Genomic DNA, 113973 nt, shown 5'->3' on the forward strand with positions numbered 1-113973 from the left:
GGCCGCGAGCTCGGCCCGCACGCCGCGCATCGTCTCGCGGATGTCGGCGCGCAGCTCGTCGGCCCGGGACCGCACGGTCTCGGCCACCGAGGACTCGAGGCGGACGATGTCGGACCAGCGGGCCTCCACCTCGGCCCGCCCGGCCGGGGTCAGCTCGTACGGCGCCTTCCGGCCGGCGGCCTCGTCCGCCGGGACACGGCGGACGAGGCCCTCCTCCTCCAGCCGCGCGAGGCGCGGGTAGATCGTGCCCGCGCTCGGCTTGTACGTGCCGCCGAAGCGGTCCGCGAGCTCGGTCATGAGCTCGTAGCCGTGCCGGGCGCCCTCGACGAGCAGCGCCAGGAGGTACAGGCGCAGCTCGCCGTGGGCGAAGACGGGGGGCATCAGGCGATCCAGGAGACGCCCGGCGCGGCGCCGGACGCCCCGGCACCGCGCACGCCGTGCACTCCGGGATGACCGGCCGGCCCCGGGCCGTCGTCGGACACGTGCTGGGACGTGCCGAGGACGGTGACGTCCCCCGAGACCGTCGAGACGCGCAGGTGGGTGCGCTCTGGGCGGGCGGAGCGGACGACGGCACCGCCCCGTCCGCTGACCTGCATGCCGCCGACCGTGACGCGCCCGCTGATCGCCGACGCGTGCACCTCGACGACGGCCTCGTCCGGGACGCGCACCAGCAGGTCGCCGGAGACCGAGTTCGTCTTGATCCAGTCGGGCTGGGTGGTCAGGTCCATGGTCACGTCGCCCGACACGGTGCTCGAGGTGAGATGCTCCACGGCGCCGCTCAGCACGACGTCGCCGGAGACGGTGGTACTGGTGATCGGACCCTCGTGATCGCGGACCGTCGCGTCTCCCGAGACGTTGGTCAGCGTCAGCGGCCCGCGGGTGCGCGACACGAGCAGGCTGCCCGACGCCGTGGACACCTTGGCCTCGCCCTCGGTGCCGGACACCAGCGCCTCCGCGCGGACCGTGCCGATCTTCGTGTCGACGCGGGCCGGGACGGCGATGTGGATGTCGGCGCGGGCGTTGCCGCCGAAGTCCGTCCACTTCCGAAGGAAGCCGGCCAGGCCGCCGGACGTGTTCGGCTCGTGCCCGACGACGAGGTGCCCGTCGCGGAACGTGACCTCCACGGGGCGGCCGTCGACGGAGTGCACCTCGACGCGGGTGACGGGATCCTCGTGCGCGACGACGTCCAGCCGGCCGTCCACGAGATGTGCGTGCACCGTGGTGACCTCGTCGACCTCGATGGTCTGCGGACCGGTGACGGTCCAGTGCTGCTCGGTCATGCCTGCCTCCTGACGATTCCGGGACTCTCCGACGGTGTCGTGCGTCCCGGCCGCCGCCCGGCGGTGCGGAACGCGATATATCGCGTTGTCGCCACTCACGATATATCGCGTTCGCGCGGCGGGCAAGGGCCCCGCCGTGGGATCATGGGGTCCACGTCAATCCGCCGTCCGTCAGGAGACACCTATGAGCAAGCGTGGCCGCAAGCGCAAGGCGCGCGCGAAGAAGTCCGCCAACCACGGCAAGCGCCCCAACGGCGGCTGAACCGCCGAGTGGACGACTGACGCGGCGCGGGGCACGGGGCACGAGCGAAGCGCGTGCCGGAGCGCGGCCCGAGGAACGTCAGCGCGGGAACACGAGAGGGCCGGAACCCCACAGGTTCCGGCCCTTCGTCACGTCCACGCCCGGGTTCTCACCGGGCGCCCGGGTCAGAGCGCTCCGCCGGCCGCCTCCGGCGCGTCCGGCGACGCGCCGGCGTCGCCGATCGTCTCGCGCGCGACGAAGTTCTCCAGGTCGAACAGGTTGTCCTTGGCCCGCTGCGCGACGGTCAGCAGCGTGTTCGCACTGGCGACCTCCTCGACCTGCTCCTTGAGGAACCAGAGCAGGAACTGCTCGCCGAGCATGTCCGCCTCGGCACGGGCGGCGCGGAAGATCGCCTCGATCTGCGCGGTGACCTGCTCCTCCTGGTCGAGGGCGAGCTGCAGCGGCTCGGTGACGTCCGTGAAGTCGTTGCGGACCGCGCCCGTCCCCGGGATCTCGACCGGCACGTCACGGTCGAGGTGGTACCGGACGATCATCATGGCGTGGTTCCGCTCCTCGACCGCCTGCCGGTAGAAGTGCGCGGCGAGCTGCGGCAGGTCGTGGCCGTCGAACCAGACGGCGATGGCGATGTACTGCTGGTGCGCGGAGAGCTCGTGGCCGATCTGCTCGCCGAGCAGCCGCCAGAACTCGGAGTTCTGCGGGGCCTGGGTGGTGGAAGTCATGGTCCCAACGTATCCCGGCGGGAATGGAAGAGCCCGGGCAGCCGTTTCCGCAGTTGTGATCTCGTTCGCCACCGCCCCGGCCGCGCCTGCCACGGTGCCCGACGTCGTACCCGACGTCGTCGCCCCGCCCCGCCTCGCTCCCGGCTTCCTCGCCGCGCCCGAGCGACCGCGGCGCGCCGTCGTGCGGCTCGACGAGACCGACGCCACAGGAAAGGAACGCGTGACGCAACTAGGCTCGACGTTGATGACGGACCACCCGCAGACAGCCACACCCGACGAGGCGTCGGACCGCACTCCCGACGGGGAGGACAATGCCGCGCGCGCGGCGCGGTTCGAACGTGACGCGCTCCAGTACCTCGACCAGCTCTACTCGGCCGCGCTGCGGATGACCCGCAACCCCGCCGACGCCGAGGATCTGGTGCAGGAGACGTTCGCCAAGGCGTTCGCGGCGTTCCACCAGTACCGGCCGGGCACGAACCTCAAGGCCTGGCTGTACCGCATCCTGACGAACACGTTCATCAACAGCTACCGCAAGAAGCAGCGGCAGCCGCAGCAGTCGCAGGCGGAGGAGATCGAGGACTGGCAGATCGCGCGTGCGGCGTCGCACACCTCGCAGGGGCTGCGCTCCGCGGAGGTCGAGGCGCTGGACCGGCTGCCGGACAGCGACGTGAAGCGCGCCCTCGCGGAGCTCCCGGAGGACCGGCGCATGGTCGTGTACTACGCGGACGTCGAGGGCTTCCCCTACAAGGAGATCGCGGAGATCATGGGAACACCGATCGGAACCGTGATGTCGCGGTTGCACCGTGGTCGCCGACAGCTCCGTGAGCTCCTCGCCGACTACGCGGCGGAACGTGGACTCGTGAAGACAGAGGTACCCGGAGGCGCGAAGTGATGGACCAAGAGCGGGGCGACCAACCGGTCGTGGAACCGATCCCGCACGACACTCCGGGTTCCGAGTGCGAGCACGCGCTGCAGCACCTGTACGAATACCTCGACTCCGAGATGACGCCCGAGGACGAGCAGCGGATGCGCGCCCACGTCGCGCACTGCTCGCCGTGCCTGGCGGAGCTGAGCGTCGAGGACCTGGTCAAGCAGCTCGTGAGGCGCTCCTGCGCCGAGCGCGCGCCCGAGACGCTCCGGCTGAGGATCCACGAGCAGCTCCGGATCGAGGCGCGCTGACGCCACCCGCCGGCGGCGCGCCCGGCGCGGCAGCGTGCGCGGACACGCCGCCGGCGGTCCCGCATGGACGGAACGGCCGACCTTTGACAGGGTGGACCGCATGGTGCTGCGACACATCGCCCGACCCCTCCTGGCCTCCTGGTTCGTCGCATCCGGCGTCCAGGCCGCGCGGAAGCCCGCCGAGCACGTCCAGGCGGCGAAACGAGGCTCCGGCCTCGTCACGAAGGCGCTCGGCGCCGAACCGCTGAGCGAGAAGCAGGTCACGACCGTGATCCGCGCGCACGGCATCGCGCTCGCGGCCGCGGGCGGACTCCTGGCACTCGGCAAGGCTCCGCGCACGGCGGCCGTGACGCTCGCCCTCCTGACGGTGCCGCTCGCCGTCGTCAACCAGCCGTTCGGCTCGTCCGACGGCGACCGTGAGGCGCGCGCCCAGCGTTTCGTGGGCAATCTCGGCGCCATCGGCGCGGCCCTCATCGCGGGCGCCGACACGGAGGGGCGCCCGAGCATCGGCTGGCGGGTACAGCAGGCGCGGGCCGCCCGCGCCGCTGCCCGTGCGGCGAAGGCGAGCGCCAAGGAGAGCTGACTCCGCCTTCCTGAGCCGCCGGGCTCAGCCCTGCGGGCGCCAGGCATTGCCGCCGCCGGGCTCCGTCGACGCGACGCCTCGTTCCTCGGCGCCGGCCGCCGTCGCTACCGGTTTCCGGCGGCGGCGGGTTCGCGTCCTCGGTCTTCGCAACCATTCCGGCGGCCAGGGACCGGTTGCGATCGCGCGATCGCTCAACCCTCTCTGGGTGTCGTTCCCGTGCGGCTGGCCAGGAGGCGGCGGAACGAGGCGAGCCGGAGCGCGCGGCTCGCGCGGGTGTCGTCGTCGGGGGCGGCCCCGACCCACTCGTCGAGCGCGCAGTCCGGCGCGTCCGCCTGATGGGTGCAGCCACGCGGACACTCGGCCGCGGCCTCGTCGAGGTCCTCGAAGGCGTGCAGCAGGTGCGCGACCTCGACGTGCGCCAGCCCGAAGGACCGCACGCCCGGCGTGTCGATCACCCAGCCGTCGTGACCGGTCTCCGGCCCGGCGTCCTCCGGCCCGGCCGGCAGCGCCAGGGCGACCGCCGACGTCGACGTGTGCCGGCCGCGTCCCGTGACGTCGTTGACGTCTCCCGTGGCACGGCCCGCGGTCGGGACCAGGGCGTTGATCAGCGTGGACTTGCCTACACCCGAGTGGCCCACCAGCACGGACGTCCGTCCCCGGAGCAGGCCACGCACCTCCTCGACCGACGCCGGGTCCAGGGTGAGAGCCTCGCCGCCGGTCCTGGCTGCGCGGGCCGAGGCGGCGTCGGTCCCGGCGGAAGCGCTGTCGCCCGCTCGGGTGTCGCCGGATTCGGGAGTGGGCGCCGCCCGCGTCACCACGACCTCGACGCCCAGCGGTTCGTACAGGGCGCGTAGCTCGTCCGGCGAGGCCAGGTCCGCCTTGGTGAGGCAGAGCAGCACGTCCATCCCGGCGTCGTAGGCGGCGACCACGCAGCGGTCGATCATCCCGGTGCGGGGCGGTGGGTCGGCCAGCGCGGTCACGACCACGAGCCGGTCGGCGTTCGCGACGACGATCCGTTCGTACGGGTCGTCGTCGTCCGCGGTGCGGCGCAGCACGGAGCTCCGCTCGGCGATCCGCACGATGCGCGCCAGCGTCCCCTCCTCGCCGGTGACGTCGCCGACGACGTCGACCCGGTCCCCCACGACCACCCGTGTCCGGACGAGCTCGCGGGCCTTCATGGCGAGCACCACGGTCCCCGACGACGACGGGACACCGCCGGGGCCGCCACGGCCGCCGTCGGGCTCCCCGGCATCGGGCACGAGCAACGTGTACCGGCCGCGGTCGACCCCCGTGACCATGGCGGTCACGGCGTCCTCGTGGCTCGGCCGGCGCTTGGTACGGGGCCGCGAGCCTCGCTTCGACGGCCGGGACCGGAAGTCCGACTCGTCGCGCGCACCCCGCCTCCCCATCAGCGCCGGCCTCCCCTCACGCGCCCGCTCCGAGCATGCCCCGCCACAGGGCCGGGAACTCCGGCATCGTCTTGCCGGTCGTGGCGATGTCCTCCACCTCGACACCGGGCACGCGCAGGCCGATCAACGCGCCCGACGTCGCCATCCGGTGGTCCTCGTAGGTGTGGAACGTCCCGGCGTGGAGCGGACGCGGCGTGATCACCAGGCCGTCACGCGTCTCCTCCGCCTGCCCGCCCAGCCGCGTGATCTCCCGGGCCAGCGCCGCGAGACGGTCCGTCTCGTGCCCGCGCAGGTGCGCGATGCCGCGCAGCCGCGTCGGAGAATCCGCCAGTGCCGCCAGCACGGCGAACGTCGGCGCGAGCTCGCCGGCGGCATGCAGGTCGAGGTCGACGCCGCGCACCTCGCCGGTGCCGGTCACGGACAGGACGTCGCCCGAGATCGTCGCACGGCCGCCCATGCGGGTCAGGAGATCGGGCAGGAGAGCGCCGGGCTGCGTGGTCTCGGCCGGCCAGCCCGGGATGCGCACCGTGCCGCCGGCGACGAGCGCCGCGGCGAGGAACGGGGCGGCATTGGACAGGTCGGGCTCGACGCGCACGTCGCGGGCGGCGATCGGCCCGGGCTCGACACGCCACAGCCCGTCCCGGCCGTCGTCGACGGTGACGCCGACGTCGCGCAGGGTGGCGACCGTCATCTCGATGTGCGGCAGGCTCGGCAGCGTGGTGCCCACGTGCCGGAGGGTCAGGCCCTGCTCGTAGCGCGGCGCGGCCAGCAGGAGCCCGGACACGAACTGCGACGACGCCGACGCGTCCACGTCCACGGACCCCCCGCGGACGGAACCGGTGCCGGAGACCGTGAACGGGAGATGCTCCGGCAGTCCACCGCCGGGACCGGACACAGAGACGCCCAGCGCGTGCAGAGCGGCGAGAACGGGCCCCATGGGCCGGACGCGCGCCGCGGGATCGCCGTCGAACCGGACGGGGCCGGCGGCGAGCGCGGCCACGGAAGGCAGGAAGCGCATCACGGTGCCCGCGAGACCGCAATCGATGTCGGCGCCGGTGACGGGAGCCGTGGCGGGCACGACGTGCAGCGTGCTGGGGGCGTCGCCCTCGGTGACGTCCGCCCCGAGGGCGCGCAGGCCCGCGATCATGAGGTCGGCGTCGCGGCTGCGCAGCGCGCCGCGGAGCGTGCCCGGGCCGTCGGCGAGCGCGGCGAGGACCAGCAGCCGATTGGTCAGTGACTTGCTGCCCGGCACCTCGACCGTCGAGTCGAGAGGTCCGACGGCGGTCGGTGCGGCCCAAGTCGGTGCGGTGGGGGCATTGGTCATGCCCCGAGGTTATCGGAGCCGGTCAGCCCGGGCCCGGTCGTCTCGCCCGTCCCGATCCGCGCGCGTCCCCGCGTGGAATGCGTATTTACCGCTACGGTGGCGGGCGTGGCCGCCGTGACCAAGACCAGCTATGACGATGACCTGCGCCTTGCCCATGTCATCGCCGACCAGGTGGATGCGCACACCATGTCGCGCTTCCGTTCTCTCGACCTGCACGTCGAGACCAAACCGGACAACACCCCGGTCTCCGATGCCGATCGAGCTGCCGAGGAGATGATCCGCGCCTCGCTCCAACGAGCCCGCACCCGCGACGCGATCGTCGGTGAGGAGTACGGGTCGGCCGGCAGCGGCGCGCGCCGCTGGATCGTCGATCCGATCGACGGCACCAAGAACTTCGTGCGCGGCGTGCCGGTGTGGGCGACGCTCATCGCACTGGCGGACGGCGAGGACGTCGTCGTCGGCCTGGTGAGTGCGCCGGCCCTGGGTCGACGCTGGTGGGCCGCACGCGGATCGGGTGCCTGGACCGGCAAGGGCCTGCACTCCGCGACCCGGATGAAGGTCTCGGGAGTGCGCGAGCTGCGCGACGCGTCGCTCAGCTTCGCGTCGCTCAGCGGCTGGGAGGCGCGCGGAAAGCTGGACGCGTTCCTCGACCTGACGCGCCGGTGCTACCGCACCCGCGGCTACGGGGACTTCTGGTCGTACATGCTGGTGGCGGAAGGAGCCGTGGACATCGCGCCCGAGCCCGAACTCGAGGTGTACGACATGGCAGCCCTCGTCCCGATCGTCGAGGAGGCCGGCGGACGGTTCACCTCCCTCGACGGGCGCCACGGCCCGTGGGGACACAACGGACTGGCCACGAACGGCCTGCTGCACGACGAGGTGCTCGGCCTGCTCGGCTGATCCCGGACCCGAGCTGCTCGGACCCTCCCGGACCGCCGTGCGGGCACCCAGCGGGCACACTCTTCTCATGCGCATCTACGTGCCCGCCACCCTCGACGAGCTCGACACCGTCGACGTGGGCCGCACCTCAGCCCGCTGGTCGCTCACCCCACGCCCTGTGCACGGCGTGACGAGAGCGCTGATCGCCGAGCTGCCCGACGAGGACACCGAAGGCGTGGAGTACGCCGCGTTCCTCGACGCCGCCGCGGCCTCGCTCGCACTGCTCGCCGCACGGCCCGGCACGCCGCCGCTGCGCGCCGTCGTCACCGTCGAGGTGCCCGACCACGCCCTGGAACCGGTCGGCACCGGCGCGGACACCACCTCGTCCGAGCTCCGCCTGACCGAACCGGTGCCCGACGTGCCGATCGTGTGCGTCCACGCCGACGAGCCGGACGCCGCCCCGGACGTGACCGCGGTGCGCTCCGCCGCCGAGGCCGACGACGACGCGGCGCTCGCGGACACGGTCCAGCGCGCCACCGACCGCGACCTGCTCTGGTACGACTGGTCCGAGGTGGGCGCGATTCCTCGCTGAGGGGTCGTTCCCCCAGTCCGGGCGTGGTTACTCGCTGGGGCGTCGGTTCTCGCCTGGGCATCCGTCCCCCGATGGACCGTCGTTTCCCCGCTGGGGCGTCGTTTGGGGCACTGCTCGCCGGTCTGCCGCACGCAACGCCTACCCACGCATCCGCTCGGGGAGGGCGATCCATGGGGATTCCTCACCGTCGGCCGAGGTCCTGGCCCGCACCATCCGGCGCACCTCGTCCGCGAGCGCGCCGAACGCCGCCCGGACAGGGGACCGCGGGGCGCACTCGGAGAGCGCCCGGCCGCACCGCAAGCCCGCGTCCAGGCCGGCCGGGTCGTCGGGCACCACGTGCGGGTCGACCCCGGCGAACCTGGCCAGCGCGGCCCGGACGGATGTGCGCGGGTTGGCTCCGACGGCCGCCGCGCGGACGCGGTTGACCACGACGAGGCGATCCGGGGTCACGGGTGCGGGAACGGCGGCCAGGTCGTCGAGACCGCGCACGAGACGCTGCAGACCGATCGGGTCTCCGCCGCCGACGACGACCACGACGTCGGCGGCGGCAAGGGCCCCGAGGGTCGCCGCGTTGCGCTGCGGAGCCCGCGTGTCGTAGGAGAGGAGCTCATCGGTCTCCAGGACCGGGCCGGTGTCCACCACGGTCCAGTCGGCCAGGTCACGCGAGCGTTCCCACACCGCGTCGAGCGCCGCCCCGGACAGTTCGGCCCACCGTGCGGGGCGCCCGATCCCACCGAGGACGCGCACGCCGGGGAGCGCCACGGGCGCGTAGCGGGCGAGGGTCTCGACGTCAAGCGGCCCCATTCCCGCTGCGCGGACGGCCCCGGCAAGTCCTGCCGAGTCGTCGAGCATCCCGAGACGAGGGGCGATGCAGGGGCCGTACGTGTCGGCGTCCACCAGCAGGACCTGCTCGCCGGCACCGCCGCGCAGGGCGCGGGGACCGTGGTGGCCGGCCTTTCCCAGAAGACCGCCCCGACCGGCCGCCTCGCCACGGCTCCGCTTTCCCGGCGCGCCCGTGACGGGTGGGCCGGCGGCGAGCGCGACGGCGAGTTCGATGGCGGTGGTGGTCCGCCCGGGCGCGCCGACCGGCCCCCACACCGCAACGAGCCGGCCCTTGCCTGCCGCAGTGGCGGGTGGCTCGGACGCCTCGGGCGCCACCGTGGGCGGACGCGCGGTCTCGTCGCGGACGACGGAGATCAGGTCGGTCAGCGAACGCGCCATGCCGTCGACGCCGATCGCGGCGAGCCGGTCCGTGCTGGCCTCGGGCGCGTCGTCGAGGGCGATCACGCGAACCCCTGCCTGGTGCATCCGCGCGACCGCCTCCCGCCCGAGGCCGGGCAGGGTCGCCGAGACGACCGCGGTCCTGCCCGATCCGGCCTCGGCGGCGGCGAGAAGTTCGGTGAGGTCGGCGCACCGGCGGGTGACGGTCGTGCTCGAGCCCGCCGCGCCGAGCCTCCGCACGACGTCCGCCTCACCAGGCCCCAGCACCGCGCACAGCACGGTGATCGCGACCCCGCCCGTCATCGGACCGCTCCCCCGACGGGCACGACGGCGAGACTTCCCGGCTCGGCCAGCGCCGCGAGCACGCGGGGCAGGGCGTTCTCCTCCACCAGGACGTGCAGTGTCGTCGTACCCGCCACCACGAGGGCGCCGTCGGGTACCTCGACCTGTTCGATCACGACTCCCTCGGCGAGGGTGCCGGGCTCTGCGCCGGAGCCGGCCGACGACCTGGCCGGTGTGCCTCCGGGAGCCGCCCCGGATCCGCCGTCGGGCACGAACCAGAGGTCGGCGACCGCCCCGGGCCGGATGCGCTCGGAGACGCCGCCGGGGACGGGGATGGTGACGGAACGCATCGTGCTGCCGTTGCCGAGCCCCGATCGGGGAACCAGCTCACCGTCCGCCACCACGCGCTGGGCGACCAGACCGGACGGCAGCTCCTCGTCGGCACGGAGGTACGGGTCGACGCCGGAGCTCAGCCGGACGTCCACGACGCGGAGTGCGTCCCGCGTGACGGGCTGGCCGGGTGTCAGCGCGCCGTCGGCGACGAACACGGGTACTGTTCGGCCCGCGGACGCGACCAGCCAGGAACCGAGCGCGACGGACAGCGCGACGAGCACGACACCCGCCAGCAGTCGCGGATCTCGCCAGCCGGGCGGCCGCAGCCTGACGGCGACTCGGCTCTCTCTCGGTGCGGCCGGTGCGTCGATCATGTAGTTCCTCTCCGTGCTCGGATCGAAGGCGGTGAACGTCCCCCAGACATGGTGAGCGAACCTCCGGGATCTGGCATCCGATGAACTCTTCCTGTGGATAACTGTGAATTTCCGCGCTCTCGTCCGGGACCTGTGCCATAGTGGTGTCATGGATAAGCGGTTTCTCTCTCTGGCTGACGTGGTCGAGACCTTGAACATCTCCATGGCCCAGGGCTACGCACTCGTACGCACCGGTGACCTGCCGGCCATCCAGGTGGGCCCGAAGAAGGTCTGGCGCATCGAGGCGGCGGAACTCGAGTCCTACATCGAGCGGCAGTACGCCAAGAGCCGTGAGCGTCTCAAGGCCGGCGAGGGCTGAACCTCACAGCCAGCAGCACGAACCGATGAGGCGGCCCATCCGATCCGGGATGGGCCGCCTCTCGTCGTACCCGGGTCCGGTTCGTACCTGGCCCGTCCGCGCCCGGCCCCGCTCGCGTCAGGGTCCCGTTCGCACGAGGTTCTGCGCGCGCGAGGGTTCCCTCCTCGGAGTCAGGAAGCCATTCCGGGCGGGGCGTGGCTCACGCACAGGAGGGCGGAGAACGGCACCACCCGCCTCCTGCCGCGGTTCCCGTCGAGGGTGTCCAGGTCGAGGTGATCGGCACCCACCCGGGCGACGCGGCCTCGGTACACGTTCCCGCGAGTCCGGACGAGCACGGTACGCCGGTCCCGCTGCAGGTCTCGGAGCAGGGTCGTGATCCCGAGCTCTCGCCGGGCAGCCGGGGCCGAGCCGGACTCCAGCCCTGAGACGCCGTCGATCGCAGCCAGCGGCACCAGGTGCCGCTCCGGGGCCCGCGTCACGCCGTCCAGGACGAGCCACGCCTCCGCCACCTCCCGGACCGCTCCCCGCACCGGTTCGCCGTCCGGGAGGTCGAGGACGACCGGTGCACCCGTCGCGGCCCGGAGGCGGTCCGCGAGATCGATCGTCGCGTGTTCCGCGCGGGTCAGCTCCGCGACCATGGCATCCGATTCGGCGGCGTCCTGCGCATCGGCGAGGGCGTCGAGGTCCGCGGCGAGATCTGACCAGCGAGCATCCGATGTGTCCACGGACCTACTCTCCATCATCCACAGCCCCTCCGCCCATCGGTGGACGACAGTCGCGATCCGATGTTTAATAACAGCATCAAAAGGCACTCATGAGACGTAGATTCAGGCGTTGACCCGTTCTCAGGGCGACAGGGGGTTCTTCATGGCGGTGACAGAGATAGATGCGCGGTCGGGTCCGAATCCGATCGCGCTCGCGACCATCGCGCTCGGGGCGGCGGCTGCGGCGATCCTGCTGGCGACACGCACGATGCGGCTGTGGCACGAGGGGGCGGGCACGGTCGACCGGGTCGTCGAGCTGTCGATCGAGGCCGGAGCCACGGTCTGCGCGGCATGGATCGCGCTGGGCGCCGTCGTCGGTCTGCTGTACGCGGTGATCCGCTGCGCCGGCCGGGACTGGCACGCCGGGCGAGCGTTCCTCGCCCGCTGCGCACCGCGCATCGTGCGCCGGATGGCCGGTGTGGTCGTGACGGCGGGCGTGGGCGTCGCGATCGCGGCGCCGAGTGCGTTCGCGTCACCGGCCGCGGGTACGGAGCGGGACGGGGACGCACCGTCCGGCGTGGTGCTCGATCTCGGCTGGCAGCCGACGCCGGACGCCTCGGCCGGCGGCGTCATCGGCAGCGACAGCGGTGCGGATGCGGCAGACCTGGCCGGGCCGAGTGCGCTGGCGTCCGGTACCGGGGGCGAGAGTGCCGGTGGCCCGACGACCAGTCGGCGCGGCGACGACGGATCCGCCACCCACGGATCCGCCACCCACGGATCCGATCGGTCCAGGGATCCCGAGCGCACGCGCCAGGTCGACCGGAAGGCGCGCGCCGGAGCCCCGCGGGACACCGATGTTCCGGTCGTCGTGGAGCGAGGCGACACGCTCTGGTCGATCGCCGCCGAACACCTTCGGCCGGGCGGGGCGTCGCCCGGCGCGGGCGCGCTGCCGGCGGCTCGTGTGGCGCGCGAGGTGGCCGCGTGGCACGCCGCGAACCGCGAGGCGATCGGCCCCGACCCCGACCTCATCCGGCCCGGAACGGTGCTGCACGCACCGGACGCGCGACCCGTGGGAGCCCGACGATGACAGCGGTCACCGAGCCGACGAAGCCGATACGCACCCGCGGTGTGCCCCAGCCGGGCCGGGCCGGCCGGCCCGCCGCCCAGGAACCCCGGCGCAGCCTGCGCAAGATCCAGCTCGGCGGTTCCGACCCGAGCATCGCGCGCGCGACCGAGCTGCTGAGCCAGATCGACGAGCACCGCGAACCGGAGCCGCAGCCGGAGCTGCCCGACCCCACCGCGCTCGTCTGCCGCGTCGCCCGGGCCGCCATCGAGGTGCTCCGCGGTGAACGCCCCGCCAGCCAGCTCGCACGCTGGACCACCGCGCAGGTCTACGACCAGCTCGTGGCACGCGAGCGCCTCCTGAGCGGCACACGGGCCGGCCGGCCGCGACCCGTCGCGCCGCGGGTCGGCGTCCGCCGGGTGCGCCTCGTCCGGCTCGGCACGGCGTCGGCCGAGGCCACGGTCGTGCTGCACGACGGCGAACGGGTGCGCGCCGCGGCCGTCCGGCTGGAGGGAAGGCGGGGCACCTGGAAAGTGACCTGCCTCGAACTCGGCTGACCATTGAACCGCCACGCCCCCTCACCCGTAGTCAGGGGCAGAGGGCGGCATCGGGCCGGCCCGCGAACGAGAGGGGCGAGCGTGCGCACAGGGACGAAGGTGGCGATCGGCGTCGGAGCGGCTGTGGTCGCGGTCGGTGTGGTGGCGGGGATCTACGGACCCGGCCTGTACGCGGACTGGGCGAGCGAGGCGGCGGACGACGAGCCGACGCTCGAGGCGTCGATGGAAGCACTCTCGGACACCGAGGCCGTCGAGGGCACGTGGACGGTGGGCGACGGGTCGTTCGCCGGCTACCGCGTCGACGAGGTTCTGCAGGGCGCCGACGTGACGGTCACGGGTCGCACGGAGGAGGTCACCGGCGACGTGACGGTCGCGGACGGCGCGATCACGGCCGCCGGCATCGAGGTCGACATGGCCAGCGTGGCGACCGACGAGGCCCGTCGCGACGAGTACTTCCGGGACCAGGCGATGGAGGTCGGCACCTATCCCACGGCGCTCTTCGAGCTGACCGCCCCGGCCGAGCTCGAGCCCGGCGCCACGGCGGTCGAGCTGACGGGCGACCTTACGATCCACGGCGTCACCCAGCCGGCCACCGTCGAGGCGGAGGTCGCGGGAGACGCGGCCGGCGGCGGCCCCGTCCAGGTCATCGGAAGCGTGCCGATCACGTTCGCCGATTTCGGCGTCGAGGCCCCGGATCTCGGGTTCGTGTCGGTGGAGGACGAGGGCAGCATCGAGTTCTCGCTGCAGCTCGAGTCCGAGCGGTAGGACGTCCGGCGGACAACGGGACCGTGACCGGGAGAGGATGAGCCCGTGGGTGCGGAGGACGAGCTCCTCGAGGCGGTGCACGACTCGCATGCCGACGCGCTGTACCGGTATGTCGTGCGCCGCACGGGTGACGAGGAGGAGGCACGCGACGTCGTGCAGGAGACGCTGCTGCGCGCGTGGCGGCACCCGGAGGTACTCGAACGCTCCGAGGAGTCGGTACGCGCCTGGTTGTTCACGGTCGCGCGGAACCTCGTCGTCGACCACCTGCGCAGCGCGCGCCGCACCCGCGAGCACGCCACCGGTCACCTGCCCGATCGTGAGGAGCGCGACAGGACCCAGGCGGTGCTCGACTCGTGGCTCGTCGCCGACGCCCTGCTGTCGCTCTCACCGGACCATCGGGCGGTCGTCGTGGGCGCGTACTACGGCGGCCGCTCGGTGGCCGAGCTCGCCACCGAGCTGGGCATCCCGCCCGGGACGGTGAAATCACGCCTGCACTACGGGTTGCGCGCGCTACGCCTGACACTGCAGGAGAAGGGAGTCACGTCATGATGCCGGGGCCGGAGAGGAACGGGGGCGACCGCTACGCCGAGTGGGACGCGGCCTACGTGCTCGGTGCCCTGAGCCCGAGTGACAGGCACGCCTACGAGCGCCATCTGGCCGAGTGCGACATGTGCCGCACCGCGGTGGCCGAGCTCGCCGGTATGCCGGGACTCCTGGGCACCGTGCCCGCCGCGCAGGCGGAAGCGCTCGGCACGGAGGCACCCGGCGCCACGGCTCCGTCCGACGGCTTCCCGACTGCGGCTCACGACGCCGGCCATGACGGCGGCCCCGCGACCGTCGTCCCGCTCGCGAGCCTGGCCCGCGCGGCGCGCCGGTCGCGCTTCCGGCGGCGAGCACTGACCGCGGTGGCCGCATCGGTCCTCGTGGTCGCGGGGGCGGTCGGCGGGTCCGTCCTGACGGGCGTCGGCCCGCTCGGGACGCCGGGCGGCGCAGACACGACACCGCCGGTCACCGCCGCGAACGCCCGGACCGTCGAGCTGCTCCCCGTGGGCGAGGCGGACATGCGCGCCCGGGTGGTCGTCACGCCCACGGACTGGGGAACGAAGTTCCAGTGGTCCTGCCACTACCCTCCCCGGCCCGGACAGGACCAGGCACCCGGCGGGTACGACGCGCCGCAGGAGCCGATCGAGTACGAGCTGGTGCTGGTCGGGCGTGACGGCGCGCGCACCGTCGCGGCGACGTGGACGTGGTCCGGCGGCACGACGACGGGCCTGGACGCCTCGTCGGCAGTGCCCGTGACGGACATGGACCGCATCGAGATCACGCTGGGCGGACAGGAGGAGGCCCTCGCCGCGGCGACCCTGTGACCGCGGAGCCCGTGCCCGGGGCGTTCGATCGCCCCGGGCAGGGCGTCACCCGAGGGCCACGTGCAGGTCGGCACGGTCCCGCGTCGCCGCCACGACCTCGGCGTTGTGCTGGTCGGAGCCGTGCGCCCAGGCGCGGGCCGCCTCGGGCGTCTTCCCGTGCGCGTGATGCCGGGCGGTCAGGCGCTCCAGCCGGACGTCGTCGGGCAGATCGACGTACCAGACCTCGGTCATGTGCTCACGAGCGCGCGGCCATCGTCCCGATTCCGCCAGCAGATAGTTCCCCTCCGTGATCACGAGCGGCACCTCGGGAGGAACGACGACGGCACCCGCGATCGGTTCCTCGATCTCACGCCGGAACTCCGGGGCGACGACCGGGCCGCCGTGCGGATGCGCCGCGGCGATGCGTGCGATCAGCTCGGCGTAGCCGGCGTCGTCGAAGGTGTCGATGGCGCCCTTGCGGTCGCGGATCCCACGCGCCTCCAGCACGGTGTTCGCGAGGTGGAACCCGTCCATCCCGACCACCACGGCGAGATCCGGCCCCAGCGCAGCGGCGAGCCCTGCGGCGAGTGTCGACTTCCCGGCCCCGGGCGGACCGGTGAGACCCAGGACGGCACGGCCCTCGCGCGCGGGATCGTCGGCGAGGTGACGCGCCCGCTCGACGAGGTCGGCGGGGATCGTCACCGCGGGCTCACCCGGAGCCGGGACCCCGGCCTCCGCGCGAGCCGCGCCCACCGGCTCCGCGAGAGCCGTGGCGGCGGGCCTTGCGGGAGCCGGGACCGTGACCGCCTCGCGCATGCCGCCCGTCCCCGGCTCCCGGTCGAGGCGCGTCAACCATCCGCGCGGCCCCAGGTACTGCACCCGCAGCGAGGCCACGCGCACCGCCTCGGCGCACGCGTCCGGAAGCTCCGCGCCCCGGGCCAGCGCGACCGTGAGCGCGCCGTGGAAGGCGTCGCCCGCGCCGAGAGTGTCCACGGCACGCACCTCCGGCACGTCCACGGTCCCGCCCGCGTCCTTGGACCACCAGTCGACCGGTGCCGCGCCGTGCGTCACCACCGTCGCCCCACGCAGTCCGGCGTACCAGTCCTCCTTCCCGTCGGGGACGTGGAAGGCCGCCGAGCACGCGACGACGTCGGCCTCGGGCAGCAGATCGGCGAAGACCGGTCGCCACCTCCCCGCGTCGAGCACGATCGGGGGGCGGGGCCGCAGCGTCCGCGCGTACGCCAGCACGCTGCGCGCGATGTCAGGATGATGGCCGTCGAGCAGGACGACGTCGGGCGCCGGAAGACCGGACAGTTCCTCCGTACCGGGCCCGGCGACCCGCGTGAGGGCGCCGTCGGCGGAGACGACGGAGCGCTCGCCCGTGTCGTCGTCGACCAGCACCGCGGAGACCGCCAGATCGTGGTCCGCCCGCGCGACGTCGTGCACCTCCACCCCGTGCCGCTCCAGGTCCGCCCGCGCGGCCTTGCCCACGGCGCTGGTGCCGAGCGCGGTGACCAGCACCGCTCGGACGCCCAGCGCGGCGGCCGTGACCGCCGCGTTCGCCGCCGGGCCGCCGGCGGCGACATCCTGGCGAGTGGCGGTCACCTTCTGATCGCGCTCGGGCCGGGCCGCACGGTGGATCACGTCCAGCGTGGCAAGACCGGCGAACCAGCAGGTCAAAACTTTCCGGCCAGGCTGATACGGGGTCTCTTTCGCCATGACATGAGGCTACGACACACTCCGGCATCTCCGGCGTCAAAGACACGATTGGCAATACGGACACAGGCATGACCAGCGGAGACACTGCCTGTGGACAAACACGATCAGCGGCCGCGATTCCGATCCATACTGGATGACATGGCACCGATCACCACTATCAGGCCCGGACAACGACTCGCCGACGACGAGTCGCTCCTCGCGCTCGCCGAGTTCCTCCACCACGGCGTCCGCCCCCGCGAGCGGTCGCTCTGGCTCGCGATGCTCGATTCCGAGCGCCGGATGCTGCCCGCCGTCGTCCCGTTCCACGGCCTGGCCGCCGATCCCGGGCTGCCGTTCGTCGCACGGCTCGGCTATGTCTGGGCCGCTGTCCTGGGCGCGATCACGCGGGCGAGCACCGTCCTCGTGCTGGAGCGCCCGGGCGCCGAGGCCGTGCGGGACTCGGACCGGGCCTGGCACGCGGCGCTGCACGCCTCGGCCGCGGAGGTGGGGATCGGCGTCGCCGGCTTCTTCCTCGCCACGACCGACGGTGTCCGCCCGCTCACGCCGGACGATCTCTGACTGTGAGGATCGCTTCGCAGCCTGATCGTGCTGGGCTGTGTGCTGGTGGCCGTGCGTGTGACCCGAACTCTGACCGTCTCGCCCACCGGACTCCCGGTGGACAGCCCACCTCGCGCGCGGCTAGCGTTCCGGCCATGACGTCGCACCTGACCTGCCTTGACTGGTGGCCCGCCGACTAGGCGGGCTCGCGACGCATCACGCACGTCCACGACCGCCTCGCTCCGGGGCGGTCGTTTCGTGTTCCCACGAGACTCCCGGTCCGGGGCGGGCATCCCGAGACCGAGAGGCCCCGCATGTCCCGCACTCACCGTCCCGCCACCTCCGCCACGACCCGGCATCCCCTGCTCGATCGCGTCCTCGCCTCGGACGGCTCGCTCCCGTTCGCGCTCCTGCGCCGCCACGGCGTCGCCGAGGTCGAGGTCCTCGTCGGCGAGGTGGCCGACGCCGATCTCCTGGGCGACATCCCCCTGGACGGCGCGCCCGTGCTCGCCGTCGTCCCGTTCCGCCAGGCCCGCGAGCGCGGGTTCACCGTGCACGACGACGGCGCGCCGCTGCGCTGCCTCGTCGTGCGCGAGTCGGAGCGGGTTCCCCTGCCCGACGCCGTCGCCGCCCTTCCTCCCGAGTCCGTCGCCGCCGAACCGCTCGGTTTCGACATCCCCGACGACGAGTACGCGGGCATCGTGCGCCGCGTGATCGACGACGAGATCGGGCAGGGCGCGGGCGCCAACTTCGTCGTGATGCGACGGTTCGAGGCCCGTACCGGCGCGGCGCCGGTCCCCGCGCTGACCTCGTGGTTCCGCGCTCTGATCACCCATGAGGTCGGCTCGTACTGGACGTTCGCGGTGCACGCCCCGGCACCCGCGACCGGCGGGGCCCGGCCCATGCCCGCGGACCCGGCCGGGGGGACGCTGTCCCTCGCGGGCGCCACCCCCGAGCGGCACCTGACCGTGCGGGACGGTGTGGCACGCATGAATCCGATCAGCGGCACCTACCGCCACCCCGTGACCGGCCCCACGCGCGACGGCGTCCTCGAGTTCCTGCGGGACACCAAGGAGAACGAGGAGCTCTTCATGGTGGTCGACGAGGAGATGAAGATGATGAGCGCGCTGTGTCCCGGCGGCGGGCGCATCGTCGGGCCGTATCTCAAGCAGATGGCCCGCCTCAGCCACACCGAGTACCTGCTGGAGGGCCGCACCACCCTCGACCCGCGCGAGGCACTGCGCCTGACGATGTTCGCGCCCACGGTGACCGGGTCGCCCATGGAGAACGCGTGCACGGTCATCGCCCGCCACGAGACCCGCCCGCGCGGCTACTACTCGGGTTTCCTCGCCTTGTTCGAGCCCGGGGACGTCGGCAGCGACCCGGACCGCCGTGCCGACGACGCCGGCCATGGCCCGGGCGAGCGCCCCGAGGCCGGTCCCCGGGCCTACTCGCTCGACGCCCCGATCCTCATCCGCACGGCCTATCTGCACGACGACGGACGGGTGTCGGTCCCGGCCGGCGCGACCCTGGTGCGGCACTCGGTCCCCGAGCACGAGGTCGAGGAGACCCGGGCCAAGGCGGCGGGCGTGCTCGCCTCGCTCGGGCTGGTGCCGCGCGGGGCCGGGCCCGACGCCGTCATCGACCTGAACGCCCAGCCGGGTGTCGCCGAGGCGCTCATCGCGCGCAACCGCCAGCTCGCCGGCTTCTGGGTCCAGCCGCAGGAGGCCGCGCCCACCACGACGACCACCGCGACGACCACCGCGACGACCGCGGACCCGGACGCGCCCGAGCCCTCGTGGCCGACCGGGCGGAGCGTCCTCGTCGTCGATCACGAGGACCAGTTCACGACGATGCTCGCCCACCAGCTCCGCCACCTCGGCATGAACGCCCGCGTGATCCGGTGGGACGCCGTGGACGACGTGCTCGCGGACGATCTGGTGGTTCTCGGCCCGGGGCCGGGCGACCCGCGCGACCGGGAGGACCCGCGCATCGCCGCCATCGCCCGGCGGATCCACGAGCGTGTGACGGCGGGCCGTCCGCTGCTCGCGGTCTGCCTCAGCCATCAGGTGCTCGCCGGGCTGGCGGGCTTCCCGATCCGCGCGCTGCCCGCGCCGCGTCAAGGGGTGCGGCTGGAGGCCGACGTGTTCGGCACCACGGCCGCCGTCGGCTACTACAACACCTTCGGGGCGCGGCTCACCACCCTCGACGCCGCGGACGCCGACAACCCCGTGGCCCGGCTTGCCCTCGAACCGTCCGCCGACGCGAACGGCGTGCTCACGGCCCTGCGTGGCCCCGGCGTCGCGTCGGTCCAGGGTCACCTGGAGTCGGTCCTGTCGGCCGACGGCATCACCGTCCTGGACGCCCTCACGCGTCACGTCCTGGGCGCCCCGGCGAACCCGGCCGCCACCCGCTGACTGCCGTCACCGTCCCGCCGTGAGCCGGCCCGCTCCCAGGTGGCCGGCTCGCGGCGGGGCGCCGGGCGGTGCCGGGTCGCTCACGCGGCCAGTTCGCGGTACATGTCCAGCAGCGCGACGAACTCGCCCCGGAGGCCGTAGGGGTCGGCGCCCAGGGCCATGGCGGCGCGGGACCGAGCGGACTCCAGGCTCGCGTCGCCCGCGTGATCGGAGCCGCGGGCGATGAGCCCCGCCTCGACCACGGCCGACGCGAACCGGAAGTCCGTCGACGGTGTGCCCGTGAGCACGTCGGCCCTCACCGGGTACTCCCGTTCGGTGCTGCTCGACTCCCCCGGTTCCTTCCAGCGCACGTGCACCGTCATGAAGTCGTCGGAGCCGGACGCGCGTGAGTCCTGGTACTTCAGGTCGTCGTCGACGGTCTCCCCGGAGGCGGGGACGATCTCGTAGAAGGCGGTCACCGAGTGGCCGGCGCCGACGTCGCCGGCGTCCTTGGTGTCGTCGTCGAACTCCTCGTCCTCCAGGCGGCGGTTGTCGTAGCCGATCAGCCGGTACTCGGAGACCACCGCCGGGTTGAGCTCGACCTGCAACTTGAGGTCCTGGGCAACCACGAACATCGTCGAGTCGAACTCGTCCACGAGCACCTTGCGGGCCTCGTCGATGGTGTCGATGTAGGCGTAGTTGCCGTTCCCGTGGTCGGCGATCGCCTCCATCGTGTTGTCCTTGAGGTTGTGCATCCCGAAGCCGAGCACCGAGATGTAGACGCCGGACTCGCGGGCCTCCTCGATCTGCTCCGTGATCTGCTCCGGCGACGACGGCCCCACGTTGAAGTCGCCGTCGGTCGCGAGGATCACGCGGTTGTTGCCGCCGTCGATGAAGTTCTTCTCCGCCAGCTCGTAGGCGGTCTCCAGGCCGGCGGCGCCTCCGGTGGAGCCGCCCGCGGACAGCGACTCGAGCGCGTCGGTGATGACGCCCTGCTCGGACCCGGGAACGGAGTCGAGCAGCACCCGGTTGTCGCCCGCGTAGGTGACGATCGAGACGACGTCGTCCGGTCCGAGGTTCGACGCGAGCAGCGAGAACGACTCGGCCAGCAGCGGGAGCTTGTTCGGCTCGTCCATCGAGCCGGACACGTCCAGCAGGAACACGATGTTGTTGCCCTCGTGCGTCGGCACGGCCTCCGTGGCCTGCACGCCGATCATCGCCAGGTGGTGCCCGGGCGCCCATGGCGCGTCGGCCACCTCGGTCGTCACCGCGAACGGGGCGTCGTCGTCCGGGCCGGGCGCCGGGTGGTCGTAGTCGAAGTAGTTGACGAGTTCCTCGATACGCACGCCCTCCGGCGTCTGCCCCTGCGTGATCTGTCGGCGCAGGTTGCTGTACGACGCCGTGTCCACGTCGGCGGAGAACGTCGACAGCGGGCTCGTGGCGACCTTCTGGAACGGCTGCTCGAGGGCGTCGTCGTACTCCTCCCGGGATTCCTGGGGCTCCACGGGCGCGGCACGCGGGTCGCCGGGCGCGATCCCCTCCGCCATGCCCTCGGAGTACATCTGCCCGGCGGCGTCGTCGGCGCTCTGGAGCGCGCCGTCACTGCCGCAAGCAGTCAGGGACAGGACGACGACGGCGATCGTGGCGAACGTGGCGGTCCGGCGGCGGGTGGTGCTGGTCATGGCGCTTCCTCTCGTCCGGAGGTGCTGGGCACGGGACCCGGTGTCCGGACGGCGGCAGCGGCCTCACCAGCACGAACCTGTCACGGTCCCGTACCGTCTGTGTCTCGGCCGCAGAGGGCGTTGCACCTACCCGGTCACGGTCGCGCAACGGCCACGGGGATGCCCGTGTCGTTCCGGCCGGCGTCCTCCGGGCCGGCCGACGAGTACGACACCTCCGGCCGGAGGTCGCCGCGGCTGACGCGGACGCGGTCGACGGCGGTCCGCAGGTCCATGGTGGTCAGCGCGAGCGCGTCCGCCATGAGCGTGGCCTGTTCCACCAGCATCTCGGCCTGGGGCACCGTCGCCGGCGCCTGCGTCGTGACCCGCTGCCCGACGATGCCTTCCGCGGAGCGGATCGCCGCGTCGAGCGCGGCGCGAGCGTCGGGATCGGCCCCGGCCGAGTTCGCCTGGACGTTCCGTGCCACCACGATCACCGTGGCGAGCCGTTCCGACATCGCCCGGCCGGCGCTCACGCGCTCGTCGATCCGTGCGTTCAGGACGGCGAGGCGATCGGTGGTGGCGGCCCTGGCCTGGCCCACCCAGCCGACCAGCAGGGCCGTCATGATCGCGAGCGCTGCGAACCCGGCGGCCCAGCGCCACAGGGTGCGGGCGCGGGTGCGGGCGGCGGTGCGGAAATCGGTGGCGGTATTGGTATCGGTGCGAACGGACCTCGTCCCGGTGCCGAACGGCTCCAGGACAACTGCCTGTGTGGTCATTCGTCTCCCCCTGAGAACGACACTGACGGCGAATTCTGCGTTCCCGGCCGCGCCCCCTTGACATGGCACCCGTGAATGTGCCCAACGGCCAGCCGATTGACCCGAGAGTAGGACGGCCGGGACCACATCGCGCGCTCAGATCGTGATCTGTGGAAAACCGCTTATCACAGCCGTGAAAAGGCCGGTTGACCTCGTGAAACGCGTTTACCGAGGAGTCTTTCCGGCGGACTTCTCGACCACGATCAGGCGGTGCGTCGGGCGCGTCAGCGCGACGTACAGATCGCGCTCCCCGCCGGCCCGCGCCGCGACGATCTCGTCCGGCGCGACGACCACGACGGCATCGAACTCCAGCCCTCGCGCCGCCGACGCCGGCAGGACCTGCGCGGCCCCCGCGACGGCTCCCGTCAGATCGTCGACGCGCCTCTCGACGCACAGGACGGCGACCTGGGCGCCGGGGTACGCCGCGGCGTCGTCGGACACGATCCGGCCGACGGCCGCCGCGACGGCACCGGCGTCACCCGGGCCGGCGGTGCCCGGCCCGGCGGGGCTCGTCCCCGCGACGCTCGCCGGAACGGGAACGAGGACCGTGCGCGGCTCCTCGCCGTGCCGCACCGCCGTGCTCAGCCGCTGCTCCGGCGCGATGCGCGCGAGCAGGTCCCGCGTCGCCCCGAGGATCTCCGCCGTCGTGCGGTAGGAGACCGTGAGCGTCCAGGTCTGCGTGCGCCCGTCGGCGATGTCCGCCAGCGCCTCGTCCCAGTTCCGCACCGTCGAGACCTGTCCCGCCTGGGCGAAATCGCCCACCACCGTCATCGACCGGGAGGGACACCGGCGCGCCACCATGCGCCACTGCATGGGCGTGATCTCCTGCGCCTCGTCGACCACCACATGCCCGAACGTCCGCGCCGGAAGGCCGTCCACCAGTGCCGACGCCTCGTCGAGCAGAGGCACGTCCGCCTCCGTCCAGCGGCCGGCCACCACCCCGCCGTCGCGGGTCGCCGCCTGATCCGCGCCCGCCCCGCCGGACGGTACGCCGAGCACCTCCCGCACCACGTCCTCGGCGTCCAGCCGCGGCCACACCGCGTCCAGGGCACGGTCGAGGCCGCGGTCGGCGGTGAGCTCGGCGCGCACGGCGTCGGGGTCGAAGTCGTCGTGCGCGTCACCCACGACGCCGTCGTACCCCAGATTCGCCAGGTCGGCGGACACGGTCCGGTCCAGCGACGCGACGTCGCGACCCATGACGGCGGCGACCTCCTCGTCGACCCGCTCCAGGGCGCCCGCCGCCTCCCGTTCGAGGGCATCCGTGAGCATGTCGACGACATGCTCCTTGAACACCTCGCGCGCCGGGTTGTGCGCCAGACCGCCGCCGACGGCCTGCGCCCGCGCGGCCGCGACGTCGTCGGCGGACAGGTCGGGCAGATCGCCGGGCGTACGCAGCGGACCGGGAGGAGCCTGCCGGCGCCGGACCGCGTCCGCCAGCGCGACGGCCATCCCCGACTCGCCCTTGGCCCGCGCCACGTCGTCGGCCGCCGGGGCGACATCCCGCCCGGTCAGGGTGGCGCACGTCGCCAGCACCACGTCGTTCTCCCCCAACGAGGGCAGCACGTGCGAGATGTACTCGAGGAATCGCGGGTTCGGCCCGAGCACGAGGACACCCTCGGCGGCGGCACGCTCGTGCGCGTACAGCACGTAGGCCGCGCGGTGCAGGGCGACGACCGTCTTGCCCGTGCCGGGGCCGCCCTGCACGACGGTGACCCCGCGGTGCGGGGAGCGGACGATCCGGTCCTGCTCGGACTGCAGCGTGGACACCGCGGCGCGCATGTGCCCGGTGCGCCGGGCGCTGAGCGCCTCGACGAGCGGCCCGTCGCCGACGACGTCGTCGGGGCCGGGCTCCGAGCCGTCCAGGATCTCGTCGCTGACCTCGGTGACGGCACGGCCGTCGGTCTTGAGGTGACGGCGCCGGCGCAGCCCCTCGGGAGCGAGCGCGGTGGCGGCGTAGAAGGGCCGGGCGGCGTCGGCCCGCCAGTCGACCAGGCGCGGCTCGTCGGTGGCGCCGGACCGCAGGCCGATGCGCCCGACGTGCACCCACGTGCCGTCTCCGCGGTCGATCCGGCCGAAGCACAGGGCGTGGGCGGCGGACTCGAGGGCATGGATGCGGGCACGCAGGCGGGAGGCCGTGATCTCGCGCTCGGTCGCCTCGACGGGATCGGACGGGCGCCCACGCAGCACACGGGCCAGGTCCCGCCGAGCGGTCGCGGCCTGCTCGTCGAGCAGCGCGTACATGCCGCTGACGTGGTCCTGTTCGACGGCGATCTGGGTGGCCTGGGCGGTCTGCGGGTCTTGCGGCACGGCGGTCCGGGGCACGGGACTCCTCTGGTCGGCGGCCTGAGCACAACGCCCCGGCCGTGCCGATTGTTCCGGCGCGTTTTCGGTCGGCCGGATGCCGGATGGTCGGCCGCCCGGGCGACCGTCTTCGCGACATCCGGCCGACCACACGGGCCCCGGCGGATTCATTTCCTTGCCGTGAGCGGCGAGTGTCTGTTGGATGGACGGCGGCCCACCCCGGCGCAGAGAGGAACACCCGGATGTCCCTGCTGGACAGATTCAAGGACGAGTTCATCGACATCGTCGAATGGACCGACGACTCGCGCGACACGATCGTGTGGCGCTTCCCGCGGCACGACAACGAGATCAAGAACGGGGCGCGTCTCACGGTCCGGGAGTCGCAGACCGCGGTGTTCGTCAACGAGGGACAGATCGCCGACGTCTTCGGTCCCGGGATGTACACGCTGCAGACCGCGAACCTGCCGATCCTCAGCACGCTCAAGGGCTGGAAGCACGGGTTCGAGTCCCCGTTCAAGGCCGAGGTGTACTTCGTCAGCACGCGGCAGTTCACGGACCTCAAGTGGGGCACCAAGAACCCGGTGATCGTGCGCGACGCCGAGTTCGGCGCCGTGCGGCTGCGCGCGTTCGGCGCGTTCACCGCCCGCGTGACGGATCCCGCGCTGCTGCTCCGCGAACTCGTCGGCACCGATCCGCAGTTCCGCACCGACGAGGTGCACGAGTACCTGCGGCAGAACGTCGTCAGCCGCCTCGGCACCGCCCTGGCGACGGCGGGCGTCCCCGTCCTGGATCTCGCGGCCCATCAGGGCGAGCTCGGCGACCGGCTCGCCGCCACGCTGTCCGGCGAGCTCGGACCGGAGCTCGGCATCTCGGTCCCGAAGTTCGTGATCGAGAACATCTCGCTGCCGCCCGAGGTCGAGGAGAAGCTCGACAAGCGCACGTCGATGGGGATCGTCGGCGATCTCGACCGCTACACGAAGTTCCAGGCCGCCGAGGCCCTGGAGGCCGCCGCCGAGAACCCGGGTGGCGGAGCCGCCGCCGTCGTCGGCATGGGGCTCGGGCAGGCCACCGGGAACATCGTCGCCGGTGCGACGGCGCCCGCCGCACAGCCCGCTCTCGCGCAGCCGGCCACCACGCCGCCGCCCCTGCCGGGCGGCGCACAGTGGTTCCTCGGATCGAACGGGCGGCAGACCGGCCCGTTCGACGACGCCGGCCTGGCCGCCCAGGCGTCCTCCGGCGCGCTCACGCCCGGCACGCTCGTGTGGCGGGACGGCATGCCGGGCTGGGTCGCGGCATCCGAGGTGCCCGACGTCGCCCGCCACCTGCGCGCCACTCCCCCGCCGCTGCCGGGCCAGGGCTGAGGGCTCGGCGCACATGACGGAGACCACGAACTCCTCGGCGGCGGCCCACCGGGACTACCCGTGCGCGCAGTGCGGGGCGAGCGTCCGGTACGCGGCCGGAACGGGCGCGCTGACGTGCCCCTACTGCGGGCACACGCAGGAGGTCGCGGCCACGGACCGCGTCGTGCGCGAGCACGACTTCGCGACGCTCCTGGCGTCGGGCCGCGAGCTCCCGCCCGACTCCCATGACTACGAGTGCGGCACCTGCGGTGCGGTCACGACGAGCGACAAGCTGTCGCAGGACTGCGGGTTCTGCGGCTCGGCGATGGTCGCGGAGGTCAAGGGGCTCGGCCTCGTCACGCCCGAGGCGGTCCTGCCGTTCGCCGTGGACCGCCCGTCGATGACGACGGCGCTGCGGCGCTGGGCGCGCACGCGCTGGTTCGCGCCGTCGGCCCTGAAGAAGGTGACCGCCGTCGAGCGGGCGCACAGCGTCTACCTGCCCCACTGGACCTACGACGCACAGACCACCACCGACTACGCCGGCCAGCGCGGCGAACACTACTGGGAGACCGTCACCAGCACGGACTCCGAGGGCCGCACCACGACCCGGCAGGAACGCCGGACCCGCTGGTACCACGCGAGCGGTCGGGTCGCGCGGTTCTTCGACGACGTCCTGATCGCCGGGACCCGCCGCGTCATGCCGCAGCATCTGGCCAAGCTCGATCCGTGGCCGCTCGCCGACGCCGAGCCGTACCGGCCGGACTTCCTCGCCGGGCACGAGACGCTGCGGTACGACGTCGAACCCGAGGCCGGCCTCGAGATCGCGAAGCAGAAGATGGCGGGCGTGATCAAGGACGACTGCGAGGAGGACATCGGCGGCGACGAGCAGCGCGTGCACCACATGGACACGCGGTACTCCGCCGTCACCTTCAAGCTGCTGCTCCTACCGGTCTGGATCGCGACATACCTGTACGGCGGGAAGGCGTACCAGGTCCTGATCAACGCCCGTACCAGCGAGGTCATCGGCGAGCGACCGTGGTCGGCGTGGAAGATCGCCGGCGCGGTGGCGGCGGCACTGCTGGTAGTCGGCGCGGTCGTGGCCGCGGTCCTGCTGTCCAGATCCCCGGGCTGACTCCGGCGCCGAACCGGACCTGGGACCGGGTGCGGTTCGGCGACAGGGTCAGCGGTCGACCCGCGCGCCGCCCCCGCCCGCCAGCTTGGCCACCTCGGCCAGCGTCGCCGTCGTCGTGTCGCCCGGGGTCGTCATCGCGAGGGCGCCGTGGGCAGCGCCGTACTCCACGGCCTCCGCCAGCGAGCCCAGCTCCATGAGCCCGTACGCCAGGCCCGAGGCGAACGAGTCGCCGCCGCCGACGCGGTCGAGGATCTCCAGGTCCGCCCGGTGCGTCGCCTCGGCGAAGCCCTCCGCGCGCGACCACGCGATCGCGCCCCAGTCGTTGACCGACGCGGTCTGCACGCCGCGCAGCGTCGTCGCGATCACCTGGAAGTTGTCGTACTCGGCGGACGCGGCCTCGATCATCGCCCGGAAGGCGCCGGTGTCCAGGTCGGTCAGGTCCTCGGACACGCCCTCCACCTCGAAGCCGAGCGAGGCCGTGAAGTCCTCCTCGTTGCCGATCATCACGTCGACGTGCCGGGCCAGCCTGCGGTTGACCTCGCGCGCCCGCTCCACCCCGCCGATGCCCTTCCAGAGCGAGGGCCGGTAGTTGAGGTCGTAGGACACGATCGTGCCGTGCCGCCGCGCGGCCGCCATCGCGGCCTCGGCCACGTCCGCGGTCGATTCCGACAGCGCCGCGAAGATCCCGCCCGTGTGCAGCCACCGCACGCCCGCGCCGAACAGGGCGTCCCAGTCCACGTCGTCGGGCCGCATCCGCGAGATCGCGGTGTGGCCGCGGTCGCTCACACCGAGGGCGCCGCGCACACCGAAGCCGCGCTCGGTGAAGTTCAGGCCGTTGCGGACCTCCCGGCCGATGCCGTCGAAGTCGTGCCACCGCACCCACGACGTGTCGAGGCCGCCGGTGAGCATGAGGTCCTCGACGAGCCGGCCGACGTCGTTGTTCGCGAGCGCCGTGACGATCGCGCCGCGCAGGCCGAAGCACCGGCGCAGGCCGCGGGCGACGTTGTACTCGCCGCCGCCCTCCCAGACGTCGAAGCGGCGCGCGTTGCGCACGCGGCGCTCGCCCGGGTCGAGGCGGAGCATGACCTCGCCGAGCGCGACGACGTCGTACCGGCACTCGTCGGCGGGGCGGACGGACAGCGAGGGGTTGGTCATCTTCATGCTCCTTCGGGAAGATCTGTGGCGACGGCCACGGCCTCGGCGGTGCGGCGGGTCATCTCGGCCCAGTCGCCGGCGGCGACGAGCTTCTGGTCGACCATCCACGACCCGCCCACCGCCAACACGGACGGCAGGCCGAGATAGTCCGGCAGGTTAGCGGCGCTCACGCCGCCGGTCGGCACGAACGTGACCTGCCCGAACGGCCCCGACAGCGCCTTGATCGCGCCCGGCCCGCCGACGACGCCGGCGGGGAACAGCTTGACGGTCGTGATGCCGAGGTCGAGCGCGGCCATGATGTCCGACGCCGTCGCGACGCCGGGCAGGATCGGCACGCCCGCCTCCTGGGCCGCCCGCACGACGGGCGCGCTGAGGCCCGGGGAGACCAGGAACGTGGCACCGGCCGCGACCGCCTGGTCGACCTGCCGCGGGTTCACGACCGTGCCGGCCCCGACCAGCATTCCGGGGTGCTCGGCGGTGATCGCCTCGATCGCGGCCCGCGCGCCGGACGTGCGGAAGGTGACCTCCGCGACGGGGAGGCCGCCGTCGTCCAGCGCCCGCGCGACGCCGAGGCCCTGCTCGGCATCGTCGACGACGACAACGGGGACCACCCGGGCGCGCCCGAGGCGCTCGAGGACCGATCGCGTGGGGTCGGATCCGCGGGTTTCCGCTGGGGCCGATGACTTCGCTGACACCGTGATGCTCCGAACTTCGTCGTTGACGGGTACGGACGGCAGCTTAGGCGATCCTCGGGGTGCTCGGGAATGCGCTTACCGAAGTGAGCGCGCGACGGCGCTCACCTCGCGCCGGAGGGTGTTGCTCCGGACACTGGTCGGGTAGGTTCCGAACGAGCCGGGGCGTCCCCGGAGGTCCCCGACAGGAGGTCCCGATGAAGCGCGGCCTGACAGCAACGATCGCCGGCGTCGCTCTCGCCGCCTCGCTCGCGACCGTCGCGCCCGCGACCGTCGCGCCCGCGACCGCCGCGCCCGCGACCGCCGTCGGCCCCGGCACCGCCGTCGCCGGCACGCCCCACGACGAGGACGGATCCACCATGCCCGAGCAGTGGCGCTCGGTCTGGGTGGACGCCTTCAACGAGGGCATCTACACCCCCGAGCAGGTCCAGGAGTTGGTCGACGAGGCGACGGCGATGAACGTCAACGCGCTGATCGTGCAGACCGCACGCCGGTACGACTGTTTCTGCAACCGGGCCCTCTACCCGCGCACCGACGCCGCGATCGCCCCCGCGCCCTACGACCCGCTCGACGAGATCATCGAGCGCGCCCACGACGCCGGGATCGAGGTGCACGCCTGGGTCACCGTGAACACGATGTGGAACGTGCCGGACGGCCCGCCCAGTTCGCCCGACCACATCTACAACACACACGGGCCCGGCGCCGAGGGCCGCGACCGCTGGATCGGCAAGATGGCCGACGGACGCGAGATCGTGAACAACCGCGTCTACCTCGACCCGGGCCACCCGGACGCCGCCGGCTACGTCACGGCGGCGGTCTCCGGCATCGCCAGGGAGTACGACGTCGACGGCATCAACCTGGACTACATCCGCTACCCGGATCTGAGCTCCACCTCGGAGTACAGCGAGTGGGGCTACAACGACGTCGCCGTGGCCCGCTTCCAGGAGGCGACCGGCCGCACCGACGTCCCCGCGCCCGACGACGAGGAGTGGAGCCAGTGGCGTCGTGACCAGGTCACCGCGCTGGTGCGGCGGATCTACCTCACGCTGTGGGAGATCGACCCGTCGCTGCGGCTGTCGATGGACGCGATCACGTACGGCAACGGGCCCGACGCGGTGGGCGGCTGGACGAACACCCGCACCTACGCGGAGGTGCTGCAGGACTGGGTCGGCTGGCTGGACGAGGGGATCATGGACACGGCCGTGACCATGAACTACAAGCGCGACCACGTCCCGGCGCAGGAGGTCATGTTCGACGAGTGGTCCGAGTTCCTCGCCGACAACCAGGCCGGGAGGCAGGCGGTGAACGGCCCGGCCCTGTACCTGAACTCGATCGACCACAGCGTGGCGCAGGCGCGGCAGGCGGTGACGCCCTCCGAGGCGGGGAACACCGCGGCCGGGTGGAGCGGGTACTCGTACGCGAACCCGAGCCAGGAGGTCGTCGCGGATCCGGCGCTGCGCGACGCCCAGCAGGCGGCGCTGGCGGAGGCCCTGACCGGGCCCGGTGGGATCTTCGAGGACGACGCCGCGGTCCCGGACATGCCGTGGAAGTCCGCACCCGACGACGGTCACGTCACCGGGACGCTCACCGCCGGGCGGGGCGGCCCGGTCGATCAGGTGACCGTGACGCTGCGGCCGCTCGGCCCAGGGCCCGCGTACGAACAGGTCACGGACGGCTCGGGCTGGTTCGGCTTCGCGCACGTGCCGCCGGGAAGATATCTGGTGTGGGCCGACCTGGGCGGTGAGACCGGGAACATCGCCGGAGGCGGGAGGACCGTGATGGGGCTCGTCCGCGTCGAGGAGGGCGAGATCACGGAGGTCCGCCTGCGCTGAGCGCCGGCGCCACTGCCGGGCCGCCACAGTTCGTCCCGCCGTCCCGATACGGGGCGCGGTGACCGGCCGGTGGCGCAAGCCCTCCGGCGCGCCCGCTTGCGTTGAGCGTAGGGCAGGTGAACCGCCCTGCGTGCGGCGCGCGAACGTGCGTGGGCCGGAACACGTGCGGCCGGCCCGGGCCGGATGTGAGAGAGTTCAACCGGCGGCATGTCCCCGCTCTCATGAGCCGCGTCCCGGAGGTGTTCAGAGGCATGACGGTCCTCGTGGCGTACAACGCGTCGCCGCAGGGCGAGTCCGCTCTGCGAGCGGCCACCGCGGAGGCGGAGCGACGGCGGCAGGACCTGTCGGTGCTGGTCCTGACGCCGCAGGAGAGTCCGGATCTTCCGTCGGACCTGGCACACCTGCTGGACGGCGTCCCGCCGTCGGTGACGGTGAAGCAGGTCGTGTACCGGACGGAGTCCGAGGAAGTCGCGGAGTCGATCATCGACGCCGCCGAGCGCGTCGCGGCGTCCCTCGTGGTCATCGGCGCGCGCAAGCGCTCGACGGTCGGCACGTTCCTGGTCGGTTCGACGACGCAGCAGGTCCTCCTGGACTCGCCCGCGCCGGTGCTGGTGGTCAAGGCGGGTTACGCCTGATCGTCCGCGGTACGTCATCTGAAACGTCTGGACAGGTCGCACCGCCCGGCGGTTAGGCTCGGAAGATGGCAGCCGTCTCGCTCGGGATCCCCACCCTGCGGCGTGCGCCGCGCCTGGAGGACCTGCCGCCCCGTCCCGAGGACGCCCGGCTCGTCGACCGGTACGGCCGCATCGCCCGGGACCTGCGCGTCTCCCTCACCACCGCCTGCAACCTGCGCTGCACCTACTGCATGCCCGCCGAGGGCCTGCCGGTCATCCCGCGCGACGAACTGCTCACGCCCGGCGAGGTCGCGCGCCTGGTCGGCATCGGCGTGCGCATGGGCATCCGGGACGTCCGCTTCACGGGTGGCGAGCCGCTGATGCGGCGGGACCTGGAGGAGATCCTGGCGGCGTCGCGCGAGGCGGCGGACGAGGCACTGCGGGAGCGACCGCCGTCGGACACGGTGCGCTTCGCGATCACGACCAACGCCCTGGGCCTCGACAAGCGCGCGGAGGCGCTGGTCGCCGCGGGCCTGGATCGCATCAACGTCAGCCTCGACACGGTGGATCACGCCGCGTTCGCCGCGCTCACCCGCCGCGACCGTCTCGACGACGTGCTCACCGGGATCCGCGGCGCGATCGCCGCCGGGCTGTCGCCGGTGAAGATCAACGCGGTGCTGCTCCCCGAGGTCCTGGCGGGCGCGCCGGACCTCCTCGCCTGGGCCCTGGAGCACGGCTGCCGGCTGCGCTTCATCGAGGAGATGCCGCTGGACGCGGACGGAAACTGGACCAGGGACGACGTCGTCTCGGCCGCCGACCTGCTCGAACGGCTCGGCACGCGGTTCACGCTCACACCGGTCGGCCGTGAGGACCCGTCCGCCCCGGCCGAGGAGTGGCTGGTCGACGACGGCCCGGCGACGGTGGGCATCATCGCCTCGGTGACGCGCTCCTTCTGCCGGGACTGCGACCGCACCCGGCTCACCGCCGAGGGAACGGTGCGCTCCTGCCTGTTCGGCAACGAGGAGACGGACCTGCGCGGCCTGCTGCGCTCCGGCGCGGCGGACGAGGAGGTCGCCGACGCCTGGCGCGGCGCGATGTGGGCCAAGCCCCGCGCCCACGGCTCCGACGCCCCGGAGTTGGCCCGCGACGCGTTCGCCGACACGGCTCGGTCCATGGGCGCCATCGGGGGCTGACCGCGCCGGGAAGTTCCCCGAGCCCGCACGCGGCATCCCCTCACGGTGCTTTGCGGAGCCTCACGCGGCGTCGCCGGATCGGGCCCCTCCTCCGCGGCGCCAGGACTCCATGCGCCGCTCGCGCATCCGGGCCTCCGCGTGCAGCACGAGACGCTCCGCGGACACGGCGCCGGTCGACCAGGTCGAGACCGTCCGGACGGCGGGCCACGCCCCGGGAGGCAGGTGACCCGGCGGCTGAACCAGCGCTCCCGCGAAGCGCCGGCGCAGGGCCTCCGCGGACGACGCGGCGTCGGCGTCGTCCGCCACGGGAAGGCTCGCCGTGACCGCGAAGGAATCCGCACCGACGCGTCCGGCCTCGCTCCCCTGCGGCAGGGCCCTGACGAGCCGCGACGCCACCTCGACGAGGACCGCGTCCCCGGTCGCCAGGCCGTACGAGGCGTTGACGCGGTGCAGCCCTTCGACGTCGAACAACAGCAGGAAGTGCCCCTGTCCGGCACGCGCCGCCTCGCAGCGCCGCGCCAGCGCGTACCACAGGGCTCCACGGGTCTTCAGGCGGGTCAGCGGGTCGTGGGTCGATCGGTCGGACAGCGCGACCAGGAGCGAGCGCATGAGCGTCGCCGCGCTGGTGGCGCCCCAGCGGGTGTCCTGGACCAGGACGTCGTCGTACCGGTGCGCGGGCTCCCGCGCCATCGCGCGGGCGGCCACCTCGGCGACGTGGGCGCCGGGCTCCACGACCAGCGGCGCCCAGTTGGTCACCATCGACGCGGGCTTGTGCTCGAGCATCGCGCGGCCGTACCCGAGCCGTCCGGTGAACACCCTGGTGAAGGCCTCACGCATCACGATGCCCACGCGCGACGACGCCGGGCCGCCGCGCACGACGACGGAGGTGACCTCCGCGTCGCGGAACACGATGTTGACGTCCCCGATCGGGAGGGTGGCATCGATGACCTCGGCGGGTTGCACGAGGTCGGCGATGACACCGGCCAGGGACGCGCGGCCGGATGCGCCTTGCAGTGCGGCCGCGTGATGAGCGACGTGGACGAGTTCGTCATGCACCTGCACGGGTACATCCTCGCCTCGCGCGCACCGCTCCGGAACCACGGTGGGAGGAAGTTGGCCCGCCGTTCGGCAAGTGTTCGCCGCGCGGACGGCGCGGCCCGGGCGCGGGCCCCTACAGCCCGACCCACTCCGACTCGCCGTCGGTGAACCGCTGCTTCTTCCAGATGGGGACCTCGGCCTTGATGCGCTCGACGAGCAGCGAGCACGCCTCGAACGCCTCCCTGCGATGGCCGGCGGAGGCCGACGCGACGAGCGCGACGTCCCCGACCTCCAGGTGGCCGTACCGGTGCACCGCGGCGACACGCAGGCCGGTCTCGGCAGCAACGGCCTGGCACACTTTTCGCAGGGTCTCGGCGGCGTCGGGGTGCGCCTCGTAGTCGAGGCTGGTCACGGAGCGGCCGCCGTCGTCGTCCCGGACCACGCCGCGGAACGTCACGACCGCACCGCACTCCGGCGCGGCGACGGCCCCCTCGACGGCGCGCGCCACGTCCTCGCCCAGGACGGCGTCGGTCACGGTGCTCACATCGCTCACGACCCCACCCTAAGGTTTCGGCCGGCCACGCGGGCGGCCGTCCCGGACGGCGGCCAGGGCGCCGCACATGTCGATGAGTCTCCGGCCCGTTCGTCGTCCTCACGAGTGAGGACCCCTGCCCGCACCATCCGGAGGAGAGCCATGACCGCCACGCACGACACCACCGCCCTGCCCGGGCGCCCGCCCGTCGTCGACCGCGCCACCTGGCAGGCCGCCCGCGACGACCTGCTCGTCCGCGAGAAGGCGCACACCCGCGAGGGCGACGCGATCGCCGCCGCACGGCGCCGCCTGCCGATGGTGGAGTTCGACGGCGGCACGCCCGTCGTCGGGCCGGACGGTCCCGTGCCGTTCACCGACCTGTTCCAGGGCCGCGACGAGCTGCTGGTCTACAAGCACATGTGGCACGACGGCGCCCCGTTCGAAGGCCAGTGCGAGGGCTGCACCGTCTCCGCCTGGCACATGAAGGACGCCGCCTACCTCAACGCCCGGGGCGTCTCGTTCGCGATCCTGACCGAGGGGCCGTGGGCGGAGGTGCCGCCGTTCCTCGACTTCATGGGCTACACCCAGCCCTGGTACTCGGTGCGCGGGCTCGACGAGCCGATCGGCGGCGAGATGGGCCACATCACCTGCTACCTGCGCGACGGCGACCGCACGTTCCTCACCTACGACACCACCGGCCGGGGCACCGAGCAGCTCAGCGGGTCGTTCGCACTGCTCGACCTCACGGTGTACGGCCGCGGGGAAGCCTGGCAGGACGTGCCGGACGGCTGGCCCGAGGGCAACCACCCGTGCTGGTACTGGCGCTCCGACGCGAACGGCGTCAACGGCTGGGGCCCGGCGAGCCGCCCGGTCCCGCAGTGGACCCGCCCGGGCGCGGCCCCGGTGGACCCGGCAACGGCCGACGCGCACCACCACTGACGGCGGGGTCCGCCGCTGTCGTGACGCCCGGGGGCGCCGCCTGCCCGGCGGGGCGCCGCCGCCGTCACAGCGGCAGGATCGTCACCTCGTCGCCCGCGTTCAGCCCGGTGACCTCGGCGGGCACGTCGATCAGGACGTCGGCCGCCGCCATGGAGGCGACGAGGTGCGATCCCGGCCCACCGACGGCGTCGACCGCGGGCAAGCCGGCCCCGCCCGCCGATCGCCCCTCGCGGACCCGGCCCCGCAGGAACTGCCGCTTGCCACTCGGGGAGGCGAGGCCGCCGTCGGGCAGCCCGTCCGGGCCGACGACGGCGCGCCGCTCCCCCACCGGCGGCAGCCCGCCGGCCCGGCGCAGCAGGTCGCGCAGGAACACGACGAACGACACCTGCGTGCTCACCGGGTTCCCCGGGAACGTCAGCACGGGCGTGCCGTCCAGGCGCCCGAACCCCTGCGGCCCGCCCGGCTGCATGGCAACCGGCCGGAAGACCACGTCGGCCAGCACCTCCTTGACCACCTCGTGCGCCCCCTGGCTCACGCCGCCGGACGTGATCACCACGTCCGCCGACGACGCCGCCCGGCGCAGCGTCTCGCGGGCGGCGGCCTCGTCGTCGCCCACCCGCTCGGTGTGCGCGACGACGCCGCCCGCGGCCCGCACCGCCGCCGCGAGCGCCACGGCGTTCGCGTCCCAGATCTGACCGGGGCCCGCGGGTTCGCCGGGTGCGACGAGCTCGCTCCCGGTCGACACGATCGCCACCCGGATCCGCCGCCGCACAGGAAGCTCTCCGATCCCGCAGGCCGCCGCGGCGGCGACGTGGTGGGGCGCGAGGACGGTGCCGGCGGGCAGCACGAGGTCGCCGGCGCCGACGTCGGACCCGGACTCCCGCACGAAGTCCCCGGACGTCCGCGGGACGCGGACCTGCACGGCGGCGTCGAACCCGGCGTGCGGGTCGGCGCCGGTCGGCGCCGGACCGGCCCTGCCCCTCAGGTCCGACGGCGAGAGCTCGCGGTCACCCGGCGCGGCCCGGCCGTGATCACCCGGCACGGCGTCCGACGACGGCGGCCGGGGCGCCTCGCGGTTGAAGGTGCCCATGTCGGTGTCCTCCACGGGGACGACGGCGTCCGCCCCGTGCGGCACGGGGGCGCCGGTCATGATCCGCACCGCGGAGCCGGGCGCAAGCGGCTCGGGCCGGCCCGGCCGGGCGGCGATCTCGCCGGCGACGGGCAGCACGACGGGCGCGTCGGCGGAGGCCCCGGCGACGTCCGCGGCCCGCACCGCGAAACCGTCCATCTGGGAGTTCCGGAACCGGGGCAGGGGTTCGGGTGCGACGACGTCGTCGGCGAGGACGCGGCCGAGAGCCTCGCCGACGGGCACGACCTCGACGCCCGTCGCGGTGGCCGGTCGGCCGTCCGCCCCTCGACCGGGCGATCCGCCCTCGATCAGTTCCGCCAGCAGTTGTCCGACGTCGGCCCGGTGCTGCTCGACACTCACCCTGGAAACCACACCCCGAACCTACCCCGCGCGCCACGCCCGCCCGGCTCGCGGCGCCGGGAAGCGCCGTGTGGTCGGGGGTTCGCCGTGTGGTCGGTCAAGTGATTGCCCGACCGTGCGGCGAACGCCCGACCATGACCCGGCGCCACCGCACCCCCGCCCGCGCCTGAACCCGCGCAGCCCGCACCCGTGCAGCCCACGCCGGCGCCGGCCCGCAGCCGCGCCCACGCCGCCCGCGCCCCGCTCAGGCGTGCACGTGCGCCTTGTGCCCCACGGCCGCGGAGACGTCGTCCTCCGCCACCGCGAGCAGGCGGTCCGCGAGTCGCCGCAGCGCGCGGGCCGCCGCGATCTCGTCGCCGATCTGCGGCACCTCGGGGTCCTCGGGTGCCTTGCGCGCGTGCCCCACGGCGCGCACCTCCGGCAGGCCGCGGACGGTCGCCTCCGCGGTCGTGCTCCCGGAGGACTCGTTGAGCGTGATCTCCACCTGCCACGTGAGCGTGCGGCTGCCGCCCGCGCGGCCGGTGGCGTCGGGCGCGAACACCGGCTCGGCGTGATCGACAACGGTGTCCGGCCCGGGGAAGACGAGCGTCTCCTCCCCGCTGTCGGACCAGCGCACGCGGTACGGCGGTGTCCCGTCCCCGTGCGGGCACTCCACGATGACGCCGTCCCGCGTGGCACCGCCGACGACCCCCGAGGCCGTCACGATCCGGTCTCCCACTGCTGCCTTCATGGTCCCTCCTCGTCGAGCGGTCCTCTCCTCCATCATGCGCCCGCCGCGGCCCCGCCCGCACCCTCGCGGTGGCAGGCGCCGCACACGACGGCACCGCCCGGCGCGTGCCGGAGTGCCGCACACGACGGCAGCGCCTGCCCGCGCGATCTCCTAGGCTTGCGCCGATGCGAAACGAAGCGATGCGGGTGTTCGTCGACTGCCGTTACGTACGGATCGGGCGGCACGACGGGATCAGCCGGTACACCGCGGGGATCGTGCGCGAGCTCGCGCGCCTGATGCCCGTCGAGCTGCTGGTCCACGACGAGCGGCAGCTGGCCCACCTGCCCGACCTGCCGTGGCACCGGGTCAGCGCGCCGACGAGCTGGCGCGAGCCGTTCGTCGCGCTGCAGGTGCGGCGGCTGCGGCCCGACGTCGTGTTCAGCCCGATGCAGACCATGGGGTCCTGGGGGCGGAACTACCGGCTGGTGCTCACGCTGCACGACCTCATCTACTACCGGAATCCGACCCCGCCCCACGACCTGCCCTGGCCGGTGCGTGTGCTGTGGCGGCTGTTCCACCTGGCGTGGTGGCCCCAGCGGGCGCTCCTGAACCGGGCGGACGCCGTCGTCACGGTGTCGGAGACGACGGCGGGCCTCATCGCCGAGAAGCGCCTCACGCACCGCCCGGTCACGGTGGTGCCGAACGCCGCCGAACCCGTGCCGGCGGACGAGGCGGACCGGGAGCGCGAGCCCCGGACGGGCAGGCTCGTGTACATGGGTTCGTTCATGCCCTACAAGAACGTCGAGACGCTGGCGCGGGCGGTGGCCCTGCTGCCCGGCCACGAGCTGCACCTGCTGTCCCGCGCCCCGGCCGGCGCGCGCGAGCGGCTCACCGCGCTGGCGGGCGAGGGGCGGCTCGTGTTCCACGACGGCGTGTCCGACGAGGAGTACCGGCACCTGCTCCGGGGCGCGACGGCGCTCGTGTCGGCGTCGCGGGACGAGGGCTTCGGGATCCCGCTGGTCGAGGCGATGCTGCTCGGCACGCCCGTCGTGGTGAGCGACATCCCCGTGTTCCGAGAGGTCGCCGGGGAGGCGGGCGCGTTCGTGTCGCCGGACGACGCCGAGGGGTTCGCGGCCGCGATCCGGGAGCTGGAGGAACCGGAGGTCTGGGACAAGCGCTCGGCGGCGGCCCGTGAGCGGGCGGCACACTTCAGCTGGCCGCGCTCGGCCGCCACGCTCGCCGACCTCCTGCGCAGCCTGTAGCCCGGCGGCCCGGTCCGGGCGTCGCCGGGTCGGCGGCCGCGACCCGTGTCAGGCGGCGAGCGGAACGACGCCCATCACCTTCTCGTAGAGCGTTTCGAAGACGCCCAGGGTCGTGCCCATCGTGTGCGCCTGGATCAGCTCGCGGCTCGCGGCGCCGTACCGCTCGCGGAGGGCGGGGTCGCCGAGCAGCGTCCGCAGGTGACCGGCCAGCTCGTCCACGTCGCCCGGCTGGAACAGCTCGCCGTTGGAACCGGGGCGCACCAGGTGCGGGAGCGCCATGGCGTCGGCGGCGATCACGGGCAGCCGGGCCGCCATGGCCTCCATCGTCACGAGGCTCTGCAGCTCGGCCACGCCGGGCATGCAGAACAGGTCGGCCGAGGCGTAGGCGGTCAGCAGTTCGTCGTCGGACAGGAAGCCGCGGAAGCGCACGCGGCCGGCCACACCCAGCTCGCCGGCGAGGGCCTGCCAGGCGGCGCGGCGTTCGCCGTCGCCCACCACGTCGAGGCGGCCGGGCATGTCGGGCGCGACCTTCGCGAACGCGCGGATCAGCTCGTCGACGCGCTTCTCCTGGTCGAGCCGGCCGACGAACAGCACGGTGGGCTCGTACAGCGAGGTCGGACCGGCGGGTGCTCCGCGACGGGCGGCGACGGCGTTCCGCGCGCGCTCGTAGGCGTCGGCGTCGATGCCGTTGGACACCGGGAACGCAGCGGTCAGGCCGGCGCGGCGGGTGATGAGGTCGACGGCGCGCGGCGTGGGCGCGGTGACGACGTCGGCCCGCGCGTAGACGCGGCCGAGGTCGCGGTACATCCAGCCGGCGAAGGTCTCGTGCATGGAGGCGGGGATCATCGGCAGGTGACCCACGATGTTCTCGGGCATGAGGTGGTTGGTCGCCACGAGCGGCACGCCGGTCCGCTTCGCGGTGTTCACGACGGCACGGCCGAGCGACAGGTGCCCGTTGGTGTGGACGACGTCGGGCCGCACGCGCTCGTACACGTCGCGCACCTCGGACGCCGCCTCCCACGGGAGGCAGACCCGCATCGCGTCGAACCAGGGCAGGCGCCGGGACGTCACCCGGTGCACGACGACGCCGTCGTGCGTCTCGATACCCGGCTCTCCCACCGGGGAGGGGGCGACGACGTGGACCTCGTGGCCGCGCGCGGCGAGTCCGGCGGAGAGGCGGTCGGCGAAGCGTGCGGCGCCGTTGACGTCGGGGGCGAACGTCTCGGCACCGACGAGTATCCGGAGCATGTTCACTGTGAGTTTCTCCTGTGTGGTACAGCCCCTCACAGGGGCATTGACGTGCATTGTCACCTGCACCCGTCTAAGACGGACAGGACGGGCATTTGGTTGTGGATATTTCGGTCAAGATCAGGTCACCACCGCGACCGGCTCCTGCTCGGCGCGGGCGGCGACGGCGTCGGGATGGTGGTGTGCGAGGGTGAAGACGCCGGCGGTCGCGGTCAGCGCCGCGGTGCCGAGCAGCACCCAGGCGCCGATCGGCGTCGTCGTTCCCTCGCCGAGCAGGACGGCGCCCAGGATGACGGCGACCAGCGGGTCGCCCACGGTCAGGCAGGCGATCACGATCTCCGGGGCCCCGGCGTGGAAGGCGTGCTGCACGAGCCAGGCGCCGACGAGGAACGCGACGAGCGCCCCGGCCACGCACCCGAGCACGAACGGGGACAGGAGCCCTTCGCTCGCCGCCGCCTGGGCGGCGACCCGGACGAGCGCGGACACCAGGCCGTACGCCGCCGCGACCGCACCGGCGAGCGCGAGGCAGCGCAACGGGCCGCGGCCCCGCCGCGCCATCCCGGCGAAGCCGAGCAGCGCGACGATCCCGCCGATGACGATCCCCGCCGTGAGCGTCGCCGTGGCCGACGGCGTGTGCGTGGTCGCCGATCCGGCGGACGCGACGACGAACACCGCGACGCTCACGACGGTGAGGCCCGCGCCGATGAGCACGCCCCGCGAGGGAGCGCGGCGGGCCTTCCACGCCGACATCAGCACGGCCAGGGGAACGGCGAGCACGCCGACCGGCTGCACCACGCGCAACGGGGCGAGCAGCAGCGCCACCGCGTGGATGAGCGAGCCGGCGGCCGCGAGGCCCGCCCCCTGGAGCCAGCGCCGCCGCCGGACGATGGCCAGCAGGTGGCGGACGTTCATGTGCCGCGCGGCCGCGGCGCCGCTCTGACCAGGTGACGACGCCGAGGTCTCGTCGAGCTCAGGGGCGTCAGGGTGCTCGGTGGTGGTCACCGCGTGGTGCTGGAGCACCGACGCCGCCGCGAAGCACACGGCGCCGAGGAGCGTCAGGCCGACGGCGATCAATGTCATGCGCCCATACTGTATGCCCACACGCGTCTCAACCATGGGGGTCTCCCCCTATTCACCGGGGGTTCACCCCCAACTTGGCCTGGGGTTTCCCGAAGGTCCCAGAATGCTCACCGAATTCTCCCCGTGTGATGGCTAGGCTTCGCCGGGATGGCACACGAACCGCTCCTCTCCCCCTACGCGGCGCTGATCGCCCGGACGCCCGTCACGCGTGCGGCGCTCACCGTCCGCGGCGGCCGGGCGCACCTGTGGCGCTACGGGCCCGACGACGCGCGCGAGCACATGGTGCTGCTGCACGGCTTCCGCGGCGACCACCACGGGCTCGAGCCGATCGTGGCCCATCTCCTGCGGGCGCACCCGGACCTCCGGGTGACCGTCCCGGACCTGCCGGGCTTCGGGGCCTCGCCGCCGTTGCCGGGGGTGCCGCACGACGTCGCCGGATACGCCGCCTGGGCCCGCGTCCTGCTCCGGAAGCTCGCCCCGGGAGGCGACGCGGTGCTGGCGGGTCACTCGTTCGGCTCGGTCGTCGCGGCGGCGACGACGGCGGCGCCCGGTGTGCCGCTCGCCCGGCGCCTCGTGCTGGTCAACCCGATCCCGCGACGGCCGCTGAGCGGGCGGGACACGCTCTCGGTCGGCGCGACCGCGGTGCTGCACGCGCTGGCCGGGGTTCTCCCCGAGGAGGCCGGCACCTCGCTGCTGCGGCATCCGGCGCTGACGCGCGTGGCGAGCATCGCCATGGTGCGCACGCCGGACCGGGCGCTGCGCCGCTGGATCCACGAGGAGCACGGCCGCTACTTCGCCGGGTTCGCGACGCGGGCCTCGCTGCTGGAGTCGTTCCGCGCGTCGATCACGGCGAGCGTGCGAGACTCGGCCGCCGGGATCGACGTGCCGACACTGCTGATCGGCGGCGCGAGGGACGACCTGGCGCGCGTCGGGGACCAGCGCGCCCTGGCGGCCCGGTTCCGGGACGCCCGCCTGAGACTGATCCCGGGCGTGGGCCATCTGACCCACTACGAGACCCCGGCCGAGGTCGCCGAGGAGATTGCGACGTTCCTCGCGGCGGACCGGGCCCCGGCCGCGGCGGTCTGAGGACCGCGCAGCCGGTCCGACGTCGAGCGGTCAGAGTCGTTCGATCACCGACAGCGGGTCCTCCACCGCGGTCGTCACCGCGCGGAGGAATGCCGCCGCCTCCACGCCGTCACAGACGCGGTGGTCGAAGACGAAGCTGACCTGCGCGATCTTGCGTGGTTCCACCAGCCCGTCCACGACCCACGGCCGATCGATGATCCGCCCGACGCCGAGCATCGCCACCTGCGGGTGGTTGATGATCGGCGCGCTGCCGTCCACCCCCAGGCCCCCGTAGTTGTTCAGGGTGAACGTGCCGGCGGTGAGCTCCTCGTTCGTGGCGCCGCCCTCACGGGTCCGCGCGACGAGGTCCCGGATCGCGGCGTCGAGGCGCGCGGTCGTCATGCGCTCCGCACCGAGCACCGCCGGGGCGACCAGCCCGCGGCTGCCCTGCACCGCCAGGCCGAGGTTCACGCGGTCGAGCTGCACGATCTCGTCCCGCCCGGCATCGACGCGCGCGTTGAGCACGGGATGCTCCGCGAGCGCCGCCGTGACGAAGCGGGCCAGGTACGCCAGGATCCCGGGTCCGTCCGGCCGCGCGGCACGCAGCTCGGTGAGGGCCGTGAAGTCGACGTCGACCCAGATCGTCGCCTCGGGGATCTCGGCCCGGCTGCGCGACATCGCGGTCGCCGCCGCCTTCTGGAACCCGGTCATCGGGATCCGCGACTCGCCTCCGGTCCGCGGCGCGCCGGCGCCGGACACGTCGGCGAGCCGGTCAGGATCCCGGGGGCGACGACGGCGCCGCGGTCCCGCCTCCTCCGGCGCGCCGCCACGCGTCCCGTACCCCACCAGGACGTTGCCCGACCCGGCGCGTTCCTCCTCGCGATATGTCTCGTCCCCGGCCGCCGTGGGCTCGGCCGGGTCCGCCTGCTCGCCCGCGACCGCCGTCGTCGTTCCTGATCCGGCCGGGCGACCGCCGTCGTCGGACGGCGGGCCGGCCGCCGGTTGCGGGATCGGCTCGCCGACCTCCAGGAGCGGGAGCCCGACCTCGAGCGTCTCGCCCTCGCCCGCGCACAGCCGTTCCACCACGCCGGCGTACGGCGTCGGCACCTCGACGACGGACTTCGCGGTCTCCACCTCGGCGACGGCCTGGTCGACGACCACGACGTCCCCCTCGGCGACCAGCCACGTGACGATCTCGGCCTCGGTCAGCCCCTCGCCCAGGTCCGGCAGGGCGAACGTCCTGGTCATGCGGTCTCCTCCTGCTCGCGGGCCACGGGCGCCCGGCCGGTCGTGATCGGGGCTCGGTCGTTCCGGTTCACGTGCCCTCCTCCCATCGGAGGTCGTCGACGGCGTCGAGGACCCGGTCCACGTCCGGCAGGTGCAGGTGCTCGAGCTTGGGCGGCGGGTACGGGATGTCGAGCCCCGTGACGCGGCCCACGGGTGCGGCGAGCGCGTCCCAGCAGCGCTCGGTCACGCGCGCCGCGATCTCGGAGGCGACACTCGCGAACCCGGGCGCCTCCGCCACCACGACGGCCCGCCCGGTGGAGCGGACGGCCCGGCAGACGGTCTCGTCGTCGAACGGCTGGAGCGAGCGCACGTCCAGCACCTGCAGGCTGCGTCCCTCGGCCGCCGCGGCGGCGGCCGCGTCCAGTGCGACGGGCACGCTCGGCCCGTACGCGATCAGCGTCGCGTCCGTTCCGGGCCGCCGCACCACGGCCCGCCCGACGGGAGCGACCGGCAGGTCGAGGTCCACCTCGTCGGCACCGAAGTACAGCTTCTTCGGCTCCAGGAACACGACCGGGTCGTCCGACGCGATCGCCGCGCGCAGCAGTCCGTAGGCGTCCGCCGGGTCCGACGGCGTCACCACGTGCAGCCCCGGTGTGTGCGCGAAGTACGCTTCCGACGAGTCGCTGTGGTGCTCCACGCCGCCGATCCCGCCGGCGTACGGCACCCGGATCACCATGGGCAGGGGAACCTGCCCGCGCGTGCGGTTGCGCATCTTCGCGACATGGCTCGTGATCTGCTCGAACGCCGGGTAGGCGAACGCGTCGAACTGCATCTCGACGACGGGCCGCATGCCGTTCATCGCCATGCCGACCGCGACGCCGACGATGCCCGCCTCCGCCAGCGGCGTGTCGAAGCAGCGATCCTCGCCGAACTCGGCGGCGAGGCCGTCGGTGATGCGGAAGACGCCGCCCAGCCGCCCCACGTCCTCACCGAAGACGTACACGCTCTCGTCCGCGGCCATCGCGTCGCGCAGGGCGCGGTTGAGGGCCTGGGCCATGGTGAGCTTCTCGTTCATCGGGAGACTCCCCCCAGGTCCCGCTCCGCCTCGTCCCGGAGCATCGCGAGTTGCTCGCGGAGCTGCGGCGTGGGAGTCGCGTAGACGTACTCGAAAAGTTCGGACGGGTCGTGGCGGAGATCCGTGGCGAGTTCCTCGCGCAGGCGCGCCGCCATGCGTTCGGCGTCGTCGGCGAAGGTGGAAAGGCGAGCCTCGTCGACGTCGCCGCGGCCGGTGAGGAACGTCCGCAGCCGGTCGATGGGGTCCCGGCGGGACCAGGCGGCGACCTCGTCGTCGTCCCGGTAGCGGGTGGCGTCGTCGGCGTTGGTGTGGGCCTGCATGCGGTAGGTGTGCGCCTCGACGAGCTGCGGGCCGTCTCCCGTGCGGGCGGCGCCGACCGCGGCGCCGAGCACGGACAGCAGCGCGGCGACGTCGTTCCCGTCGACGCGCTCCCCGGGAATGCCGTACCCGGCGCCCTTGTGCGCGAGCGACGGCGCGGCGGTCTGCCGCGACAGCGGCACGGAGATGGCGAACGTGTTGTTCTGCACGAGGAACACGACCGGCGCGTGGAGCACTGCCGCGAAGTTCAGCGCCTCGTGGAAGTCGCCCTCGCTGGTACCGCCGTCGCCGCACAGGGCGAGCACGACGGTGTCCTCGCCGCGCAGCCGGGCGGCGTGCGCGACACCGACGGCGTGCGGGAGCTGCGTGGCCAGGGGCGTCGTGAGCGGCGCGACGCGATGGGCGGCCACGTCCCAGCCGTGGTGCCACTCGCCGGACAGCAGTGTCAGCGCCTGCCCCGGGTCGACGCCGCGCGCCACCACGGCGGCGGTGTCCCGGTAGGTGGGGAAGAGCCAGTCGCCGTCGGACAGCACGTGCGCGGCCGCGACCTGGCACGCCTCCTGCCCGTGGGAGGACGGGTAGACGGCCAGCCTGCCCTGGCGGACCAGCGCGTACGCCTGGTCGTTGAACCGGCGGGCGGCGATCATCGCGCCGAGGGCGGCGACGAGGTCGTGGGTGGGTGGAAGCTGCCGGCACCCGTGCGGGGCAGGCGCGTCGAGCGCCTGGGTCTCCGGGCCGACGACGTCGGCGGGCGAGGTCTCGGAGGGAACGGCGGCGCGCGCGGGGGTGACCGGAGCGCCGTCGCTGTCGATCAGGGTCACCGGCTCCGTCGCCGGCAGCAGACCCTCAGGATCAGGTCTCATGGTCCGATTGTGGGACGGGGGTCCATCTGGTTGCCATGAACTGGCAAAGGTCGAGAAGATGTGTCGGAGGACGGGCCGATCGAGAGCCGATCGTCCAGAAGTCGCGCACGCAACGGGGCGGAGGCAAGACGGGTGGCACTCGACAGCACGGACGAACGCATCCTGGACGCGCTGCGCCACGACGGGCGCATGTCGATGCGCGCGCTGGCCGAGACCCTCCACATCTCCCGCGCGAACGCCTACGCCCGCACGCGAAGGCTGCGGAGCGAGGGCGTGATCCGCGGGTTCCACGCCGACATCGACCCGGTCGCCGCCGGGCTGGCGACGTCGGCCTACGTGACCCTCAACCTGGTGCAGACCGAGTGGCGCAACATCCGGGCCCGGCTCGAGGCGATGTCCGGCGTGGCGCATTTCGCCCTGGTGGGCGGGGAGTTCGACGTCGTCCTGCTCGTACGGGCACGCGACAACGCGGACCTGCGGCGCATCGTTCTGGACGAGATCCAGGGCATGGACGGGGTGCTGAGCACCCGCACGCTGCTGATCTTCGAGGAAACGGAACCGCAGTACGGGGAGCCGGGAACGCTGGGGTGAGGGGCGCGCTCGGCCCGCCGGCGCGGCGACCGTGGTCGCCGACCTGGCGATGCGGCGTGCGGCGGCACGAGCCGACCCGCCCCTCCTGGCACGAGCCGGGCCGGGTCGGGCTGCTCGACGACGCCACCCGGGCCTCCGGCGAGATGCGGGCACCATCCGGAACGCGGCCCAAGAAATCCGGCGCCGATCTCAACAATTCACCCGACCTTGAGGAAAACAGGGCACATCCGCAGGACTACGACCTCCAGGATTCATGGACAACCGTCCAACTCCGGTACTCTCGCCCGCAGCAGCCTGCGGAGGAGTGAAGTCTTGCCGAACGAAAAGAATGGGTCGAAGGGTCCCGGGCCGTCCGGTCGTTCGCTCACGGAGCGGCTTGCCGGGGCGCTGGCGGAGCTGTCCGACGACGAGTACTACGTGCTGCGCAGCCGTGCCCTCGCCCGGAGACCGACGTCGTACGCCAACCTCGCGGGCGAGCTCGGTGTCGCCGCCGACGACGTCGTCGACCTCGAGCGACGGGCGACCACGCGGATCGCGGGCGCGTCGCGCGGGCCGGACCACGACGCCCTCGCCGAGGCGATGAGCCAGCAGAACAGCACCGTCGCGCTCGCCACGCTGCTGCCGGAGCACCCCGTGCTCACCGAGACCGTGCCGCGCACCAACCTGCCGGTGTGGGCGTTCCTGGTGCAGACGCTCGGCCTCGACGACGCGGCCGGGACGGCACAGGCGGGGAAGACGCCGGGTGGGACGACGCCGGACGGGCCGGGCGGGACCACGCGGGACGGAACGGCGGCGAACGGGGCCGCGGCCGGCGGAACCGCATCCGACGGGACGCCGCCGGCAGATGCCGCGCCGCGGACCGCCGCGCGCCCGACCACCACCGCGCCCTCCACGGCGCCCCTGTCCGGGAGCGCCAGCCGCGCCACGTTCCCCCGGCCCGCGGCACCGCCGCGTCCCCGCGGCTCGGTCGGCGCGGTCCGGCCCGCGTGGACCGCCTGGTTCCCGTGGCTGATCACGCTCGGCCTCGCGGGCGACGGGCGCAAGACCTCCTCATGGGACTTCGAGCCGCAGGTCCGCGGACGGCTACGGCACCAGGTCAACGCCCTGACCTCGATCGTCATCGACCAGCTGCCCGCGGCCCCGGTCGGTGTCATGTTCCCGGCGATCGCGCACACGGACACCATGGCCGACCTCGACATCCCCGCCAGCCACGCGGAGCGCTTCGCCGAGAAGGGCATCCGCACCTTCGGGGACCTGACCGGCCGCACGGTGGCCGAGCTGCGGTTCCTCCCGCACTACGGCGCCAAGACCCTGAGCGCGCTCGTGCAGCGGATGGTGTATCGCTCGCTCCAGCACCCGGCCCCCGCGGGCTCGCCGGCGCCGCCCTCCCTCGACGAACTCGAGCGCCCGCTCGACGAGCGCATCGGCTCCACGCTCGGCTTCCTCGACGAGCGGGCCCGGACGATCCTCACCGCGCGCCGGTTCACCGACCCGCAGGTCAGGCTGCCGGAGCTCGCCGAGCGCTTCGAGATCTCGAACATGCACGCGCAGCAGATCGACAGCCGCTCCGCGTCGCTGGTGCGCAGCACGCTGATCAGCCCGTCGCTCCTGGCCGCCGTGGACGAGCACCTCCCCGCCCCGGACGGCGCGATGAGCATCGACGACCTCGTGGCGCGCATCCCCGTCCTCGGCGCGGTGGTCCCCGCCGCCGAGAACCAGCCGGCATGGCGCGTGCTCGACGGGCTCGGCGGCCTCTTCGAGGTCACGGACGGCGAGGCGCGCCGCGCGTCGTCGAACCGCAAACGCTCGGCCAACCCGCCGGTCCCGGGCCGCCGGACGGCGTAGGGACCGGCTCTGGGCCGCCTACTCGCCGCCCGCGACCAGCGGCTGCAGGTCGAGCGAGTACTCGCGCTGGAGGGACCGGAGGCGCCAGACGTCGCGGAACAGGGCCAGGAGCGTGCCGTCGGACCGGCGCGCGACCTCCGTGCCGACGGCGCGCGTCACCAGCGGCACGTCGTCGGGGCGCACGATCCGGGCCACGGAGAGATCGAGGTGGTCGAGCACCACCGGCGCGGAGAACTCGTGCTCCATCCGGTAGGTGGCCACCTCGAACTGCAGCGGGCCGACCGCCGCGAGGATCGGGTTCCCGTCCCCGCGCGCGTCGCTCACCAGGACCTGCACCACGCCCTCCTGCTGGAGCTGGGCGATGCCCTTGCGGAACTGCTTCGACCTGCCCGGGTCCTTCACCCGTGCCGCCCGGAAGTGCTCGGGCGCGAACGCCGGCATCGGCGGGTAGCGCACCGCCGCGCCGCCCGGCTCGTACAGCGAGTCGCCGACGGCGAGCGTGCTCGCGTTCACCAGCCCGACGACGTCCCCCGGGAACGCCTCCTCGACGGTCTCCCGCTCCCGGCCGAACACCTGCAGCGCGTATTTCGTGGCGAACGGGCGGCCGGTGCGCTCGTGCGTGACGACCATGCCGCGCTCGAACCTCCCCGAGCACACCCGCAGGAACGCGACGTGGTCGCGGTGCTTGGGGTCCATCCCGGCCTGCATCTTGAACACGAAACCGCTGAACGGGGCGTCGACGGGCCGGGTCGGCAGGCCGGCCGGCAGCTCGCCGGCGGTCGTGTCCGACGTCGCCGCCTCGCCGCGCACCCCCGCCCTGGCCCCGGCCCCCAGCACGTCCGCGGTGCGCCGCACGTCGGGCCGGGCGGACGGCGGCGGCGCGAGGTCGACGATCGCGTCGAGCAGCTGCCGCACGCCGATGTTCGCGAGTGCCGCGCCGAACAGGAGCGGCGTCGTCCGCCCGGCGAGGAACGAGTCCTGGTCCACGCCGTCGAGCAGGGCCGCGGCCTCGACGGCGTCGTCGTAGTCGGCGCCGAGCCGCTCCCGGGCGGTGCCGGGGACCAGGCGGGTCTCGGCGGCGAGCTGCGCGCCGCCCGGGGCGCGCTCGTAGGTGCGCACGTCGCCGGCGGCGACGTCGAGCAGCCCGACGAACCGTCCCGCCTCGCCGAGCGGCCAGGTCAGCGGGGTCGGCCTGAGGGTGATACGTTGCTCCAGCTCGTCGCACAGCTCGAGCGCCTCCAGGCCGGGGCGGTCCCACTTGTTGATCAGCGTGATGACGGGCACGCCGCGGCGCCGGCACACCTCGAACAGCTTGAGGGTCTGGGGCTCCAGCCCCTTGGCGGCGTCGAGCAGCATGACGGCGGCGTCGACGGCGGTGAGCACACGGTAGGTGTCCTCGGAGAAGTCGGCGTGGCCGGGCGTGTCCAGCAGGTTGATCACGGTGTCCCCGTAGGCGAGCCGGAGTGCCGCCGACGTGATCGAGATCCCGCGCTTCTGCTCCATCTCCATCCAGTCGGAGACGACGCCGGCGCGATCGCCCTTGCCGTGCACCGCGCCGGCCGTGGTGATCGCCCGGGTGTGCAGGGCGAGCGCCTCGGTGAGCGTCGACTTGCCGGCGTCGGGATGGGAGATGACGGCGATGCTGCGCCGCCGTGCCGCCTCGGTACGGACGTCGCCTCCGGTGTGGTGATCGGTCACGTGTTCCTCGCCTCTCGATCGGCGTCCCGGTTCGTGTCCCGGTTCGCCGCGCGCCGCTGGCGGCGGGCCTCGCGGCGCAGGTTCGCCGCGAACTCCTCGGCCATCTCGAGCTGGTCGCGCAGGGCCGCGCAGCGCTCGTCCGCCGCGGTCTGGTACATGGTCAGCCGGTCCAGGAGCTCGTCGCGCTCGCGGGCGTCCGGGGCGTCGGCGCCGGGCGCCTGCGCGGCGTCGAGCGCGTCGACGACGCTCAGCAGGTCGCGCGTCTCCTCCAGCGAGAAGCCGAGCGGTTTCATCCGCTTGATCAGCATCAGCCGCGCGATGTCGGACTCGGTGTACAGCCGGAAGCCGCCCCGCGACCGCGCCGACGGGATGACGAGCCCGACCTCCTCGTAGTACCGGATGCTGCGCAGCGACAGGTCGGTACGGTCGGCGACCTCGCCGATCTGCTTGTGGTTCAGCGCCATGCTCCTCCTCGGACGGCGTCCACTCTAACGCGGCGGCAGGGTGATATCCGCAGCGGGCCGCGCCCGGCGCCGCCGTACGTTCACGCGGCGGAAGAGATCGCTCGGCGGACCCGGAAAAACAGGGTCCACCCCCGGGCCGGTTGCGGGCACACTATGGCCATGCCCACGCTCACCCAGCTCGCCGCGTTCACGATCGCCTCGATCGTGCTGATCGAGATCCCCGGCCCGAGCCTGCTGTTCGCGCTCGGCCGGGCGCTGACCGTCGGCCGCCGCGACGCGGTCCTGTCGGTGGTCGGCAACGCGTCCGGGGTGCTGGTCCAGGGCGTGGCCGCGGCGCTCGGCCTGGGCGCGCTCGTGGCGGCGTCGACGACGGCGTTCACGGTGCTCAAGCTGGTCGGCGCGGCCTACGTGATCTATCTGGGCATCCAGGCGATCCGGCACCGCGGTGACGCGCGGGCGGCGCTGGAGCAGGACGGGGCCGCGCGGCGGACGAGCGGGTTCGCCGCCGTCCGGGCGGGCTTCGTGGTGGGCGTGACCAACCCGAAGACGATCGTGTTCCTCATGGCGTTCCTCCCGCAGTTCATCGCCGCCGACGCGCCGGCCGTGCCGCAGCTGCTCCTGCTCGGCGCGCTGTTCGCGGTGCTCGCGTGCGCGTCGGACGTCATCTGGGTGCTGGCCGCGAGCCAGGCGCGGACCTGGTTCGCGCGCCGTCCCGAGCGGCTCGACGGGCTGGGCCTGACCGGCGGGGTGATGATGATCGGCGTCGGCGGGTTCCTGGCGACGAGCCACAACACCTGACGGCGCCCGGCGGGTCGGGTCAGTTCTCGTACCGCTTGCGGTAGTACTCGCTCCACCTCGAGGTCCCCGTGCCGTACGCCGCGCCCCAGTCGTGCACCTTCTCCCGGTAGGCGTCGCCGTAGTTGGCGGTCCTGGTGTCGTAGCCGTAGCGCCAGAGCTCGTTCTTCCGGTCGTAGAAGTACTGCCAGACGGCGGTCTCGGTGGCGTGATCCAGGGCGCCGCGGGCTCCGAGCTCGCGCGCCACCTCCATGCCGGCGCGGCCCTCGTCCTCGGCCGCGTCCATGAGGGCGCGGCCGAACTGCTCCGCCTCGGCCATGTTGGCGCGCCCGGCCTCCTCGATCCGCTCCAGCTCGGCGCGTTTCCAGGCGTCCCAGGCGTCCATCATCCGGGAGTACTCCTCGTCGAGGTACTGCTCCAGGTCGGTCTCCGAGCTCGCGTCGGTGTAGGCGCCGCCGCCCGCGTCGGCGATCGCGCGCAGGCCCTCGTGGTCCGGGTTACCGACCTGGAACCCGATCACGTTCACGATCGGCTCCACGCCGCCGTCCGCGAGTTCGCGCGCGGCGGCGACGGGATCGCCGCCGCAGGTCTCCAGGCCGTCGGTGACCACGTAGACGATGGCGTCGGTCGCCTCGTCGGGCACGTCGCCGGAGGCGGCCCGGACGGCACGTGCCAGCGGGGTCCAGCCGGTGGGTTCGACGTCGTCGAGGGCATCCGCGAACCGGGCGTCGCCCGCCTCGCCGTCGTACACGACGGCGCTCGACGCGCACGACTCGCGCTTGCCGCCCGCCGAGGCGTCTCCCGCGTGGCCGTACACGCGCAGGGAGACCGTGGCGTCCTCCGGGAGCCGGGCGACGAACCGCGACAGGGCCGCCTTGGCCGCGTCCATGCGGGTGCCGTCCCCGGCGCGCTCGGCCATCGATCCGCTCGCGTCCAGGACGAGCGCGAAGTGGTTGGTGCCCACCGCGGTGACCTCGGCCGGTTCGTCGGCGGGGCCGGCCGCCGCCGGGTCGTCGATCGCGTACTGGAACTCTACGGTCCCCGCCAGCGCGCCCGCGTAGTCCCCGTGGATCCGGCCGAGGATCGCGCGCTGCCACTCCTCCGTGGTCTCCGGCTCCATCGCCAGCACGGCGTCGACGACGGCGTCCTCGTCGAACGCGTCGCCCGCGAAGGGGCCGGGTTCGTACAGCATGAGCCGCTCGGTCGCCGTGAGGTCCCGTGGGGCGTCGTAGTCGACGGGCACCAGCTCGGGAACGCCGGGGGACGGCGTGCTTGTCGCGGGTCCGCCGTCGGCATCGGCGCCGTCCGCGCCGTCGGCGGAGCCGGCCGGTGCGGCGGTGCACGCCGCGAGCGACGCGACGAGGACCGCGGTGAGCAACGGCCGCGACCGGCGCATCGGCACGGAGGGAGCGGACCTGCGGGATGGGTGCGTCACGGGGACTCCTCGTCGTGCGCGGGACCTGCGGCTGCGCGGCGGGCCCAGGATGCCGGGCGGACTTGCCCGGCCGCAACAGCTGGTCGGCCAAATGCGCTGGGTGCGGGTAACGTTCCTGGCTGTGGAGAGGATCGCGATCATCGGCTGCGGGGGGTCGGGCAAGACCTACCTGGCCAACAAGCTCGCCCGTGTCCTCGACCTCCCCCTCACGCACCTGGACAGCGTCTACTACGACGCCGACTGGAACCCGCTGCCCCGGGAGGAGTTCGCCGAGGTCCAGCGCGCACTGGTGGCGCGGCCCCGGTGGCTGGTGGAGGGCAACTACACGGACACGCTCCTGATCCGGCTGGCCGCCGCGGACACCGTGATCTTCCTCGATCTCGACGCGATCACGTGCCTGGCCGGTGTCGTCCGGCGCAGGCTGCGCTACCACGGCGGCCAGCACACCGAGGACGGCGTGTACGACCGGATCAGCTGGAGCTTTGTCCGCTACATCTGGGGCTACCGCAGGACCATGCGGCCCAGGGTCCACCGCCTCCTGGCCGAGCACGCCGCCCACGCGGAGCTCATCACCATCACCAGCCGCCGCCAGTCCGCCGCGCTGGTCGCCCAGCTCCGGGCCGTCCGTAGCTGGTCGGTGCGATAGGGCCCGGGACCGGAAGCGCCCGGGGCAAGACGCCTGACCATCGGGTACGCGCGCCGGACGCACGACGACGGGACGGAGCCGGTGCCCCGTCCCGCCGGGCCGACGGCGCGTCCCGCCGTCAGCGTCCGTCGCGGTCGGTGGCGGCAACCCCGCGGACGGCGTCGGCGACGGCCCGGAAGTCCTTGCGCAGGATCGCGCCGTGGTTGCTGGCGACCTTGACGCTCTCGATGTTCGCGTTGCGGGCGGTCACCGCGTCGAGTCCGGCACGGATGCGCTCCTGCTCGTCGCCCTTGCTCCCGAGCGACGTGCCGGAGGCGACGACGTACCGGGTCGGCACGGTGAGGGCGTCGAGCACGGGCGCCAGTTCCCGTTCCCGGGAGAGCGTGCCGAGCTCGATGTTGCTCTCGGCCTGCTGGGCGGCGTTCATCCGCGGGGTCAGGCCCGTCGGGCGCATCAGCATCATGACCGGGCTCAGCCGCCGGAACAGCTTCCGGATCCGTCGCTCCATGGCGTCGTCGAGCCAGTCGTGCGGGAAGGCGCCGTCGACCAGCACGGCGCCCAGGGCGCGGTCCGGGTTGCGGCGGGCCCAGTGCGCGGCGACGACCGCCCCGTAGGACCAGCCCACGACCAGCGCCCGGTCCACGCCCCGAGCCGCGAGGACGGCGTCGACGTCCCGGACGGCGGCCTCGAAGGAGTAGTCCGCCGACGTCCCGGACCTCCGGCCGCGGGCCCGCTCGTCGAAGGTGATGTGGCGCCAGCCGTCGCCGAGGTCGGCGATCACGCGCTTCCAGTACCCCATGGTGGCGAACTGGCCGTTGCAGTAGATGATCGGAATGCCGGTGCCGCCGGTGTCCTCGGTGTACAGGGCGGTGTCGTCGACCGGCACCATGCCCGTCCACGCGCCGGCCGGCGCGCCGGTCGACCTCGGGTCGGTGGAGGAAGTGGTGTTGTTCGTCATGGGGGTTCCTTCGGGTCTCGATGTTCTGGGGCGGGTCAGAGGCTGCGGGCGGTGATGTCGCCGTCCGGGGTGGTGGCCCGGATGTCGAGCTCGGCGACGCCGTCGTTCCTGAGGGCGTTGCTGACGCGCCCGCGGCCGGTACCGGCGTCGAGGGTGGCCGAGACGCCGGCGGCGGCAGCGACCGAGATGTCGCCCGTCCCGCTGCTCAGCACGACCGCGCCGCGCACGGCCTCGGCGATCCGGATGTCGCCCCGCGCGGTGCTGATCTCGGCGGGTCCGCCGAGCCGGACGACCTCGACGTCGCCGTCGATCGCGGCGAGCCGGACGCTCGCGGCCTCGTCGATCTTGATCCGGTGGTACGCGCCCTCGAAGTCGACCTCGCCGAGGCGGCCGACGACGCGCAGCTCGCAGCTGCTGGTCCTGGCCTCGACGCGGGAACCCGCCGGCAGCTTGACGGTGACCTCCAGCGCGCCCGAGGGGCCGGTGAGCCGGTTCCCGGACTCGGAGGCGATCCGCAGGACGCCGTCGGCACAGGTGACGACGGCGTGCTCGGCGGCGCGGACGTCGCGGGCCTTGTCGGGGTCGGCGGGCAGGACCTCGACGGTGGTGTCCGAGCGGTCCGCGGCGATGAGCCGGACCCGCCCGGCGGGGAGGTCGAGGGCGACGGCGATCGGGGCGGGGGTGGCAAAGGTGTGCATCGTGTTCTCCTGGGTGAGTTCGTCGTTTCCGATGTTGGAAACGCTACGACTCGGCCGCGAGGTATCACAACGACCTTGTTGCATCCGGCCCATGTTTCTGCAGGTCGAAGCGATTATATTGGTGCATCGATCATGCCGGGTAACGCAACGGCGAGCGGTTGAGTATTGCAATGAGATGTGAGTGAACGCTACGCTGACGCTCCACCGACCACCACGAGCGACCACCGAGGAGACGGGATGCCCGGAGGCAGACTCACCGAGCAGGAGCGCCGGCAGATCGCGTCGGGGCTGGCCGACGACCTCCCCTACGCCGAGATCGCGCGCCGCCTCGACCGCCCGACGTCGACGATCACGCGCGAGGTCATGCGCAACGGCGGCCCCGGCGGATACCACGCCGCGATGGCACACCGCGCCACCGAACGCCGCGCCCGCCGTCGTCGGCCCGCCTCACCTCGCGCGCGGGACGAGACGCCCCAGCCGTACGGCCGCGACGCCGAGGCGGTCGCCGAGTACGAGGAGGCGCTCACCACCGTGCTCATGACGTCGGGCCTGCCGCGAATGCCGGCCCGGGTCCTGGCCTGCCTGTACATCACCGACGCGGCCAGCCTCACCGCGTCCGAGCTCACCCGGCACCTGCGGGTCAGCCCGGCGTCCGTCTCGAAGGCGATCGCCTTCCTGGAGGGGCAGAACCTCGTGCGCCGGGAGCGTGGGGAGGGGCGCCGCGACCACTACTCCGTCGACGACGAACTCTTCTACCAGTCGACGATCACCGGGGCGCAGGCGAACAACCAGCTCGTGGAGACCGCGCGCCGAGGGGTGCAGGTCCTCGGCGCGCAGACCCCCGCCGCGGTCCGGCTCGAGAGCATCGCCCGCTACCTCGACTTCATCAGCGAGAGCATCATGCGCGCCGCCGAGCAGGCCCGCGAGATCCTCCACACGCGCCCGGAGACGACGCGGGGCGACGACACGGAGCCGAGCGCGGACGGGGGTGGGATCTCGCGCGGCTAGGTGATGAGGTCGGCTCGTTGTCGGGTGGTTGGCCCCGTTGCCGAGTGGTCGGCTCCCCTCCCCATCCGACCGACCACTCGACATCCGGCCGATGCCAGTTGCCGCGCGATCGCCGGAGGCCGAGTCGGCTCGGTCCGGGGACCCCGTGGTGGCCAGGCCGGGCCACGCTACCGGTCGGCTCTGGGCGGACGCTTCTCGGGTGCCAGGAGACCGAGCTGGATCGCGTGTGCCGTGTCGATCGCGCGGGCGAAGGACATCAGGGCGGATGCAACGGACTTCAGCAGGTGCAGCATTTTCTTTCCCTCCATGACGGTGTCGGTCAGGAACGTTCGGTGCGGGCACTTCCGGCGCGAGCACGTTCAGCGCGCTCGACGGGTGCCGAAGGGCTGGCGCGGCTCAAGGACTCGGCGGGCGTCAAGGGCTGGGCGGGTATCGAGGGCTGGGCCGACGACGACGGCCGGGCGCGCGCCGAAAGCTGGGTGGTCCGCAGGCCCAGCACGGCCGCGAGGGCGACCGCGAAGCCGACGACGGCCTGCCACGACAGTGCGTCGTCGAACATCAGCCACCCCCACGCGGCGCTGACGGCGGGGGTGAGGTACAGCCAGGCACTCACGGCGACGGCGCCGGAGGTCCGCAGCACCCAGAGGTACGCCCCGTAGCCACCGGCGAACGCCAGCACGACGAGCCACGCGACCGCGGGCCAGAACGACGGGTCCGGCGGTGGCAGCGCACGCCCGGTCGCCACGGCGAGCACGCCGAAGGCCACGAGTGCGACGACGCTCTGCACGGCCAGCGAGTCGAGCACGTCCCGCCGCTCGGATGGCGGCCACCGCTCGGCCAGCACCGTGGCTGCGGCGAGTGAGAGCATCCCGGACGCCGCCCAGGCGACCCCGGCGGCGCCACCGCCCGTGCCGCCGCCCACCGTGAGGACGACGCCCGCGAACCCCGCGGCCAGCGCGAACCACCGGCGCCGCCGGCTCGACGCTTCCGGACGGCCCGGCATAGTCCGGCCGCCGTTCCGCCGGGCTGACGCTTCCGGACGGCCGGGCGCGGTCCGGTCGCGACTCCGCTGGGCCGACGGTTCCGGACGGTTCGACCTGGCCCGGTCGCTACTTTGCCTGACCGGCGCTTCCGGACGACCCGGCACGGTCCGGCCGCCGTGCCACCGCCCGCCTCGCGACACAGCGACCAGGACGACGGCGACCAAGGCCGGCTGGAGTGACGCGACGAGAGCGGTCGTGCCCGCCGGGAGACCGGCGTCGGCCGCACGGAACACGCCGTACAGGTAGCCGACCTGCCCGAGGATGCCGAGCACGGCCTCGCGCCGCACGTACCGCGCCGGGTACCGGCGGCCGAGGGCCGTGACCAGCAGGACCATCACCGGAGCGGCGACCGCGTACCGCCACAGCAGCGTGGTCTCGGCGGGTGCGGACTGCGCGGCCAGCGCGGCGCCCACGAAGCCGGAGCTCCACAGGATCACGAGCAGGGCGGGTGCGATGCGGACCATGCTGCGAGGTAACCATACTGGTCGGTATACTCGCAGTGCACTCTTCGCCACGGGACGATCTCCGCGCGGCGGGCTCCACGCGGCGAGGGAGCAGGATCCGCACGAGGCCGAGAGCTGCACGAGGCCGATGGGAGAGAACATGCCACGCACCACCACACGCCGTCGCAGGACGCCCAACCCGGCCACCCCGGCCGGGGAAAGGGTGCTCGCGGTGGCCGCCGAGCTGTTCTACGCGCACGGGATCCGCGCCATCGGGGTCGACCGGATCGCCGACGAGGCGGGGGTGACCAAGAAGACCCTCTACGACCGGTTCGGGTCGAAGGATGCCCTGGTGGCGGCCTATCTCGGCCGCCGCGAGGAGGTCTGGCAGAAGCACCTGCACGCGCGGCTGGCGGCGTCGGGCACCAGCGGTGCGGAGCGCCTCCTGCTGGTGCTCGGCATCGCGTCCGACTGGGCCGACAAGAACGAGCGCGGATGCGCCTTCGTGAACGCCCACGCGGAGATCGGCGGGACGGACCATCCCGGCAACGCCGTGATCCGCGCCGACAAGGAATACATGCTCCGGCTGTTCGTGGACCTGGCACGGGAGGCCCTGAGCGGCGAGAGGCCCGGTAGCGCCGGTCCGGGCGATGCTGGTCCGGGAGGTGCCGGCCGGGGCGAGTGTGACGCCGGCGCCGGCCGTCCGGATGACGGCGGCCCCGACCCGGAGACGATCGGCCGCCAGATCCACCTGCTCTACGAGGGCGCCCTCACCGCGCACACCACGGGAGTCCAGCCGAACGCGTTCGCCACGGCACGGTCGGCAGCGGCCGCGCTCCTTGCTCGCTGAGCCAGGGCCCGTCGACGCCGGCGGACGGTCGGGTCGAAGCGAGGCCTGGAGGCCGTCGACCACCTCGTCGCTGCCCTCCGCCGGCAGGTTCAGGCTGATCACGTAGCGTTCCTCGCTGCCCTCCGGATGGAGGATGAACCGCACGGGTCGGAGCGTGGGGGCCTTCCCGCCCGGCTCTCCCCCGCCGAAGACCGAGTCCATCAGGTCGTCGGTCGCGTCCTCGATGGTCGCGACGCTCGCGCCCGCGACGTCGAACGCCTCGGCGTCGGCCCCAGGCGTCGACCGGAGGCCCACGGCGTCGGTGTCGTAGAACTCGTAGTGCGGGGTGAGGAGCTCGACGAGGATGTACGGGGGACGGTCGGGGTCCCGGCGGTCGTGCCAGGTCAGGGACTCGGAGCCCGGTTCGTCAGCGTTCGGGCCGTCGGTCTCGAACTCCAGCTGGAACTGCTCGACGGCCGTCGCGCCCGTGCGAACCACCGTGAAGTCCGGGTGCACGCGCTCGGCCTGCCGGGGAGGCTCGATGTCCTCGGTCGTCGTCATACCCACTGGACGCACCCGACCGCCCCCCGGGTTGCACGGTGTCCACCATTTCCGCGGCGGCCCCGACCTCGCCTTCCGCAACGACCCGGGCCTCGGGAGGAGGACGGGACCCCCCGGAATCGACGGCGCGGCGCGGACGTTCTCGCCGACATGACCGAGCCGTGGCTGGACCCGAGGACCATCGACCACCTTCTCGACGACACCAAGACCTGGGCCGTCGTCGGCCTGTCGCGTGACCCGGAGCGAACGGCCTACTCGATCGCCCAGGTGCTGCAGTCGAAGGGCAAGCGGATCGTCCCGATCCACCCGGGTGCCGCGGCAGAGGGCCGGGAGGTCCTCGGCGAGAAGGCCTACGCGACGCTCGCCGACGCGGCCGCCGCCGTCGGCGGGATCGACGTCGTCGACGTCTTCCGCCGATCCGAGGCGGCCGGCGAGTTCGCCGACCAGGCGGTCGAGATCGGCGCCCGCGGCGTGTGGTTCCAGCTCGGCGTCATCGACGAGGACGCATACCGGCGCACGACAGCCGCAGGCGTCCCGATGGTGATGAACAGCTGCCCTGCCATCCAGTGGGGCGAGCGCGAGGGCTGAGTCAGGGGTCGTCCGCCGAACGTCACGCGCCGAACTTCACGATCCTGCGGGGCTGCACCCGGACAAACCGGCCGGGGCGGGCTACGGTCGAATCATGCCGCAGCCCGACCGGAAGCCGTCGCCGGAGCAGCTCATCCGGAACTGGAACGAGCTGCTGCAGGAACTGCGCGTGATGCAGACCGGGATCCAGATCCTCACCGGGTTCCTGCTGACGGTGCCGTTCTCCGCACGGTTCGAGGATCTCGCGCAGTACCAGCGAATCCTCTACCTCGGCGTACTCGTCGCCGCGGTGCTCACCACGTGCGTGATCGTCGCGCCGGTGGCGTTCCACCGGATGCTGTTCCGCCAGCGCAAGCGGGAATGGCTGGTGCGGATGGCGAATCTGTGCGCCCGGCTCGGACTCACTGGTTTCGCGGTCGTGTCGGCGTCCGTGATGCTCCTGGTGTTCGACGTGGTGGTGGGGCAGACCCCGGCATGGATCGCCGCCGCGAGCGTGGCACTGGTGTTCGCGGCGCTCTGGTTCGGGGTACCGCGCCTCGGCCGGCGAAAGTGACGACAGCCGTCACGAGCAGCGGTCGCCGACACCGGCCACCCGGCACCAGCAGCCGGAACCGTCCACCCGGAGCCACCACCCGAAGCCCTCACCGGCAGCGCGGCACCGGCGAGCTCCAGGTGGTGTTCGACCGGTTCGAGACGTGGCGGTCCGTGACCCAGCGCCCGTCGCGCAGCTTGTTCCACACCGAGGTGGACCCGACCGTGCTGCCCGACTTCTGGCACATCACGTAGGCCAGGGCGCCGCGACGGAGCGGGCTCCCCGTCGTCGGGAACGACACGCCGGGGCCGGTGCGGGCGTTCAGCGAGCTCGTGGTCACCTGCCCCGGGTAGACGCACCGCGGCACCGCGGCGCTGAACCCGGTGTCCGACGGGGTCGAGACGTAGTAGTCGCTGACCCATGCCCCGTTGGTCAGCCGGTCCCACACCTCGGTGGTACCGACCTTCTGCCCGCTGCCCTGGCACACCACGGACAGGGAGGCACCCGGCGCGTAGGTCCGCACGACGGAGGTGGAGGTCGACGGCCCGGACCGCGCATTGAGCGACGTCGTGCTGGTGACCTCGTAGGTCCGCGCGACGCTGGCCACGGGTGCCCTGAGGACGTCGGAGTCGATGTTGATCGTCACGCCACCCCACGTCTCTTTGTGGTCGCCCTCGTACTGCTTGGCGCGCTGGAAGACGGACCAGTGCGAGTTCGGCGCCGTCGGCCAGCCGGTGAGCGACGGCGACCCGTCCCAGCGGGCCATCCACACCGCGTCCGGGCGGGCGTACGTGGTCGAGTCGTAGGAGTCGGAGAGGTCGAGCAGTCCCGAGTTCTGGTGCACGTACACGCCCGCCAGGTATCCCGCCCCGTGCAGCGTCTTCGTCCACGCCGAGACGTACCGCCGCATCGCCGTCCGGCAGGTCGAGTCGGTGCGGTCGTAGTGCTCGACGTCGGCGTACAGCGCGCTGCCCGCGAGCAGGCCCAGCGCCTTGGCCTGCGCGACGGCGTCCGTGGCGTCCGAGGTGCCCCGGGAGGTGGCGTTGCTCGCGGTGTAGCGGTGGGGCTTGTCACCGAACATGCAGGACGGCTGGTACCCGAAGTAGGTGGGCAGCAGCTTCCAGCCCGCCGCGGTGACGTCACGCACCCACGCCTTCGTGAGGTTCGGCTGCGCGCAGCCGCGGTTGTTCCCGCCGAAGTAGATGTTCACCGCCGAGTACGGCGACGTCCCCCTCCACGCCTGCAGCGCCGTGAGCGAGGGCGCGGTGCAGGTGTCGAAGCCGAGCCGGTCGGCCCGCGTCGCGGTCGAGCCGGACGGGTACACCACCGGGGTCTCCGGCTCGGCGGCCGCGGGCGCGGCCAGCCCCACCAGAAGCACGGCCAGGCAGCTGCCGAACACGGTCAGCCGCCGGACCACCTGACGCTTGGCGACCATCACACACCTCCGGGAAACGCATCCAGTTGTCCACCAGAAATGTCCGCCCCTAGACCTCAGTGCGACAGGGCCGATGATCCCAGAACCGCCGACTTTCCGCCACGGGGACCCGCGCCGAAGACGCCTTCGATGACATCGACCACCCGTTCGGACGCCTCACCGGTGACCGTGATGAGGGCCTCCGCCACGTTCTCGAGACGGAGCCTGCGCGCGGCCAGGGCCGTGGGTGCGCAATGACGGGCCGCCACCGCGGTCACGAACGCGCGATCGCCGTCCTCGGGGAGCGGCGACCGGGGACCGCCGGTGTGGTGGCTGGCCCCCACGTGCACCAGGGGGATCCTGCGGTGGTGGGCGACGAGCGCCCCGGCGAAGGCCGTGGTCGTGTCGCCGTGCACGACGACGGCATCGGCCGGCCGCTCGTCGAGGTACTCGCTGAACCCGCGGAAGGTGCCCACGAGGGCGTCCTCGTGCGCGGGGCCGCGGCGCGACAGCCCCAGGTCGCGGTCGGGCACGACGCCGAACTGCGCGTTGACCCGGTCGAGCAGCTCCCGATGCCGGCCGGTGACGATCACGACGGGTGCGTACCCGTCCCGGCGGCGGAGCTCGTTCACGACCGGAGCCAGCCTCACGGCCTCCGGTCGTGTCCCGTAGAGCACGGCGATCTCACGGTGCGGTGCGACATCCAGCGGTACGACATCCATCTCGGTTCCTTCTGCTCGGGGAGGCGGCCCGCGGTGCCGGGCCACCCTCACCGACGGAACCGAACGCCGCAGGTGACGCACCGAAATGCGGCCCGACGAGCGCGGCGACGCCGAACGCCGCGCGGGGGCGACGCCGAACGCTCCCGGCCTCCCCCGCACGCCGCCGACCCCGCGCCTCACTCGGACTGACCAGGCAGATCACCCTGCCGATCACCTCTGTTGCGCACGACACACCGCTTCCGCCCGCACGTCTTCCCCTGTGCACACACCCGTGTGCCGACGGCCGGCACGAGTTCCGCGCCGGCCGCCAAGGCGAGGGAGGAAGCCGGATGTCAGTGACGACCGTGGGTCGGCAGCGCGCGATCAGGCCTTCGTGGCAGGCACCCGAGCGTCCGGGAGACCCGGGCGACCACGAGGAGCCGAGCGACGCCGAGCTCTTCGACCGGGCCCGGGCCGGCGACGCGGCGGCCATCGACCTCGCCTGGCGTCGCCACTACCCGTACGCCCTCATGATCGCCCGGCGCTACACCCGCGATGGCGCCGACGCCGACGACCTGGCGGCCGAGGCCTTCGTCCGCATCCTGTCGTTGCTGCGCTCGGGCCGCGGCCCGCGGGAGTTCGCCAGGACGTATGTGGCGCGCACCGTGCGCAACATCGCCACCGACCGCTCGCGCAAGAAGACCCTGCCGACCACCGTGATCGACGAGGCGCACGACGTGCCCTCGCGCGACGACACGGCGTCGACCGTCGTGTCGGCCCTGGAGCTCGCCGACGTGCTGGAGGGCCTGGCCGCGTGCCCGCCGCGCCAGCGGTACGCCCTGGAGCGGACCGTGTTCGAGGGCGTCCCGCTGGCCACGGTCTCCGACGAGCTGGGCATCTCCAAGAACGCCGTCGCCGCCCTGCTGGTGCGCACCCGCGAATCGATCCGGCGGTTCGTCGCGCGGCGCGTGCACGAGCGCGCCCGGGAGGCGGCGGCCGCTACGCGGCCTCATCGGCGGTGACCAGCCGGCGCAGTGCGCCCGGGTCCTCCGGGAGCGGCCGCACGGTGATCCGGACCGGTGACCGCAGAAGACTCGAACCGTGCCGGGACGCACCGGTCAGCAGCGCACGGACACGTGCCACGGAGCTCGCGGTCCGCTCCGCGGGTTGCGACCAGCCCAGCACGACCGCCAGCCCGTCGTCGTAGCCGACCGGGCAGTCGGCGTCGAACGCCGCCCGGACCGCCTCGCCCAGCAGCACGTCCCGTTCCCAGCGGGCGAGCCGCCCGAGGACGTCGTCCTGCAGGTCCGGGGCCGTCCTGCCGTCGATGATCACCAGGACGGGTGACCCGCCGCCGCGGGCGCCGTGCACGCCGGCCAGGGTGTCCTCCGCCCGTGCCAGGAACTCGTCGTGCCCGGGCAGTCCGCTCATGCCGCTGGACGCGGCACGGGCGGGCGGTCCGACGTCGGCGGTCTCCCAGCCGGCCGCGAACGCCAGGGTGACGGCCACGGGAAGGACCTCGGAGCAGGTCTCGAAGAGCACGCCGAGGTCGCGCAGCCCTTCGGTGACGCCGACGCCGGCGCGGGCACGCGCCGCGCCCAGGGCGGCGGCGGGCGCCTCGGCCTCCAGGCCGCGCAGGACGGCCTCGGCGAGGCGGACGGCCGCGGGGGCGGACCAGTCCTCGGGCATGCGCCAGCCGGCGGCGAGCGTGCGACTGCGCCATCGCGCGCAGAGCGCGCCGAGCGCGTCGTCGGGTGGGGGTGTCGTGTTCATCGCGAAGGTAGACGACGAAATCACCCGGCGATGACGCCCGCAAGCCGGAACGCCGCGACTCCCCCGGGATCACCCCCCGGATCACCCCCACCGGTGATGCCTATTTAAGGCCATTCACCCGTAACATGCTGCGAAATCAGGCACGCGCGTGACCCCAAGAGCTGGGGTCCGGACGGAGGCCGGCGGGGTCCCCGGCGCGCCGTCCCACCGCGACGTCAGGGGGTTCTGTCCATGCTCGAGACGCCCGGTCCCGTACCGGCACACCGCCCGCCGACGACGGCGTCGGCGGCGACGGACGACCGCCTCCTGGCGGACCTCCGCGGAGGCCGGGAACAGGCCTTCGCCGAGCTCTACGCCCGGCACCACCGCACCGCGGCCGGTGTCGCCAGGAGGGTCGTGGGCAGCGGGCCGGCGGTCGACGACGTCGTCGCCGACTCGTTCACGGCGCTGCTGTCGGCGGTGCGGCGCGGGGGCGGGCCGTCGAGCAACGTCCGGTCCTACCTGCTGACCACGGTGCGCAACACCGCCGTCGGGTACCTGCGGGCGCGGGAGCGGGCGATCCCCGCCGAGGCGGACGTGATCGACCGTCCCCACCACGATCCCGACGGGCTGGTCGGGGCCGACGACGAACAACGCGTCCGCCGGGCGTTCGCCGCCCTCCCGCCACGCTGGCGCCGCGTGCTGTGGTACGTGGACGTGCACGAGCTGGCTCCCGCGCACGTCGGCCCGCTCCTGGGGATCTCGCCCAACGCCGTGTCGTCGCTCGCCCGCCGGGCACGCGAGCGCCTGCGGCGCGAGTACCTGCAGGCCCACCAGGACCGCGTGGCGCCGGGCTGCGAGGACTACGCGCCGCATCTCGCCCGGTTCGTCGAGCAGGCGCTGGCCGCCCCGGTGCAGCGCCGCCTCGAGGTGCACGTGCTGGCGTGCGCGCCCTGCTCCACCGCCGTGGAGCAGATGCGGGACCTCAAGAGCCGCATGCGCGGCATCCTCCTGCCCGTCGGGCTCGCGACGGCCGCCACCGTCGCACCGCTCCGCACCCGCCGCGCCCGCGCCCGGTCCCGGGCGGGGACGGCGGCCGGAGCGCTCAGCCCGGCCGCCGCCCTGGCACTCGGCCGGCGATGGTGGTGGTCACGTCCGCGGGACAAGCGGCCCGTGCTGCTCCTCGCCACTCCGGCGGTCGCGCTTGGCCTCCTCCTCATCGCGTCGCTGGTCACGGCCCCCGAGGCCGGGGATCTCGGGGCCCGCGCCGACTCCCCGCCGACCGCCGCGCCGCCGCCCGGCGCACCGACACCCGACGCGGTGGGGCCGGACGACGCCGAACCCGACCGGGGCGAGCGCGACCAGCGCGACCCCGAGGAGGACGGCCCCGGTTCGCGCGAGCCCGATCCGGACGGTCCCGGCCCGGATGATCCCGGCCCGGATGATCCCGGCCCGGATGATCCCGGTCCGGAGCAGTCCGCGCCCGATCGGTCGCGTCCCGCGGCCACGCCACCCGGCACGGACGACACCGGCCCCGGTCCCCCGGGACCCGGACCCGACCACCCGGAAGGCCCCGGTCCGCCGACACCGGGCCCCCCGGACGAGACGCCCCCACCCGGGACCGATCCGCCGGACCCCGATCCGACCGAACCTCCGCCGGACCCCGAACCGCAGGTCGTCCAGGTCGCGCACGACGACCTGGGCGACCTGGTGCCCGGCCGCGCCGGCGTGCTCGGCGCCACCGTGACCAACCCGAACCCGGGTGCCGTCGGCCCCGTGACGGTCGACCTCGCGCTCCCGGCCGGGATCGAGCTCGACACGGCCCACGCGGCACGCGCCGCCTCCGCGTGGACCTGCGCCGATCCACCCGGCTCGGACGGGCCGAGCTGCACGGTCGGCACGATCGCGGGAGGCACGGCCGCCACGCTGCTGGTGCCGGTGCTGGTCGCGACGGACGTGCCCGAGGGCGCGGCCGCGGTGCGCCTGGACGTCGGCGGGGACGACGTCCAACCTACCGGCGCGGACCTGGCCGTACCGGTGAGCGTGAGCCCGCTCGCCGCCCGCTACGTCGCCACGGGAGACGTCGGCGTGGCACAGGCCGGCGCGCCCGTGCTGCACTGCGCCCCGTCGGCGCCGGGCTGCGCGTCCGCGGCCGCGGGGACGGCCACCGGGGGTGCGCTGAACAACAACGGCTGGACCATGGCGCCCGTGGACGCCCTCGGGACCGGGACGAACTCGTCCACGGCCGAGCTCGACCTCCCGGAGGGATCCGAGGTCGTGGCGGCCCGTCTCTACTGGGCGGGGAGCTGTGCCGGCGAGGTGGGGCCGGTCCGGCTGGCCCCTCCCGACGGTGAGCTCGCCGCCGTCGGCGAGACCGCGGACCTGGCGGTCGAGCGGTCTGGGGAGGCCTATCAGGCGGGTGTCGACGTGACCGACGTCGTGCGCGCCGGGGGCGCCGGAACCTGGGCCGTCGCCGACGTGTGCGCGATCCCGGGCGACGGCCGGTGGGCGGGCTGGGCGCTCGTCGTCGTGCATCGGAGCGCCACTCCGGACCCGGCGGCCGCCGGGCTCGCGATCGTCTACGACGGGTGGATGGGCGTGACGCCCGATCAGACCCCGCGGTTCGCCGCGGCGGGCCGCCCGGGCACCGCCGTCCGCGTCGGCGTCGTGGCGTGGGACGGGGACCGGGGCGCCGACGGGAACCGGCTGCTGCTCGACGGCGCGCCGCTGGTGCCCCTGCGGTGGGACGGCTCGGCCCCCGCCGGCCCGGGCTCTCCGCACGGCGCGTTCGACTCGACGGCATGGGGCTCGGGATACGCCAACGCGCTGGGCGTGGACGTCCGGCCCTTCGCCCCGGCCACGCTGACCGGCCCGCGCGCCGAGATCACCGCGGCCACCGACACGGACTACTACACGATCGGGGCCGTCACCGTCGTGACGGGGTCGGACCCCTGACCCGCCGCCGGGTCATCGGGCGGCGCGGCCCCGGAACCGGGCCCGGACGATCGGGTCCAGCAGGCCCAGCTCCTGGGCCCGCTGGAGCGCCGCCGCCCGGTCGTGCACGCCGAGCCGCCGGTAGACCTCGCGGATCTGCGTCTTGACCGTGTTGTGCGACACGAAGGACTCGCGGGCGACCTGCGTGGAGGTGAGGCCGTCGGCCAGCCGGTGCAGCACCACGAGCTGCCGGTCCGGGACGACGACGAACTCGACGGGGACCGGGGTCCTCCGGCGTCGCACGACCTCGTCGAGCGGCTCACCGGCGGGCCGGTGCTCGTCCCCCACGCCGGAGAGCAGCGCGTGCGCCGAGACCCACCAGAACGGCAGCGCCCCGCCCGCACGCTGGGCCAGCGCCTTCGCACGGGCGAACTCCCGCCGGGCGCCGTCGGCGTCGTCGAGCGCGCCACGCGCCTCGGCGGCGATCAGGGAGGACTCCAGGCGCAGGCCCACCATCGGCGTCTCCCCGAGCGCCCCGACGCCGGCGACCGCCTGCAGCGCCTCCCGCGGCCGCTCCCGGGCGAGCAGGACGCGACCGTCCACGAGCGCGCGCACCGGGGACGGCGGGGCCACCGTGTCGGCGATCAGCGCGGCGTTCGTGCCCCGGCCGAGCGACAGGTACAGGCGCACGAGGTCGAGCGCGATCAGCGGCGGGATCCGCGGGTCGCCGTCCCCGTCCCCCTCCGAGGGCGCACGTCCGCGCTGCGCGAGTGCGTCGCGCAGCAGGCCGACCGCGAGGTCCTCCTGCGACCGCAGCGCGGCCAGCACGGCCTCCACGTGCAGGCCGCAGAACCACAGGTCCGTCGTCCCGGCCTCCCGTGCCGCGCCGTGCAGGGGCGCAGGCAGGTCCTCCTCGAACCGTTCGAGCCGGACCAGCGCCGAGACCAGCGCCGGCGGATCGCCGATCGCGTGCCGCCACCAGCCGGGCGGTTCGGGGAGATTGCCGGCCTCGGCCGACCAGTCGACCGCCGCACGGACGTCGGAGTCGAGCGCATGGACGAGGGCGGCCGTCTCCGCCGCCGCGGCGGCGAGGGCGAACGCGCCACCGGCCAGCGCGGCGTGGTACGCGTTCTCCGCGTACCGCAGCGCCTCGTGGAGTTGCCCGGCCTCGGCAGCGGAGACGGCCGCCTGGAGACCCACCAGCGTCTGCTCGACCGCGGGTCGCCCGTGCGCCGACCGCAGCCATTCGCGGGCCGCCGTCAGGGACTCCTCGGCGCGCCCGGCCCGCCGGAGCCGGGCGGCACGCACGAACGTCGCGAGCCCGTCCTGCTCGCCCCCGGCGTCCGCCGCGGTCGCGCCGTCGCCGGGCCGCCCCGGGGCGCGCCGCGTGACCGACAGCAGCGCCCTCAGGTCGGCCGGAACGCCCCGGGCCGCAGCCGACGACACCGCTGTCCACAACGATTCGTGGAGCGTGGCGTCCTGCCCGTCCAGGATGTTCGTCCACACGCGCCGCTGGAGGCCGTCCACGAGGTCCGCGTCGCCCGCCTCCAGCGCGACCAGCAGGGCGCCGCGCACGTCGCCCTCCGCCTCACGGCGTCGCGCGACACGGCCGGCCCGGCGCCGCAGGTCTTCCGGCTCCCGGCCGTGGGCGTAGTCCAGCAGGGCGCGACGGACCGACGGCGCCACGGCGAGGATGCCGTCGGGCGAGGCGGGGTCGCGCAGGACGACTCCCGTGTCCAGGAGGCGGTCGACCAGGGCGCGGGTGTCCGCGGGTGACAGCGCTCCCCTGTCGTCGAGGTCGCCGAGGCGGAACCGCTCCGCGATGCTCGCCTCGAGGAGCAGCTTGATCGCCTCCTCCGGCAGCGCGCTCCGCAGGCACGCGGCCCGGCGGGCCGCGGCCACCGCGGCGACGAGGGCGTCGGTGACCTGTTCGCCGGCGGCACTCGCACGGGCGATGTCGTCGAGCGCCGGGTACACGACGGCCGGCCAGCCCGCGGTCGCCGCGACGAGCGTGCGGGCCTGCGGATCGGTGATCGTCACTCCGAGCTGCGCGGCCGCCGCCCGCGCCTCGTCGGGGCGGACCGCGAGGTCACGCAGCGTGAGCTCGAGGCGATGACCGTCACCCGTGGCGCGATCCGCCGGGCCCTCCCACGATCCGCCGCCGGGTCCGCCGTCGAGTCCGGGGCCGAGCCCGGCGTCGAGCGGCCAGCCGTCGAACGAGGGCGCCGTCCCTGGCAGCGGTGTCGCCGTCAGGGCCACGACGCGTCCGGTACGCAGCAGCCGGGCGACCCGGTCGAGGTAGGACAGGGCCGGACCCGACGTCCGGCCGAGGCGGTCGACGACGAGCACCGCCTCGTGCCCGTCGAGGGCGGACGCGACGTCCTCGGCGCTCCCCGAGGCGAGCGCCGCTCGTCCGGTCAGGTGCGCGAGTCCCGCCACGGCACGCCGGCCGAGCGCCGTGCCGTTCACGGCGCCGGCGACGTCGAGCCAGACGACGGGCGTGCCCTCCTGGATGCGCCGGCGGGCCCAGAGCGCGACCGCCGTGCCCCGGCCACTGCCCCACGGCCCGCGCATCGCGACGAGCCGCACCGAGCCGCCCGGCCGCAGCGCGTCGTCGAGCAGGCGCTCGATCGCCGGCCTGCGCAGAGCACGTCGCGACGGCACGGGGATCCGGCCGGCGGCGCGCCGGAGCGCCGGGAACGGACGCTCTGTCGGCCGGAGCGTCCGGCTATCCACTCAACCCCCTCCCGTCGCGGGACAGGGGACGGGCGGCTGCACACGCTCTCGGTCGACACCATCGATCACACTCGGATAAGACGGCACGCGGGAGAGGACGTGTCGGGTGACCTCCGTCACAGTGCGGCGGCCGCCTGTCTCCGTGCCCGCCCCGGCACGCCGTCGCACACGTCGATCACGGGCGGGGTGAGGTGGGGACAGGCATGCGAAAGCCCTGCCCGCAGCTGAGGCGAGTGGCTGCGGACAGGGCTTTCGGTCTCGGGGCGTCAGCCGGTGCGGCGTCGGCGGTGGGCGATGATCAGGGCGGCCGCACCGAGCAGGATCAGGAGCGCCGCTGCCGCGACGATCCAGCCGATGTCGGTCCCCGTGGAGGCCAGGGGCGGCGGGTCGCTCGGCGTGCCGGGGTCACCGGGCTGGTCGCCGGGCTCCGCCGGGGCGTCGGGCGGCGGGAGCGGGGCGCAGTCCGTGTCGGTCTGCTTCCCGCCCGTCTCGTCGGTCAGGGTCGCTGCGTTGTTCAGGCCCTGCTCGACGAGGTTCGACCCGGGCGGTGCCGTGCAGGCCGGCGAGCCGGTGCCGTCCGCACCCACCTCGCCGAACCGCGACGGGACCTGTGCGATCACGGTGACCCGGTAGACGTGCGGGGCGTACCCCTCGTCGTCCAGGCCGCCGATCCGCACGCCGGTGGCGATGCGCTGATCGCCCTCACCGTCGAACCCCGGGTTCGGTGTCACCCCCTCGGGGCCGGTGACCTCGACGTCCCGCGGCGTGACGACCGGGGCGAAGAGCAGCTCGTCGTCCAGGTCGTAGGTGGTCGGCTCGGTGCCGACGTTGCCGACGGTCAGGTCGTAGACCACCTTCCAGGTGCCGCCCTCCGCCGGCTTCGCCGAGACCAGGGCCTTGTCCAGGGTCGGCTTGCCGGGACGCACGCATTCGTCGTCGGAGCCCGTGATCCCGTTCCAGGTCACGTCGGCCACGTTGGCGAGGGCCCCGGCCACGGTCCCGCGGTCGGTGGTGCAGCCCGCCGTGCCGGACAGCTCGACGTCGCCCAGGTCCGCGGCGTAGCGCACCGTGACCCGGTAGGTGTGCACCACCGGGGCGTCCGTGGCCTCGGCGATGGGCTGGTCCGTCACGATCCGGGGATCGCCCGTGCCGTCGAACCCGGGGTTGATCCCGACGGGGTCGGGCGCGTCGGTGGTCACCTCCTCGACGCCGACAACCGTCACCCCCTTGCCGGGCGCGAGGGTGTCGTCGAGGTCGTAGGTCCCGGCGCCGGGGCCCCGGTTGGTGACCGTGACCTCGTAGGTCGCGTCGTACACGCCGTCCCGGCCGGCGACCGGCGTCACCGCGCCCGCGAGGGACTTGGCGACGTCGATCAGCGGCAGCGGCGCGCACGCGTCGTCGTCCCGCGTCTCGCCGTTGTGCGTGAGTTCACCGACGTTCGCGAGACCACCGGTCCCGCCGGACCCGGGTTCCGGGCACTCGAGCGTGCCCGGCGTGACGACCGCCTCGTCGAGCGAGACGACCACCCGCACCTGGTAGGTGTGGCTGTCCCCGGCGGGCAGCGCGACGTCGGTGGCGACGACGTTCTCGTCGGCGCCGTCCGCGCCCCGGCCGGTCCAGCCCGCCGACGGCGTGACGCCGTCGGGCGCGGTCGTCACCGCGGCGGACTCGACCTCGATCCCGTCCCCGTACCGCAGCCGGTCGCTCAGGTCGTAGTCGCCCTCGGCCGCACCCGTGTTGGTCGCGACCAGGTCGTACGTGATCGTCCACGTCCCGTCGCCGTTCGGCGTCGGGCCGTCGCCGATGGTCTTGTCGACGTCGATCAGCGGCAGGGTCGGGCATACCTCGTCCTCGCCCACGATCCCGTTGTGGTCCAGCAGCGTGCCGTTGGCCAGGCCGCCGCTCTCGCCCGACCCGGGAGGCGGGCAGACCAGGGTGCCGGGGTCGATCGTCTCCTCGTCGAGCGAGACGACGAGCTCCACCCGGTACGTGTGCGTCGCACCCGCGTCCAGGCTCGCCCCGGTGGCGATCAGGTTCTCGGCCGCGTCGGGCGCATCACCCAGCCCGGTCCAGCCGGCCTCGAGCGTGACGCCGTCCGGACCCGTCACGTCCTTGGCGACGACGTCGACGCCGTTGCCGAGGCGGAGCCGGTCGTACACGTCGTACGCGCCCCCGGCCTCACCGGTGTTCTCCGCGACGACGTCGTACACGACCGTCCACGTGCCGTCACCGTTCGGCGTCGGGCCCTCCGACACCGTCTTGTCCACGGTGATGTACGCGACCGTCACGCACGCCTCGGCGTCGTCGGTCAGCTCGTTGTGCTCGATCCGCGCGGTGTTCGACAGGCCGCCGTTCTCACCCGGCTCGGCCGAGCACGGCGTGATCACGGGGCTGCCGTCCTCGTCGTCCACCGACAGGACGACCTCCACCTGATAGGTGTGGCTCTCACCCGCGGGCAGGTTCACCCCCGTGGCGACGACGTTCTCGGGCGCGTTCTCGTCGGCGCCCAGGCCGGTCCAGTCCGGTGACGCCGTCACGCCGTCGGGCGTGGCGACGACCTCGCCGGATTCGATGACCAGGTCGCCGTCCGCCGTCATCCGGTCGGTCACGTCGTACTCGCCGTCGGCCCTGCCGGAGTTCTTCGCGACGATGTCGTAGGTGACCGTCCACGTGCCGTCCCCGCCCGGCACCGGGCCCTCGCTGACGGACTTGGTGATGTCGATCGACGGGATCGGCGCGCAGGCCTGGTCCTCCTCGACGGCACCGCGCTCGTCCGTCAGCGCGGAGGTGTTGTTGAACGCCGTGTCCGAGTCGTCGCCGTCGGCGCCGCACGCGGTCGGGTCGTCGGCGCCGCCCGCGCCGGGCACCTGGAGCGGCACCTCGGCGATGACGGTCAGCTCGTAGGTGTGCGGCGCGTAGCCGTCGTCGTCGTTCCCGGCGAGCGGTACCCCGGACGCGATCGTCAGGTTGCCCTGACCGTCCCAGGCGGGGTCGGCGAGCGTCACGCCGTCGGGGGACGACGTCACCTCGGCCGACTCGATCGTCGCCTCCTCGGTGAAGTGCAGCTCGTCGTCCAACGAGTACGACGTCGACGCCGCGCTCACGTTGGACACCTCGATCCCGTACACGACCTCCCAGCGGCCGTCGCCGATCGGCGTGGCCGAGACCAGGGTCTTCTCGTGCGTGGGCTCGCCGTCGACCTCGAACCCGGCCGGGTCGCAGTTGATCGTCGGCGGGTCCTCGGCGTCGTCCGGCTGGTCCGCCTCGGCACAGGCGGTGTTGACGAGGCTGTCGCCCGCCGAGGCGTCGGCCTCGATCTCGAACTCGTGGCTCTCGGTGGCGCCCGGCGCGAGCTCGTCGATGGTGAACGACCCGAGCTCGGGCTGCTGGTCGTCGGACACGACGACGTTCGTCAGCGTGCCCTGGCCGGTGTTCTCCACCACGATGCGGTACCGGATCGTGTCGCCGTCCCGGAAGACCGGGTGGTCCGCGACGTCGTTCGCGTCGCGCCAGGTGCCCTCGGCATCCTGGACGTACTTCTTGAGCGACGCGGAGTACATCGTGCCCATGGTCAGCGGCTCCGACGTGCGCATGACGAGCCGGGTGTGCTCGGCGCGCGCCTGGGCGCGGTTCACCCAGACGTCGCCGGGGTCGGCGCCGTCCGTCTCCATGTGGACCGTGAAGGCGGAGGTCGCGCCCGGCGCGAGCTCGCCGCCGATCACGCGGATCGCGGTCGGTTCGGCCGGCATGGTCGTGGTCCATCCGACCGTGTTGCCGGCCGGGTTCCCGGCCGCGCCGTTGGTGCTGTCCGCGGGGTCGTCCGACAGCGTCGCCGGGTCCGCGTCGGTGTAGTACACCGTCGCACCCGCGGGCGCGTCGACGCCGGTCACGCGGTAGGTGCCCGCGTAGTCCGTCCCGCGGCCGTCGCCGTTGTACGGGAGGATGTCGATCGTGTCCGTGAAGGCCTGCGGCTGCGGGTCCTCCGACTTGAGCGTCACCGTCCACGAGCCCGTGCCGTCACCCGAACCGTCGGGGTTGGCGATGAACCACTGGTCGGTCGTCTTCGCGATCAGGGTGCTCCCGCTGCTGCTGACCGTCACCTGTGCGGTCGCCTGCCGGGAGGTCTCGCCGGCCAGTTCGCTGGTGGCGGTGTTGGTGAGCACGTCGCCCGGGCGCACCGAGTTGGCGGCCACCGCCTGGTAGGTCAGGTCCTGCTCGGCGTTCGTGGGCACGTCGTCGAGGGTCCAGGTGAGCACCTGCCGTCCCTGGGCGTCCGTGGTGACCGCCGGTTCCGGGTCGGCGGATCCCGCGACGTAGGTCATGCCCACCGGGAGCGTGTCGGTGATCGTGTAGTCGTCGACCGTGTCCGGGATCGCGCCGGAGCCGTTCGCCGAGTACGTCAGAGTGAACGTCGCCGGAGCGCCGGGACGGACCACGGACTGGTCCGCGCTCTTCCGGATCGCCGGGGTGGCGTAGATGATCCGCAGGATGTCGCGGCGCCCGTTCGTGAAGGGGTAGCGCGCGCCAGGTGTGGAGACCCAGTCGTTCGAATCCCACGGCTCGCCCGGGCCCTCCCAGATCCCGCTGACCGGGTTGTACACGGAGCCGAACATCCAGACGTCCTGGCCGACCGGGACGTCGTCCTTGATCGTCGTGTACGCGGCGAGCTGGATGCCGTTGTAGCCCTCGCCCGTGGGCAGCGAGCCCGGGTAGACGATGCGGACGGCCTGCACCGTGGACAGGTCCGCCGGCTCCGTCGTCGTCCAGTTCGCCGCGTCGGCGCCGCAGTTGAACGTGTTCGGATCCGCGACGTTGCCGACGTAGTACTGGATGGTCGGGGGGTTGTCCAGCTCGGCGGCGCCGCCTCCGCCGTCGACCGGCGCGAATCCCCGGATCATCGGAATGATCGAATCGGCGGGCGGCGGCGTGTAGGTGACGTAGTCCGTGTCGAACACCAGGCACTGACCGTGCTGCGCTGTCGGGGGCGCGTTCAGGCGCGTCGGGTAGTTGTTGACGTACTGCATGACCGTCGTCCCGGCCGAGACGCGGTAGGTGTCGTCCCAGTTGGTGCCGCCGGCCCCGGTGTACGCGCGGTACCACGGCGCGGCCCAGCGGCCGGGCAGGGTGTACGTCTTGTTGGTGGAGTTGTTGCCCGGCAGGTCGGTGGACGTCAGCCCGGTCGTGGACGTGTACGTCGGCGCGTTCGACTGCAGCGTGACGGAGCCGGACTGGTTGGTGGCGATGCGCAGCCACAGGCTGCCGCTGGCGATGTAGTTCCAGTCCGTCGGGAGCGGGTCGCCCGCGATGGTGGAGTCCTTCGTCGGCGCGTCGGTGACGTCGTAGTCGATACCGCTCAGCGTCAGGTCGAAGACGCCGGGCTGACCCGCGACGGGCGTCAGGGTGCAGCTGTCCACGAAGTCCGTCTGCTGGTCGGCGGGGTAGTTCGGCAGCTCGGACCACGGCACTCCGCTGGCCCGGTTGGCGTTGAACGGCGAGCAGCCGACGTCGCCGTAGATCCCGGTGCCCACCGTCACGGCCGCGCCGTTGCTGTCGGTGAGTCGCAGCCGGTAGGTCACGCTGTCCGGGCCGGGGTCCGATCCCTTCCGCAGCCGCAGCGCCCACTGCAGGTCCAGGTCGACTGCCGTGTAGTTCCCGTTCCACCGGATGTACTCGGTGTTGCCGCCGAACTGCATGTCCATCGCGAAGTCGTTCACGATGGCGATCGGGTCCAGCGGCGCCTCCAGGCCGTCGATCTCGCCGACGGCGGTGAGCTCCTCACCCGTCTCGCCGTCGACCACGACCGGGGTCTGCACGACGACCGCGGTCCCCTGCACGACCGTGCCGAGGTTGCAGGTCAGCGTCTTGCCGTCCGCGGAGATGGCCGACGGCGGGTCGACGTCGTCGGTCAGGCAGAGGTCGGGGATCTCCGTGAACTCGCCACGGTCCACGGTGGCCGTGAACGTCACGTTCTCCACCGGGTCGTTCGCCGGCGCCTCCGGGTCGTCGTTGACGTTGACCCGCCACACCGCGTTGACCACGTCGCCGCGGCCCACCGTGGCGGGTGTGTCCGCCTCCCACTCGCCCGTGATCTCGTACACGGTGGCCGCTGTGGCGGGCGGTGCGGCTGCCGCGACGAGCCCGCTGGTCGCCGTCACGGCGGCGAGCACGCCACCGATCAGGCGCCGGGACAGGCTCGGCCGGGCGCTCTCCGCCCGGTGACGGCCGCGGGGTGCGCGGTGGCGGCCGCGGGCCGCCCCGGATGGTGATGTTCGTCGGGTCACGAGAGATCTCCTTGCCCATGCGTCTCATGCGCCCCGGCGGGGCACTCTTGCCACACGACTGAGGTCCGTGCTTGAAGAGTCAGACGCAACCCTCGCGACCCGGTGACGGTCCGGACGGTGCCGACCCGGCGGCCTCGACGATGCCAGTACACCGGCGACGGCGGGCGCCGGCCGGCATGTGAGGCACCGATCCGGCGCCACCCGTCGCCCGGTCCGATCGGCGCGGGCAGGCCCGCCGTCAGTCCGGCAGCTGCCAGACGAACACGAGGTTGGTGCCCTTCGCCGCGGCCGTGGCCTGGAACGAGTGCAGAGTCCACCCCTTCGCGGTCCCTGCGTCGAGGACCGGCTGGACCGTCTCCTCGATCTTGTCCTCGGCGTTGTCGACGAGACCGTGCTTGATGTACGTGTTCTCCACCTTGTAGCCGGCCATGGCTCCTCCTCGGGTGATGGGCGCATCGCCTGGCGCGTCAAGCACGCTTGACACACCGGGGTGGGTCAAGTGTGCTTGACACCATGACTAGGGTCAAGTGTGCTTGACTCGGCGACGAACGGAGGCACCCCGGTGCAGCACGACGACGGGACCGCGAGCTATCGGGACTCGAACAGGGCGGCCGCTCGGCTCGCCCTCTGGACACTGGCCTGGGTGGCGACGCTCGCCGTGGCCCGGTTCGGCCCGGAGCACCTGTGGGACTCGCGGCAGGTGGCGAGCTGGGTCGCCGTGATCGTCAACGTCCTCGCCGGCGCGGCCTGGATCATCGCCTTCATGCGCTTCATGCGAGCACTCGACGACCTCTGGCGCAAGATCGTCCAGGACGCGCTCGCGACCGCCCTCGGAGTGGGCTGGGTCGCCGGGTTCGGCTACCTCGTCGCGGACGCCGCCGGGCTCGTCGCGTACGACCTCGACATCGCGCTGTTCCCCGCGCTCCTGGGTGTCGCCTACCTGGTCGCCGTCGTCGTCGGCTGGATCCGGTACCGATGAGGAACCGCATCGCGGCCCTCCGGGCCGAACGTGCCTGGACCCAGGCCGACCTGGCCCGGCGGATCGGTGTGTCACGACAGTCGGTCAACGCGATCGAGACGGGGAGGTTCGACCCGAGCCTGCCCGTCGCGTTCCGCCTCGCCCGGCTGTTCGACACGACGATCGAGGACATCTTCACCGACGACGAATGACGGCGGGGTACACAGCCCTGACCGAGCCGTCCGGGACACCCGGACAAACATCGGAACTCTCCGCCGTGGCGCCGAGCAGATAGCAACGGGTACGTCTCATTGACGCCCGATAGATCCGATGTCTATCCTGAGGCCCGCAGAGCGAGGAGAGGCCTTGAGCACCGTCGTCAGCGTCGACACGTCCGACATCCGGTTCCCCACGTCCGAGCGTCTCGACGGCTCCGACGCGATGAACCCCGACCCCGACTACTCCGCCGCCTACGTCCGCATCGGCACCGACGCCGCCGACGGCCTCGAGGGGCACGGCTTCGTGTTCACGATCGGCCGCGGCAACGACGTCCAGGCCGCCGCGATCAGGGCGCTCTCGCCGTGGCTCGTGGGGCGGAACGCCGAGGAACTGCTCGCCGACCTCGGCGGATTCTGGCGCGAGCTGGTGGGGGACTCGCAGCTGCGCTGGCTCGGCCCCGAGAAGGGCGTCGTGCACATGGCGATCGGCGCCGTCGTCAACGCGCTGTGGGACCTGAGGGCGAAGCGCGCCGGGCTCCCGCTCTGGCAGCTGCTCTCCCGGATGAGCCCGGAGGAGATCGTCGACCTCGTCGACTTCCGCTACCTCGGCGACGCCCTGACCCGCGACGACGCACTCGGGATCCTACGCGCCGCCGAGCCCGGCCGGGCGGAGCGGGAGCGCACCCTGCTCGCCGAGGGCTACCCCGCGTACACGACCACGCCCGGCTGGCTCGGCTACGCCGACGAGAAGCTCGAGCGCCTGTGCCGCGAGGCCGTCGCCGACGGGTTCGGGATGATCAAGCTCAAGGTCGGCGGGGACGTCGACGACGACGTCCGCCGCCTGCGGATCGCACGCGACACCGTCGGCCCGGACCTCCGGATCGCGATCGACGCGAACCAGCGCTGGGAAGTCGGCGAGGCGATCGCCTGGATCTCCCGTCTCGCGGAGTTCGACCCGGCCTGGATCGAGGAGCCCACCAGCCCGGACGACGTCCTGGGGCACGCCGCCATCGCGCGCGCCATCGCGCCGATCCCGGTCGCGACGGGCGAGCACTGCTCGGGCCGCGTGATGTTCAAGCAGTTCCTCCAGGCCGGGGCGCTGAGCGTGCTGCAGCTCGACGCCACCCGCGTCGCGGGCGTCAACGAGAACATCGCGATCCTGCTGCTCGCCGCGAAGTTCGGCGTGCCGGTGTGCCCGCACGCGGGCGGCGTGGGTCTGTGCGAGGCCGTGCAGCACCTGTCGATGTTCGACGTCGTCGCCGTCGCGGGCACCACCAAGGGGCGGGTGCTCGAGTACGTCGACCACCTGCACGAGCACTTCGTCACGCCCGTCGAGGTGCGCGGCGGCGTCTACCACCCGCCGACGACGCCGGGCAACGGCATGGAGATGCTCGCCCGGAGCAGGGAGCGCCATGAGTTCCGCGGCTGAACCGACCGAGCCGGCGGCGCCGATCGACCCAACCGCCCCGGCCGACCCGACCGCGCCGCTCTCCCCCCGCTCGACCCTCGCCCTGCCCGCCCTCGGCTACGGCGCGGCCAACATCGGGAACCTGCACCGCGCGCTGACCGACGAGCAGGCGCACGAGGTGCTCGAGGCGGCGTGGGAGGCGGGGATCCGCTACTTCGACACCGCCCCGCACTACGGGCTGGGCTGGTCGGAGCGGCGCCTGGGCGACTTCCTGCGCACCCGGCCGCGAGCCGAGTACGTTGTGTCCACCAAGGCCGGACGCCTTCTCGTGCCCGACCCCGACGGCGCCGACCGCCTGGACCTGGACCACGACTTCCACGTGCCGGCGGCGTCGCGCCGTCAGTGGGACTTCTCCGCGGACGGCGTGCGCCGCTCGCTCGAGGAGTCGCTCGAGCGGATGGGGTTGGACCGGGTCGACCTCCTCTACCTGCACGATCCGGAGCGGCACGACCTCGACCGGGACCTGGAGACCGGCACTGCGGCGCTCGCCACGCTCAAGGACGAGGGCCTGATCGGCGCGTCCGGGCTGGGCTCCATGTCGACCGCCGCCCTCGAACGCGGCGCGCGCGGCGGAGGGCTCGACGTCCTCATGGTCGCCGGCCGGCTCACCCTCGCCGAGCAGCCCGCCCTGGCGGCCGTGGTGCCCGAGTGCAGCCGCACCGGCACGGCGATCGTGACCGCGTCGGTGTTCAACTCCGGCATCCTCGCCTCCGACGACCCGGGCGCGGACGCCCGCTACGAGTACGGCGCCGTGCCGCCCGAACTGCTGGCGAGGGTGCGGCGCATCGCCGCGATCTGCCGCGAGTTCGGCGTGCCGCTGCCCGCGGCGGCGCTGCAGTACACGCGCCGGGTCGGCCCCGTCGTATCCGTCGTCGCCGGCAGCAGCCGGCCGGAGCAGATCCGGCAGAACGCGGAGTGGATGGCGCTGGCGATCCCCGAGGAGCTGTGGGGCGCGCTCGCGGAGCAGCGGCTCGTCCCCGGACCGGCCGTCCCCTGACCCCACCCCTCCCCGAACCGCCACGAGGAGCGCCGATGCTCGAAGGAATCCATCCCCTGCTCAGCGGGGAGCTGCTGCTGCACCTGGACGCGATGGGCCACTCGGACGCCGTCGTCGTCGCCGACGCCCACTTCCCGGCAGCGACGCTCGCCCGCAACCTCGTCGTGCTGCCGGGCACGACGACGCCGGACGTGCTCGCCGCGATCCGGACCGTGGTCCTTCTGGACGACGCCCCGGGCCTGGACCTGATGCGGTCGGCCGACGGCGAGGTGCTCGGCGTGCAGCGCGAGCTCATGGCCGCCGCGGGCACGGACGAGTCGTCGACCCGGTTCGTCGAGCGGTACGACTACTACGACGTCGCACGGAACGCCTACCTGATCGTCCGCACGGGCGAGACCCGGAAATACGCCAACGCGCTCCTGCGCAAGGGCGTCGTCGGGCATCCGTCGTCCTGACCGCCGCCGCACGACAACGCCGCACGACGACGGACGACCGCGCCGCCCAGCGGCATCCGACCGCCGCGGGGCCGCCCCCGCATCACTCCCGCGGACGCAGCCGCAGCCCCGCCATCCCGCCGTCGACGGCGAGCATCACGCCGGTCGTGGACCCGGCGCGCGGCCCGGCCAGGTGGGCGACCGCGTCGGCGACCTCCTCCGCGCGGACCAGGCGGCCGTGCGGCTGACGCGCCTCGAGCGCGGCGCGCTCCGCGGCGGGGTCGTCGGCCGCCGCCAGCAGCCGGCCGATCCACGGCGTGTCGGCGGTGCCGGGATTCACCGCGTTGACGCGGATGCCCTCGCGCACGTGGTCCGCGGCCATCTGGAGTGTCAGCGACTGGACCGCCCCCTTGCTCGCGCCGTACAGGGCGCGCCGCGGGAGCCCGGCCGTCGCGGCGATCGAGCACATGTTCACGATCGCGGCCGACGGCGAGCGGCGCAGCCACGGCAGCGCCGCCCGGGCGACGCGCACCATGCCGACGACGTTCACGTCGAGGACGTGGTGCCACTCGTCATCGGGGTTCTCCTCGATCGTGCCCTGGGCGCCGATGCCGGCGTTGTTGACGACGATGTCGATGCCGCCCATGCTCGTCCCGACGGCGTCGATGCCGGCGCGCACGGCGGCGTCGTCGGTCACGTCGACGCGGTAGGCGTCCGCGAGGCCGTCGTGAAGCTCGCGGTCGAACACGGCGACGCGGGCGCCGTCCTCGCGCAGGCGGGCGACGACGGCCGCGCCGATGCCCGAGGCACCGCCGGTCACGACGGCGACCAGCCCCTCCAGCGGCCCGCTCATACCATCACCTGCCGCTGACGGCCCAGGCCGTCGATCTCCAGTTCGACGACGTCGCCCCTGGCCAGGTACGGGAAGCGGCCGGAGAGCGCGACGCCCTCCGGCGTGCCCGTGAGGATCAGGTCCCCCGGCTCGAGCGCGAGGTGCTGCGACAGGTGCCAGACGATGTACGGCACGTCGAAGATCAGGTCCGCGGTGCTCGAGTCCTGCCGCGGTTCGCCGTTGACCCAGCTGCGCAGCCGCAGGTCCCGCCAGTCGGCCTCGTCCGGCGTCACCAGCCACGGCCCGGTGGGCGAGAACCCGGGGGCCGACTTGCCCTTGGACCACTGGCCGCCGGAGGTCTCGAGCTGCCACGTGCGCTCGGAGAGATCGTTGGCGAGCACGAAGCCCGCCACGTGGTCCATGGACTTCTCGGGGCCGTCCAGGTACGTCGCCCGGCGGGAGATCACGACGCCGAGCTCGACCTCCCAGTCCGTCCGCTCGCTGCCGCGCGGGACGGCGACGTCGTCGTCCGGTCCGACGACGGTGTTGGGGGCCTTCATGAACATCACGAGGTTCCTGGGCGGTTCGACGCCGGACTCCGCCGCGTGCGCCGCGTAGTTCAGCCCGACGCAGTACACCGCGGACGGCCGCGCGATCGGCGCGCCCACGCGCGGGCCGGCCGCGCCCAGGACCGGGAGTTCGCCGGCCGCGACCGCGGCGCGGGCCCGGGCGACGCCGTCGTTCCCGAGGAACGACCCGTCGATGTCGCGTGTGATCGGGGTGAGGTCGAGGTACGTGTCACCGTCGACGACGACGGGCCGCTCCGCGCCCGGCTCGCCGATTCGCGCCAATCGCATGTGCCGCTCCGAACATCCGAGGTCTGGGCCGGATTCCCCGGCCGACCGCCGAGCCTAGCACCGGCGGCTCGGCATAGATCTGATGTCTGATGGGTGGACGCGCGCTACGCGGACGCGCTCGTCACGGGGTCGATCCCGTAGCAGCGACGCGCGGTTCCTCCCGAGACGTCCGCCCAGGCGGTCTCGCCCACGGTCGTCCGCACGAGCTCGAGCGAGGTCGCGACGGGCACCCCGGCACCCGGCAGGCCGGAGACGGGCCAGTCGCCGCCGAACATGCTCCGCCCCGGGCCGAACGCGTCCAGGGCGTACCGCACGAAGGCGGGCCCGCTCGCCCGGAGCACCTCCGCGGACGGCGCCTCGGGCGCGAGGCCGGAGAGCTTGACCCACACGTGCGGCAGTTCGGCGAGGCGGTCGATCGCCGCCCGCCACCGCGCGCCGTCGGGGCTCGCCAGTCCGGCGGCGACGGGCGGCTTGCCGAGGTGGTCGACGACGATGCGGGTCCCCGGCACCCCCGCGACGACGTCGGCGAGCCGGTCAAGGCGCTGCCACCGCACGCACGCGTCGAAGGTCAGGCCCTGTGTCCCGACCTCGCGCAGCCCGTCCGCGAACTCCGGGGCGGTCAGCGCCGACTCGGGCGCGTCCTGGAGGGACTGCCGCACGCCGCGCACGAGGGGGAAGCGGGTGAGCTCGCGCAGCCGCGCGCCGAGGTCCCGGAGGCGCAGGTCCGCGTGGGCGACGATCGCCCGCAGGCCCGGCCAGTCGAGGGACGAGACCCAGGCGACCTCGTCCGCGGCGGCGGCCAGGTCGGCGTCGGCCTCGACGAACACCCACTCGCGGATGGCGCCGTCCGCGGTGTCGACGTCGGCCGGGACGAACCGGCGGTCCAGCCCTGCCGCTCCCGCGAGCCACGGGTACGACAGCCGGGCGGGGTCCCAGACGTGCACGTGCGCGTCGAGCACGGGGCCGCTCATGCCGCCCTCCGCAGCCATTCCTCGACCCCCGCGACGTGCGCGACCATCAGGGCCGCGGCGAGTTCCGCGTCGCGTCGCGCGAGGGCGCGGGCGATGCCGCGATGCTCCCCGATCGTGCGTTCGACGGCGCCGCCCTCGGTGATCCCGCGCCACAGTCGGGCGCGCACGGTGCGGCTGGACAGGGACTCGAGCAGGCTCGTGAGGTACGCGTTGCCCGTCGCGGCGGCGATCCGCAGGTGGAAGTCGACGTCGTGGGCGACCAGTTCCTCGACCCCCGGGGCGTCGGCGAGCTCGTCGACGAGCGCGCCGATCCGCTCGAGCTCCTCGTCGGTCGCCGCCTTGGCTGCGAGCGCGGCCGCCCCGGGTTCGAGGATCCGCCGGACGGCGAAGGTCTCCAGGACCGAGCCGTCCCGGTGCAGGTCGACGACGAAGGACATCGCCTCCAGGAGCAGGCGCGGCTCGAGGCTCGTCACGTACGTCCCGTCGCCGCGGCGTACGTCGAGGACGCGGATCACGGCGAGCGCCTTCACGGCCTCGCGCAGCGAGCTGCGCGAGAGGCCGAGCCGCTCGCTGAGTTCCTTCTCGGGCGGCAGCCGGTCGCCGGGGTGCAGTTCCCCCGACACGATCATGTCCTTGATGCCGGCGATCGCCTCGTCCGTGACAGCCACGCCTTGATCCTACCGATTGGTCGGATGTCTGCGGGGAGGCTTGCGGGCGACATGGCAGCAATGGTAAATTTCGGTCACTAAACCGGTTTAGTTCCAGGGCCACAGCCCGCGGAACCGTTCCGGGGGCCGGGTGCGAACCGCGCCCGGCCCCCGGGGCACCGGAGTCCGCAGCACACGAAGGAGTGTCGATGATGAGACTCGCCCACCGGCCGCACACCAGGCGCCGGGCCCTCGCCGCGGGGATCGCGGCCCTCGCCGCCCTGTCCGCCGTCGTGGGAGCGGCGCCGGCCACGGCGACCCCCGGCAACGGACGCGGCCCGGTGCCGGCAGCCTCCGGCACCACGACGGTGGCGTACGTGGAGGTCAACAGCAACAGCATCGCCAATGTCGGCCGCTACTCGATCGCCTCCACGGGCGAGCCCGTGTTCGACATCGGCATCATCTTCGCGGCCAACATCAACTACGACGGCGAGAACGCCTACCTGTACCTCAACCCGCAGGTGCAGGCCACCCTGGACGACGCCGACACGCTGATCCGCCCGCTGCAGGCGAAGGGCATCAAGGTCTACCTGTCGATCCTCGGCAACCACCAGGGCGCCGGGTTCGCGAACTTCCCCGACCGCGCGTCCGCGGCGGCCTTCGCTCAGGAGCTGGCCGACGTCGTCGACGAGTACGGCCTGGACGGCATCGACTTCGACGACGAGTGGGCCAACTACGGCGCCAACGGCACCGGCCAGCCCAACGACTGGTCCTTCGTGTACCTGGTCGACGAACTCCGCGACGCGATGCCGGACAAGGACATCTCCCTGTACATGTACGGCCCGTCCTCGACCCGGCTGGAGTACGACGGCATCCGCGTGGGCGACCACCTCGACTACGCGTGGAACTCGATCTACGGCACGTGGGACCCGCCGTCGGTCCCGGGGCTGACCAAGGCCCAGGAGGGCCCGGCCGCGGTGAACATCGCCGCGACGTCCCCGACGACCATGGCGAGCCTCGCGCGCCGCACGGTCCGCGAGGGCTACGGGGTGTACCTCACCTACAACCTGACCAACGACGACCAGACGGCCCGCGTCTCGTCGTTCACCCAGGAGCTGTACGGCAGCCCGGCGATCCGCGACTGAGGACCGTTCGCCAAGGATCGCGCGGGTAGGCCCTGCCGAACAGTCGTGTGGTTCCAGCCCGCTCTGCCGAACCGCCATGTGTGCCCGGCAGAGCGGCGATGAAACGAACCACACGACTGTTCGGCAGCCGCGCCTACCCGCGTGATCGGTCAGCGCGACTCCGTCAGGAGCTCGATCTGGGCCAGGGCGCCGGCGTCGTGCAGGTCGACGCGGACGGCGTCGCCGGCGACGGCGGTGCGCGGGACGAACGGGCGCAGCCGTCCGGGCCTGCCGAACTCCTCCCCCGACCGCTCGTCGACGGTCCGCCACCGGCCGGCGCCGTCGCGCACCCGCACCGTCCAGGACGACGGCGGGGGCGCGCCGTCCGCGGCGGAGACCAGGGTGTAGGCGCGCAGTTCTCCCTGCCTGAAGCCGGCCGGCGCGGCCCATTCCAGGGTGCCCGGTCCGACTGCGACCGCCGTCGTCAGGTCGTCGTCGGCGAGGCCCGGCAGCGTACGCCCGTCGGGTGTGCGCCACTCCCCCGCACCGCTGACGTCGCGCCACGGCACGTGCGCGCTGTCCGGGGCCGCGTCCTCCGGCATCGTGTCGGTCCCCCACGACGACGGCTCGGCGGCCAGGGTGACCCGCACCGTCCCGGCCGCGACCAGCGCGGCGTGGTCCACCTGCGGCCCGTCCAGCGCCTGCCCGCCAATCTCGAACCCGTCCACGTACCGCAGGTGCGGCGCGCCTGGGGCCGAGATCTCCAGGTCGCCGTCCGGCCGGTGCAGCACGACCCGCTCGAACAGCGGCGCGCCCACGGCCCACCGCCCCGACCCCGCGTCCAGCGGGTACAGCCCCAGCGCCGAGAGCACGTACCAGGCCGACATCTCCCCGTTGTCCTCGTCGCCGTGGTAGCCCTGCCCGATCTCGGACCCCGTGTACAGGCGGTCCAGGATCTCCCGCACGGTCCGGGCGGCGCGGTCCGGCCTGCCCGCGTACAGCCAGGTCCAGGGAATGTGGTGGGACGGCTGGTTGGACTGCCCGAGCTGGCCCATCCGCACGTCGCGCGCCTCGACCATCTCGTGGATGACACCGCCGTAGGTGCCCGGCTTGTCCGCCCGCTCCGGCGTCGCGAAGAACCGGTCGAGCGCCGCCGCGAGGCCTCGGCGACCCCCGTGCAGGCGAGCCGCCGCCGCGCCGGGCAGGGGGCCGAACGCGAAGTTCCAGGCGTCGGTCTCGGTGTAGTCGCCGCCCCACTCGCCGGGGTCGAACGCGTCGTCGCGGACGACGCCGGACGCGGCGCGCCCGCGGAAGAAGCCGCCGTGGCCGTCCACGCGGAACAGGTGCAGGTACGCCGCCGCCCGGCTGCGCAGCCACGCCGCCTCGTCGCGCAGCGACCGGCGTCGTCCCTCCGGGACGTCCGGGTCCTCCGCGAGCCGCTCCGCCATTCCCGCGAGCGCGGCGTCGTTGACGCAGCCCTCCAGGGTCCACGACACCGACTCGGGCACGTCGCGCGGCACCCAGCCGTGCAGGAGGGCGTGCGCCTGCCCCTTGCGGCCCGCGCCGGGCGGGTCGTCCGGCCCGGGCACGGTGGTCGCGTTGCGCAGGCCTGCCTCGTAGGTGCCGAGGCGGTCCGGCAGGGCGACGCCGCAGGCGTCCAGCCCGGCGAACGCGACGTCGGACGACGTCCCGGTCATGAGGTCCGCGTACCCGGGCGAGGACCACCGCGCGATCCAGCCGCCCTCGCGGTACTGCTGCACGAACCCGTCGGCGAGTTCGGCGGCGACGTCCGGGTGGAGCAGCGCGTAGGCGGGCCAGCAGGTGCGGTACGTGTCCCAGAAGCCGTGGTTGACGTACAGCTTCCCGGGGAGCACGGGCGCGCCGTCGCGCACCGGGGACGCGTGCGCCGGGCCGTCGGGGGTGTCCTCCCAGTACGAGGACGGGTAGAGGTTGAGCCGGTAGAGCCCGCCGTAGAGGGTGACGCGCTGTTCCCGGGTGGCGCCCTCCACCTCGAGCACGTCGAGGCGCTCCGCCCAGCGCTCCCGCGCGGCCGACACGATGCCGTCGAGGGGTACGCCGGTCTCGGCGCCGAGGGCGCGCCGGGCCTGTTCCAGGGAGATGTACGACGTCGCCACCCGGGCCTCGATCGCGCCCTCCGCCAGGGGGAACGTCGCGTACACGGCGTGCCGCCGGTCGCCGTCGGCCCGCCCGGTGGCGACGGGCGGACGGTCGAACCGCCCGGCCACGTACATGCGGGAGCGGCCGGTGGACAGGCCACCGCCGTGGTCGCTCCAGCCGGTGAGGGTTCCGGTGGCGGGGTCGATCTCGACGTGGACGGGCCCGTCGGGGCCGGCGCCGTCGTCGGACACGGCATCGATCACGACGTGTCCGACGGCGGCCCCGGGCGGGAACGTGAACCGCAGGACGCCGCCGTGCGCGGTGGGCGCCACCTCGACGCGGTGGCCGTCGTCCGTCGTCGCGGCGTAGTGGTGGGGCCGCGCCGTCTCGGCGTCGTGGGAGAAGGGCAGGGCCCGGGCGGCGAGGGAGGCGTCGGGGGCGCCGCGTCCGGGCCGGTGGGAGACCGGGTGGAACGCGAGCTGGTTGCGGTCGCCCATCCAAGGGCTGGGGGCGTGCGTGACGGCGACGCCGTGCAGCCGGGGCCGGTTGTCGCGGCCGTTGTGCGCGGCCCAGGAGTAGGGCCACGTGCCGGACGCGCCGTCGGTCAGCGGGGTCCAGCCGCAGAAGCCGTTCGGGAGGGACGTGATCGGCGACGTGTTGCCGCGCGAGTACACGCCGGTGGAGTGCGTCCCGCGGCGCGTGTCGACGAGGTCGACCGGGGCGACGGGGCCGGTCTCGGGGCGTTCGGTCAGCTCGATCGCGTCGAACCAGGCGACGGACGGGGTTCTGGCGGTCTCGGAGGCGGTGACCGCGATCGCGCGGACGCGGCGCCCGGTGGCGGGCGCGAGGTCCACCCGCACGAGGTTCCAGTGGTCCGGCAGCAGGATCTTCGCCGCTCCCTGCGCGGCGGCGGACGCGCCGAACCCGTACCGGTCGCGCGGCGGGTCGTGGGCGAACGCCTCCGACAGCCAGCTCCCGTCGTCGAGCAGGCAGTCCATCGCGACGTGCGTCGCGGCGTACGTCAGGGCGTCGTCGAGCACGGGCAGGACGGCGTACACGAGCTCGGTCCGCTCCGTGACGAGGACGTCGAGCCCGTCGAGGACGACGGCGCACCCCGGCGCGGACCAGGTGGCCCGCCAGGCGTCGACGCTCGTTAGCCCGACGCCCGGGCGGCCCGCGGGCACGTGCTCCGGGCCGCCGCCGTGGGTCAGGCGCATCAGCGTCCGTCCTCCTGGACGACGGCGGTCGCGCCGCCGGGCAGCTCGATGCGCGGCGGACCGCCGGCCTCGGCGGCCTCCACCCAGGCGGCGAAGAACTCCGAGCCCGGCGCGGTCCGCGAGCGGAGCACCCGCCCGTCGGCGTCGCAGGGCGCCGCGAGCGCCGACGCGGCGCGGGCGTCCGGCATGCGTGCGGCCGCCTCGCGCAGGCCCGGGAGGGCGTCGCGGACGGCCTTGCCGAGCGGCTTGGGAACGCCGTCGGAGGTGAGCAGGCCGAGCGAGTACTCCAGCTCGGGGAAGTCGGCCAGGGAGCGGTCGACGTCGTGCGAGCACCACCAGGTCACGCCCCACAGGCCCGGCATGGTCACGGCGTTCGCGAGGGTGTCGACGGCGAAGGCGGGCACGCGCTCCTCGCCGAGCACGGGGACGGGCGCGCCGACCTCCTGGAGCCACAGCGGCCGGGCGGTGTCCCTGGTCGTCGCTCGCTGCCCGGTGCCAGGGGCCGCCGTCGCGTCGCCAAACCTGACCGCAGCGCCGGACCCGGCCGCGGCGCCGGACCGTGCCCACGCCGCCGCGAGCTCCAGGAGGTACCGCGCGAACCAGGTCTGCGCCGGGTGGTCCGCCGGGAAGTGGTGCGCGACCCCGGTGAACACCCACGAGTGCACGGTGAGCAGGTCGCCGTGCCGCACGGCGTGCCGCGGGGTGAAGGTGCTGGAGTCGACGAACCAGACGTCGTCGTCGTACGAGTGGGTGTGGCGGGACGACGGCGCGGCGGCGCGGGCCGCCTCCAGGAGCCGCGCCAGCCAGGCGTCCGCCTCGGCGGGGGTCACGGGCCGGGGGTCGGGGTGGGCGGCCTTGGCGAACTGCGGGACCTCGTTGCCGAGGGTGAGGCCGAGGAAGCCGGGCCGCCCGGCCAGGGCCTCGCCGAGCGCACCGACCAGGCGGGCCTGCCCGTCGAGCGCCTCCGGATCGGTGAAGAGGTTCCGGCGGTGCCAGGTGGTCAGCCAGGACGGCACGAAGTCGTAGCTGGACAGGTGTCCCTGCAGCGCGTCCACGCTCGCGTCGAGGCCGGCGGCGTGCGCGGCGTCGACCACGGCGACGACGTCGGCCACCGCGGCGGGCCGCACGAGCGCCCGGTTGGGCTGCAGCACGTCCCACAGCGGGAGCACCCGGATGTGGTCGAGGCCGAGGGCGGCCAGGCCGTCGAGGTCGCGGCGGACCTGGTCCAGGTCGAGGTCGAGCCAGCCGTGGAACCACGCCTTGCCGAGCGTGTAGTTGGCGCCGAAGCGCATGGGACTCCTCTGGTGGTCGGGGAGGCGATCGGGGGTGTCGCGGTGCGGGATGTCGCGGCCGGACGCGTCGCGGCCGGGTATGTCACGGTCGGGAATATCGCGGTCGGACGTGTCGCGGTGGGGAAGGTCGCGGTCGGAAACGGCCAGACTCATGGGCCCTCCGGCGCCGGGCCGGTGCTGGCGCGGCGCACGAGCTGCGGGACGGGTGCGGTGATGACGTCGTCGGCCCGCCCCTCGCCGAGGACGGTGAGCAGGGTGGTGGCCACCTGCTCCCCGAGCGCGAACGTGTCGCGGCTCAGGGCGGTGAGGGCCGGCTGCACGAGGCGCGCCAGGTCGGAGTCGTCGAACGACACGACCGACACGTCGCCCGGGACCCGCACCCCGCGGCCGACCAGCACGCTGAGCCCGGCCAGGGCCTCGACGTCGGAGTCGAACACGATGGCGGTGGGCGCCCGGCCGGCGTCCAGCAGTCGCTCGGTCGCCTGGGCGGCCTGGTCCTGCGAGTAGTCGGTGGGCTGCGTGGTGACCGTCAGGCCACGCTCGGCCGCGACCTCGCGCAGCGCGGCGACGCGCCGTGCCGAGTGCACGTACGCCGCGATACCGCCGACGTGCCCGATCCGGGTGTGGCCGAGGTCCGCGAGGTAGCGCACGACGGCGGTCATGGCGGCGTGGTCGTCGACGAAGACGGCGGGCACCGGGCCGGGCGTGCCGTCGCCGCCGAGGATGACGGCCGGCAGCCCGAGCCGTTCGACGGTGGCGGGCCGCGGGTCGTCGGCCTCGAGGTCGAGCAGGACGACGCCGTCGGTCCGACGCTCGGCCGCCCATCGCTCGTACACCTCCAGCTCGGCGGCCGTGTCCTCGACGACGAGGAGCTGCAGCGCGACCCGGTCCGCGGACAGCCGCGCCTGCAGCCCGGAGACGAGTTGCGCGAAGAACGGCTCCACCCCGAGGGTGCGGGCGGGGCGGGCCACCACCAGCCCGACGGTCTCCGTCCGCCGCCCGCCCAGTGAGCGGGCGGCGGAGTGCGGGCGCCAGCCGAGTTCCTCGACGGCCGCCCGGATGCGCTCCTGGGCGGCGGCACCCACGCCGGGCTTGCCGTTGAGGGTGAACGACACCGCCGTGGGCGACACCCCCGCGGCGCGGGCGATGTCCGCGATCGTGGGGCGGCGGGTGCGTGCCATGGGACCTCCTCGTCGTGGTGGGGCGTGCGTGGGCGCGGCGGGCGTCAGCCCTTGATCGCGCCCTCGTCGACGCCGCGGAAGAAGTATCGCTGCAGTACCGCGAAGAAGGCGACGATGGGGATGAACGCGATCATGGTGCCGGCGGCGACGATGCGGGGGTTGTTGGTGAAGACGCCCGACAGGTACTGCAGGCCGACGGTGAGCGTGAACCTGTCCGGTGTGGTCAGCACGATGAGCGGCCACAGGAAGTCGTCCCAGGCCCCGATGAACGCGAAGATCGTGATCACCGCGATCATGCCCTTGACGTTGGGCACCCCGATGCGCCAGAACCGCTGGAACGCGTTCGCCCCGTCGACGATCGCCGCCTCGTCGAGCTCCTTCGGGATGGCCACGAAGGCCGTGCGCATGAGCAGCACGTTGATCATGCCGACCATGCCGGGCAGGGCCACGCCGAGCAGCGTGTCCGCGAGGCCGAGCTGCCGGATCGTCAGGTACTGCGCCACGAGCGTGGCCTCGCCCGGCAGCAGCAGCGTGAACAGGATCGCCGCCATCACGAGCCGGCTGCCGCGGAACCGCAGCCGGGCCAGCGCGTAGCCCGCGAGCGTCGCCCCGACCACGTTCCCGCCGACCACCAGGGCGGCGACGACCACCGAGTTCCCGGCGAAGTCCAGGATGGGCACCGCCTGGAAGGCAGTGACGTAGTGCTCCAGCGTCGGGCTCGTGGGCAGGAACGACGGCGTCCTGGTGTACACGTCCTCCGCGGCGCCCTTGAGCGAGGTGGACAGCTGCCACAGGAACGGCCCGATCGTGAGGAACACGACCAGCACCATGAGCCCGTAGCGCACCACGGTCTCGCGCGGCGAGATCGTGGAGAAGCCGCGCGCCCCGGTGCGGGCGGTCACCCGGGTGGGCGGCGGTGCGGTCGCCGGGGTGCGCGGCGCGGCGTTCGTCGTCCCCATGTCAGCTCCTCCGGTTGATCCGCGCGATGAGCAGCAGCGGGCCGAGCGTGATGACGAACAGCAGCAGGCTCAGCGCCGAGGCGTAGCCGAGGTTGCCGCTGAAGCCGCGGGCGTACATCTGGATGAGCATGACGACGGAGACGTTCTGCCCGCCGATGCCGCCGGTGCCGTCGGTGAGGATGTACAGCTCGGAGAAGATCCGCAGCGCCGAGACCGTGATGAGCACGGCGACCAGGAACATCGTGTTGCGCACCCCGGGCACGGTGACGGACCAGAAGCGGCGCCAGGCGTTCGCGCCGTCGACGGCGGCGGCCTCGTGCAGCTCGCGGGGGACGCCCCCGAGCGCCGACAGGTAGATCACCATGTAGTAGCCGAGGCCCTTCCAGATCGTCAGGCTGGCGGCGGAGATCAGCACGAGCCAGCGGTCGGTCAGGAACGGGATCGGCTCGGCGACGACGCCCAGGGTCTGCGCGAGGCCGTTGATCACGCCGCGGTCGTCGAGCAGCCACTGCCAGATCAGCGCGACGACGACGGCGGACGCCACCACCGGCGTGTAGAACACGGTGCGGAAGAACGCGATGCCGGGCAGCTTCTTCTCCACCAGGATCGCCAGCCCGAGCGGCGCCAGCAGCAGGAACGGCAGGCACAGGAGCATGAAGACGATCGAGTTCGTCAGCGCCACGACGAGCTGCCGGTCGGTGAGCATGCGCTCGAAGTTGGCCAGGCCCACGAGTTCGCCGCCGGAGAGCACCTTGACGTTCGTGAACGCGAGGAACACGGTGTTCGCGCTCGGCCAGAGGTTGAAGACCACCAGGAAGAGCAGGGCCGGGGCGACGAGCAGCCACGGGGTGAACCACGCGTGCGTCCGCACGGCGGTGCCGGCCGCGCCGGCCCTCCGGGCCCGGCCGGCACGATCGGCTCGGCCGCCGCCACGGCCCGGCGGCGCCGGACGGAGGGTCCCGCCCGGCGGCGCCGCGTGCGAGGTGTCGGCGGTCACTGGTCCGCGAGCAGCTTGTTGCACTCTTCGACGGCCACGTCCAGCGCCTCGGCGGACGTGACGTCCCCCGCCACCGCGGCGGCGATCTGCTGCTTCACGACCGTCGCCATCGCCTCGGTGACCTCGACCGGCTGCAGCACCTCGGCGCCGGCCAGGCTGGTGAACGCCAGGACCTTGGCGTCGCCCTGCGGCGTGCCGTCGCTCTCGGTGAAGTCCGGGTTCTCCTGCGACTCCAGCGTGGAGGGGAAGATGCCCGGCACCTCCTGCGAGAACGCCTCCTGGTTCGCGGCGTTGGTCACCCAGCGGGCCAGGGCCACGGCGGCGGCCGGGTTCTCGGTGTTCGCCGACACGGACACGCCCTGCACGTACATGGGCGGGGTGCCGAACGCCTCGCTCGGGACGATCTTGCCGTCGAGCGACGGGTTGCTCTCGATCACGCCGTCGATGAAGTTGCCGCCGCCCGTGGACCAGGCCACCTTGCCCTCGGTGAACAGCTGGCTGTTGCCCAGGTAGGTGTCCGTCAGCACGTCCTTCGGCAGCAGCTTCTCGGCGTACGCGTCGCGGTAGACGTCCAGCAGCGCGGCCGCCTCGGGCGTGTTGAACGTGAACTCGGTGCCGTCCTCGTCGAGGATCTCGACGCCCATCGCCGCGAAGTCCCCGAGGCCGGGGGTCCGGCTCATCAGGTACTCGCCGGACTCCTCCTTCATGGTGCGGGCCTGCTCGAGCAGCCCGTCCAGGTCGGTGGGCAGGGCGTCGGCGTCGAGGCCGCCGGCCTCCAGCATGTCGGTGTTCCAGTAGTTGACGTCCGTCGTCAGGTACCAGGGGTAGCCGTACGTGCCCTCGATGCCCCTGTACCGGTACGCCTCCAGGCCCCCGGCGACGTAGGTGGCCTCGAGCTCGTCGTCGACGGCGGTGAGCTCCATCAGCTGGCCCTCACGCGCGAGCGGGAGGGCGAAGTCGGGCGGCAGGTTGGTCACGTCGGGCAGCTCGCCGGCCGCCGCCTGCGACAGCACCTTCTCCGAGTAGCCGTCGCCCGGCTGGTCCAGCCAGGTGACCTCGGTGCCGGGGTACTCCTCCTCGAAGCCGTCGATGACGCCCTGGACGTAGTCGGTGAACGTCGGCTTGAGCGCCCACGTCTGCAGGCTCACCTCGCCGGTGACCTCGCCCGAGGCGACCTCCTGGGCCGCGTCCCCCGCGGCGCCCTCGCCGCCGCCGGTGCCGCTCAGGGCGCATCCCGACACGGCCACGCCGAACGCCAGGGCGGCGCCGGCCGCCCGGATCTTCCTGCTGCTCATGGCAGCTCCTTCCAGTTTGCTCCGTTGCACTGGGCCGGGAACGATGCGTCCCGGTAATACTAAAGCGCTTTAGCTCTCGTGTGCAGAACTATGGCCGCCCCGGCGGCGCGGTGTCAACCTCGGTGCGCCGCCGGGGGCGGATCCGTGATCCAGCCGTGACCCGGCCCGGTCAGCGGGCGGGTCAGTGGGCCGGGAAGCGGAGCGTGCGGACCTCGAACGGGTTCAGGTCGAGGCCGACGACGGCGGTCGCGGGCGCGCCGGATCCGTCGCCCGGCTCCGGGCGGGTGCGCGTCGCGCCCGTGAGGGCGGGTTCGGCGTCGTCCTCCAGCAGGCTCACCGCGCGCCCCGCGCCCACGGGCGCGTGCACGGTGACGCTGCCGGACGTGCGCCGGCCCAGCGCCTCGTGCACGCGCACGACGAGGTCGCCGGAGCGGTCGTCGGCACGCTTCACGGCGGCCAGGACGATCCCCTCGCCCCGGGTCGTGACCAGCGGATCGAACCCGTGGTCGCCCCGCACCACACGGGCCGGGGCGTTCATCAGCTCGCCCTCGCGGGTCGCCGTCGCCGGATCGGCGCCGACCACGAGCCCGTAGCGGTGGGTCTGCGGGCCCTGGTCCGTGACCGGGTCCGGGAACCGCGGCGCGCGCAGCAGCGACAGCCGGACCGTGGTGGTGACGCGGGTGCCGTCGTCGCCCTCGGTGACGTCCCGGGTGACGTCGTGGCCGTAGACCGAGTCGTTGACCAGCGCCACGCCCCACCCGGGCTCGTCCGCGAGCACCCAGCGGTGCATCGACGTCTCGAACTTCGCGGCCTCCCACGAGGTGTTGGCGTGCGTGGGCCGGCGGTGGAAGCCGAACTGGGTCTCGGCCACGGTCGATTCCGCACGCACGTCCAGCGGGAAGGCGACCTTGAGGAACTTCTCCGTCTCCCGCCAGTCGGTGGTCATGTCGACCTCGACGGTGCGGCTGCCGGGGGCCAGGGTGAGGCGCTGGACGACGGCGGACCCGCCGAAGCTGCGCCGCACCTCCAGGCCCGCGGTCCCGGCCGGGACCGCGTCACCCGCCAGCGGCTCGACGGCGTCGGCTGCGACCAGGTCGGTGACGGAGTTCCGGTAGAACCGGTCGACGTCCCACGCGTCCCACATGTTCGGGAAGTCCTGGTGGAGCTGCAGCAGGTTGCCGACCGTGCCGGGGGCGATCGCGTCCCGGCCGGAGGCGAGGTCGACGGCGGACGTGATGTGCCCGTCGCGGTCGATCCGCACCCGGATCACGTCGTTGGTCAGGAGCCAGCCGTCGCCGTCGGGGGTGAGGGACGACGGCGGCGGGATGGTGGCAGACGCGGCGGCGTCGGACAACACGGTGGCGTCGGGCACGGACGCGTCATCGGACGACGCGGCGTCGTCGGATACGGAGGTGCCCGGCTCCGGCGCGCCTGGCGCCGTCGTGCCCGGCACGACGACGGCGCCGTGGGCCGGGACGCCGTCGCGGCCGAAGGCTGCCGGGTTCGCCACGATCTCGCGGTCCCCGGCGCCGGTGAGCGCGGCCAGGGACCGCTCGATCAGGGCGAGCGCGCGCCGGGCGATCTCCTCGTGCTGCGCGACGGCCTCGCGGTGCACCCACGCGATCGACGTACCGGGGAGGATGTCGTGGAACTGCAGCAGGAGGGTCTGCTGCCACAGCTCGTCGAGCTCGTCGTAGGGGTACTCGGCGCCGGTGCGCAGGGCGGCCGTCGTCGCCCACGTCTCGGCCTCCAGCAGGAGCCGTTCGCTGCGGCGGTTGCCCTGCTTGGTCTTGTGCTGGCTGGTCAGGGTCGCGCGGTGCAGCTCCAGGTAGAGCTCGCCCACCCAGACGGGCGCGGCGGGGTCGCGGGAGATCTCCTCGCGGGCCCGGGCGAAGAAGGCGTCGGGGTGCTCCCAGCGCACCCTCGCCGAGCCCTCGAGGTCGCCGAGCCGCCGGGCGATGCCGACCATCTCGCGCGTGGTGCCCCCACCGCCGTCGCCCCACCCCACCGGGGCGATCGACCCCGACGCCTTCCGCGCCTCGCGGAACTGGCGGCTCGCCTTGGCGACCTCCTCGCCGGACAGGCGCGAGTTGTAGGTGTCCATCGGCGGGAAGTGGGTGAGCACGCGGGACGCGTCGATGCCCTCCCACCAGAACGTGTGGTGCGGGAACACGTTGACCTGGTTCCACGAGATCTTCTGCGTGAAGAACCACTCGAAGCCCGCGCGCCGGACGAGCTGGGGCAGCGCCGGGCTGTAGCCGAAGGAGTCCGGCAGCCAGACGCCGGCGCTCCGGATCCCGAACTCGCGCTCGAAGAAGCGCTGCCCCTGGGAGAACTGCCGCACGAGCGACTCCCCCGTGGGCATCACGGTGTCCGACTCGACCCACATGCCGCCCAGCGGGAGGAACCGCCCGCCCGCGACGGCCCGCTTCACGCGGTCCCAGACCTCCGGGCGGTGCTCCTTGATCCACGCGTACTGCTGGGCCGAGGACATGCCGTACGCGAAGTCGTCGGTGCGGTCGATCAGGTCGGTCATGGACGACGCCGTCCGCGCGACCTTCCGGATCGTCTCCCGCACCGGCCACAGCCAGGCGGAGTCGATGTGGGCGTGGCCGACGGCGCTGATCTCGTGCGCGCTCGCGTCCGCGCGGGCCTCCAGCGCGGGTGCCAGCGCGGCACGGGCGGCCGGGGCGGTGCCGGGGATGTCCTGCAGGTCGAGGACGTCGAGTCCGTCGTCGAGCGCCTGCAGGATCCTCGCGCGGCGCGACCCGGCGGGCAGTTCGGCCTGCAGCTCCAGCAGCACCTCGACGTCCAGCGCCAGTTCCAGCACCTCGGGGTGGAACACGGCCAGGTCCATGCGCCGGGACGTGTACAGCTTCTCGCGCGAGGCGGTGCGCACGTCGCCCTCCTGCGTGGGCAGGAAGGGGTGGTAGTCCAGCAGCACCGGGTTGGCGGCGGCCTCGACGAAGAGGTCGACCTCCTCGCCGCCGGCGGCGGCGTCGGTGACGGGCACGTACTGGTTGCGCGGGTTGAGGGACTTCACGGGCGTGCCGTCGGGCCGGTAGACCAGGCCCTCGCACTGGAAGCCGGGCATGTTCTTGTCGAAGCCGAGATCGACGACGACCTCGACGGCCCGCCCGGCCCACTCGGCCGGAACGGTGCCGCGCAGCCGGAACCACGTGGTGCTCCAGGCGGGGCCCCACGGCGTGCCGGTCTCGTAGGGTTCCAGGTCCAGGGCGAGGCCCTCGGCGGGCCGGATCGGCTCGGCCACGCCGCCGTCGTCCGTGCGCAGCTCGCGGGCCGTGACGGTCAGCGGCAGCGCGTCGCCGTGGATCGCGGGCCGGATCCGCTCGTCGAGCACGCGCCGCGCGCGGCCGGTGGTGAGCGAGACGTCGTCGTGCATGAGGTGTCCCTCCGGGGGTAGTGGGCACGGCTGTGTGATCACTAAAGCGCTTCAGTGGGGAAGCATACTGTCATGGGCAAGCGGGACCGCTGCGCGAGCGGGGCCGCCGGGCAAGCGGACGATCGTGGCGGGCTGCGGGCGGCGAACGCGGCGGGCGGCGTGCGGCGGGCGGCGGACGCCGCGGGCGAAAACCGTGGAGCGCCGGCCCTGCGGCCCGGTAGGTTCGCGCCATGCCCCGTCGTTCCGCCCCCGTGATCGCGCCCGGACTCGGCAGCACCACCCAGCCGACGCTCGCCACACCCGACGGCGAGCTCCTCCTCCGCCCCTTCCGGCCCGGCGACGCGGACCCCGTCTTCCGCGTCTACCAGGACCCCGCCGTGCGACGGTGGCACGACCGCACCATGTCCTCGGTCGACGAGGCGCGCGAGTGGTGTGCCGCGACCGCGACGAAGTGGGCGGCGGACGACCGCGCCGAGTGGGCGGTCACGGCGACGTCCGACGACGAACTCCTCGGCCGGGTCACCGTCCGGTCCTGGAACCTGCACGAAGGGCTGGCCACGGTCGGCTACTGGGTCGCCCCCGAGGCGCGCGGACGCCGCATCGCGACCCGGGCCCTGGAGACGGCCGTCGCCTGGGCGTTCGAGGTCGGCTTCCACCGCCTGGAGCTGGACCACGCGACGGGCAACACGGCGTCGTGCCGCGTGGCCGAGAAGACCGGCTTCCAGCTGGAGGGCACGCTGCGCAGCGCCGCCCTCCATGAAGAAGGCTGGCTGGACATGCACCTGCACGCGCGCATCGCGGACTGAAGCCCCGCCCGATCGGCCGCAGATCTCTCTCGCCCTGATGTCGAGAAGTGGCGCCCGGCTCCGTCCCAGGGGCAAGCGGCGCACAGGGCGCCGCCGTCCGGCATCGGAGGCCATCATGAACGCATCGTCCACCATCCCCGCCCGCCGGGTCGTCGCGAACATCTGCCTGACCCTCGACGGCTGCTACCGCGGCCCCGGCGGCCCCGCCGACCTGGCCGCGATCGTCCCGTACGCCACGACCGATGTCGCGCGCGACCACATGGCCCGGTTCGTGGCGTCGTCGACGACGGCGGTCCTGGGCCGGTCCAACGCCGAGGGGTTCCTCGGCTTCTGGCCCGGCGTGATCGAGGCCGAGGGCGCGGATCCCCGCGACGTGGCCTACGCGCGGTGGCTCGTCACGACCGAGAAGGTGGTGCTGTCGACGACCCTGACCGAGGCTCCGTGGGAGAACGCCCGGATCGTGAACGCCCCAGCGCCCGACGTCGTCGCGCGGCTCAGGGCGAGCGGGAGCGGCGACATCCTGGTCAACAGCAGCGTCAGCGTCATCAAGGCGCTGCTCGCGGCCGACGAGGTCGACCGCCTGGAGATCCTGCTGGTGCCCGAGGTGGTGGGCGGTGAGGCGCGCCTCCTCGAGGAAGGCCTGCCCGCGTCGACGTGGTCGCTGGTCCAGCACACGGCCGGAGAGGCGGGGGAACTCAGCCTGACCTACGACCGGGTGCGGTGGCGGTGGCGGCGCGCCCTCCGAACAGGGTCGCGGTCGTTTCAGCGGCCATGTCTCAGCAATGGTGACGTCAACTCCTGTTGGTGGGCAAGCCGCCTAAACCGGACATAATAGGGAGCGATCGGCCAGGTGGCGCTCCGCCTGGCACCGTCGACACCTGGAGCACCGGATGCGGATTGTCAGTGCACTGGCCGCGCTCATCCCCCTCGTCGCCGCCGTCGGCCTCACCACGCCGGCCTCGGCGCAGGCGGTCACCAGCGGATCGTTCTCGGTCCTCAGCTACAACATCGCCGGGCTGCCCTTCGGGCTCGGCGACGGCGACCCGGAGACCAACACCCCGATCATCGGATCCCGCCTGGGCTCCTACGACATCGTCCACGTGCAGGAAGACTTCAACTACCACGCGGCGCTCTACGAGGCGGACAGCCATCCGCACCGGACCGCGACGAGCGGCGGCGTCCTGTTCGGCGACGGCCTCAACACGCTCTCGAACCACCCGTTCGAGGACCTCCGGCGTGTCACCTGGGACGACTGCTCCTCGGGGTCCGGGGACTGCCTGACCCCCAAGGGCTTTAGTTTCATGCGGGTGCGCCTCGCCGAGGGCGTGTGGGTCGACCTGTACAACCTGCACACCGACGCCGGCGTCGAGCCCGGTGACCTGGCCGCCCGGCGTGCGAACCTCGCACAGGTCTCCGCGTTCATCCAGGCGAACTCCGCGGGGAACGCGGTGATCGTGTACGGCGACACGAACACCCGCTACACCCGCACCGGCGACGCGATCGCCGAGTTCGCGTCCGCGAACGGCCTGTCGGACCCGTGGGTCGACCTGGTCCGCGGCGGCGACGCCCCCGATCCGGGTGAGCCCGCGATCACCTGCGACGACGCCGGCGTGGACGAGACCTGCGAAGTGGTCGACAAGGTGCTCTACCGCGGCAGCGACCACATCGGCCTCGACGCGGTCGAGTACCGCAACGACCACGCCGCCTTCCGGGACGACGCCGGCGAGAACCTGTCGGATCACTACCCCGTCGCCGTCGAGTTCGACTGGTCCCTCGGCCCGGACTACCAGATGAGCGACCAGTTCGGCGGCCCGCACGGGGATCTCTTCACCGACATCGACGGCCTCGGTGCAGAGGCACGGCCCACGGAGCTGCGCCTGCGCGCCGGATCGAGGGTGGACCAGATCGGCCTGACGCTGGCCGACGGCACCCGCCTCGCGCACGGCGGCAACGGCGGCACACTCCGGACCCTGTCGCTCGCCCCCGGCGAGTACCCGGTGAGCCTGCACCTGTGCCGCGCCAAGCACGACGGTCACACCCGGATCTTCTCCGCTCGCTTCACCACCAGCACCGGCCGGACCCTCGCGGGCGGCTCGGAGACCGGCGACTGCACCACCCTCACCGCGCCGTCGGGGTGGCAGATCGCCGGCTTCCACGGCCGGTCGGGCGACGAGCTCGACAAGGTGGGTGTCATCTACACCCGCCGCTGAGCGAGGCCAGAGACAAACCGCCTGTCGTGCTGGCGTGGCCGAGCGTGACAGGCGGTTCGCTTCTGCGACGTGCAGGTCAGACGTGCAGGTCAGACCCGCGTGCAGGTCAGACGACCCGGAGGAAGATCGGGTTGCTGTAGAACCACAGGTCTTCCCAGGGGTTGACCTCGCCCGGGACATCCATCGCCGGACCCGCCGGGTCGATGTGCGCGCCCAGGAAGCCGGGCTGGCTCCGCTTGCCGTCGGTGCCGCGGACGCGGACGTACCCGTCGTGCTCGGCCACGAAGGAGTAGGTCAGCTCGACCGATCCCGACTCCCCCGTGGTGTCCCACGAGCGGACCACCCGGGTGTCGGGGGCGTAGAGCGCGTCCGGGTCCCCGCTGGGGCCGGTCACCCTGCCACGGACGACGTCGACGCGCGCCAGCTCCGGCAGGAGCCCGGCGTAGTTGACGCTCTCGGCGAGGTCGATGGTGACGGTCAGCTCGACCCGCGTCCCGGCCCGGACCACGAGTTCTCCCCCGAGGGTGGCGCTGTGGCGGGGGCCGCGCCGCCCCTTGGCCCGCAGCCGGACGTCGAGGCCGGTGATGAGATCGCCGAAAGAGACCCACATCCGTCCGGCTCGCATCGCCTCCATCACCGCGCGGTGGCTGAAGTCCTCGGCCCCGACCCACGTCTTGTTGTAGGCGCCGGGAGGGAAGGAGCTGTACTCGGTGACGGGCCGGCCGGCCCCGACCGGCGGCGGGTAGACGCCCGTCGTTCCGAAGGTGTCGCCGTCGTCGTTGTAGGGGATGTTGTCGTAGCCGGTCTGGTTGAGCGGGTCGACGGGGTTCTTGACCCAGTCGCCACAGCCCTGGTGGCCGTCCGACGTCGTCGTGATCCACCACCGCCGGCCCTCGGACAGCAGGCAGTCCCACAGGCCGCCGACGGTGGCGGTCATCCAGTCGAACCCGCCCCAGGTCCGGTAGCTCTCCTCGGGGTATCCCGGGAACGAGTAGCGGCCGGGGCTGCTGTCGTACAGGCCGCGTCCCCGCGCCATGCCCGGCTCCGGCAGGCCGGCCGCCTGGTGACCGGGCGCGCCCTCGAAGCCGATGACGATGTCCGGGGCGGCGTCCTGCCAGGCACGCAGCTCGGCCGGGGAGTCGATGCCCTTGCGGGCCGGGTGATTGGGCAGCACGAGGGCATCGGCGAGCCGCCCGGACCTCACCGTGGCGGCGATGTGCTCGAGCGCGGCGATCGCCAGCGCCTCGTTCTCGGGAGTGCCGTCACGAGCGTCGACGACGCGGGCGTCGTAGGTGTCCACCAGTTCCTGGAGCACCTCGGGCTCGCGGGCACCGGGCGCCATCATGAACGTGGTGTGCTCACCGCCCGGGATGTTCCACTCCAGGCCGTTGAAGATGAGGAGGTCGTCACCGTGCCGCTCCCGGGCCGCGACGATGTCCCGGTGCTGCGGGGCCACGCTGTGGGCGGCGAACGGCTGGTTGCCGTGATCGGTGATGACGATCCAGTCGAGCCCGCCGGCCACGGCGCGGGCGGCCTGGTCGTCGATGCGGTACATCGCATCGTTGCTGTACTGGCTGTGGAGGTGGTGGTCCCCGGCGAGCCACACGTAGCCGCGGCGACGCGACCGGGGGCGGCCGGGGCGGGTGCTCGCGACCGCGGTGCCCGCTCCGGCCACGGTGGTCAGGCCGGCGGCACCGACGGCCCCGGCGCCGAGCAGGAAGCCGCGCCGGGAGGCCTCGAGCGAACCGGCGGGGTCGGTGGTCGTGCGGTCGTTCATCGCGGGACTCCTCGGGTCAGGGCGAAGGGCTCCCGTTCTTGGCAGAAGCCCGGACGATCCTGGCGGAGTGCGGTGTCCGGGGTCTGAACCGGGGGCTGCACATCGATGAACATGGCCTGGTGAACCTGCCGACGCCACCGCTTCCTGGAACGATCAGGCCGACATCGTCCTTGCTCACCGACCGATAGGCCCACCGTGCTCGCCCGTGAGATCCGCGAGGAACTCGGCTGGGACGCGACCGTCACCGACCCCTACTACGCGTGGGTGTATCCGATCCGGCCCGACAGGCATGTTCGTCCTGACCTACCTCGCCCGCTACTCCAGTGAGACTCCGCCTGCCTACTCCCACGAACACAAAAAGCTCGTGCTCGTGCGGCCTGATGAGGCCGACGCGCTCACGCTGCCCCAGGACTACAAGACGGCCATCCACCAAGCTGTGCAGCGAGGGCACTTCGGCTGAGTCGCCGTCCCTTTGGTGGCGGCCGGCGTTCCCTACGTCAGGAGCCCCACGCTGCTGGCGACCTTCTGCAGTTGAGGACCATGGCCGGTGGGCGGCGTGCCTGCTGCGTGCCACTCGTGGCCGAGCCCTTGTTGCAGGCTCGACCGCCCGTACGCTCCCCTTGGTTCACCTCAGGGGACAAGGGCCTGAACCTGGAGACCGCCGGCAACCGAGGCCGCGTACTCAAGGGCCTCGACGATGTCCTCCCGGGACAGTTCGTCGTACTCCTCAAGGAGTTCCTCGAAGGTCTCACCAGCAGCAAGCAATTCCAGAATTGCCTGCACCGTCACCCGGGTTCCACGGATCCGCGGCTTACCGTGCACCACGGTGGGGTCCACCGCGATCCGGTTCCAGTGAGTCGCTCCAGCATTCATGCCGCCAGTGTCCCCTGCGTCCCGCCTCGGGGCCAGGAAGGAGCCCGCCTGTGATCCGGGTCCGGCTGTCGCGACGCGGCGGCCACGCCGGACGCAACTGCCACGCCTGCGGCGAGGGCTGGGACGCCGGGTCACCCCCGCGTCGGTAGGGACCACCGAATCTACCGCACCACATGGCAGCCGAGCGCGGGGTCCCCCCGCGTCGGCGGGGACTGCCACCTGACGCCCTCGCGAACGACGCGGGCGGTGGGATCACCCCCGCGGTCGGCGGACTTGCCTGATCGGCGCGGCTTCGGTTACCACCGTCGCCGGATCACTCCCGCGTCCGTGGGACTGCTCCATGAACGCGGCGAACTTCCGGGTCATCGCGGGATCACCCCCGCGTCGGCGGGGAGCACGCCACGACGCACACGCACGCGCCGAGGCCCGTGGGATCACCCCCGCGTCGGCGGGGAGCACATGCCCGTGGTGATCACGTCTGATGTCCCGCCCGGATCACCCCCGCGTCGGCGGAGAGCACCTCGTCCAGGCGTACTCCTCGGCCTTGGCGTCGGGATCACCCCCGCGTCGGCGGGGAGCACGGCGTGCGCACGCCTGGTGGACGCGGTGCGCACGGATCACCCCCGCGTCGGCGGGGAGCACGGGATGTCCACCGGCCGCCCGTCCCGTCCGCTGGGATCACCCCCGCGTCGGCGGGGAGCACGTGCAGCAGTCCGGGCCGGTCCTGGACCTCGAGGGATCACCCCCGCGTCGGCGGGGAGCACCGCCTCGCGCTCGGCTCCGTGAAGCGCCCGGTCGGATCACCCCCGCGTCGGCGGGGAGCACTCGGGCGGGCGGCGGGAGCGTGCGGGCCAGGTGGGATCACCCCCGCGTCGGCGGGGAGCACGCCAGGGTCGCCGTTGATGTCCAGGTTCACCGGGGATCACCCCCGCGTCGGCGGGGAGCACCTCCAGTTCACGTTCTAGGCGTTGATGAGATTGGGATCACCCCCGCGTCGGCGGGGAGCACCGCCTGGGCATGCTGCCCGGCCTCGGTGCGCTGTGGATCACCCCCGCGTCGGCGGGGAGCACGCCACGACGCACACGCACGCGCCGAGGCCCGTGGGATCACCCCCGCGTCGGCGGGGAGCACTCGGTCCACTCGTACTCGATCGCCACGGCGTCGGGATCACCCCCGCGTCGGCGGGGAGCACCGGTGGAACGCCTCGTTCTCGCCGAGGTCGTCGGGATCACCCCCGCGTCGGCGGGGAGCACTCGATGATGTCGAGCACCAGGTGCCGGCGGCCGGGATCACCCCCGCGTCGGCGGGGAGCACGTCGGCCGTGATGCGCAGGCCGTTCGATCCGCGGGATCACCCCCGCGTCGGCGGGGAGCACGTCGCCGACCGTTGGCGTGGTCGCCTGCGTGAGGGATCACCCCCGCGTCGGCGGGGAGCACCAGGTCGGGGACACCGTGCGCGTGACCCACCACGGATCACCCCCGCGTCGGCGGGGAGCACGAGGTCTACGAGCTCGACGCGGCGTGGATCGCGGGATCACCCCCGCGTCGGCGGGGAGCACTCCATCATCGCCCGCGCGGCGCTGGCGAACCTGGGATCACCCCCGCGTCGGCGGGGAGCACCAGCTCATCTCGCGGCGCCTGCTCGGCGTCGTGGGATCACCCCCGCGTCGGCGGGGAGCACTGTGGCCCGTCCCGGACGGGTACGGCGACGTCGGGATCACCCCCGCGTCGGCGGGGAGCACACCCTGTCATCGCGGTGAGCGTGGGCGGCTCGGAGGGATCACCCCCGCGTCGGCGGGGAGCACATCTTGATCAGGCCGTCCTTGGTGCGGATGGCGGGATCACCCCCGCGTCGGCGGGGAGCACCTCACCGCCACCGCCGCGCAGATCGAGGACGCCGGATCACCCCCGCGTCGGCGGGGAGCACTCGGTCCGCAGCGCCAGATCCAGCAGCTGGTCGGGATCACCCCCGCGTCGGCGGGGAGCACGTCCTGGACATGGCACAGATGACGGTGGCGCCGGGATCACCCCCGCGTCGGCGGGGAGCACCGCCGACATCCGCACCACGGTCAACAAGCTCCGGGATCACCCCCGCGTCGGCGGGGAGCACCACATCCCGGGTCAGGTGTCACGAGCCGTGGCCGGATCACCCCCGCGTCGGCGGGGAGCACGCCGGCGACCGCCGCGGCGCGTTCCTCGTCGATCCACGGATCACCCCCGCGTCGGCGGGGAGCACAGCAGCGCGGCCCAGGTCTTGGGGCCCGCCACGGGATCACCCCCGCGTCGGCGGGGAGCACATCATGCCGCTCGACGGCGAGGGGATCTGGCAGGGATCACCCCCGCGTCGGCGGGGAGCACACTTGCTGACCAGGCACTATAGGGACGGCTCTCCGGTTTCTCCTTCACTTTGCTCCGCATGCCGTCGTTCGACTTCGTTGCGGAACCGGCGACGTCGCGCTGCGATGCTCCAGTTCTCGGGTGCGCGCTTGGGCACTCGCTTGGAGTCGTCCTCGTGCTCCTCGCCGTCCTTCTCCCAGGTCATGCGCGTCATGGCGCCCCGCTTGGACGGTCTCCGCATGAGGGTGAGGCCGTCGATATCGGTGGGTTCCCAGTCGTGGTTATGGACTCGGAAGGCGAGTCGTTGCTCTCCGCGCGTGGAATGAACCATCAGAGCCTTGCCTTGCCGGACGTGCTCGATGATCCGTTCCCAGAGCATGTCGCGGACGCGAGCGGAGGAATGACCGACGAACACTCCGGCGCTGATCTCCAAGAGCCATCGCGTGAGGTCACCGCGCAGCCGTTGCGGGCAGGCTGTCACGACGACGACGATCACGATATTTCCTCGTCAAGGTCGTCAGGTTCGTCGAGCGTGTCCCAGCCGTACGATCTTCCACCGGTGACGGCTTCATTGCGGTCATCCCACAGCTTGATGACGTCAGCACCAACGATGTCCTCGCCGTCGGCCGCCGGGACGTCGCCGACGGCGTTGAGGAGCAGTGTCTGAACGTCACGGACGCATCGCTCTAGGAGTTTCATTTCGAACATGCGGTCCCGCATGGCGCGGCGCACCGCGCCGGCGACGTCGGGGACGTCCTGGGCGACGACTTCGAACGCGACCGGAATGGAGAGCTCGGCTCGGTAGAGATCGGCTATGTCGAAGACGAAGGACCGTTCGTTGCCCGTGTGGACGACGCCGAGACCGGGCGCGCAGCCGAGCGCGACGACGACGGAGTACACGACCCCGTACAGGCAGGACGCTGCCGCTGACAGGGCCTGGTTGATCGTGTCGGTGGCTTCGAAGTCGTCGAGTTGCACGTCGCGCTTGTTCCAGTCGACGCCGGATTTCGTCGCCCAGTGCCGGTAGACCTTGCGTACGCGGGCTCCTTCCCTCCCGCGTAGCTGCTGCATCGTCAGCCGGGACACGTCCTCGCCAGGGAGGCGCATGGCGTACATCGCGCGTGCGCAGGCCAGACGCTTGTTCCGGTTGGTCACGACCTCGGCTTGTGCCTCCAGGAGGCGAGTGGAACGGGCCAGGGAACGGCCATGCGCGTAGTAGCGCACGCCCCGTTCCCCGACCCATACGACCGTCGAACCCGACTCGGCGAGCAGCACCATGGCTTGCTGACTCACGGTGGTGCCCGGTCCGAGCAGCAGAGCTCCGAGGGATGCCGCCGGGATGTGGACGGTGCCGTGTCCGTCCTCGGAGGTGATCGCCCCGTCCTCCCGGGAGATCACGGCCCGTTCGATGTAGACGAAGGTCATCCGGTCCTGCACACGGGCGAGTTCGGTGATCTTGGCGGGTCGGGTTCCAGGCAGGTTCATCGGGGGGCCTTGGCCAGGGTGAGGAGTCCGCAGCCGTATCCTTTGGCAGGTCCGACGCCGTTGGTCAGCGCCTGGCGCAGCAGGTCGGCGTCGCGCACTTCAAGAGTGCCGTCGAACTGTGCCCAGGCGATCGTGACGGTGCGCCGCCCACCAGTAGCCCGGATGAACTGGTCGACGCCACGCCGGGTGATGGCGAAGGTTTCCGTTTCGGGCTCGCCGACATCGATGCCCAGCCGTTCGGCTTTTCGGGTGAGCCATTCGGTCTGTCCGGCGATTCCGAGTCGGGCGACGCGCTGTCCACGCTGGCTCGAGTCGTCCCGGACCGACTTGACGGGGTTGCCCCGCAGGCGGAAGGCCCACCGCTGTCCAGGTTCGAGCTGGTCGAGGACTCGGCTGTAGGGCCGGGTCTTCTGCGTGCCTGGACGTCCTGCTTGCTCAAGCAGGCCGCCGGGGGTGTCGAGGTCCGGTTCGGCTTCGGACACGACGTAGACGACGAGCGCCTCGGCGGTCTGGTCCACTCGCCACAGCACACGCCCGCGGGAGCCGCTGTCCGCACCGAGGTGGTCGAATCCGCCGAGGACGGCCGCGTGCATCGCTTGGGGCGAGCCCAGGAGCTTGCGGGCGCTGCGCCGGGTTGGGTCGATCTCGCTTCTGGTCAGGTACATCAGTCGGCCTCCAGCAGCGCCATCGCGTCGTGCTCGATCGGCGTGTTCGTTGCCTCTCCGGGAGGGGGCACCGTGGTGCGTTCGATCTCGCGCCACCCGTACTGCCGCATCGTGGGGTCGAACGACACGGGTACGTCCCGCTGCCGTATGGGCTCCTCGCGGATCTGCCCCGGCTGCTGCGGGATCACGCCGACGTCGGCCAGAAGATCGAGATCTCTGACCTGGCCACGTTGCTTCCGCTTCCACCAGTCGGCTGCCTGCCACGGTTCTCGCGCAAGTTCGTCGTAGAGGTTCCCCTCGCGGATTCCCAGCACGAGCGGGACGGTGGGCGGGCACGATCGTCGCCCGAGGTACAGCGGGAACGCCGGTCGGCGCAGGGCGTGTTCGATCCCGGCGATGAGCTCGGGATCGCCCTCGATGCCCGCGACGAAGACGGCGTCGGCGAGGTAGTACCGGTGGGAGAGAGGGTGCGCCTTGCTGCCGTCGAGGCTGCGGGCGGTCTGGAAGTCGCGCTCGAGGTGTCCTGGCTGGTCGACTCGGACGGCAAATCGCAGGTCGAGCAGGTCGGTGAGGGGGTCGGTCCGGCGTCGGCCCTGAGCGGCGGCGATCATGCCGAGTACGCCCGATCTCGAGGGGGCCGTCTCGGTGGTGCGGCGCGTGAAGCGCGAGGTCACGCCCCAGGACTGCAGTGGACCTGCCAGGCGGAGCAGGAGAACGCTCATGCGGTCTGGCCAGCCGGTGTCGGGACCGCCGCCCCGGTGCGGTCAGAGACGGTCGTGATGACCTGGTCCACGAGTTCGCCGAGCGACACGCGGTCACCGAGCTGGTCCAGGGCGGCACCCTTGGCGCCCACGGCGGTCACCCACACCTTGTCCGGGTCGGCGTTGTAAGCGTCGGCGACGTCCTTGGCATACCGGGCGAGCGCTTCCACGGCGGCCGTGACGCGACCGCTGCCTGCGGCGGTCTGGACGGGGGTTTCGAACGCCCCGACGTAGGAGATGGACTGGTCCTGGCGGACGGCGACGACGATCGCGTCGGGCAGGGTGCCGTTGGCGAAGGTGTTCTTCTTGCCCGAGGGAATCGAGCGCACGAAGGAGCGCAGGAATGCCCCGACCGCCTCTCCCACTGGGGCGTCCTCGCCCAAGTTCCTCGCCAGCAGGTCGGCGTCGATCGTGGCGTACCGGTACAAGGTGGAGGAGTTGAACTCGATCGTTCCGATCATCCCGGCCCCGGCGTCTTCCTCGTCGTCGTTCTCCTTGTGGTCGTCGACGGCGGTGAAGTAGTCGAACTCGTTCTCCACGGCGTGCACGGACAGTGCGTGGGCGACCTGGACGGAGGCGTCGACGTTGAGGTCTGCGACGTCGGCGACCATGCGGCCGAACATCGCCAGGTCGATCGAGTTCTTGTTCTTGATCAGCGCTTGAATGTCCTTCTTGACCAGATCTTCGCCGGCGGTGAGAGCGTAGGCGGCGAGGGACTCGACCTGCTGGGCCGACAGAAAAAGCAGGTAGCCGGATTCGTCAAGCTTGCCCTTGCGCGGCGGCTTGACCGTGATTCCGCCCGCTGTCAGTACGGCCTTGGCCAGTTCGTGTGACGCGTCCTGGCTCGTCGAGTCGGACTGCTTGCGGATCTCCTCACCGAGAAGTTCGACGACCCGCTTGGATCGGACGCCCGTGGCGAGTGCCTCGGCGGTGCCAGCCATGTGCTTGCGGATCGCGCGCTTCCACGCCTGGGATGAGACCCGGGCGCGGCGGACCCCACCGTACGAGGCGGTCTTGGGGCTGCCGGTGTCGTCACGGTTGATGTTGCTGGGCGGGACGGTCTGCAGGACGTGGATGTCGATGATCGTGCGCGGCATGGTCATGTCAGTTCTCCTTGGTCGTGTCGGTGGATCCGTCGGCCTTGTCAGTGGAGCGGGACAGGCTGGCGTAGTAGTCACGGGCCCAGTCCCGCCGCACTCTGTCGATGCTCCGGGGGACCTGGAACCGGTACAGCTCCTGCGCCAGGAGGCCGTAGTCGAACGCGATCGACTCCGACCGCATCTGCTTGACGATCCCTCGCAGGTGAACGGCGAGCTCTTGCAGCGTTGATGAGGTCACCAGCGCGTCGAACCGCCGCCGGACGGGTGAGCGGTCGCCGTCGCCTGTGGCCCGGCCCTGCTCGAGGCGACGCACGGCTGTCGCGAATCGCGCGCCGGCCTCGTGCATGTTGTCGGTGCCGCTCTGCTGGTGGACGGCGTACGTCGTCAGCGCGATGTGGATCGCCCACTCGGCCTTGGTGGGCTCGAGGATGCTTCCGCTGGTCGGGGCTTCCGGTGCGCCTTTGAACGTCGCATCCCAGATGCTCGCGTCGGCGCCGGGTTCCGTGTCGGCGGCCCGGCGGAGCCTTGCCAGGAGTGCGACGGCGCGGCTGCCGCGGGCGCCTGGCTCATTCCGGTTCTTCTGCAGTTCGGTGACGCGGCGCCGGACGAAGTCACCTACTTGCTTGTCCAGGTACTCGCGCTCAGCCGTTCCCGGTTCAGGGGGCGTTGCTGCAGTCTCATCGATCGTGTCGGTCATCGTGCTCCCTCCTTCGTCCTCATTTGTGCCATCGCCATGGGGAGCTGGTCAGCCAGACGCTTGCGGAACCAGGCTGTTGCCAAGCCCAGATCAACGTGCCGTCCGCGCACCTGACGCCCCACGAGTGCTGCCGGGCCTGCCTCCCCGGCCAGGTCATCGCTGATCTCCCGTACGACACGGTGCACCCTCATCTGCCAGCGAGTCTCCAGTTCGGTGATCTGCCTGCTGTCCGTCAGGCCGAGGAGCCACTTACGGAAGTGCGGTTCGAGTGCTGCGAAGGCGAGTTCCCGCGCACGGTCGCGCGGCCCGGTGGATTCGACATCACCACCAGCGCAGCGGTAGAGGTTCTCCGCGTACCGCGCCAGTTCCCTGGCCGCGTCCTCGGCCTGCGCGACGGCCCGCAGCGCGAGGTCCGCCAGGACGCCGTTGTCGTGAGCGACGAGCTCCGCCGGAAGTTCGAGGTGATCATCGATGATCTCGGCGATCGTCGAGTTGTTCGACCCGTACTTGATGCCAACGGCCCGGACGCTGACATGGGTATCGGGCACGACCCGGCGAGACATGAGTTCACCGGCGAACGCCAGGACCTTGGGCGGTATGTCGCTGCGCGGCTCGCTGCTGGACAGCAGGCTCTGCAGGCCGCGCCACAGCGACCGCGACGGGTCGAGTTCGCGGGGCATGTGGACGTCGTACTTGAACTTCTTCGTCTGAGGATCCGAGAAGCGCCAGGCGGTCTGGAACTCGATCGTGAACCGGTTCTGCGGGGGGATCTTGTCCCCGTTGCAGAGCACTACCCCGCGGACCGCGTCGTCCCCGATCAATCGGATCCGCCGCGCTTGCCACGTGTACAGATCGACTGGCCCGATCGGTTCCCTGCCGTCGATGCCACCTTCCGGTGCGGAGGTCTGCGCGGGCCGTTCCCACGCTGGGAGGTCCGCCTCCCAGTCGACGTCGAGGTTGATGGTCTCCGGTTCCACGAGGTTGAGGGTGAGCGTCTCCTGCAGCGTCTTTCCCTTCAGGTAGAGGCCGCCGAGCTGTCCGGTCCAGCCGGTTCCGATCGGGAAGACCTTGCCCTGCTTGGCGCGCGGGTCGCCCTTGGCGGCTGCACGAACGCCCGAGGTGTCATATGCCTGGGTGTGCACGAGCCAGCGCGCCGCTTCGGACCACGACATGCTCGTCACGCCGGTACCGGTCCTCATGGTCAGAAACGGCTCGCCGTTGGGTACGTCGGCGATGATCATCCCGAGCCGGTCCATCCCGCCCTTCTCGTACTCCAGCCCGCCGGCCTGGAAGAACGGGGTCTCGGGGTGCCGCAGGTCGAACCGGTCATGCCATTCATCGAGGTAGTCCTCGACGTTGGCGACGACACGGGTCCAGTTTTCGCGGATGGCCCGCCAGTCCTCCAGATCGCGGGGACGCCCGTCGGTCGTCAGTCCGTCCTCAGGGGCGATCGGCTCCTGTGCAGCCCTGCGCAGAATCGCGAGCAGCAGGCGCAGGATCGCAAACGATTGCGTCGGCACCTCCCCCACGATGTCGCGTAGCTGGCCAGCTCGTCGGAACACGTCGGCCAGTGAGACCTCGCGATCGATTCCGTCCAGATCCAGGACTCGGATCCACGGTTCGTTGACCAAGTCGAACGGCGTGTGCGGAGTATTGATGGTCATCGCTTGTCCTTGTTCTCCTTCCGCGCCTCGAGCCCGTCGCGCGAGTTGTAGGTAAAGACGTGGCCGGCCACGGGAATCGGCCGGCCATCGCGGCCGGTCTCCAGCGGAAGCACGAGCTGTCCTTTCAGCTCCGGGACCGACTGCCAGGGATGGTGGTAGTGCTTCTCAAGGGCGTTGAGCAGCGCCTCGCCGTTGTCCTCCTGTGTGACGTGGAGCGGCACCCGTACCGAGCAGCGCGCCAGCGCCAATGCGATCTCCGGCTCGTCGGCGAAGTCGGGAACGACCCACTGCCCGTCCAGCGGCGACGGGTTCGACGACGGGATCCGGTACCTGCCGTCTTGTGCCTCGACGAGGAGTACTTCGATGGAGTCCTGGGTGTCTCGGACGCGTGCTCTGCCGTCGCGTTCAGCTTCCCCGGCGTGATGTTCGAGGAGCCCGTCCAGCGTTGTGACCTGTCTCGGACTGGCCAGGAGGTAGGACCTCGCCCTGCCCTCCTGCTTCTGGCGTTCGCGCTGTGACGTCGCATCCGCCTTGGCGATGACGTCACGCCACTCGCCTCGGCCGGGGATCTGCCCGCCGTAGGCGCGCTCCACGAACGGGCCGAGGTCCTGCGGGATCCACACCACGCCGGTGCCTTCGAACACCTCGTCGAGCACTGCGATCGAACGCAGCTGCGCTGCGGCGTCGTAGATCTTCGTGGCCTGCGTCGGCTTCGGCATGCCGATGTCGCGGTTCCAGTCGACACCGGTGATCACGCACCGCGGCCGGGCGAGACGTGCCGGGCGATGCGAGACGGGACGAGAATGGCGGTGCAGTCGGCCCATGCGCTGCAGCAGCAGGTCGATCGGTGCGAGGTCGGTGACGAGGAAGTCGACGTCGATGTCGAGTGACTGTTCGGCGACCTGCGTTGCCACCACTACGCGCGCCCGGGGGCGCTCCCGTCGCCCGTCATCGACCTCCGTGGGTTCCCCGGGTGGTCCGAGTTCCCTGCGCAGTTCGTCGTCGTTGATCTGCCGGTCCATGGTGATGAACTGCGAGTGGTGGAGGCGCACGAGCCGCCGCGGATCGGCATCAGGATGCTGCGGGTCCAGGACCCGCGCCAGCAGTCTGGCCGCTTCGCGTGCTCGGCGGACGGTGTTGCGCAGCACGAGCGCACATCCGGTGGGCTCACCACGCCATGTCCCGTCTGCCTGCCGTTCAAGGCCGAGGGCTTCGGCGACCGTGGCCACGAGTTCTTCGGGGCCGTCTCCGATGCGTTCCAGGTCGATGGTGACCGACCGTCCCGAGGAGCCCACGCCGAGACGGTGCCGTACACCGGCCTTGTCGTATCCGATGAACGACGTCGGCTCGTCTGCCACGGCTACATCTCTCACCACGGCCTGCTTCGCCGGAGCAGGCGCCGACGTCGGCGATGCGGCTGTCAAGGACTCCGTCCGGCGACGGCGACGAGGTTGAACCGCACGGGGTGGGGTATCGCGTTGCGGAACCGGGGTGCTCGTGCGCGACTCGCGGCCCTTCCGGTAGGCCTGCACGAGTTCCTCGCGCAGCCCTGAGGGCAAGGTCGCGGACAAGGCGACGACCGGGATTCCGTATGCCCCGAACCACTCCAGGGCGCTGCTCAGGTACCGGTTCATGTAGGCGTCGTAGGAGTGGATCTCGTCAAGGACGACTACCTTGCGGGCCATCGCCAGGTGCCGCAGCACAACATGCCGGGCCTGCAGTGACGTGAACAGCCCCTGGTCGATCGTGCCGACCACGAAGTCGGCGAGCACACCACGTTTCGGGTCCGAGAACCACCAGTTCACGTAGGCCTCGCCACGCAGTGCGTGGCTGTCGTGAGGACGACGCGCAGCGACATCGTCCGCGTCATCGATGCCGGACGCGACGGCGTACTCCTCCCTGTCCGCCTTGCCGGCACGCAGCATCCGGAACACGGGATCAAGCCGCGACTTGCCGTGCGCCAGATAGACAGCGCGCTGCTCCGCCTCCTGCGCAACCAGTGGGGCGTCCGGGTCCGCTGCCGACACCGTTGAGGGCACCCGCGCAAGCCACTTCAAGAATCGGGCGAACATGGCATCACTCGTCGCCTGTGTCGGGAGCGCGACGAACACACCCGACGCGCCCGTCCTGGCTGCCAGGATCTCGGCGGCCAACAGCGCGGCTTCGGTCTTCCCGTCTCCGGTGGGAGCCTCAAGGATCAGCAACCCCGGCAGATCCATCGAACGTGCGCACTCCAGCGCCGCGGCCTGGAGCGGTCTCGCGACCGCACGCTGCGGGAGCTCGAACCGTTCCCGCAGCATCGTCGTCGCGTCCGAACCCTGGTCGAGAGCAGACCACGGCGCCGGGAACCTGAGCTTCCGCCACGCTGCCTCGAGACGCGCCCGGTCATCGAACCGCACGACGTCGTCCTCGATCGGGGCCTGGGGAAACAACCAGGTACTGCTCGCGATCCAGTCGGCAGCGATCACCAGGCCCGACAGCGTCATCAGCGCCGTCCCGGTCAGCCGCAGCGACGCCCACGACTCCAGGTGGGGAGTCAGGCCGTGCCGGGCGATCAGATCATTGAGGAGGGAGTCCTGAGTCTCCCGCCATGCATCCTCGCCAAGGAGTTCCCGCCGGCGCGCCGCCACGTCGACTTCCCGAGTACTCGACGGGACCCCGTAGTGCGCACCAATCACGGAACCAACCGCCCGATATGCCACGTCGTCCCAGCCGAAGCTTTCGCGCAGCCACCGCTGCACGATCACCTGGCCCGCGCGCCCATGCGGCAGCTCGCTGTAGTTCGGAATCTCGACGGCGAGACCGATCGATTCACGCACACGCCGCGCAAGTTCCCCGTGTGAATGGTCCGCGCCCGACACCTTCACCTGGAACGCCGGCGTGGCCTTGCCAACGTCATGAGCTCCCGCGACGAACACCAGCAGTGCACGCGCGGCGGCCTCTCCGTCAGGGAAGCCTTCACCGACGTCGTCGGCGGGCAGCGCATCGATCAGAACCCGCTTCAGCTGCGCTGGGAGCCATCGGTCCCACAGCCGACCCGCTACCGCGGCGCTGTCCTCCATGTGCTGGATCAACGGCAACCAGGTCAAGACCCCATCAGCATCGACGCTGGTCTTGCCCCACAGCGAACTTGCGGCCCCTCGGGGCATGTCAGTGTCTCCCGGTACGGTGTGCGCACGATCTGGACGTTTCGCTCAGGCGCAAGCATGAGATGCCA

General features: G+C 73.0%; 98 protein-coding genes and 1 CRISPR repeat array. Of the genes, 41 read left to right on the top strand and 57 right to left on the bottom strand.

The features are described 5' to 3' along the window. A partial coding sequence (locus IIE03_RS16855; RefSeq protein ID WP_192863926.1) for a PadR family transcriptional regulator occupies positions 1–381 on the bottom strand: 381 nt, incomplete at its 3' end. Further along, positions 381–1280, bottom strand: coding sequence for a DUF4097 family beta strand repeat-containing protein (locus tag IIE03_RS16860; protein WP_192863927.1), 900 nt, complete (start codon positions 1278–1280; stop codon positions 381–383). The genes IIE03_RS16860 and IIE03_RS16855, both read right to left, overlap by 1 nt. Positions 1281–1464: 184 nt before the next feature. Here IIE03_RS16860 and IIE03_RS27055 point away from each other — a divergent pair, with 184 nt between their 5' ends. Further along, complete coding sequence (locus IIE03_RS27055; protein WP_408632855.1) at positions 1465–1542, top strand: 50S ribosomal protein bL37; 78 nt, start codon at positions 1465–1467, stop codon at positions 1540–1542. A gap of 164 nt (positions 1543–1706) precedes the next feature. On the opposite strand, the gene IIE03_RS16865 is transcribed toward IIE03_RS27055, so the two are convergent. Further along, the gene (locus IIE03_RS16865; RefSeq protein WP_192863928.1) at positions 1707–2261 is read right to left on the bottom strand and encodes a ferritin; all 555 of its coding nucleotides are present in this window, start codon (positions 2259–2261) and stop codon (positions 1707–1709) included. A 94-nt stretch (positions 2262–2355) separates the two neighbouring features. Here IIE03_RS16865 and IIE03_RS16870 point away from each other — a divergent pair, with 94 nt between their 5' ends. From IIE03_RS16870 to IIE03_RS16880, 3 genes are all read left to right on the top strand, one after another. Beyond that, positions 2356–3153 (top strand): sigma-70 family RNA polymerase sigma factor, encoded by a 798-nt coding sequence (locus tag IIE03_RS16870; RefSeq protein WP_318843038.1) that lies wholly within the window; start codon positions 2356–2358, stop codon positions 3151–3153. Then, a complete protein-coding gene (gene rsrA / locus IIE03_RS16875; RefSeq protein WP_192863929.1) occupies positions 3153–3440 on the top strand; it encodes a mycothiol system anti-sigma-R factor in 288 nt (95 codons plus the stop codon). The genes IIE03_RS16870 and rsrA overlap by 1 nt, the downstream gene beginning before the upstream one ends. A 100-nt stretch (positions 3441–3540) precedes the next feature. After that, positions 3541–4023 carry a DoxX family membrane protein gene (locus IIE03_RS16880; RefSeq protein ID WP_192863930.1) on the top strand — a complete coding sequence of 161 codons (483 nt, stop codon included), beginning with the start codon at positions 3541–3543 and terminating at the stop codon, positions 4021–4023. A 191-nt stretch (positions 4024–4214) separates the two neighbouring features. Here IIE03_RS16880 and rsgA read toward each other — a convergent pair whose 3' ends face one another. Beyond that, positions 4215–5432: a ribosome small subunit-dependent GTPase A gene (gene rsgA, locus IIE03_RS16885; protein ID WP_192863931.1), complete on the bottom strand. Its 1218-nt coding sequence runs from the start codon at positions 5430–5432 to the stop codon at positions 4215–4217. Between the two features lie 16 nt (positions 5433–5448). Next, positions 5449–6756 (bottom strand): 3-phosphoshikimate 1-carboxyvinyltransferase, encoded by a 1308-nt coding sequence (gene aroA / locus IIE03_RS16890; protein WP_192863932.1) that lies wholly within the window; start codon positions 6754–6756, stop codon positions 5449–5451. Between the two features lie 105 nt (positions 6757–6861). On the opposite strand from aroA, the gene hisN reads away from it, so the two are divergent. Together hisN and IIE03_RS16900 are read left to right on the top strand one after the other, a co-directional pair. Beyond that, the gene (gene hisN / locus IIE03_RS16895; protein WP_408632854.1) at positions 6862–7656 is read left to right on the top strand and encodes a histidinol-phosphatase; all 795 of its coding nucleotides are present in this window, start codon (positions 6862–6864) and stop codon (positions 7654–7656) included. A gap of 67 nt (positions 7657–7723) precedes the next feature. Further along, the gene (locus IIE03_RS16900; RefSeq protein ID WP_192863933.1) at positions 7724–8227 is read left to right on the top strand and encodes a DUF6912 family protein; all 504 of its coding nucleotides are present in this window, start codon (positions 7724–7726) and stop codon (positions 8225–8227) included. Positions 8228–8365: 138 nt separating this feature from the next. Here IIE03_RS16900 and IIE03_RS16905 read toward each other — a convergent pair whose 3' ends face one another. Further along, positions 8366–9751: an AAA family ATPase gene (locus IIE03_RS16905; RefSeq protein WP_192863934.1), complete on the bottom strand. Its 1386-nt coding sequence runs from the start codon at positions 9749–9751 to the stop codon at positions 8366–8368. Then, on the bottom strand, positions 9748–10437 hold the full coding sequence (locus IIE03_RS16910) for a CpaB family protein (RefSeq protein WP_192863935.1): 690 nt from the start codon (positions 10435–10437) through the stop codon (positions 9748–9750). The genes IIE03_RS16905 and IIE03_RS16910 overlap by 4 nt, the downstream gene beginning before the upstream one ends. A gap of 148 nt (positions 10438–10585) precedes the next feature. Between IIE03_RS16910 and IIE03_RS16915 the strand changes: the two genes are divergently transcribed. Next, entirely contained in the window at positions 10586–10795 is a 210-nt protein-coding gene (locus IIE03_RS16915; RefSeq protein WP_123815499.1) for a helix-turn-helix transcriptional regulator, read from the top strand. 170 nt (positions 10796–10965) lie between these two features. Here the strand turns inward: IIE03_RS16915 and IIE03_RS16920 are convergent, their stop codons facing one another. Next, a complete protein-coding gene (locus IIE03_RS16920; protein ID WP_225997916.1) occupies positions 10966–11520 on the bottom strand; it encodes a hypothetical protein in 555 nt (184 codons plus the stop codon). Positions 11521–11662: 142 nt separating this feature from the next. Between IIE03_RS16920 and IIE03_RS16925 the strand changes: the two genes are divergently transcribed. The 5 genes from IIE03_RS16925 to IIE03_RS16945 all read left to right on the top strand — a co-directional run bounded on the left by IIE03_RS16925 (position 11663) and on the right by IIE03_RS16945 (position 15251). Next, positions 11663–12586, top strand: coding sequence for a LysM peptidoglycan-binding domain-containing protein (locus tag IIE03_RS16925; protein ID WP_226888068.1), 924 nt, complete (start codon positions 11663–11665; stop codon positions 12584–12586). Further along, positions 12583–13119, top strand: coding sequence for an Rv3235 family protein (locus tag IIE03_RS16930; protein WP_192863936.1), 537 nt, complete (start codon positions 12583–12585; stop codon positions 13117–13119). The genes IIE03_RS16925 and IIE03_RS16930 overlap by 4 nt, the downstream gene beginning before the upstream one ends. A gap of 81 nt (positions 13120–13200) precedes the next feature. Next, on the top strand, positions 13201–13884 hold the full coding sequence (locus IIE03_RS16935; protein ID WP_192863937.1) for a YceI family protein: 684 nt from the start codon (positions 13201–13203) through the stop codon (positions 13882–13884). Positions 13885–13929: 45 nt separating this feature from the next. Continuing rightward, positions 13930–14433 (top strand): sigma-70 family RNA polymerase sigma factor, encoded by a 504-nt coding sequence (locus IIE03_RS16940; protein ID WP_192863938.1) that lies wholly within the window; start codon positions 13930–13932, stop codon positions 14431–14433. After that, positions 14430–15251 (top strand): anti-sigma factor family protein, encoded by an 822-nt coding sequence (locus IIE03_RS16945; RefSeq protein WP_192863939.1) that lies wholly within the window; start codon positions 14430–14432, stop codon positions 15249–15251. Before IIE03_RS16940 ends, IIE03_RS16945 begins: the two co-directional genes overlap by 4 nt. Positions 15252–15296: 45 nt before the next feature. Here the strand turns inward: IIE03_RS16945 and IIE03_RS26795 are convergent, their stop codons facing one another. Then, positions 15297–16949, bottom strand: coding sequence for a nucleoside/nucleotide kinase family protein (locus IIE03_RS26795; RefSeq protein WP_318843039.1), 1653 nt, complete (start codon positions 16947–16949; stop codon positions 15297–15299). Positions 16950–17087: 138 nt separating this feature from the next. On the opposite strand from IIE03_RS26795, the gene IIE03_RS16960 reads away from it, so the two are divergent. Together IIE03_RS16960 and IIE03_RS16965 are read left to right on the top strand one after the other, a co-directional pair. Further along, positions 17088–17507: a hypothetical protein gene (locus IIE03_RS16960; protein WP_192863940.1), complete on the top strand. Its 420-nt coding sequence runs from the start codon at positions 17088–17090 to the stop codon at positions 17505–17507. A 293-nt stretch (positions 17508–17800) separates the two neighbouring features. Beyond that, complete coding sequence (locus IIE03_RS16965; protein ID WP_192863941.1) at positions 17801–19903, top strand: chorismate-binding protein; 2103 nt, start codon at positions 17801–17803, stop codon at positions 19901–19903. A gap of 80 nt (positions 19904–19983) precedes the next feature. On the opposite strand, the gene IIE03_RS16970 is transcribed toward IIE03_RS16965, so the two are convergent. The 3 genes from IIE03_RS16970 to IIE03_RS16980 all read right to left on the bottom strand — a co-directional run bounded on the left by IIE03_RS16970 (position 19984) and on the right by IIE03_RS16980 (position 24680). Continuing rightward, positions 19984–21564, bottom strand: coding sequence for a vWA domain-containing protein (locus IIE03_RS16970; RefSeq protein WP_192863942.1), 1581 nt, complete (start codon positions 21562–21564; stop codon positions 19984–19986). A gap of 134 nt (positions 21565–21698) precedes the next feature. Beyond that, on the bottom strand, positions 21699–22319 hold the full coding sequence (locus IIE03_RS16975) for a hypothetical protein (RefSeq protein ID WP_192863943.1): 621 nt from the start codon (positions 22317–22319) through the stop codon (positions 21699–21701). Positions 22320–22523: 204 nt separating this feature from the next. Continuing rightward, positions 22524–24680: a HelD family protein gene (locus IIE03_RS16980; protein ID WP_318843040.1), complete on the bottom strand. Its 2157-nt coding sequence runs from the start codon at positions 24678–24680 to the stop codon at positions 22524–22526. A gap of 221 nt (positions 24681–24901) precedes the next feature. On the opposite strand from IIE03_RS16980, the gene IIE03_RS16985 reads away from it, so the two are divergent. Together IIE03_RS16985 and IIE03_RS16990 are read left to right on the top strand one after the other, a co-directional pair. Next, complete coding sequence (locus tag IIE03_RS16985; RefSeq protein WP_192863944.1) at positions 24902–26020, top strand: SPFH domain-containing protein; 1119 nt, start codon at positions 24902–24904, stop codon at positions 26018–26020. A gap of 13 nt (positions 26021–26033) precedes the next feature. Continuing rightward, positions 26034–27131 (top strand): TFIIB-type zinc ribbon-containing protein, encoded by a 1098-nt coding sequence (locus tag IIE03_RS16990; RefSeq protein ID WP_192863945.1) that lies wholly within the window; start codon positions 26034–26036, stop codon positions 27129–27131. A 48-nt stretch (positions 27132–27179) separates the two neighbouring features. On the opposite strand, the gene IIE03_RS16995 is transcribed toward IIE03_RS16990, so the two are convergent. Next, the gene (locus tag IIE03_RS16995; protein ID WP_192863946.1) at positions 27180–28286 is read right to left on the bottom strand and encodes a sugar kinase; all 1107 of its coding nucleotides are present in this window, start codon (positions 28284–28286) and stop codon (positions 27180–27182) included. 2 nt (positions 28287–28288) lie between these two features. Further along, entirely contained in the window at positions 28289–28981 is a 693-nt protein-coding gene (gene eda / locus IIE03_RS17000; RefSeq protein ID WP_192863947.1) for a bifunctional 4-hydroxy-2-oxoglutarate aldolase/2-dehydro-3-deoxy-phosphogluconate aldolase, read from the bottom strand. 194 nt (positions 28982–29175) lie between these two features. Between eda and IIE03_RS17005 the strand changes: the two genes are divergently transcribed. The 3 genes from IIE03_RS17005 to moaA all read left to right on the top strand — a co-directional run bounded on the left by IIE03_RS17005 (position 29176) and on the right by moaA (position 32617). Continuing rightward, on the top strand, positions 29176–30810 hold the full coding sequence (locus IIE03_RS17005) for a family 10 glycosylhydrolase (protein WP_192863948.1): 1635 nt from the start codon (positions 29176–29178) through the stop codon (positions 30808–30810). Positions 30811–31061: 251 nt separating this feature from the next. After that, complete coding sequence (locus IIE03_RS17010; protein WP_192863949.1) at positions 31062–31445, top strand: universal stress protein; 384 nt, start codon at positions 31062–31064, stop codon at positions 31443–31445. A 65-nt stretch (positions 31446–31510) separates the two neighbouring features. Continuing rightward, entirely contained in the window at positions 31511–32617 is a 1107-nt protein-coding gene (moaA, locus tag IIE03_RS17015; protein ID WP_192863950.1) for a GTP 3',8-cyclase MoaA, read from the top strand. A gap of 60 nt (positions 32618–32677) precedes the next feature. Here moaA and IIE03_RS26800 read toward each other — a convergent pair whose 3' ends face one another. Both IIE03_RS26800 and IIE03_RS17025 read right to left on the bottom strand, forming a co-directional pair. After that, positions 32678–33679 (bottom strand): GGDEF domain-containing protein, encoded by a 1002-nt coding sequence (locus IIE03_RS26800; RefSeq protein WP_318843041.1) that lies wholly within the window; start codon positions 33677–33679, stop codon positions 32678–32680. Positions 33680–33788: 109 nt separating this feature from the next. Then, positions 33789–34208, bottom strand: a complete 420-nt coding sequence (locus IIE03_RS17025; protein WP_192863951.1) for a molybdenum cofactor biosynthesis protein MoaE — start codon at positions 34206–34208, stop codon at positions 33789–33791. A gap of 141 nt (positions 34209–34349) precedes the next feature. Here IIE03_RS17025 and IIE03_RS17030 point away from each other — a divergent pair, with 141 nt between their 5' ends. Beyond that, positions 34350–35126, top strand: a complete 777-nt coding sequence (locus tag IIE03_RS17030) for a DUF899 family protein (RefSeq protein WP_192863952.1) — start codon at positions 34350–34352, stop codon at positions 35124–35126. Between the two features lie 64 nt (positions 35127–35190). Here IIE03_RS17030 and IIE03_RS17035 read toward each other — a convergent pair whose 3' ends face one another. Next, the gene (locus IIE03_RS17035) at positions 35191–36615 is read right to left on the bottom strand and encodes a molybdopterin molybdotransferase MoeA (RefSeq protein WP_192863953.1); all 1425 of its coding nucleotides are present in this window, start codon (positions 36613–36615) and stop codon (positions 35191–35193) included. Positions 36616–36859: 244 nt separating this feature from the next. Continuing rightward, complete coding sequence (locus IIE03_RS17040; RefSeq protein ID WP_192863954.1) at positions 36860–37345, bottom strand: dsRBD fold-containing protein; 486 nt, start codon at positions 37343–37345, stop codon at positions 36860–36862. A 179-nt stretch (positions 37346–37524) separates the two neighbouring features. Between IIE03_RS17040 and IIE03_RS17045 the strand changes: the two genes are divergently transcribed. Continuing rightward, a complete protein-coding gene (locus tag IIE03_RS17045; protein WP_192864056.1) occupies positions 37525–38586 on the top strand; it encodes a glycosyltransferase family 4 protein in 1062 nt (353 codons plus the stop codon). Between the two features lie 48 nt (positions 38587–38634). Here IIE03_RS17045 and IIE03_RS17050 read toward each other — a convergent pair whose 3' ends face one another. Beyond that, positions 38635–39834, bottom strand: coding sequence for a glycosyltransferase (locus tag IIE03_RS17050; protein WP_192864057.1), 1200 nt, complete (start codon positions 39832–39834; stop codon positions 38635–38637). 120 nt (positions 39835–39954) lie between these two features. Beyond that, a complete protein-coding gene (locus IIE03_RS17055) occupies positions 39955–40914 on the bottom strand; it encodes a DMT family protein (RefSeq protein WP_192863955.1) in 960 nt (319 codons plus the stop codon). Positions 40915–41061: 147 nt separating this feature from the next. On the opposite strand from IIE03_RS17055, the gene IIE03_RS17060 reads away from it, so the two are divergent. After that, positions 41062–42000, top strand: coding sequence for an alpha/beta fold hydrolase (locus tag IIE03_RS17060; RefSeq protein WP_192863956.1), 939 nt, complete (start codon positions 41062–41064; stop codon positions 41998–42000). Positions 42001–42030: 30 nt separating this feature from the next. Here the strand turns inward: IIE03_RS17060 and IIE03_RS17065 are convergent, their stop codons facing one another. From IIE03_RS17065 to IIE03_RS17075, 3 genes are all read right to left on the bottom strand, one after another. Next, positions 42031–43227: a dihydrolipoamide acetyltransferase family protein gene (locus IIE03_RS17065; RefSeq protein WP_192863957.1), complete on the bottom strand. Its 1197-nt coding sequence runs from the start codon at positions 43225–43227 to the stop codon at positions 42031–42033. Positions 43228–43294: 67 nt separating this feature from the next. After that, positions 43295–44281, bottom strand: coding sequence for an alpha-ketoacid dehydrogenase subunit beta (locus IIE03_RS17070; protein ID WP_192863958.1), 987 nt, complete (start codon positions 44279–44281; stop codon positions 43295–43297). After that, on the bottom strand, positions 44278–45462 hold the full coding sequence (locus tag IIE03_RS17075) for a thiamine pyrophosphate-dependent dehydrogenase E1 component subunit alpha (RefSeq protein WP_192863959.1): 1185 nt from the start codon (positions 45460–45462) through the stop codon (positions 44278–44280). The genes IIE03_RS17070 and IIE03_RS17075 overlap by 4 nt, the downstream gene beginning before the upstream one ends. A gap of 132 nt (positions 45463–45594) precedes the next feature. On the opposite strand from IIE03_RS17075, the gene IIE03_RS17080 reads away from it, so the two are divergent. Both IIE03_RS17080 and IIE03_RS17085 read left to right on the top strand, forming a co-directional pair. After that, positions 45595–46053 carry an Lrp/AsnC family transcriptional regulator gene (locus tag IIE03_RS17080; RefSeq protein ID WP_318843042.1) on the top strand — a complete coding sequence of 153 codons (459 nt, stop codon included), beginning with the start codon at positions 45595–45597 and terminating at the stop codon, positions 46051–46053. Between the two features lie 312 nt (positions 46054–46365). Then, positions 46366–47898: a hypothetical protein gene (locus IIE03_RS17085; RefSeq protein WP_192863961.1), complete on the top strand. Its 1533-nt coding sequence runs from the start codon at positions 46366–46368 to the stop codon at positions 47896–47898. An 18-nt stretch (positions 47899–47916) separates the two neighbouring features. Here IIE03_RS17085 and IIE03_RS17090 read toward each other — a convergent pair whose 3' ends face one another. Further along, a complete protein-coding gene (locus IIE03_RS17090) occupies positions 47917–49596 on the bottom strand; it encodes a peptide chain release factor 3 (protein WP_192863962.1) in 1680 nt (559 codons plus the stop codon). Continuing rightward, complete coding sequence (locus IIE03_RS17095; RefSeq protein WP_192863963.1) at positions 49593–50060, bottom strand: MerR family transcriptional regulator; 468 nt, start codon at positions 50058–50060, stop codon at positions 49593–49595. The genes IIE03_RS17090 and IIE03_RS17095 overlap by 4 nt, the downstream gene beginning before the upstream one ends. Positions 50061–50219: 159 nt before the next feature. On the opposite strand from IIE03_RS17095, the gene IIE03_RS17100 reads away from it, so the two are divergent. Next, entirely contained in the window at positions 50220–50858 is a 639-nt protein-coding gene (locus IIE03_RS17100) for a LysE family translocator (protein ID WP_192863964.1), read from the top strand. Positions 50859–50877: 19 nt separating this feature from the next. On the opposite strand, the gene IIE03_RS17105 is transcribed toward IIE03_RS17100, so the two are convergent. Next, positions 50878–52290, bottom strand: coding sequence for a VWA domain-containing protein (locus IIE03_RS17105; protein ID WP_192863965.1), 1413 nt, complete (start codon positions 52288–52290; stop codon positions 50878–50880). A gap of 121 nt (positions 52291–52411) precedes the next feature. On the opposite strand from IIE03_RS17105, the gene IIE03_RS17110 reads away from it, so the two are divergent. After that, a complete protein-coding gene (locus IIE03_RS17110) occupies positions 52412–52936 on the top strand; it encodes a P-loop NTPase family protein (RefSeq protein ID WP_192863966.1) in 525 nt (174 codons plus the stop codon). Between the two features lie 118 nt (positions 52937–53054). On the opposite strand, the gene IIE03_RS17115 is transcribed toward IIE03_RS17110, so the two are convergent. Together IIE03_RS17115 and IIE03_RS17120 are read right to left on the bottom strand one after the other, a co-directional pair. Then, on the bottom strand, positions 53055–53894 hold the full coding sequence (locus IIE03_RS17115) for an alpha/beta fold hydrolase (protein ID WP_192863967.1): 840 nt from the start codon (positions 53892–53894) through the stop codon (positions 53055–53057). Positions 53895–53929: 35 nt separating this feature from the next. After that, positions 53930–54592 carry a DUF4097 family beta strand repeat-containing protein gene (locus IIE03_RS17120; RefSeq protein ID WP_192863968.1) on the bottom strand — a complete coding sequence of 221 codons (663 nt, stop codon included), beginning with the start codon at positions 54590–54592 and terminating at the stop codon, positions 53930–53932. Between the two features lie 237 nt (positions 54593–54829). On the opposite strand from IIE03_RS17120, the gene IIE03_RS17125 reads away from it, so the two are divergent. Next, positions 54830–55600, top strand: a complete 771-nt coding sequence (locus tag IIE03_RS17125; protein WP_192863969.1) for a helix-turn-helix domain-containing protein — start codon at positions 54830–54832, stop codon at positions 55598–55600. 167 nt (positions 55601–55767) lie between these two features. Here the strand turns inward: IIE03_RS17125 and IIE03_RS17130 are convergent, their stop codons facing one another. Together IIE03_RS17130 and IIE03_RS17135 are read right to left on the bottom strand one after the other, a co-directional pair. Next, the gene (locus tag IIE03_RS17130; protein WP_192863970.1) at positions 55768–55908 is read right to left on the bottom strand and encodes a hypothetical protein; all 141 of its coding nucleotides are present in this window, start codon (positions 55906–55908) and stop codon (positions 55768–55770) included. An 11-nt stretch (positions 55909–55919) separates the two neighbouring features. Continuing rightward, positions 55920–57107, bottom strand: a complete 1188-nt coding sequence (locus IIE03_RS17135) for a DMT family transporter (protein ID WP_192863971.1) — start codon at positions 57105–57107, stop codon at positions 55920–55922. Between the two features lie 139 nt (positions 57108–57246). Here IIE03_RS17135 and IIE03_RS17140 point away from each other — a divergent pair, with 139 nt between their 5' ends. From IIE03_RS17140 to IIE03_RS17150, 3 genes are all read left to right on the top strand, one after another. After that, entirely contained in the window at positions 57247–57936 is a 690-nt protein-coding gene (locus IIE03_RS17140; RefSeq protein WP_225997918.1) for a TetR/AcrR family transcriptional regulator, read from the top strand. Positions 57937–58626: 690 nt separating this feature from the next. Continuing rightward, the gene (locus IIE03_RS17145) at positions 58627–59064 is read left to right on the top strand and encodes a CoA-binding protein (protein WP_192863973.1); all 438 of its coding nucleotides are present in this window, start codon (positions 58627–58629) and stop codon (positions 59062–59064) included. A gap of 94 nt (positions 59065–59158) precedes the next feature. Continuing rightward, complete coding sequence (locus IIE03_RS17150) at positions 59159–59617, top strand: DUF6328 family protein (protein WP_192863974.1); 459 nt, start codon at positions 59159–59161, stop codon at positions 59615–59617. Between the two features lie 88 nt (positions 59618–59705). Here the strand turns inward: IIE03_RS17150 and IIE03_RS17155 are convergent, their stop codons facing one another. Both IIE03_RS17155 and IIE03_RS17160 read right to left on the bottom strand, forming a co-directional pair. Continuing rightward, positions 59706–61031, bottom strand: coding sequence for a glycoside hydrolase domain-containing protein (locus IIE03_RS17155; RefSeq protein ID WP_192863975.1), 1326 nt, complete (start codon positions 61029–61031; stop codon positions 59706–59708). Between the two features lie 56 nt (positions 61032–61087). Beyond that, on the bottom strand, positions 61088–61732 hold the full coding sequence (locus IIE03_RS17160) for a UDP-N-acetylglucosamine 2-epimerase (RefSeq protein ID WP_192863976.1): 645 nt from the start codon (positions 61730–61732) through the stop codon (positions 61088–61090). 329 nt (positions 61733–62061) lie between these two features. Here IIE03_RS17160 and IIE03_RS17165 point away from each other — a divergent pair, with 329 nt between their 5' ends. Then, positions 62062–62733, top strand: coding sequence for an RNA polymerase sigma factor (locus IIE03_RS17165; protein WP_192863977.1), 672 nt, complete (start codon positions 62062–62064; stop codon positions 62731–62733). Here IIE03_RS17165 and IIE03_RS17170 read toward each other — a convergent pair. Further along, on the bottom strand, positions 62711–63484 hold the full coding sequence (locus tag IIE03_RS17170; protein ID WP_192863978.1) for a hypothetical protein: 774 nt from the start codon (positions 63482–63484) through the stop codon (positions 62711–62713). The two genes, IIE03_RS17165 and IIE03_RS17170, sit on opposite strands and share 23 nt — an antisense overlap. A gap of 231 nt (positions 63485–63715) precedes the next feature. Here IIE03_RS17170 and IIE03_RS17175 point away from each other — a divergent pair, with 231 nt between their 5' ends. Further along, complete coding sequence (locus tag IIE03_RS17175) at positions 63716–66418, top strand: sigma-70 family RNA polymerase sigma factor (RefSeq protein ID WP_192863979.1); 2703 nt, start codon at positions 63716–63718, stop codon at positions 66416–66418. 12 nt (positions 66419–66430) lie between these two features. Here the strand turns inward: IIE03_RS17175 and IIE03_RS26805 are convergent, their stop codons facing one another. The 3 genes from IIE03_RS26805 to IIE03_RS17190 form a co-directional block, all read right to left on the bottom strand. Further along, entirely contained in the window at positions 66431–69133 is a 2703-nt protein-coding gene (locus IIE03_RS26805) for a LuxR C-terminal-related transcriptional regulator (protein WP_193107588.1), read from the bottom strand. A 266-nt stretch (positions 69134–69399) separates the two neighbouring features. Next, positions 69400–75414, bottom strand: a complete 6015-nt coding sequence (locus IIE03_RS17185) for a DUF7507 domain-containing protein (protein ID WP_192863981.1) — start codon at positions 75412–75414, stop codon at positions 69400–69402. Positions 75415–75652: 238 nt separating this feature from the next. Continuing rightward, positions 75653–75844: a hypothetical protein gene (locus tag IIE03_RS17190; RefSeq protein WP_192863982.1), complete on the bottom strand. Its 192-nt coding sequence runs from the start codon at positions 75842–75844 to the stop codon at positions 75653–75655. A 132-nt stretch (positions 75845–75976) separates the two neighbouring features. Here IIE03_RS17190 and IIE03_RS17195 point away from each other — a divergent pair, with 132 nt between their 5' ends. The 5 genes from IIE03_RS17195 to IIE03_RS17215 all read left to right on the top strand — a co-directional run bounded on the left by IIE03_RS17195 (position 75977) and on the right by IIE03_RS17215 (position 79510). Further along, positions 75977–76393, top strand: a complete 417-nt coding sequence (locus tag IIE03_RS17195) for a hypothetical protein (RefSeq protein WP_192863983.1) — start codon at positions 75977–75979, stop codon at positions 76391–76393. Then, positions 76390–76584 (top strand): helix-turn-helix transcriptional regulator, encoded by a 195-nt coding sequence (locus IIE03_RS17200; protein WP_192863984.1) that lies wholly within the window; start codon positions 76390–76392, stop codon positions 76582–76584. The genes IIE03_RS17195 and IIE03_RS17200 overlap by 4 nt, the downstream gene beginning before the upstream one ends. 154 nt (positions 76585–76738) lie before the next feature. Then, a complete protein-coding gene (locus tag IIE03_RS17205; protein WP_192863985.1) occupies positions 76739–78019 on the top strand; it encodes an enolase C-terminal domain-like protein in 1281 nt (426 codons plus the stop codon). After that, positions 78003–79055, top strand: coding sequence for an aldo/keto reductase (locus IIE03_RS17210; protein WP_192863986.1), 1053 nt, complete (start codon positions 78003–78005; stop codon positions 79053–79055). The genes IIE03_RS17205 and IIE03_RS17210 overlap by 17 nt, the downstream gene beginning before the upstream one ends. Before the next feature lie 35 nt (positions 79056–79090). Then, the gene (locus IIE03_RS17215) at positions 79091–79510 is read left to right on the top strand and encodes an RbsD/FucU family protein (protein WP_192863987.1); all 420 of its coding nucleotides are present in this window, start codon (positions 79091–79093) and stop codon (positions 79508–79510) included. A gap of 82 nt (positions 79511–79592) precedes the next feature. Here the strand turns inward: IIE03_RS17215 and IIE03_RS17220 are convergent, their stop codons facing one another. The 4 genes from IIE03_RS17220 to IIE03_RS17235 all read right to left on the bottom strand — a co-directional run bounded on the left by IIE03_RS17220 (position 79593) and on the right by IIE03_RS17235 (position 82817). Further along, positions 79593–80342 carry an SDR family NAD(P)-dependent oxidoreductase gene (locus tag IIE03_RS17220; RefSeq protein WP_192863988.1) on the bottom strand — a complete coding sequence of 250 codons (750 nt, stop codon included), beginning with the start codon at positions 80340–80342 and terminating at the stop codon, positions 79593–79595. Continuing rightward, complete coding sequence (locus tag IIE03_RS17225; protein ID WP_192863989.1) at positions 80339–81178, bottom strand: fumarylacetoacetate hydrolase family protein; 840 nt, start codon at positions 81176–81178, stop codon at positions 80339–80341. The genes IIE03_RS17220 and IIE03_RS17225 overlap by 4 nt, the downstream gene beginning before the upstream one ends. A gap of 104 nt (positions 81179–81282) precedes the next feature. Next, a complete protein-coding gene (locus tag IIE03_RS17230) occupies positions 81283–82149 on the bottom strand; it encodes an amidohydrolase family protein (protein WP_192863990.1) in 867 nt (288 codons plus the stop codon). Further along, positions 82146–82817 carry a FadR/GntR family transcriptional regulator gene (locus IIE03_RS17235; protein ID WP_192863991.1) on the bottom strand — a complete coding sequence of 224 codons (672 nt, stop codon included), beginning with the start codon at positions 82815–82817 and terminating at the stop codon, positions 82146–82148. The genes IIE03_RS17230 and IIE03_RS17235 overlap by 4 nt, the downstream gene beginning before the upstream one ends. Positions 82818–83008: 191 nt before the next feature. Between IIE03_RS17235 and IIE03_RS17240 the strand changes: the two genes are divergently transcribed. Continuing rightward, entirely contained in the window at positions 83009–83941 is a 933-nt protein-coding gene (locus IIE03_RS17240; RefSeq protein WP_192863992.1) for an endo-beta-N-acetylglucosaminidase H, read from the top strand. A gap of 149 nt (positions 83942–84090) precedes the next feature. On the opposite strand, the gene IIE03_RS17245 is transcribed toward IIE03_RS17240, so the two are convergent. The 7 genes from IIE03_RS17245 to IIE03_RS17275 all read right to left on the bottom strand — a co-directional run bounded on the left by IIE03_RS17245 (position 84091) and on the right by IIE03_RS17275 (position 96382). Continuing rightward, complete coding sequence (locus tag IIE03_RS17245) at positions 84091–87255, bottom strand: GH92 family glycosyl hydrolase (protein ID WP_192863993.1); 3165 nt, start codon at positions 87253–87255, stop codon at positions 84091–84093. After that, a complete protein-coding gene (locus IIE03_RS17250; RefSeq protein ID WP_192863994.1) occupies positions 87255–88700 on the bottom strand; it encodes a glycoside hydrolase 5 family protein in 1446 nt (481 codons plus the stop codon). Before IIE03_RS17250 ends, IIE03_RS17245 begins: the two co-directional genes overlap by 1 nt. Further along, a complete protein-coding gene (locus IIE03_RS17255) occupies positions 88697–89728 on the bottom strand; it encodes a LacI family DNA-binding transcriptional regulator (RefSeq protein ID WP_192863995.1) in 1032 nt (343 codons plus the stop codon). Before IIE03_RS17255 ends, IIE03_RS17250 begins: the two co-directional genes overlap by 4 nt. A 44-nt stretch (positions 89729–89772) precedes the next feature. After that, positions 89773–90687, bottom strand: coding sequence for a carbohydrate ABC transporter permease (locus tag IIE03_RS17260; protein WP_192863996.1), 915 nt, complete (start codon positions 90685–90687; stop codon positions 89773–89775). Between the two features lies 1 nt (position 90688). Further along, positions 90689–91684, bottom strand: a complete 996-nt coding sequence (locus IIE03_RS17265; RefSeq protein ID WP_318843043.1) for a carbohydrate ABC transporter permease — start codon at positions 91682–91684, stop codon at positions 90689–90691. Then, on the bottom strand, positions 91681–92979 hold the full coding sequence (locus IIE03_RS17270) for an ABC transporter substrate-binding protein (RefSeq protein WP_192863997.1): 1299 nt from the start codon (positions 92977–92979) through the stop codon (positions 91681–91683). The genes IIE03_RS17265 and IIE03_RS17270 overlap by 4 nt, the downstream gene beginning before the upstream one ends. A 181-nt stretch (positions 92980–93160) precedes the next feature. Continuing rightward, positions 93161–96382, bottom strand: a complete 3222-nt coding sequence (locus IIE03_RS17275) for an alpha-mannosidase (RefSeq protein WP_192863998.1) — start codon at positions 96380–96382, stop codon at positions 93161–93163. Positions 96383–96612: 230 nt separating this feature from the next. Here IIE03_RS17275 and IIE03_RS17280 point away from each other — a divergent pair, with 230 nt between their 5' ends. From IIE03_RS17280 to IIE03_RS17290, 3 genes are all read left to right on the top strand, one after another. Continuing rightward, positions 96613–97188: a GNAT family N-acetyltransferase gene (locus IIE03_RS17280; RefSeq protein WP_192863999.1), complete on the top strand. Its 576-nt coding sequence runs from the start codon at positions 96613–96615 to the stop codon at positions 97186–97188. 115 nt (positions 97189–97303) lie between these two features. Further along, positions 97304–98020 (top strand): dihydrofolate reductase family protein, encoded by a 717-nt coding sequence (locus IIE03_RS17285; protein WP_192864000.1) that lies wholly within the window; start codon positions 97304–97306, stop codon positions 98018–98020. Positions 98021–98078: 58 nt separating this feature from the next. Continuing rightward, positions 98079–99398: a jacalin-like lectin gene (locus IIE03_RS17290; RefSeq protein WP_192864001.1), complete on the top strand. Its 1320-nt coding sequence runs from the start codon at positions 98079–98081 to the stop codon at positions 99396–99398. A gap of 106 nt (positions 99399–99504) precedes the next feature. Here the strand turns inward: IIE03_RS17290 and IIE03_RS17295 are convergent, their stop codons facing one another. The 10 genes from IIE03_RS17295 to IIE03_RS17340 all read right to left on the bottom strand — a co-directional run bounded on the left by IIE03_RS17295 (position 99505) and on the right by IIE03_RS17340 (position 113905). Beyond that, on the bottom strand, positions 99505–101175 hold the full coding sequence (locus IIE03_RS17295; RefSeq protein ID WP_192864002.1) for a PHP domain-containing protein: 1671 nt from the start codon (positions 101173–101175) through the stop codon (positions 99505–99507). Between the two features lie 630 nt (positions 101176–101805). Then, positions 101806–102048, bottom strand: a complete 243-nt coding sequence (locus IIE03_RS17300; RefSeq protein ID WP_192864003.1) for a DUF433 domain-containing protein — start codon at positions 102046–102048, stop codon at positions 101806–101808. 370 nt (positions 102049–102418) lie between these two features. After that, positions 102419–104405: direct repeats of the CRISPR family, unit length 28 nt; unit sequence GGATCACCCCCGCGTCGGCGGGGAGCAC. 16 nt (positions 104406–104421) lie between these two features. After that, positions 104422–104880 (bottom strand): type I-E CRISPR-associated endoribonuclease Cas2e, encoded by a 459-nt coding sequence (gene cas2e / locus IIE03_RS17305; protein WP_192864004.1) that lies wholly within the window; start codon positions 104878–104880, stop codon positions 104422–104424. Beyond that, positions 104877–105869 carry a type I-E CRISPR-associated endonuclease Cas1e gene (gene cas1e, locus IIE03_RS17310; protein ID WP_192864005.1) on the bottom strand — a complete coding sequence of 331 codons (993 nt, stop codon included), beginning with the start codon at positions 105867–105869 and terminating at the stop codon, positions 104877–104879. The genes cas2e and cas1e overlap by 4 nt, the downstream gene beginning before the upstream one ends. Beyond that, complete coding sequence (cas6e, locus tag IIE03_RS17315; protein WP_192864006.1) at positions 105866–106534, bottom strand: type I-E CRISPR-associated protein Cas6/Cse3/CasE; 669 nt, start codon at positions 106532–106534, stop codon at positions 105866–105868. The genes cas1e and cas6e overlap by 4 nt, the downstream gene beginning before the upstream one ends. Next, on the bottom strand, positions 106534–107256 hold the full coding sequence (cas5e, locus tag IIE03_RS17320; RefSeq protein ID WP_192864007.1) for a type I-E CRISPR-associated protein Cas5/CasD: 723 nt from the start codon (positions 107254–107256) through the stop codon (positions 106534–106536). Before cas5e ends, cas6e begins: the two co-directional genes overlap by 1 nt. Next, positions 107253–108398, bottom strand: coding sequence for a type I-E CRISPR-associated protein Cas7/Cse4/CasC (gene cas7e, locus IIE03_RS17325; protein WP_225997919.1), 1146 nt, complete (start codon positions 108396–108398; stop codon positions 107253–107255). The genes cas5e and cas7e overlap by 4 nt, the downstream gene beginning before the upstream one ends. Before the next feature lies 1 nt (position 108399). Next, positions 108400–109092 carry a type I-E CRISPR-associated protein Cse2/CasB gene (casB, locus tag IIE03_RS17330; RefSeq protein WP_192864008.1) on the bottom strand — a complete coding sequence of 231 codons (693 nt, stop codon included), beginning with the start codon at positions 109090–109092 and terminating at the stop codon, positions 108400–108402. Beyond that, on the bottom strand, positions 109089–110756 hold the full coding sequence (casA, locus tag IIE03_RS17335; RefSeq protein WP_192864009.1) for a type I-E CRISPR-associated protein Cse1/CasA: 1668 nt from the start codon (positions 110754–110756) through the stop codon (positions 109089–109091). Before casA ends, casB begins: the two co-directional genes overlap by 4 nt. Next, on the bottom strand, positions 110753–113905 hold the full coding sequence (locus IIE03_RS17340) for a CRISPR-associated endonuclease Cas3'' (protein WP_192864010.1): 3153 nt from the start codon (positions 113903–113905) through the stop codon (positions 110753–110755). The genes casA and IIE03_RS17340 overlap by 4 nt, the downstream gene beginning before the upstream one ends. Positions 113906–113973 lie beyond the last annotated feature (68 nt).

Origin of the sequence: Myceligenerans pegani (assembly GCF_014892515.1) — a bacterium.
GTDB classification, from domain to species: domain Bacteria; phylum Actinomycetota; class Actinomycetes; order Actinomycetales; family Cellulomonadaceae; genus Myceligenerans; species Myceligenerans pegani.

Excerpts from the sequence above, each read along its gene's own strand:
- IIE03_RS16990 (WP_192863945.1), top strand. The coding sequence starts at position 26,034 with ATGACGGAGACCACGAACTCCTCGGCGGCGGCCCACCGGGACTACCCG.
- IIE03_RS16880 (WP_192863930.1), top strand. The coding sequence starts at position 3,541 with ATGGTGCTGCGACACATCGCCCGACCCCTCCTGGCCTCCTGGTTCGTC.
- IIE03_RS16970 (WP_192863942.1), bottom strand. The coding sequence starts at position 21,564 with ATGACCAGCACCACCCGCCGCCGGACCGCCACGTTCGCCACGATCGCC.
- IIE03_RS17240 (WP_192863992.1), top strand. The coding sequence starts at position 83,009 with ATGAGACTCGCCCACCGGCCGCACACCAGGCGCCGGGCCCTCGCCGCG.
- IIE03_RS17290 (WP_192864001.1), top strand. The coding sequence starts at position 98,079 with ATGCGGATTGTCAGTGCACTGGCCGCGCTCATCCCCCTCGTCGCCGCC.
- cas6e (WP_192864006.1), bottom strand. The coding sequence starts at position 106,534 with ATGTACCTGACCAGAAGCGAGATCGACCCAACCCGGCGCAGCGCCCGC.
- IIE03_RS17280 (WP_192863999.1), top strand. The coding sequence starts at position 96,613 with ATGCCCCGTCGTTCCGCCCCCGTGATCGCGCCCGGACTCGGCAGCACC.
- IIE03_RS17175 (WP_192863979.1), top strand. The coding sequence starts at position 63,716 with ATGCTCGAGACGCCCGGTCCCGTACCGGCACACCGCCCGCCGACGACG.
- IIE03_RS17070 (WP_192863958.1), bottom strand. The coding sequence starts at position 44,281 with ATGAACGAGAAGCTCACCATGGCCCAGGCCCTCAACCGCGCCCTGCGC.
- IIE03_RS16960 (WP_192863940.1), top strand. The coding sequence starts at position 17,088 with ATGGCACCGATCACCACTATCAGGCCCGGACAACGACTCGCCGACGAC.
- casA (WP_192864009.1), bottom strand. The coding sequence starts at position 110,756 with ATGACCATCAATACTCCGCACACGCCGTTCGACTTGGTCAACGAACCG.
- aroA (WP_192863932.1), bottom strand. The coding sequence starts at position 6,756 with ATGACCAATGCCCCCACCGCACCGACTTGGGCCGCACCGACCGCCGTC.
- IIE03_RS17050 (WP_192864057.1), bottom strand. The coding sequence starts at position 39,834 with ATGCTCCGGATACTCGTCGGTGCCGAGACGTTCGCCCCCGACGTCAAC.
- IIE03_RS17075 (WP_192863959.1), bottom strand. The coding sequence starts at position 45,462 with ATGAGACCTGATCCTGAGGGTCTGCTGCCGGCGACGGAGCCGGTGACC.
- IIE03_RS17210 (WP_192863986.1), top strand. The coding sequence starts at position 78,003 with ATGAGTTCCGCGGCTGAACCGACCGAGCCGGCGGCGCCGATCGACCCA.
- IIE03_RS17190 (WP_192863982.1), bottom strand. The coding sequence starts at position 75,844 with ATGGCCGGCTACAAGGTGGAGAACACGTACATCAAGCACGGTCTCGTC.
- IIE03_RS17260 (WP_192863996.1), bottom strand. The coding sequence starts at position 90,687 with ATGGGGACGACGAACGCCGCGCCGCGCACCCCGGCGACCGCACCGCCG.
- IIE03_RS17300 (WP_192864003.1), bottom strand. The coding sequence starts at position 102,048 with ATGAATGCTGGAGCGACTCACTGGAACCGGATCGCGGTGGACCCCACC.
- IIE03_RS17055 (WP_192863955.1), bottom strand. The coding sequence starts at position 40,914 with ATGACATTGATCGCCGTCGGCCTGACGCTCCTCGGCGCCGTGTGCTTC.
- IIE03_RS26795 (WP_318843039.1), bottom strand. The coding sequence starts at position 16,949 with ATGGCGAAAGAGACCCCGTATCAGCCTGGCCGGAAAGTTTTGACCTGC.
- IIE03_RS17220 (WP_192863988.1), bottom strand. The coding sequence starts at position 80,342 with ATGAGCGGGCCGCTGGAGGGGCTGGTCGCCGTCGTGACCGGCGGTGCC.
- IIE03_RS17275 (WP_192863998.1), bottom strand. The coding sequence starts at position 96,382 with ATGCACGACGACGTCTCGCTCACCACCGGCCGCGCGCGGCGCGTGCTC.
- IIE03_RS17340 (WP_192864010.1), bottom strand. The coding sequence starts at position 113,905 with ATGCCCCGAGGGGCCGCAAGTTCGCTGTGGGGCAAGACCAGCGTCGAT.
- IIE03_RS16925 (WP_226888068.1), top strand. The coding sequence starts at position 11,663 with ATGGCGGTGACAGAGATAGATGCGCGGTCGGGTCCGAATCCGATCGCG.
- IIE03_RS16965 (WP_192863941.1), top strand. The coding sequence starts at position 17,801 with ATGTCCCGCACTCACCGTCCCGCCACCTCCGCCACGACCCGGCATCCC.
- IIE03_RS17165 (WP_192863977.1), top strand. The coding sequence starts at position 62,062 with ATGTCAGTGACGACCGTGGGTCGGCAGCGCGCGATCAGGCCTTCGTGG.
- IIE03_RS17065 (WP_192863957.1), bottom strand. The coding sequence starts at position 43,227 with ATGACCAGGACGTTCGCCCTGCCGGACCTGGGCGAGGGGCTGACCGAG.
- IIE03_RS17115 (WP_192863967.1), bottom strand. The coding sequence starts at position 53,894 with ATGACGAACAACACCACTTCCTCCACCGACCCGAGGTCGACCGGCGCG.
- IIE03_RS16945 (WP_192863939.1), top strand. The coding sequence starts at position 14,430 with ATGATGCCGGGGCCGGAGAGGAACGGGGGCGACCGCTACGCCGAGTGG.
- IIE03_RS17060 (WP_192863956.1), top strand. The coding sequence starts at position 41,062 with ATGGCACACGAACCGCTCCTCTCCCCCTACGCGGCGCTGATCGCCCGG.
- IIE03_RS17150 (WP_192863974.1), top strand. The coding sequence starts at position 59,159 with ATGCCGCAGCCCGACCGGAAGCCGTCGCCGGAGCAGCTCATCCGGAAC.
- IIE03_RS17120 (WP_192863968.1), bottom strand. The coding sequence starts at position 54,592 with ATGCACACCTTTGCCACCCCCGCCCCGATCGCCGTCGCCCTCGACCTC.
- IIE03_RS17005 (WP_192863948.1), top strand. The coding sequence starts at position 29,176 with ATGAAGCGCGGCCTGACAGCAACGATCGCCGGCGTCGCTCTCGCCGCC.
- IIE03_RS17140 (WP_225997918.1), top strand. The coding sequence starts at position 57,247 with ATGCCACGCACCACCACACGCCGTCGCAGGACGCCCAACCCGGCCACC.
- IIE03_RS17225 (WP_192863989.1), bottom strand. The coding sequence starts at position 81,178 with ATGCGATTGGCGCGAATCGGCGAGCCGGGCGCGGAGCGGCCCGTCGTC.
- IIE03_RS17255 (WP_192863995.1), bottom strand. The coding sequence starts at position 89,728 with ATGGCACGCACCCGCCGCCCCACGATCGCGGACATCGCCCGCGCCGCG.
- IIE03_RS17230 (WP_192863990.1), bottom strand. The coding sequence starts at position 82,149 with ATGAGCGGCCCCGTGCTCGACGCGCACGTGCACGTCTGGGACCCCGCC.
- IIE03_RS16910 (WP_192863935.1), bottom strand. The coding sequence starts at position 10,437 with ATGATCGACGCACCGGCCGCACCGAGAGAGAGCCGAGTCGCCGTCAGG.
- moaA (WP_192863950.1), top strand. The coding sequence starts at position 31,511 with ATGGCAGCCGTCTCGCTCGGGATCCCCACCCTGCGGCGTGCGCCGCGC.
- IIE03_RS17135 (WP_192863971.1), bottom strand. The coding sequence starts at position 57,107 with ATGGTCCGCATCGCACCCGCCCTGCTCGTGATCCTGTGGAGCTCCGGC.
- IIE03_RS17095 (WP_192863963.1), bottom strand. The coding sequence starts at position 50,060 with ATGGCGCTGAACCACAAGCAGATCGGCGAGGTCGCCGACCGTACCGAC.
- IIE03_RS17010 (WP_192863949.1), top strand. The coding sequence starts at position 31,062 with ATGACGGTCCTCGTGGCGTACAACGCGTCGCCGCAGGGCGAGTCCGCT.
- cas7e (WP_225997919.1), bottom strand. The coding sequence starts at position 108,398 with ATGACCATGCCGCGCACGATCATCGACATCCACGTCCTGCAGACCGTC.
- IIE03_RS17200 (WP_192863984.1), top strand. The coding sequence starts at position 76,390 with ATGAGGAACCGCATCGCGGCCCTCCGGGCCGAACGTGCCTGGACCCAG.
- rsgA (WP_192863931.1), bottom strand. The coding sequence starts at position 5,432 with ATGGGGAGGCGGGGTGCGCGCGACGAGTCGGACTTCCGGTCCCGGCCG.
- casB (WP_192864008.1), bottom strand. The coding sequence starts at position 109,092 with ATGACCGACACGATCGATGAGACTGCAGCAACGCCCCCTGAACCGGGA.
- IIE03_RS27055 (WP_408632855.1), top strand. The coding sequence starts at position 1,465 with ATGAGCAAGCGTGGCCGCAAGCGCAAGGCGCGCGCGAAGAAGTCCGCC.
- IIE03_RS17250 (WP_192863994.1), bottom strand. The coding sequence starts at position 88,700 with ATGAGTCTGGCCGTTTCCGACCGCGACCTTCCCCACCGCGACACGTCC.
- cas1e (WP_192864005.1), bottom strand. The coding sequence starts at position 105,869 with ATGAACCTGCCTGGAACCCGACCCGCCAAGATCACCGAACTCGCCCGT.
- IIE03_RS17215 (WP_192863987.1), top strand. The coding sequence starts at position 79,091 with ATGCTCGAAGGAATCCATCCCCTGCTCAGCGGGGAGCTGCTGCTGCAC.
- IIE03_RS16860 (WP_192863927.1), bottom strand. The coding sequence starts at position 1,280 with ATGACCGAGCAGCACTGGACCGTCACCGGTCCGCAGACCATCGAGGTC.
- IIE03_RS17155 (WP_192863975.1), bottom strand. The coding sequence starts at position 61,031 with ATGGTCGCCAAGCGTCAGGTGGTCCGGCGGCTGACCGTGTTCGGCAGC.
- IIE03_RS16915 (WP_123815499.1), top strand. The coding sequence starts at position 10,586 with ATGGATAAGCGGTTTCTCTCTCTGGCTGACGTGGTCGAGACCTTGAAC.
- IIE03_RS16865 (WP_192863928.1), bottom strand. The coding sequence starts at position 2,261 with ATGACTTCCACCACCCAGGCCCCGCAGAACTCCGAGTTCTGGCGGCTG.
- IIE03_RS16930 (WP_192863936.1), top strand. The coding sequence starts at position 12,583 with ATGACAGCGGTCACCGAGCCGACGAAGCCGATACGCACCCGCGGTGTG.
- IIE03_RS17245 (WP_192863993.1), bottom strand. The coding sequence starts at position 87,255 with ATGCGCCTGACCCACGGCGGCGGCCCGGAGCACGTGCCCGCGGGCCGC.
- IIE03_RS17100 (WP_192863964.1), top strand. The coding sequence starts at position 50,220 with ATGCCCACGCTCACCCAGCTCGCCGCGTTCACGATCGCCTCGATCGTG.
- IIE03_RS17270 (WP_192863997.1), bottom strand. The coding sequence starts at position 92,979 with ATGAGCAGCAGGAAGATCCGGGCGGCCGGCGCCGCCCTGGCGTTCGGC.
- IIE03_RS17295 (WP_192864002.1), bottom strand. The coding sequence starts at position 101,175 with ATGAACGACCGCACGACCACCGACCCCGCCGGTTCGCTCGAGGCCTCC.
- IIE03_RS17145 (WP_192863973.1), top strand. The coding sequence starts at position 58,627 with ATGACCGAGCCGTGGCTGGACCCGAGGACCATCGACCACCTTCTCGAC.
- IIE03_RS17160 (WP_192863976.1), bottom strand. The coding sequence starts at position 61,732 with ATGGATGTCGTACCGCTGGATGTCGCACCGCACCGTGAGATCGCCGTG.
- cas5e (WP_192864007.1), bottom strand. The coding sequence starts at position 107,256 with ATGAGCGTTCTCCTGCTCCGCCTGGCAGGTCCACTGCAGTCCTGGGGC.
- IIE03_RS17285 (WP_192864000.1), top strand. The coding sequence starts at position 97,304 with ATGAACGCATCGTCCACCATCCCCGCCCGCCGGGTCGTCGCGAACATC.
- IIE03_RS17040 (WP_192863954.1), bottom strand. The coding sequence starts at position 37,345 with ATGAAGGCAGCAGTGGGAGACCGGATCGTGACGGCCTCGGGGGTCGTC.
- IIE03_RS17125 (WP_192863969.1), top strand. The coding sequence starts at position 54,830 with ATGCCCGGAGGCAGACTCACCGAGCAGGAGCGCCGGCAGATCGCGTCG.
- IIE03_RS17045 (WP_192864056.1), top strand. The coding sequence starts at position 37,525 with ATGCGGGTGTTCGTCGACTGCCGTTACGTACGGATCGGGCGGCACGAC.
- IIE03_RS16975 (WP_192863943.1), bottom strand. The coding sequence starts at position 22,319 with ATGACCACACAGGCAGTTGTCCTGGAGCCGTTCGGCACCGGGACGAGG.
- IIE03_RS16900 (WP_192863933.1), top strand. The coding sequence starts at position 7,724 with ATGCGCATCTACGTGCCCGCCACCCTCGACGAGCTCGACACCGTCGAC.
- IIE03_RS16905 (WP_192863934.1), bottom strand. The coding sequence starts at position 9,751 with ATGACGGGCGGGGTCGCGATCACCGTGCTGTGCGCGGTGCTGGGGCCT.
- IIE03_RS16995 (WP_192863946.1), bottom strand. The coding sequence starts at position 28,286 with ATGACCAACCCCTCGCTGTCCGTCCGCCCCGCCGACGAGTGCCGGTAC.
- IIE03_RS16985 (WP_192863944.1), top strand. The coding sequence starts at position 24,902 with ATGTCCCTGCTGGACAGATTCAAGGACGAGTTCATCGACATCGTCGAA.
- IIE03_RS17170 (WP_192863978.1), bottom strand. The coding sequence starts at position 63,484 with ATGAACACGACACCCCCACCCGACGACGCGCTCGGCGCGCTCTGCGCG.
- IIE03_RS17030 (WP_192863952.1), top strand. The coding sequence starts at position 34,350 with ATGACCGCCACGCACGACACCACCGCCCTGCCCGGGCGCCCGCCCGTC.
- IIE03_RS17130 (WP_192863970.1), bottom strand. The coding sequence starts at position 55,908 with ATGGAGGGAAAGAAAATGCTGCACCTGCTGAAGTCCGTTGCATCCGCC.
- rsrA (WP_192863929.1), top strand. The coding sequence starts at position 3,153 with ATGGACCAAGAGCGGGGCGACCAACCGGTCGTGGAACCGATCCCGCAC.